We start from the raw sequence: 85,875 nt of genomic DNA on the forward strand, positions 1-85,875 counted from the left end.
GAGTTGACTCCACCCCCGTCGTTCTCCTCATCCCCGCTGGGGGGGGGCTCCGGTTACCGTACTCCCCCCACTACCCGGGGGGGGGGGGGGGGCCCCCCCCCCCGCCCGCCCGGCGCCCCCACCACCGGGTCAGACGGGGTCCGCCCTGACCGCGGTCCGGGTGGCAGGGGCGAGGACGACCGGGGTGAGGGCCGCCGGGGTGCGGGTGGCGAGCCCGAACGGGCGCAGCCGCTCCCAGCCCCGCGATTCGTACCAGGACCGGTCGAAGCCGGCCACCGGCGGGACGTGCAGGGTGCCGCTCTGGAGGCCCTGGGCGAGGGTGCGCCACAGCTCGTCGACCAGGGAGCAGTGCCGCACCGCCTCGGCGAGCTCGGCGGTGGTGAACGGCGGGCCCTCCATCCGGACCAGCCGGATGTCGTAGCAGCCGCGGTAGCCGTGGCCGAAGACGGTGAACGGCGGGTGCCAGACCTGGGCCCCGGGCGCGCGGATCGTGTACCGCACCCGGGAGGCGACATGGCCGCCGTGGTGGTGCTCGGCGTGCTCCGCGATGTCGGGCACCTGCGGCGGGAAGAAGTAGTGCCGTTTCTCCGGGATCTCCGCCCGGTCGTACTCGCCCGGGGCGAAGTGCCAGCGGTTGTACATCATCCGCTGGGCGGACCGCCACAGGATCGGCGCGGTCTCGTCGCCGACCCCGGCCATCCTGGTCGGGTGCGGCAGGCAGCAGCAGAAGAAGTCGCCCTTCTTGAGGGCGAGGACGCCGTCGGGGCTGCCGGGCCGGACGCCGCGCAGCCCGGACAGATCGCGCACCGAGCTGCTCATGCCGTAGTCGGCGTCGGTGGCCACGATCGAGGACAGCACGACGGCCGCCAGCAGTTCGCCGACCGCGCCCTGGGCGGGGGGTTCCGGTCCGGGGTCCGCTTCGGCGGTCGCGTCGAGGGCGACGGCGGCCAGGGTCATCGCCCGCAGGTCCGCCCGGACGTCGCCGGTGGGGGCCACGCCGAGGTTCAGCCGGCCGTGCCGGGCGACCAGTTCCGGCATCGTCACCGGGTCGCGGGGCAGCGGGAAGTCGAGCAGCCGCTCGTTCTTCACGAAGGTCAGCCCGTTGATCCGCCGATAGCGCATCAGTTCCGAACGGTCCACGTCGTGCATCAACTCGCGGACCAACTGGGCGAGTTCGAGCAGTGTGAGGCCGGTCGCGCTGCCCGGTCCGCGGTCGAGCGCGGCGCAGTACTGGGCGTGCCGGTCGAGCAGGAACTCGCGCAGGCCGGTGGCGGAGAGCTGGAGGCCGTTGAACTCCTCGAAGCGCACCGAACGGCCGCTGACGAACAGGCAGTAGGCGAGGACCACGAACAGCCGGTCGGCCGGCCGCCAGTCGTCGACCGGGGACGCCCGGAGGCCGGTCAGCAGGCCCTGCCGGGTGAGGGTGTTGGTGCCCGCGTCGGACTTGGAGAAGACGTCCCGGCCGATCAGGATGTAGACGCTCTCCACCCGTTCGACCCAGTCGGCGAGCCGGGCCAGCCGCTCGTCCAGCTCGCCGTTCTTCTCCCAGGTGCGCAGGAGGGTGTCGGCCTCGTACCGGTCGGCGGCCTCCCGGGCCTCGACCACCCGGGTCTCCTCGCCCACCGCGTCCAGTACTTCGGCCGGGACCCGCAGGCCGCCGACGCGCTCGGCCTCCGGGCCGGGCGGTTCGCCGGGTGCCCAGAGCGACAGGCCGGCCAGCGGCGAGCGGGTGAGGGTGACCGTGGCCGCGCCCGCCGGTCCGTCAGGGGCCGGGGCCGGGGCCGGGGCCGGGCCCGCGGCCAGGAACTCCACGTCGCCGCGGCCGAGCACGTGCTGCACCAGCAGCGACTCCCAGGTGGTGAGCCGGGAGCAGGCGAGCCGCAGGGATATCCGTCCGTTTCTGGTGAGCTCCGCGAGCAGCAGCGCGGTGGCACCGGCGCCGGCGGCGGGGGCGCCGTCGGCGGTCCGGGGGATCATGACCGCGCTCCCGGCGCGCACGGCCTGTCCGGGGTGGCGCTGGACGGGCCGGTCCCGGCGGCCCCGGCAGGTCCGCCGAGGCCGTGCGGGCACACGAGGATCGTGCAGATGACTCCAATTGTCGCCATGGTCCTGCCTTTCCATCGGAAGTGACAGATCGAAAGGTGCGAGAGGGAACGAGGTGCGCTGCTCCGGCCGGCCTCACCGGCCGACCGGAGGGGGTGGTGCGGACCGCTACGGGGCGGCGGAGGACTCGGCCGCCCGGGGAGCCGTCCGGTCGGCCGTCCGGTCGATCGGTACGTCGGTCGGCCCGTCGGTCGGTACGGACCCGGACTCGGATCCGGACCCGGCGGAGACCATCGGCAGCCGGGTGCAGAGGCCCAGGGACAGCAGGGCGCACCCGAGGGCGACCCCGGTCTGCGCGCCCAGCCCGAGACCGGCCGTCAGACCGCCGACCATGGCCCCGGCCGGATAGCCGGCCATGTTGAGGCTCGCGGAGACGGCGAGGGTCGCGGTCGCCCCGGTGTCCGGGAGCAGTCGCTGCCGGAGACCGAGCAGCCCGACGTCCATCGGCCCCACCGCCACCCCGAGCAGCACGAACATCGCGGCCAGCCAGGCCACGGCGGGGTGCAGGAAGAGTCCCGCCAGGCCGAGCGCCGTCAGGGCGGCGCCCAGGACCAGGTACCGGCGCTCCGCGCCGTCGGTGATCCGGTGCCCGGCGGCCAGCGAGGAGACGATGCCCAGCGCCCCCGCGATCGACCAACTGGTGCCGGTCCAGGACGGGGCGGCACCGAAGCCGGCCGAGACCAGCAGCGGCAGCGAGACCACGAGCACACCGACCGCGACCTGGTACAGGAAGTACACCCCGGTCAGACCGCGCAGCACCGGGTGGACCAGGATCCCGCGCACGGCCTCGACGGCGCTGCGCAGGCCGACCTCGCCGCCGGCCTCCGGGGTGGTGCGTCCCGAGGCGGCCGCCACCAGCGCCGCGGCCAGGAAGGCCACGCCGACCACCGCCACGCTGTGCCGGCCGCCGAACACCGTGACCGCGATCCCGGCCAGGGCGGGCCCGGCCATCGCGGCCAGGCCCGAGACGGTCGAGTCGAGCCCGTTGGCCGCCCCGCGCAGCGGCGCGGGCAGGGAGAGGGCGACGTAGCTGCGGAAGGCGACGTTGCCGAAGGCACTGGTCAGCGAGGACAGCAGGGCCAGCCCCCAGAGGGTCCAGATGCCCCCGGCGCCCGCCGACGCGCCGAAGGCGATGCCGAGCGTGGCGGCCGCCTTGATCAGGTAGTCGACCGCCATCCACGCGGTGACGTTGCGGCCCTGGAGGAAGCCGCCGCTCAACGGGCTGAGCAGCAGGCCGGGCAGGGTGGCGAGCAGGACGGCCAGGCCGGCCGCCGCGGGGCGGTGCAGGTCCTGCACCACGAAGATCACCACGGTGACGTCGAACATCACCTGGGCGAACCGGCCGACCGCCGTCGACAGGGCGAGCTGGGCACAGATCCGGTCCGCCAGGACCTTGCGGTAGCTCACGCCGGCGCCTCCTCCTCAACCGTCCGGGCCAGCAGCCGGCCCACCGCCTCCGGGTCGTCCAGCCACGGCACGTGCCCGGCCCCGGGCACCGTCAGGGCCCGGCCGTCCGGCAGCGCGGCGGCCAGCTCGCGCCCCGACGGGGCACCGGCCCACGGGTCCCGCTCGCCGTTGACGACCAGCACCGGCGCGCCGACCCGGGCCGCCGTCGCCGTCAGGTCCTCCTCCGGCACCCGCCCGGAGAGGAAGGCGCGGACGGCGTGGAGGTCCCAGCTCCGTTCGCAGGCTGTCAGGAACTCGCGCTGGGCCGGTCCGAGCACGGGAAAGGTGAGGGCCAGGTCGGCGAGCAGGAGCGCGCGCAGCTCGCCGTCGTCGGCCGGCACCCGGTCGGGCGGAGTGGCCCGGGCCCGGCGCGCGGTCTCCCGCAGCGGGCCGTCGAGCGCGTCCAACCGCTCCCGCAGCAGCTCGGGATGGTCGGTGCGGTCCCGCAGTTGGGCGCCGACCAGGACCACCGCGCGGACGGCGCCGGGGCTCCGGGCGGCGGCGCGCAGGGCCGGGCGGGTGCCGGCGGAGTGGGCGAGGAGGACGACCGGTCCCTCGGCGCCGGCCGCGTCGATCAGCCGGACCAGCCGGTCGGTCTGGACGGCGAACGGGTCGCCGCCCGGCCCGCAGTCGCCCGCCCCGACCAGCCGCCGGCAGTCGGGCGGCAGCGGGAGCCCGGCGAGGGTCTCGCCGCCGAGGCCGGGCCCGCCGGGCGCGAGCACGACGGTCGGCGGGCTCATGTGCCGCTCCCGGCCGGGGCGCGGTCGGCGGAGCCCCCGGGGGCGGCCTCGGCCGCGAGTTCGTCGACCAGCCGCTCCGCCGCCGGGTCCAGGCCCCGGATCCACAGCGCCTGCCGGTGGGCGACGCAGCCGCGCAGGTTCTTCGCCTCGTCCGCCGCCGGGCCGTACTCCACCGCGTGGTAGCCGTGCGCGGCGGCGTGCTCCACCAGGTGGTAGTAAGCGAGTTCGAAGTAGACCGGCAGCCCGGTGATCGACGCGTAGTCGAAGCCGGGGAACAGCGCGTACACCCGCCCGGCGTAGGTGCTGGACACCACGCAGCCGAGGATCCGCCCGTTCCGCTCGGCCAGGTGGGCCTCGGCCCGGCCGTCCTCGATCCCGGTCAGCGCCGCGACCCAGTCGGCGTAGCGGTCGAGGTCGACCCGGCCGCCGTGCCGGGTCACGTTCTCCTCCGCCAGCTCCACCAGCGGCCGGGCCAGCTCCCGGGTGAGCGGCACCGTCCGGCAGGTGATGCCCGCCGCCCGGACCCGGCGCCGCTCGCTGCGCACCGAGATCCGGCGCTTGCTGGTCATCCGGTCCAGGTAGTCGTCGAAGCCGGTCCACGGCCCCTCCAGCGCCCACCGGGGCGTCAGCGGGAAGCGCCGGTAGCCGCGCCCGCCGAGCAGGGCGACCAGGTCGCGTTCCCGCTCGTCCACGCTGGGCCAGCAGACCGAGGCGGCGCCCCGCGACCGCCCCCACTCCTCCAAGGAGTCGACCACGGCCGCGAGTTCGGCCGAAGTGGCCTCGCCCGGCCGGTGCGCGACCCGGCTGTCGTACCAGCCGCCGGCCAGCAGGGTCGGGAACAGCGGCGCCCCGAGCGGCTCGGGGATCTCCAGCAGGACGTCGGGGCGGCACAGGTCCTCGGTGCACTCGTGCCCGAACAGCCAGCCGGCGGTGCCCGCGACCGCCGTGCCGTCGCGTTCCGCCAGGGCGGCCCTGGCGTCCCGCAGCCCGCCGCCGTAGGTGCCGGGCCCGACCTCCATCCAGCCGGGCAGCAGGAACAGGTCCCGTTCGCCCAGCAGCGGCAGCCAGGACCGGGAGGGGACCTCCTCGATCCTGAACAACCTCGCACCGGTGGTCCGTTCGGGTCGCACGGCGGTCACGGCTGCTCCTCCGGGTCGGGGCGGTCGGCCGGGGCTCCGTCCACCTGGCCGGCCCGCAGCGGGAGTTCCTGCGGGACGCCGGTGGCGGCGGCCAGCGCCGGCGCCATCCGCCGGTTCCACTCCGCGGCCAGTTCCGCCGTCGGCGCGCCGCCGGAGGACCGCACCGACCCCGGGCAACTCCCGGCGCCGCAGCGGCAGTCGAACTCCCACGGCTCGTCGTACCGGAAGGTGCGGTAGTCCCCGGTCACCTCCTCGCCGGCCCCGATGTCGCGGACGGCCAGGCCCCCGGCGAGGCCGTGGTCCAGGACAGTGGCCTCGCAGGAGTGGTTGAGCAGGTGCGCGCCCCGGCAGGGGAGCAGCAGGCTCCGGTCGGCCAGGCGGTAGCCGAACTCGTCCAGCCAGTCGACCACTTGCGGGGCGAGGGCGAGCTGCTCGGCGGTGTCCCAGGTCCGGCACCGCGGACACGGTCCCCACAGCACCGTTCCCATCGGGATGTCGCGCAGCGCGACCAGGCCGGTCCCCGCGACCGCGCTGAATCCCGGGTGGAGGGCGGAGTGCAGCATCAGCCGATCCCCAGGATCTGCTCCAGCTGCCGCTCGACCTCGGCGACAGCCGCGTCGTCCCGGCCCACCACCAGGTAGCGCCACTTGCCGTCGACCGGGCGGGTGTCCGCCGTCAGCACGGCCCGCGCCTCCGCCGCCGGGTCGGCCAGACCGGCCGAGGCAAGCTTGGCGGCCGCGCCCGCGAAGTCCAGCCCGTCCGGGCCGAGCCTGACGTCCGCCCGCCAGTGCACCGGGGAGTCCCCGGGCCGCAGCCGGCGCGCCAGCTCTTCCAGGTACGTACCGCCGGTGCGGCGGACGTTGGCCTCGGTGACGACGTAACCGCCGTCGTACACCCCGCAGTCGACGTCGTAGATGCCGCGGTAGCCCTGCCCGTGCAGCCAGCCGCCGATGGCCGCGGCCGCGCGGCGCAGCTCCTCGTGGTGGGGGCCCTCGGCGGCCGGGGTCACCATGCCGGTCCAGGCGTTGTTCACGGTGCGCTGGTCGCAGCTGTAGAAGTCGGTGGCGCCCCGGTCGTCGATCGACAGTTCCATGCTGGGCGTCGCCGTGAACGGCAGGAACTCCTCGTACACCCAGCCGCAGTCGCGCGCGGGCTGCCCGGACACGGCGTCCAGGACCTGCCGCTCGACCGACTCCGGCCCGTTCGCCCGGATCACGGTGTTGCCGAAGCCGTTGGAGCCCCGGTTGGTCTTGATGATCGCGGCCGGCCGGTCGGCCAGGAACTCCACCAGGGCGGCGGCCAGTTCGGCGGCGGTCTCGGCGAAGCCGCCGTCCGCGACCGGCAGCCCCAGCTCGGTGGCGGTCCGGCGGAAGCCGTCCTTGGTGTTGATCAGACGCAGCGCGTCCAGGGTGGCGTCCTCCGGCAGCCGGGTGTACGGCAGCACCCGCACCCCGGTGCGGCGGCCGAAGTCCAGTACCGGTCCGTCCAGCACGAACGGCTTCAGCTCGGGGCGGTCGGCGATCCGCCCGATCGCGCCCAACTCGGCGGCGACGTCCAGCGCGTGCACCCCGCGGACCTCCGGCGGGGCGACGATCTCGACCCGGTCCACGTCCAGGCCGACGACCTCGGCCACGTAGTCGCGGAACGCGGGGGTGCACGGCGCCAGCGTCACCACGCAGTCGCCCGGCCGCGCCTGCCAGAGCTTGCGCGGGGTCGCGGCGGCCATCGCCCGCCGGTAGGCGTCCGTCGGCTGCTCGGCCATGATCTCGCTGACGATGTTGGCCAGGATCGTGCGGCTCGGTTGCTCGCTCACTCAGTTCGCCTTCCGCTTCGCTGTGAACAGGGCGTGGCCCGCGTACATCCAGACCACGTCGACCTCGACGAAACCCGCCTCGCGCAGCCAGTCCAGGTGCTCGGCCACCGAGGACGGCTTGTCGACCGGGTCCGGGCCGGGCAGCCGGTAGTGGTTCCACTCGGTCCGCTCGAACGCGACGGCGGCCTCGTCGCCGCCGAACTGTTCCGCGGAGGCGCGGCGTACCGCCTCCTCCCAGTGGTCGCCCGCGAGCGTGCGGGCGGAGGCGCCGGCCGGCTCCACCAGGTCGGCCATCACGAACACGCCGCCCGGCACCAGCATCGTGTGGATGTCCCGGTACAGCAGGCGCTTTCCCTCGCCGTCGAGGTGGTGGACCGCCAGCGAGGTCATCACGCCGCCGTAGCCGGCCTCGGTGCGCCACGACCGGTCCTCGATGTCCGCCTCGACGCTGTCGTGGCGGTCCGCGAACGGCTCCAGCCGCTTCGCGGTCAGCGCCAGCATCTCGGGGGAGCGGTCCAGCACGGTGACCCGGTGCGCCGGGTCACGGCGCAGGTACTCCTCCGAGAGGCGCCCCTCGCCGCAGCACAGGTCGAGCACGTGCGGGACGGGGATCCCGGTCAGCAGGTCGCACACGGCGGCGGTCTGCTCGGCCCGGCGAGGGACGAAGGCGTCCCCGTACTTGCTGAACACCTCGGTGTCCGAGAGCTGCCAGGTGTCCACGGGGGACGTGTCGGTCATGATGCCTCCATCGGTTCGGGCAGAGCTTCGAGAATCCGCTGCGCGCACAGCCAGCGGGCCAGCGGCCCGCACTCCGGCGGCGTCCCGTGTGCCTCGGGAGGGCCGGTGAGGACCGCGTCCAGCCAGCCGCGCGGTACGGGCCCGTCGGCGAACTCCGCCGCTTGGCCCAGGGCCGCGACGGTGAGCCGCCCCGGCCCGGCGGGCGACCACAGCACCGGCGCCGACGACTCCCGGCGCACGGTGCGCGGCGTGGTGCCCGGCCCCTCGGGCGGGGCCGGCCGCATGCCGAGCGCGGACAGCCGCGCGAGCAGCGCGCCGTCGTCGCCGGTGGACCCGACGTGCGCCCGGTAGTCGGCCAGCCAGTCGGCCGGCACCTCGCCCCGCAGCCGGTCGCCCCACAGCGGGAGGAGTGTCGCCCCGACGTCCAGGGTCCGGGTGTACGAGGCGATGTTCAGCGCGACGGACGGCTCGTGGGTCTCGCCCACGTGCCAGATGCCGCTGCGCCAGAAGAAGCCGCCGCCGGTGGTGGCGGTGAGGACGTGGCCGTGTTCCGGCACCGAGCGGCGGTCGAGGTCCGGCAGGTACTCCTCCGGCAGTTCGGACTCGGGTTCCACGTCCTCGCGGACCGTCGTCCCGGCCGGCACCCAGTCCGTGCCCCGCCAGAAGTGCATGCTCTTGCGGCCGGACAGGACGAGGTGGAGGTTGGTGCAGCCCTCCCGGTGGATGCCGCCCGGGGTGTTGCGGTAGGCGCCGTGGAACACCTCGACCTCGACATGCCCGGGCGGCAGCCCGAGGCGCCAGAGGTGGGGCGCCAGCAGTTCGACGACGGCGCGGAACAGCGTCCGGTCGTGCTCCTGCACCGCGCGGGCGTAGACGAAGCGGTCGTCGTCCGCGCCGAAGGTCCGCTGGCGGTCCAGCCAGGCGGCCGGTCCGGCGGCGTCCGCCCCGGTGGTCGGCCAGGAGTCCGGGTCGGCCACCGGCTCCCCGTTGACGTGCAGCTTCACATGGTCGCCGCGCAGGCCGGCCGCCTCGGCGGCGAAGGTGCGGGTGAGGGCCGACCAGGCCAGCCCGGCGGTCAGTTCGGGGGCGGACCAGGTGAGTGCCGAGGTGACGCCCCCGGGGTCGGCGAAGGCGACGCTGCCGGGGCTGCGCGTGGGCGCGGACCGGGACGCGAGGTCCTCAGCCATGGGTCGGATCCTCCTCGGTGGCTGTGGCTGTGGCTGTGGCTGCGGCCGTCGTTGTCGTTGCCGCGGTCGCTGTCGGGTCCGCGGTCGCCGTCGGGTCCGCCGCCGTCGTCGCTTCCGCGACCCGCGGCGGGTAGTGGTGGCGCTCGCCCCACGGGTCGGTGACGACGTGGGTGTCGCCCGTCCCGTCCTCGCCCGGCTCCAGGTAGGAGGGGCCGATGGGCACCTTCCCGTGGCCGCCGGGGATGTCGAGGACATAGGTGGGCTGGCAGGTGCCGGAGACCCGCCCGCGCAGCCGCCGGACCAGCTCCTGGCCCTCGGCGACGCTGGTGCGGAAGTGGCTCGTGCCCTGGGCGAGATCGCCGTGGTGGAGGTAGTAGGGCTTCACCCGGTTGGCCACCAGCGTCCGGAACAGCCCCTCCAGCGCCTCCGGGGTGTCGTTCACCCCGCGCAGCAGCACGGTCTGACTGAGCAGCGGCACACCGCCCCGGTTCAGCCGTCGCAGCGCGTCGCGCGCCGCCGAGCCGATCTCCTGACTGTGGTTGGTGTGCACCACCACCCAGACGGGGGTGTCGGTGGCGAGGGCGTCCACCAGCTCGTCGGTGACGCGCTCCGGGTCGACCACCGGCACCCGGGTGTGGAAGCGGATCACCTTGACGTGCTCGATCGCGTCCAGCGCCGCCATGATCGGGCGGAGCTTGGTGGGTGCGATGATGAGCGGATCGCCGCCGGTGAAGATGACCTCCCACACCTCCTCGTGGCTCCGGATGTAGTCCAGCGCCGCCTCCAGTTCCGCCTGGCCGAGCATGCCCTCGCCCGGGCCGACCACCTCGCGGCGGAAGCAGAACCGGCAGTAGACCGGGCACAGGTGCATCGGCTTGAGCAGCAGCCGGTCCGGGTAGCGGTGGGTGATGCCCTTGACCGGGGTGAAGGGGTCGTCGCCGATCGGGTCCGCGCGCTCCTCCGCGGTGATGAGGAGCTCGGCCCCGGTCGGGACGAACTGTCTGGCGACCGGATCGTCGACGTGCGCGATCTGTTCCTGCATCACCCCGGTGATGCTCACGGCGTACCGCTTCGCGACGTCGCGGAGCTCCGGCAGGCTCTCCTCGTCGATGAGGCCGTTCTCCAACAGGGACTCGGTGGTCCTGATTGTGCGGGGACGATTACGCATGGCTCCGCCTGTCCTGTGCGGTTTCATGGATTCAATGCCAGCGCCCGTATCAATGACCGGCTCTATCTCAATGACATGTTCTTCACGACGCACATTTCCGTGCGCTTTTACTGTCCGGTAATTCAGCGTGCCGTCCGGACGAGCACCCGTCCGGGGTGGAGCCGTTCGTCCGGGTCCTCGGGCTGTCTCGTCACCGTGGTGGCGAGCGCGAGGTCGCGGTCCGGCTCGTACGCCATGACCACGCCCCAGCTGCCGCAGTGGCCCCACCACTGCCCGGACCCCAGCGGGATCCGGTAGACGCCCATGCCGCGCCCCTCCGCGCCGTGCGCCGCGACGGGCGCCAGCATGGTCGCGAGCGTGGAGGGCCGTGCGAAGACCCGGCCCCGGAACAGCGCCCGGACGAACGCCGTCAGATCGGACATCGTCGAGACCAGTCCGCCGCCGCCCCAGAGGTCGCAGGACGGATCGACGGCCAGCAGGTCGGTACCGGACACGTACTGGTGCGCGCGCTCCGCGCCGGCCTCGGGGGTGGGCTCCAGCGACTCCAGGTGGATCGAGTCCAGGCCCAGCTCCCCGAGCGGCAGCAGCTCGCGGTAGGCGGCGGCGAGGGGCCGCCCGGTGACGCGTTCCAGCACCTCGCCGAGGATCACGTAGCCGGTGTCGGAATAGTGGAACTCCGCGCCGGGAGGCGCGAGTCGGTGCCCGTGCTCGACCGCCCAGCGGACCTGCTCCAGGCGGTTCCAGCGGTGCCCGGGGTCGGCGAACGCCTCCGCGTCGTAGGCGGGGTCGCCTCCCCAGTCGTACAGTCCGGCCGTGTGCTGGAGCAGTTGGCGCAAGGTCATCCGGGCCGGCTCGTAACCGCCCTCGGCCAAGGCCCCGAGGACCGGCCCGGACGCCAGCGCCGAGACCGGTGCGGCCAGCGTCAGGTCACCGCGCTCCACCAGCCGCAGGACCGCGGCCGCGGTGAAGGTCTTGGTGACCGAGGCCACCCGTACGGCCGCCGTCGGGCGCAGTTCGCGCCCGGTGGCGGCATCGGCGACTCCGGTGGCCCCGGCCCAGTGCCAGTCCTCACCGCGCAGGGCGGCCAGGACACCGGGCTGTCGGGGGGTCGCGGCGTGGCCGGCGCGGAGTGCCTCCGCGAGACCGCGGGGCACCGTCGGCCGGGCCGGCCGACGGGCCGGACGGTCGGAACGATTGCTTCCGTTTGATCGCACACTCCTCACCCCATCCCCGATGTGAAAGACCCACCCCCGTGGACGTGCTCGGCATTGCGGAAACAACGATCAAGGGCATCCGGAGTTCGACGATCTGTGTCCGGATCACCCAGGCGCAATACTCGCATCCGGACCCTGGCATGACAACAGTGCGTAGAGGCCCCTTTTCGGGACCGATCCCGAGCTGTGTATTTTGCGGATGAATGACGGAGTGAGGAGGAATCCTTTACCAACCGCGGCTGTGCCACCGCGGCTGTGTCACCGCGGCTGTGTCACCGCGATCGGGGCGACGGGGTGTCAGGCCGGGCCGGGAGCGGCGGCGCGGGCCAGCCTGGCGCCGGCGCGGGTCAGCCAGTGGAGCGCCCGGTGCCGCGCGTCGTCGGGGTCGCCGGCCAGCGCGACGAGGGTGAGCGCCCGGACGTCGGTGGAGTCCCCGGCGACCAGCCGGGCCGGGACGCCGGCCCGGGCGGCGCGGCCGAGCACCTCTCCCACCACCTTGCCCTGGAGGCTGGTGGCGTCGAAACGGCCCTCGCCGGTGATCACGAGGTCGGCCCCGGCGAGGGCCGTGTCCAGGCCGAGGAGGTCGGCGACGGCCGCCGCCCCGGGGGTGATCCGGGCTCCCCAGGCGGCCGCCAGGCCGAAGGCGGTGCCACCGGCCGCGCCGGCACCGGGCTGCCCGGGGTCACCGCCGAGCAGCCGCGCGTAGCGTCCCAGTCCGAGTTCCAGCAGGGCGGCCTCCGCGGGGCCGGCGCCCTTCTGCGGGCCGTAGACCGCCGCGGCGCCGTTCGGGCCGAGCAGCGGGTTGGTGACGTCGGTGAGCAGGCGGACGCCCCCGGGCGGGGCCGGGCGGAGGCGGTCGAGGTCGACCCGGGCGAGGGCGGCGAGCGCGCCGCCGCCGTCGGGGAGGGGGGTCCCGGAGCGGTCGAGGGCGCGCAGGCCGAGGGCGGAGAGCAGCCCGGCGCCGCCGTCGGTGGAGGCGGAGCCGCCGAGGGCGACGGTCAGCGCGGTGGCCCCGGCGTCGAGCGCGGCGGCGATCGCCTCGCCGGTGCCCCGGGTGGTGGCGGTGAGCGGCGCCGGCCGGTCCCCGAGCAGGGGGAGCCCGCTGGCGGTGGCGAGTTCGACCAGCGCGGTGCCGTCGGGGAGCCGCAGGTACCGGCCCGGGACGGGTCGGCCGTCGGGGCCGGCGCAGCCGGGGACTTCGTGGGCGGTCGCGCCGGGGCGGGCGGCGGCCACCGCGTCGAGGGTGCCCTCGCCGCCGTCGGCCATCGGCAGCGGGAGCAGCTGGTCCGCGGGCCGTACCGAGCGCCAGCCGTCGGCGAGGGCCCGGGCGGCCTCGGCGGCGGTGGCGGTGCCCTTGAAGGAGTCGGGGGCGAGGACGATCCTCATGCCGCGGCCACGTGGGCGAGGTGGCGTTCGGTCAGGGTGCGCAGGGTCTCCTCGCCGGGGGTGTCCCAGACCCGCTCGTTGAAGATCTCGACCTCGATCCAGCCGGTGTAGCCGGCGGCGGTGACCTGGTCGGTGAGGGTGCGGAAGTCGATGTGTCCGTCGCCGACGTGGCCGCGGCCGAGCAGGGCGTCGGCGGGCAGCGGCAGGGTCCAGTCGCAGACCTGGTAGGAGGCGATGCGGCCCTCCCGGCCGGCCCGGGCGATCTGCTCGGGGAGCTGGGGGTCCCACCAGACGTGGTAGCTGTCGACCACGACGCCGACCTGGGTGGCGGGGTGGGGTGCGGCGAGGTCCAGCGCCTGGCCGAGGGTGGAGACGACGGCGCGGTCGGCGCAGAACATCGGGTGCAGTGGTTCCAGAGCCAGTCGGACCTTGAAGTCCCCTGCGTGCGGGGCGAGTTCGGCGATCATGTCGGCGACGGCGCGGCGGGCTCCGGCCAGGTCGCGGCTGCCCTCGGGGAGGCCGCCGACGACCATGACCAGGGTGTCGGTGCCGAGTTCGGCGGCCTCCTCGACGGCCCGGAGGTTGTCGGCGAGCGCGGCCCGCCGTTCGTCGGGGCCGGTGGCGGTGAGGAAGCCGCCCCGGCACAGGGTGCTGACGGTCAGTCCGGCCTCCCGGCAGAGCCGGGCTGAGCGGGCGAGGCCGGTCTCGGCGACCTTGTCCCGCCACAGGCCGATGGCGGGGATCCCGGCGTCCGCGCAGCCGCGGACGGCTTCGGGGAGGCTCCAGCGCTTGGTGGTGATCTGGTTGAGCGACAGGCGGGAGAGTCCGGTCACGGTGCCGGGCTCCTTTCGGGCGGGGCGGCGGGAGGTGCCGGGGCGGGGGGACGCGCGAGGTCGGGGAGAAGCGGGGTCGGAGAGGCGCGGGGTCGGGCGCGCGGGGAGGGCCGCGGACGCGGGGCGGCGGGTGCCGTCAGCCGAGCGGTGCCGCCACGGCCAGGTAGCGCCGCATCCGGTCGGCCGCGAGCTCGGGGTCGGGCAGGATCCCGGCGGCGTCGGCGAGCCGGAACAACTCGACCAGGTGCGGGACGGAGCGGCCGCTCTGCGCGCCGCCGACCATGGTGAAGTGCTCCTGGTGCCCGGCCAGCCAGGCCAGGAGGACCACGCCGGTCTTGTAGTGGTAGGTCGGGGCGGCGAACAGGTGCCGGGCCAGCGGCAGAGTGGGGGCGAACAGGGCGTCGTACCGGTCGAGGTCCCCGGCGTCCAGGGCGCGCAGCGCGGCGGCGGCGACCGGGGCGATCGGGTCGAAGACGCCGAGCAGCGCGTCGCTGTGGCCGAGTTCGTCGCCGCGGACCAGGGCCGGGTAGTGGAAGTCGTCGCCGGTGTAGAGGCGCACGCCGGCGGGCAGGGCGCGGCGCAGCGCGACCTCGTGGTCCGCGTCCAGGAGCGAGACCTTGATGCCGTCGATCCGGTCGGCGTGCGCCCGGACGAGGTCGAGGACGGTGGTGGTGGCGGTGGCGACGTCCGCCGATCCCCAGTAGCCGGCCAGGGCCGGGTCGAACATCTCGCCGAGCCAGTGCAGGATCACCGGCCGGTCGGAGCGGCGGATCAGATCGCCGTAGAGGCGCAGGTAGTCGTCGGCGCCGCGGGCGCTGGCGGCGAGGGCCCGGCTGGCCATCAGGATCGGTCGGGCACCGGCGTCCTGCACGACGTCGAGCTGCTCCGCCCAGGCGTCCGCGATGTCGGTCAACCGGTGCTGTCCGGGGGCGAGTTGGTCGGTTCCGACGCCGCAGGCGAGGAGTCCGCCGGTGGCGCGGGCCTCGGCGCCGGAGCGGGTGATCAGTTCGCGGGTGGCGGCCCAGTCGAGGCCCGCGCCGCGCTGGGCGGTGTCCATCGCGTCGGCGACGCCCAGACCGAGCGACCACAGGTGGCGGCGGAAGGCGAGGGTGGTGTCCCAGTCCACGTGGGCGGGCGCGCCGGGGGAGTTGGGGCCGAGCGGGTCGGCGACCACGTGGGCGGCGGCGTAGGCGGTCCGGGAGACCGGGGCGGGGGCCGTGGCGGGCACCTGGGCGGGGGTCCGCATCCGGTGGCGGCCGTGGCCGGGGAGGTCGATCGAGGTCATGGCGTCAACGCAATCGCTGAGGGCGGCCGGGGGCGCTAGGCCGGGGCGCGAGGTCGGGGGCGGTGAGTGGGTCAGAGCGTCAGGTCGGGGACGTCGAGGCGGCGGCCCTCGCGGGCGGAGCGCAGGCCGAGTTCGGCGAGCTGGACGCCCTTGGCGCCCTCCAGGAGGTCCCACCGGTACTCGGAGCCGGTCACCACGTGCCGCAGGAACAGCTCCCACTGCGTCTTGAAGCCGTTGTCGAACTCGGCGTTGTCCGGCACCCGCTGCCACTGGGCGCGGAACGGCTCGGTGGCGGGCAGGTCGGGGTTCCAGACCGGCTTGGGGGTGGCGGCCCGGTGCTGGAAGCGGCACTCGCGCAGCCCGGCCACGGCGCTGCCCTCGGTGCCGTCGACCTGGAACTCGACCAGTTCGTCGCGGTCGACCCGGACCGCCCAGGAGGAGTTGATCTGGGCGGTGATGCCGCCCTCCAGCTCGAAGATGCCGTACGCGGCGTCGTCGGCGGTGGCCGCGTACGGGCGGCCCTGCTCGTCGACGCGGCGCGGGACGTGGGTGGTGGTGTGGGCGTAGACGGAGCGGACCGGGGCGATGATGCCGTCCAGCACGTAGCGCCAGTGCGGGAACATGTCGAGGACCATGCCGCCGCCGTCCTCGGCGCGGTAGTTCCAGGACGGCCGCTGGGCGTCCTGCCAGTCGCCCTCGAAGACCCAGTAGCCGAACTCGCCCCGCACGGACAGGATCCGGCCGAAGAAGCCGCTGTCGACCAGGCGCTTGAGCTTGAGCAGGCCGGGGAGGAACAGCTTGTCCTGGACGGCGCCGTGGCGCACCCCGGCGTCGCGGGCGAGGCGGGCCAGTTCCAGCGCGGCGTCCAGGGACTCGGCGGTGGGCTTCTCGGTGTAGACGTGCTTGCCGGCGGCGACGGCCTTGCGGATCGCCGGTTCGCGGACCCGGGTGAGCTGGGCGTCGAAGTAGATCTCGGCCAGCGGGTGGGCCAGGGCCTCGTCCAGGTCGGTGGTCCAGTGGGTCAGTCCGTGGCGCTCGGCCAGCTCCTGGAGCTTGGGGGCGCTGCGGCCGACGAGGATGGGCTCGGGCCACAGCACCTCGCCGTCGCCGAGCGGCAGCCCGCCCTGTTCGCGGATGGCGAGGATCGAGCGGACGAGGTGCTGGCGGTAGCCCATTCGGCCGGTGACACCGTTCATGACGATGCCGATCACCCTGCGGGGCATGGGAGTTCTCCGATTCGTGAGGTGCGGGAGCGGGGCCGGGCGCGCCGCGGCGCCGACCGGCGGTTCGGGTGCGCGGGAGTGCGTGTGCGGCGCGCGTGCGGTGCGCGGGCCGTCGGCGCGTGGGTCACGCGGTGCGGTGGGCGTCCTCGGCGAGGACGGGGTGGGCGAACGGCTGCCCGGCCGTGTAGCGGGCCAGTTCGTCGGCGGCCGCGGCGGCCATCCGGTGCAGTTCGCGGCCCAGCGAGCCGGCGATGTGGGGGGTGAGCACCACGTTGGGCAGGTCGTAGAGCGGGGAGTCGGCGGGCAGCACCTCGGGCTCGGTGACGTCGAGGACGGCGTCGAGGCGTCCGGCGAGGAGTTCGCGGACCAGGGCGTCCTGGTCGACGAGGGAACCGCGGGAGGTGTTGATCAGGGTGGCCCCGTCGCGCATCAGCGCGAGCCGGCGGCCGTCGATCAGGTGATGGGTCTCCGGGAGTTCGGGGGCGTGCACGCTGACCGTGTCGGAGGCGGCGCAGAGTTCGTCCAGCTCCACCAGGCGCGCGCCGAGCCCGGAAGCCTCCGCCCCGTCCACGTACGGGTCGTGGAGCAGCAGGTCGAGGTCGTGCGGGCGCAGCAGTTCGAGCACGCGGCGGCCGATCCGGGAGGCGCCGACGACGCCGACGGTGCGCCGGTAGTTGCCCGCGTCGGGGTAGCCGCGCTGCCAGTCGTGCGGGGTGCCGCGGCGGTCGCGGTAGTCCTGGCGGATCCGCAGCAGCTGCTTGTTGGCGAGCAGGACGGCGGCGACGGTGTACTCGGCGACGGGCAGGGCGTTGGCCCAGGCGGCGGAGGTGACCCGCAGGCCGCGCTCCCAGCAGGCGTCGGTGATGTGGTGCTTGACGGATCCGGCGGCGTGGATGACGGCGCGCAGTCGCGGTGCGGCGGCGAGGACGGTGGCGTCGATCGGCGGGCAGCCCCAGCCGGAGACGATGACCTCGGCCCCGGCGAGGGCGGCCCGGGCCCCCTCGGTGCCGAAGTCGTCCAGCACCAGCGCGGGGTCGAGCTCGGCGAGGTCGGTGAGGCGGGCCAGGGTGCGGGCGTCGAAGAGCCGGTCGGCGAGGTCGTGGTGCATCGCGAGCACGGCGCGGGGGCGGTGGGCCGGCGGTGCGTGGTCCGCCGGACGGGGGTCGGTCATGGGGTTCTCCGGGACGGCGGCGGTGTCGGTGCGGTGGCGGGTCACTTGACGGCCCCCGCGGTGAGACCGGCCTTCCAGTGCCGCTGGAGCAGGACGAAGGCGAGCACGAGCGGGACGACGGCCAGCAGGGCGCCGGTGACGACCAGCGGGTAGTACTCGGGGAAGGCCCTGGTCTGCGCGTTCCAGGTGAACAGGCCGAGGCTGACCGGGAAGAGGCGGTTGTCGGAGAGCATCACCAGCGGGAGGAAGAAGTTGTTCCAGATGGCGGTGAACTGGAACAGCAGGACGGTGACGAAGCCGGGCATCACCATCCGCAGGCCGATCGACCAGAAGGTGCGCAGTTCGCCCGCGCCGTCGGTGCGGGCCGCCTCCAGGACCTCGCCGGGGATGTAGCCGGCGCAGAAGACCCGGGCGAGGTAGACGCCGAAGGGGTTCACCAGGGACGGCAGGAACACGGCCCAGAAGGTGTTGACGATCCCGAGTTCGGAGGCGAGCAGGTACATCGGCAGGGCGAGCGCGGTGGTGGGCACCAGCACGCCGAGCAGGACCAGGCCGAACAGCTTCTCCTTGCCGGGGAAGGAGAAGACGTGGAAGGCGTAGCCGGCGGCCACGCACACCAGGGCGCAGAGCACGGAGCCGAGTCCGGCGTAGAGCAGGGAGTTGAGGTACCAGCGGAAGTAGATGCCGTCGCCGGCGCTCGCGAGGTCGCTCAGGTTCTGCCCGAGACTGAAGTTGGCGGCGGTCAGGGAGCGGCCGCCGAGCAGGTCGGCGGTGCTCTTGGCGGCGGCGGTGACCAGCCAGCCGAGCGGCAGCAGGGTGTAGGCGGTGGCGAGGACGAGCACGCCGTTGACGGCGCCCTTCGACAGGGTCCAGGGACGACGGGTGCTCATGGGCGGGCCTCCCGCGCGCGCTCGGACCGGGACCGGGTGACCCGGGTGACGACGAAGGAGAGCCCGGCGGCGGCGACGGCGAGCAGCACCGAGGAGGCGGCCGCCAGTCCGTAGTCCCCGCGCTCGAAGGCGGCGGTGTAGGCGTACATGTTGGGGGTCCAGGTGGAGGTCACGCCGGGCGCGGTGCCGTGCAGGATGGTCGGCTCGGTGAAGAGCTGGAGCGAGCCGATGACGGTGAACAGCCCGACCATGGCGAGGGAGGGCCGGATCAACGGGATCTTGATGCCGAGGGCCGTCCGCAGCGGGCCGGCGCCGTCGATGACGGAAGCCTCCAGCACCTCGCGGGGGATGGCCTGGAGCGCGGCGTAGAAGATGACCATGTTGTAGCCGCTCCACTGCCACAGGGCCATGTTGACCACGGCCGGCAGCGGGTGGCCGAGCGGGTCGGGCTGGGCGCCGAGGGTCTCGAAGGCGTCCAGCACGGGGCTGATGCCGGGGGTGTAGAGGTACATCCAGACCAGCGCGGCGATGATGCCGGGCACGGCGTGCGGGACGAACAGGGCGAGCTGGAAGAACCGCTTGGCGCGGACCAGCGCGGAGTCCAGGAGCAGGGCGAGGAACAGCGCCAGGACGGTCATCAGCGGGATGTAGAGCAGGCAGTACTGGGCGATGGTGAGGAAGCCGTCGCGGAAGGCTTCGTCGGCCAGGGCCCGGGTGTAGTTGCCGAGGCCGGTGAAGACGGTCTCGGTGCCGCCGAAGCCGAGGCCGGAGCGGTGCTCGGTGAACAGGCTGAGCCGGACCGCGTAGCCGATCGGTACCAGGGTGCAGGCGGTGAACAGGAGCAGGAAAGGGGCGAGCAGGACGGCCGGTGCCCCGTACCGCCCGCGCCGCCGGTGGGCGGCGGCGCGGGCGGCGGCCTCGGCACGGGAGGTGCCTCCGGCCCGGGTGGCGCCTTCGGTGCCGGTGGCGCGGGTCGTCACTGGGCGACCTTCAGCCCGCGGTTCCTGAGCTCGGCGAGGGTGGCCTGCTGGGCGGTGGTGAGCGCGTCGTCGATGGTGCCGGCCTTGCCGGCCACCTTGCCGAAGGCGTCCTTGATGGAGCCGTTGGTGAGGCCCATCACCGGGCCCCAGGTCCAGCCGGACTTGATCGAGTCGGCGGCGTGCGCGTAGAGGCCGTAGAGGTCCTGGCCACCGTAGAACTCGCTGTTGAACGCCTTGGCGGCGGTGGGGACGAGTTCGGTGGCGGCGGGGTAGGTGGAGGAGGTGCCGGAGGCGATCCGGGCCTTGATGCCTTCGGGGGTGGTGGTGGCCCAGGTGGCGAACTCCACCGCCGCCTTGGCCTTCTTGCTGTCCTTGGAGACGGCGAAGGTGGTGCCGCCGAGCATGCCGCTGGCGGGGGTGCCGTCCCAGCTGGGCATGGCGGCGACGGCCCACTTGCCGGCGGCGTCGGGGGTGGTGGCGAGGTTGGACTTCAGGACGCCGCCGCCCCAGGAGGCGCCGAGGTAGCCGGCGGTCTCGCCCTTCTGCAGCGAGGCGGTCCACTGCTGGCTGAACGAGGGCTGGACGCGGACGAGGTCCTCGTCGACGAGCTGCTGCCAGTAGGCGGAGACCTTCTTGGTCTCGGGCCCGGTCAGGTCGGTCTTCCAGGCTTCGCCCGAGGTGCCGAACCAGCGGGCGCCGTTCTGCCAGGCCATCGCCTCGAAGGTGGTGGGGTCGTCGGGGAAGAAGGTGGCGATCCGGGTGTCGGGCTGGGCGGCCTTGAGCTTCTGGGCGGCGGTGCGGAACTCGTCCCAGGTCCTCGGGACGGTGATGCCGGCCTTCTCGAACAGGTCCTTGCGGTAGTAGAAGGTCTGCGGCGCGGCGTCCAGCGGCAGGGCCCAGGTCCGGCCGCCGAGCGAGGTGAGCTCGGTGGCCTGCGGCAGGTACTTGGCCTTGAGCTCGGTGCCGACGAGTCCGGTGATGTCCTGGACGGCGCCCTGGCTGACGAAGTCCGGCAGCTGCGGGTACTCGACGTTGAACACGTCGGGGGCGTTGCCGGCCTTGACGGCGTTGGAGAGCTTCGCGTAGCCGCCGGCGTTCCCGGCGGGGATCTCCTCGAAGGTGATCCGGATGTTCGGGTGGCTCGCGTTGAACGCCTCGACGACCTCCTTGGTGCCCTTGGCCCAGCCCCAGAAGGTGAGGTCGACGGGCTTGCCGTCCGCGGCGGTGGTCTCCCCGCCGGCGCCGCTGCCGCAGGCGGCGAGGAGGGTCACGGAGAGCGCGACGGCGGTGGCGACGGCGGTGGTACGCAGGGCTCTGCGGCGGGGGAACGCGGATGAGCGCATGGCACGGCTCCTCGGAGGGGGAAGTCACGGCCCGGTGGGTCGGCCCGGTCACGGACTCGTGAAGGGTGGGGGCGGCTGGCAGCCATCCTGAGCAGCTTGTCGATCGGAGTCAAGGGAGGCAGATCGAATGATCTGATCCGATCGAATGGCCGAACCCGGTCGATTGCTCCCTCTTGGGCCATTCACCTGCGGAAATAATGGGCCCGGCCGCTCCGGGGCGGCAAGGTCACAATCCGATCAACCAGTTCATTTGATCCGTAAGCCTTGACGAATGATCGGCCGATTCCTAGATTCCGGCCCAGGACCCACCGGTTCCACCCCGGTCCCGGACACCCGACGAAGGACACCAGCCGATGCCACTGCCCCCGGAGGACCGACACCTCAGCCCCCGCACCGGCTGGACCAGGGCGCACTGGGAGGCCGTCGCCGACGGGCTGCTCACCGCCGTCCGCCCCTTCGCGACCCCCGGCCACGCGCTGATCGACCTCCCCGGGACCGGCCCCAGCTGGTCCGGGCGCCGCTCCGACGCGCTGGAGGGCTACGCCCGCACCTTCCTGCCCGCCGCCCTGCGGATCGCCGGCGCCGGCGGGGACGACCCGCACGGCCTGCTGGACGCCTACGCGCGCGGACTCGACACCGGCACCCGCACCCCCACCACCGAACGCGAACTCACCGTCGGCGACCCGGAGTCCTGGCCGCTGATCACCGACCGGGGCCAGGCCATGGTCGAGGCCGCCTCGATCGCCTTCGCCCTCCGGCTCACCCGCCCCTGGCTCTGGGACCGCCTCGACGCCCCCGTCCGCGACCGCGTCGGCCGCTGGCTGGCCGACGCCCTCCACCGCACCCCCAACGACAACAACTGGTGGCTGTTCCCGCTCGCGGTCGGCGGCTTCCTCGCCGAGGCCGGCATCGAGGAACGCGCGGCCACCGCCGCCGTGCGGCGCGCGCTGGAGCGGATCGAGCGTTTCCACCTCGGCGACGGCTGGTACACCGACGGCCGGCCCCGCGCCTTCGACCACTACAACGGCTGGGCCCTGCACCTCTACCCCGTGCTGCACGCCCACCTCGCCGCCGACCGCGCCCTGCTCGCCGAGTACGGCACCCGGCTCGCGGCCCACCTCGCCGACCAGGCCCACCTGTTCGGCGGCGACGGCGCCCCCGTCCACCAGGGCCGCTCCCTCACCTACCGCTTCGCCGCCATCGCGCCGCTGTGGGCCGGCGCCCTCACCGGCCACACCCCGCTCGCCCCCGGCACCACCCGCCGCATCGCCTCCGGCGCGCTGCGCCACTTCGTCGACCGCGGCGCGATCGACGAGCGCGGCCTGCTCACCCTCGGCTGGTACGGACCGGAACCGCGGCTGGTCCAGCCGTACTCCGGCCCGGCCTCGCCCTACTGGGCCGGCAGCGGCTTCCTCGGCCTGCTGCTCCCGCCCGACCACCCGGTCTGGACCGAACCGGAGCAACCCGCCCCCGCCGAGGCGCGCGACGCCGTGCGGATGCTGCCGAAGCCGAACTGGCTGGTCCAGTCGACCGCCGCCGACGGCCTGGTCCGACTGCACAACCACGGCAGCGACGACCAGCCGGCCGACCACGTCCGGCCCGACGACCCGCACTACGCCCGCCTCGCCCACTCCACCGCCACCGGCCCCAGCCACGACGGCCCGGCGGACAACCACCTCGCGCTGCTGGTCGACGGCGCGGCGAGCGAACGCGGCCGGATCGAGCCCGTCGGCTGCGGCCCGGACTGGGCCGCCTCCCTCAGCCGCCCCCGGGTGCGCGGCGCCGAACTCGCGGGAGTCACCGTCACCAGCGTCACCCTGGTGCGTGGCGCCGACGAGGCGCGGATCCACCTGGTCAGCGGCGCGGGACCCGGAACGGGCGTCCGTCAGACCGGCTGGGCCGTCGCGGGCCGGACCGCCGGGGCGGGCCCCGCGACCGCGCCGCCGTCGCCGGGCGCGAGCGCCTCGGCCGACGGCGGACGCCTCGTCAGCGCGCTCACCGGCCTGCACGGCTTCACCGGCGCCGCCGTCCTCACCGTCCCGGGCGGCACCGCCTTCGGCCCCGAGGCGGCCGTCCCGCTGCTCGACGGCGTCCTCGACACCGACGCCGCCCTGCTCGCCTGCGCGGCGCGGCTCACCGGCACGGCCGTCCCTCCCCCGCCCGGAGCGGCGCTGGAAACGACCGGCACCGGGGCCGACGGCACCCGGCACCTGCGCCTGACCTGGCCGGACGGCACCGTCCACCGGGTCCGCATCGGGCCTGGAACCGTCGCCGTCGGCGACGGGGCCGAGGGCGCGGTCTAGGACCCGCCCCGGCGTGTCGTCCGCCCTCTCCGTGCCCGGGCCGGGGCCGGGCGGCCGCCGCCGAGACCCGGACCTACACCTGTCGGCCCGGACGACCCACCCCAGGACCTCCATGCCTCTCGCTCTCTCCACGCTCGGCCTGCCCGGCACCCCCCTCGACCAGGTGGTCGGGCTGGCCGCCGACCACGGCTGGCACGGCCTCGAACTGCGCTGCGCCTCCGACCAGCCGGTCCGGCTCGGGCTGACCCCGGTCCAGCGCCGGGCGGCGGCCAGGACCGTCGGCCGGGCCGGACTGGTCCCGCTCGCGCTGGCCTCCTACACCGGCGTGGCCGCGCCGGGACCGGACGGACCGGTGGTCGCGGACCTGCTCGCGCACCTGCGGCTCGCCGCCGACCTCGGCTGCCGACGGCTGCGGGTGTTCCCCCACGGCGGGCCCGGCGCGGGCACCGCGGCCGACGCCAGGGCGGTCCGCAGACTGCTCGACGTGGCCGACCACGCCCGCTCGCTGGGCGTGCGGATCCTGGTGGAGACCCACGACTCGCACCGGTCGGCCGGCCCCCTCGCGGCGGTGCTCGACCAGGTCGGCCACCCCGCCGTCGGCGCGCTCTGGGACCTCCTGCACACCTGGCTGGCGGGGGAGGCCCCGGCCGAGACCCATCGGATCCTCGGCCGCCACCTCGGCTACGCGCAGGTCAAGGACGTCGTGTCGGCCGACGACCTCACGCCGGTCGCCCTCGGCAGCGGCGTCCTCCCGATCGCCGACTGCGTCCGGCTGCTGCCCCGGGACGGCTGGATCACCTGGGAGTACGAGGCCCCGTGGCACCCCCGCGCCGCACCGCTCGCCCCGCAGCTCGGCGCGGGCGGCAGGTACCTGGCGGGCCTGATCGGCCGTTGAGCGACGGTCGCCGGGACCGTCGCGCGGGGCCACGGGGTGTCGGGGGCCGCTGAGTCCGGCCCCGTCGGAACGGATTTCGCTCGCACGACCTCCCGGGCCGCACACACAGTCCGTCGGCCGAGGCCGTCGGTCGTCCTACGGCTCGGGCGGCACGGCCGGCGCGGGCAGGTCGAGAACGCGGGCCAGGGCGGCAACGACCGGACCAGCGTGTTCGGGCATCCGCTGACGGGCCCGGACGGTGGCGGTCGCGAGGAAGGCGGTCAGGTCGCGCTCGACGCCGCCGAGCAGGCGGCGGAGTCCGGTCACGGTCAGCCCGATCACCGGGCTGTCACTCCGCTCGGCGTTGACGGTGAGCCGGACGGCGTCGCCGAAACGTTCCGCGATCGGGGACACGGGCTCGTGGCCGAACCCGAGCAGGCTGCCGCCGTCGACAAGAGCGTGCCAGTCACGCCAGTCCTCCAGTCCGTCGCAGCAGCCGGGCAGGAAGGCGACCCCCGTGCGGTGGTCGGAGCCCTCGGGGGTGTTGATCTCCAGGACGGGTTGCATCGTGATCACCTGGCGCAGTGTTCCGCGGTCCTGCCCGGACCGCCTCCCGATTACGCCGCCGGGCATCCCGCTCCTACGAGGTCGCGGCCAGGGCCCCGCAGGAGGTGCGGGTGCGGAGGGTGGGCAGGAGGGCCACGCGGTGGACCGGGAGGTCGGTGGCGCCGGTGAGGCGGCGCAGCAGCAGGTCGAACGCCGCCGCGCCCACGGCCCGCCTGGGCGGGGACACGGCGGTCAGCGGGGGAGCGGCGAGTGCCGCGAACACGTCGTCGTAGGCGATCAGCGCCACGTCCTCGGGCACGCGCAGCCCGCGGGCGCGGAGCAGGGGCGGGAGCCGGATCGCGTCCTGGTCGTTGTGGACGAGGACCGCCCGGGTGCCGGTCGCGACGGCCCCGGCGATCCGGTCGGCGAGGGGCGCGGCATCGGTCTGCGCGCCCTCGGTGGTGGAGGTGTCCAGCACCGGGAGTTCCGGCAGGCCGAGCAGCCCGGTGGCCTCGCGGTAGCCGGCCCGGACCTCCTCCGCCGTCCAGGAGTCGCCGCGGGCGGCCAGCAGCACGCTGCGGTGGCCGAGGTCGGCGAAGTGCCGCAGCGCGCGCTGTACGCCGTAGCGGTGGTCCGAGCCGACGGCGTCGAGCCGGGAGCCGGGGCCGTCCGGGGTCGGGGAGCGCCGTTCCACCAGGACCGCCGGGACCGGTAGTTCGTCGAGCCATTCGCAGGCGGGGGAGCGCCGCCCCGGGAGGAGGTTCGGGGCCAGCAGCAGGCCCTGGGCCCCGGACTCCAGCAGCCGTTCGACCTGGACCGGGTCGTCGCCCGCCCGGTAGGGCGCGATGCCGAGCACGAGCCGGGCCCCGGCCTCGGTGGCGGCGGCCCGGGCGCCGGCGATCACCTCGTCGAAGTAGGAGCCGACCGAGGGCACCAGCAGGCCGACGGTGCGTCCGGTCCCGCCGGGGGCGGGGGCCCGGGGGGGGGGCCCGGGGGGGGGGCCCGGGGGCCCCGGGGGGGGGGGCGGCGCCCCCCCCGGGGGGCGCCCCCCCCCCCCCCCCCGCCGCGCCGGGGGGGCGCCCCCCGCCGGGGGGGCCCCCGCGGGGGGGGGCCCCCCGGGGCCCCCCCCCCCCGGGGACCGGGGTGGTCGAGCGAGACGAAGCCGTGCGAACGGGCCAGCCGGCCGGCGTCGGCCAGGGCGGCGACGTCGCGCCGTACGGTGACGGCCGGGATGCCCAGGCGGTCGGCGAGGTCCTTGAGCCGTACCTGGCCGCCGAGATCACCGACCGCCGTGACGATCAGCCGGCGGCGCTCCTCCCTGGACATGGCCATCCACTCCCTCCGTGCTGTCGCGGTACCGCGGCGGTGCGTGCCGCCGGGCTGCTCGCTCCGTCTGCGAAGCGGATCAAAGATTATCGTTCGATCGAATTTCGATCAATAGACGGGGTCTGTATCGATCGATTGACCGCCCGATCATTCTGCTCATAAGGTACGGACCGGCGATCGATCCACGATCTCGCCCACGCCCGCATCGACGGAGGCACCCCATGGCCGACCGGGCCACCCACCCCGCGCTCACCCTCGACGAAGACACCTTCCTGCGGGCCGGACGCCCCCACCGGATCGTCTCCGCCGCGATCCACTACTTCCGGATCCGCCCCGAACTCTGGTCCGACCGGCTGCTGCGCCTGCGCGCCATGGGCGTCAACACCGTCGAGACCTACGTCGCCTGGAACTTCCACCAGCCCGCGCCCGGGACGAGCGACTTCACCGGCGACCGCGACCTCGCCGCCTTCGTCCGCGCCGCCGGCGACCTCGGGCTCGACGTCATCGTCCGGCCCGGCCCCTACATCTGCGCCGAATGGGAGTTCGGCGGCCTCCCGGCCTGGCTGCTCGCCGACCCCGCCCTCCGGCTTCGCCGCGTCGACGGCCCCTACCTCGCCGCCGTCGACGCCTGGTTCGACGCACTCGTGCCCGTGCTGCTCCCGCTGCTCGCCTCGGCCGGCGGACCCGTCGTCGCCGTGGCCGTCGAGAACGAGTACGGGAGCTACGGCAACGACACCGCCTACCTGGAGCACCTCCGGGACGGCCTGGTCCGCCGCGGCGTCGACTGCCTGCTCTTCACCGCCGACGGCGCCGAGGACGGCTTCCAGCTCGGCGGGCGCCTGCCCGGCCTGCTCACCACCGGCACCTTCGGTTCCCGCCCCGAGGAGTCCCTGGACTGCCTGCGCCGCCACCAGCCGGTCGGCCCGCTCGTCTGCATGGAGTACTGGACCGGCTGGTTCGACCACTGGGGCGCCCCGCACCACCTCCGCGACCCCCAGGAGTCCGCCGACGTCCTCGACCGGCTGCTCGCCGCCGGCGCCTCCGTCAACATCTACATGGGCCACGGCGGCACCAACTTCGGCTGGTGGAACGGCGCCAACCACGACGGGGCCACCTATCGGCCCGACACCACCAGCTACGACTACGACGCCCCGGTGGGCGAGGCGGGCGAGCTCACCGCCAAGTTCCACCTCTTCCGCGAGGTGATCGAGCGCCACCTCGGGCCCAACCCGCACCAGCCGCCACCGCTCCCCGCCGGGCTCGCCCCGCAGAGCGCCCCGGTCACCGCGAGCGTCCCGCTCCCGGCCGCCCTCGACGCCCTCGCCACCGTCCACCACAGCCACGGACCCGAGCCGATGGAGGTCTTCGGCCAGAACCTCGGCCTGATCCACTACCGCACCCGGCTGCGCGGCCCGCTCGGCCACGGGGAACTACGGGTCGACGGACTCGCCGACCGCGCCCAGGTGTTCCTCGACGGGGTCCCGCTCGGCGTGCTCGAACGCGACCGCCCGGACGAGGCGCTGCCGGTCACGGTGCCGGTCGGCGGGGCGGTGCTCGACCTGTTGGTGGAGAACATGGGGCGGATCAACTACGGCCCGCTGCTGCACGACCGCAAGGGGATCACCGGCGGGGTCCGGATCGACCGGCAGTTCCAGTTCGGCTGGGAGGTCCGCCCGCTGCCCCTCGACGACCTGACCGCGCTGCCCTTCGGGCCGGCGAGCCCGGCGGAGGGGCCCGCCTTCCACCGCTCACTGCTCACCGTCGACGCCCCGGCCGACGGGTTCCTCGCCCTGCCGGGCTTCACCAAGGGCATGGTCTGGCTCAACGGCTTCGCCCTCGGGCGCCACTGGGAGCGCGGCCCGCAGCGCACCCTCTACGCCCCCGCGCCGCTGTGGCGGGCGGGTGTCAACGAGGTGGTCGTCCTCGAACTCCACCGGCCGGGCACCGGGATCGAGCTCCGCGACCGCCCCGACCTCGGCCCGGCCGTTCTGACCGTCTCGACCTCCCCGACGGCCCCGCCGGAGGCGCTCGCGGGCTGACCGGGGAGCCGTCGGCCCGGACCGCCGCCGCCGGGCCGGACGGGGCCGGATCGCCGGTCGAAGGAGCGGGCCGCCGTCCGACGGATCGGATCCCGATCGAATGGTAGATTCCTGTCCGCGTTGGGCAGATCACCTCGCACGGACCCGGAGCGAACCGCAGGGAGTGACATGTCGATCTCGGCCGACGAACGCCGCACACGCATCCTCGACGCGGTGCGCAGCCTCGGATCGGTCCGGATCACGGAGCTCGCGGAGCGCCTGGAGATCCCCGCCGTCACCGTCCGCCGCGACGTCGCGGCACTCGCCGAGGCCGGCCGGCTCCGCCGTTCGCACGGCTCGGTGTCCTCGGCGGCCGTCGCCACCGGCGGGGACGCCCCCGCGCGCGGTGACGGACCCTCGATCGGACTGCTCGTCCCGGCGGTCGGCCAGTACTTCGACGAGGTCATCGCCGGGGCCCGGGCCGCCGCCGCCCGGGCCGGGGCCAGCCTGGTGCTCGGAATCTCCTCCTACGAGGCCAGCGCCGACCGCGTCCAGGTGGAGCAACTGCTCACCTCGGGCGCGCAGGGGCTGCTGCTCGCGCCCAACTGGACGCCCGCCGACGAACCCGGCGGGCGGGAGTGGGTCGAGGGCCTCCCCGTCCCGGCCGTCCTGGTGGAACGCCGGCCGGCCCCCGGGAGCGCGGCCGAGAACCTCGACTCGGTCGCCTCCGACCACCGCCACGGCGTGCTGCTCGCGGTGCGCCACCTCGCGGCCCTCGGCCACGGCTCCGTCGCGCTGGTCGCCCGCCGGGACACCTGGACGGCGCACGAGATCCGCGCCGGCTACGCGGAGAGCTGCGCGCTGCTCGGCCTGCCGGCGGAGCCCGTCATCGACATCGTGCGCCCGGTGGCGGACGCGGACGACGTGGCGGACGCGCTGGTGGAGGCCCACGGGCGCGGCGTGCGGGCGGTGCTCGTCCACAACGACCAGGACGCGATCCAGCTGCTGCCGCTGCTGCGCGCCCGCGGCGTCCAGGTGCCCGGCGACCTGGCGGTGGTCAGCTACGACGACGTGTTCGCGGAGCTCGGCGCTCCGCCGCTGACGGCGGTCGCGCCACCGAAGCGGGCGGTCGGGGCCGAGGCCGTGACCCTGCTGCTGCGCCGGCTCGGCGCCGACGACGCGCTCCCCGTCCACCACCTGCTGCTGCTGCCGAGGCTGACGGTCCGCGAGTCCTGCGGCACCCGGCCGAACTGACGGGGCCGCTTCCCGGGGCTCGGGACTCGGGGCCCGAGGCTTTCCAGGGTCGATCAGACGACCAATCTGGCGATCGTTCGATCAAATAGTGATTGTATGGACCTTTATGCCTTGACCCGGTCAGGTGGTCGTCCTATGGTGCGGGCGGGCGCCCACCCTCCCTTCTCCCTCCCCCACCTCGGGATTTCCCCCATGCACCTGAGCCCCCCGCATCCGAGCCGCCTGCACCTGAGCCTCCCGACGAGATCCGCCGCCGTCCTCGCCGCGGCCGCCTCGCTGCTTCTCCTCCCGCTCCCCGGGCCGGCACCGGCGGCGGCCGCCGCGAGCGGCACCACCCGCTACCTGGACTGCTCCGCCGCGTCGAACGGGGACGGCGGCCAGAACAGCCCCTGGAACAGCCTCGCCACCGCCAACGCCCATGTCTTCGGACCGGGGGACCGCCTGCTGCTCAAGCGCGGCGCGACCTGCGACGGCACCCTGAAGCCGCGGGGATCCGGCAGCGCCGCGGCCCCCGTCACCCTCGCCGCGTACGGGCCCGGAACGGCGCGCCCGGTCGTCGCGGGCAACGCCTCCTCCACCGAGAAGGCCGCCCTCCACCTCTACAACGTCGAGCAGTGGGAGATCCGCGACCTGGAACTCACCTTCAAGGACACCGCCGCCACCAAGCGCGAGCGCAACGGCCTGCTGGTCGAGATCGCGGACCTGCCCGACGGCGTCGGCACCCACTACGTCGTCGAGGACGTCAGCGTCCACGACGTCAACGGCGACGCCACCAAGTGGTCCAACGGCATCCAGTTCCGGGTCTCCGGTACCGCCGTCCCCACCAACTTCGACGACGTCCTGGTCCAGGGCTCCCGCATCGACAACGTCGACCGCGAGGGCCTGACCAACCGTTCGACCTGGATGTGCCGCCCCCAGTACGGCACCGGCGACGACTGCGGGACCAAGAACAACTGGCGCGCCAGCACCCGCCTGGTCTTCCGCGGCAACACCATCAGCAACACCGGCGGCGACGGCATCGTGCTGCGCGCCGCCGACCACGGCCTGGTCGAGCACAACACCGCCTACGACCTCGCGATGCGGCCGATGGGCTCCAACGCCGGCATCTGGACGATCAACTCCGACGACAGCCTGATCCAGTACAACGAGGTCCACCACGTCCGCCGGCTCCCGGACAACGGCGACGGCATGGCCTTCGACTCGGACTACGGCAACAACCGGGCGGTCTTCCAGTTCAACCACAGCCACGACAACGAGGGCGGCTTCATGCTGTTCTGCGGGGCCTGCGGCGCGGGCTCCAGCAGCACCGGCACCGTCGTGCGCTACAACCTCAGCCATCACGACAAGGACCGCTGGCTGGCCTCCTCCGGCGAGGACAGCGCCGACCTCTACCAGAACACCGTCCACTTCCCGGCCGGCTCGACCGCGGACATCGTCCAGGACGGCTTCGGCACCACCCACGCCCGCTTCACCGACAACGTGTTCCACAACCTCGGCAGCGGCGGCTTCGACGGCCTGAACAACCAGGGCACCTACCACCCGGCCGAGTTCACCTGGGCGGCCAACACCTTCTACGGCAACCACCCCGCCAACGAGCCCGCCGACCCGGAGAAGAGCACCGCCGACCCGCGCTTCGCCGCCGTCGGCGGCACCGCCCCGGCGGACTACCGGCTGGGCGCGGACTCGCCGGCGCGCGGCACCGGCACCGCGATCCCGACCCTCGGCCACCAGGACTACTTCGGCAACCCGCTCCCGCAGGTCTGCCGGCCCGACCGGGGCTTCCACCAGGCGTCCGCGTTCGACGACAGCGCCTGCGCCCCGGTCGACCCGGTCCGCGACCCCGGCTTCGAGAACACCGAACTCAACCCCTGGACCGGCTACGGCGGCGTCACCCTCGACACCGTCACCCGGCACAGCGGCGCCCGGGCCGTGCGGGTGGGCCCCGCGCAGGCCGCCGCCGAGCAGGTCGTCCAGGTCAGGCCCGGCACCACCTACACCCTCGCCGGCTGGGGCAAGGTCTCGGCGAGCGGCACCGAACTCTCGCTCGGCGCCAAGCAGTACGACGCGGCCGGCTCCTCCGCCCGCGCGCTCTTCACCGGCACCGCGTTCACCCGGGGCTCCGCCACCTTCACCACCGGCCCGACCGCCACCACGGCCAGGATCTACTGCTACGCCCGCTCCGGCAGCGGCTACGGCTGGTGCGACGACCTCACCCTCCAGGAGAACTGACACCCGGCGCCCGCCAACGTCCCCGGCATCCGTCCCCGACGCCCGGCGCCGGACCGCACCACGGTCCGGCGCCGCACCGTCAGCGCAGGGCGACCGCGACGCTGGACCGCTCGGTGGCGATCTTCACCGCGAAGCCCGCCAGCGCGGTGCCCACCAGGTAGCGGTGCACGCGCTGCCACAGCGGATGCCGGGTGAAGAACCCGGCGACGGAGCCGGCCGTGACGATGAAGAAGGCGTTGCCCGCGACCCCGACCACGATCAGGGTCAGTCCCAGCACGACCCCCTGCAGACCGACGTCGCCGCGCGACGGGTCGACGAACTGCGGCAGCAGCGAGATGTAGAGGATCGCCACCTTGGGGTTGAGCAGGCAGGTGAGCAGACCCATCAGGAAGAGCTTGCGAGGACTGTCCTGCTCCAGCTCCTGCGGTGCGAAGGCGGAGCCGCCGCCCGGCCGGACGGCCTTCCAGGCCAGCCACAGCAGGTACCCGGCGCCGGTCAGCTTGACCGCCAGGTAGATCTCCGGCACCAGCGCGAAGACGGTGGCGATCCCGGCGGACACCGCGAAGAGGTAGACCAGGAAGCCGAGGGCCACACCGGCCAGCGAGGTCAGCCCGGCCCGGCGGCCCTGGGAGATCGACCGGGAGACCAGATAGATCATGTTCGGCCCCGGTGTCATCACCATGCCGAGCTCCACCAGCGCGATTCCCGCGATTGCTCCAGCCCCGACCACAGCGGTACCCCCGTACGTACGTTCGTCCTCAGGGGCAACCTAGCAGGCCAGGATCCCGCGGGGACCGGCCCGGGCCCGGGCGGGACCCCCGGTCCGGGACCGCACCGGCGGGTCGAGGTGCGGCCTCCGGCGGGCGCGACCAGAGTGGAACGGTGAGCATCCTCGTCCTGCTCGAACCCGAGCTCGTCCGCACCTCGGCGGTCGGCGCGACCACCGACTACGTCGAGGGCGTGCGCGCCGTGCACGCGGCGCGGGCCGCCCCGGAGTCGGCCGAGGAACCCGGTGACCTGACCCTGTGCGGCCTGGGAACCTCCCGGATGCGCCGGAGCCCGTACCGGCCGCCCGGGGCCGACGCGCTGTGGTACCCGCCGGAGTGGAGCACCAGGGTGTGCCCCCACTGCGACCGAGCGGCCCGAGCGGTCCGCGAGCGGCCCGGGCCCGAGGCCGGACGGCCGTAGCCTCCGTACAGTCGTGGCCACACACGACGACACCCAGTCGGGAGCGGAACCGGATGACGGACCCGATCACGAACCCGATCACGAACCCGATCACGGACCGGACGACCGACACACCCGGCGCCGTCCCCCGGACGATCGAGGTCGACGGCGCGGAGCTGGCGGCCGAACTGCACGGTGATCCCGCCGATCCCGTGGTCCTGCTGATCCACGGCGCCGGACACTGCCGGCTCAACTGGCCCGACGGCTTCGTCCGCGGGCTGGTCGCGGGCGGCCGGTGCGTCGTCCGCTACGACGCCCGGGACGCGGGTGCCTCGACGACCTTCCCGGTCGGGGCGCCGCCGTACACGCTGCCCGATCTGGCCGAGGACGCCGCGGCCGTGATCGCCGCCCTCGGACCGGGGCCCGCCCATGTGCTCGGCATGTCCCAAGGGGCGGCGGTCGGCCAGTTGCTGGCACTCGGTCACCCCGACCGGGTGGCCACCCTCACCCTCGCCTCCGGCACGCCCGGCGTCCCCGGGCAGGAGCAGCCGGACCTGCCGCCGATGGCCGACCGGCTCGCCGCCTTCTTCGCCCAGGTCGAGCAGGACGCGCGGGTCGAGCGGGACGCCGGGGCCGACGGCGGGACGGACCGCTCCGCCCGGGAGGCCGTCATCGAGTCGATCGTCGAGGGCGAGCGCCCGTTCGCCGCCGCCTCGCGCCCGTTCGACGAGGACGGGGCGCGGCTGCTGGCCGCCCGGATCGTCGACCACGCGCGCGACATCACGGCCCAGTCCACCAATCCCTGTCTGCTCGACGCCGGGCGCCCGTGGCGCGCGCGGCTCGGCGCGATCACCGCGCCGACCCTGGTGCTGCACGGCGAGGAGGACCCGTTGTTCCCGCCGGAGCACGGGCGCGCCCTGGCCGCCGGGATTCCCGGCGCCCGCTTCCTCGCCCTGCCGGGAACCGGCCACGAGGTCTTCCCCGAACACACCTGGGCCACCGTCGTCCCGGCCGTCCTCGCCCACACCGCGAACCGGGACACGCCGCCCCGCTGAGCAGGGTGATCGTTCCGCCCCGTCCGCGCACGAGCGGCCGCCGCCGAACGGCGCAGGGGCGGCGGGTGACGGTTCGCCCACGACGTGACCCTCGCCGAGGATGGGGGGACCGGGCGGGCCGGTGTGGGACCCGGCGGCCCCGTTCACGGATGACGTTCGACGGATGAGGAGAGTGCCAGTGTCTGCTTCCGCATGCCCGCATGCCCGCCCGCCCGCACGGCGCCGGACCGGTCGGTCGGCCGTTCTGATCCCGGGGGCGGCCGCGCTGGCGGTGCTGGCACCGCTCGGGATGCCGGGCGCCGCCGTCGCCGCCGGGGTGGGGCCGCCGCCGTTCCCGGTGGCGCGGGCCCTGGACGGGGAGGTGCCGCTGCCCTCGCCCCAGGACGTCGCGGGGCTGTGCGACCGGGGGGAGGGGTGCAGCTTCCGGATGTACGACCGGACGCCGCGCGAGTTCGTGAGCGGGGTGCTGTCGGTGGGGAACGCGGCGATCAACTGCACCGACGACGTGATGGAGATCGACCGTACGGTCACCTTCGTCACCAGCAGCACGGACAACATCGGCGGCCAGATCTCCGGGAAGGCCGCGCTGGAGGGCGGGGTGGACACCACCGTGACCGTGTCCGGGTCGGGCACGATCACGCCGGGGTTCGTGACCGGTACCACCATGAACGGCCCCAACAAGGACAAGGGCCCCACCACCAAGGACGACGTGAAGAACACCACCGAGGTGACCGGGACGGTGTCCGGCTCGAACGCGCTGCACCTCGGGGCCAAGGCGACCTTCGAGTCGGCGTTCCAGGCCACGTTCTCGCGGCAGTGGCAGGCGGTGACCACCGAGTCGACCAGGGTGGTGTTCACCGTCGGCAACGGTGACGAGCTCCAGTTCGGGGTGGTGAACGCGATGTCGCGGGCGGCCGGTGAGCTGAAGGTGAACAACACCGGGAAGCTGATCAAGGACATCACGGTGGACAGCCCGTCGAGCGTCAACGTCAGCTCGGTGGTCGCCCAGACCTTCTCGGTGCCGGACAAGTGCCTGTCGCTGCGGCCCCCCGGCCGGGCCGCGGCCACGGGACTGGTCGAACTGCCCCCGGAACGGGCCGAGAGCGCGCGAAGGGCGCCGGACGCGGTGTTCGTCCGGACCGCCCGGGGCACCTGGAGCTCCCGGTGAGGCGGCGCCTGGGAGGCCCGGTGGCCCGTGGGGCTTGGGCCCTGACGGTCCTGCCGATGGTGCTGACCGTGCTGGCGCCGGGTGTCGGCACCGCCGTCGCGGACGACCCGGCTCCGGGCGCAGAGGAGGACGCGCCCGCGATCGCCCGCCGCTGCGGGCAGGACTACGACTGCTCCTTCCGGATCCTGCCGGGGCTCACCCGCGAGTTCACCTCCGCGGTCGCCTCGGTCGGCAACACCGCGATCAACTGCACCAACCGGCCGATCGACATCTACCGGACCGTCGTGCTGGAGTCGAGCACCACCGACAACATCGCGGGCGAGATCTCCGGCCGGGTGGCGCTGGAGGGCACGATCGACAACACCACCGACGTCTCCGGCAGCGTCAGCGGCAGCAACAAGACCGAGATCACCCACACGGACATCACCGCGCCCAGCGACAAGGGCCCCAACGCGGAGATCTCCAACGGCGCCACGGTGGCGGTCTCCGGCACCGCGACGGGCGCCGCGCAGCTGAAGCTCAGTGCGAAGGCTTCGTTCGAGCTGGCGTTCAAGGCGACGTACTCGCACGAGTGGAAGCGCACCAGTACCGAGACCACCCAGGTCAAGTTCACCGTGAAGGCCGGTGACGAGCTCCAGTTCGGCATGGTGAACGCGATGACGCGCACGGTCGGGGAGTTGAGCGTCGGCGGGATCGGGAAGCTGATCAAGAACATCGTCGTCGACAGCCCGTCGTCGGTGAACGTCAGCTCGGTGGTCGCGCAGACCTTCAGCGCCCGGGACACCTGCCTGTCGCTGCGCCCGCCGGGGCGCTCACTCGGCAGCTCGCTCGACGACGGCCCGGTCGAGGCGCCGCCGCGCACGGACGGGGCCCGGCCCACCGGCCGGTACCGGCTGACGGCCGGCGGTACCTGGGCCCCGTTGGACTGAGCCCCGTCACCGCCGCGGCCGCCCTTCCCGGAGGATCGGGGAGGGCGGCCGCAGGGTGAGCCGAGGTCAGGGAGCGAGCAGCACCGAGCTGGTGGGCACCCCGGCGGGCGGGGTGTCCAGGACGAGCAGCCGCTTGTCCGTCCCGGCCCCGTTGTCCGGGGTGCCGGCGGTAGGCCGGAGCGAGCCGCAGCGCTGCAGCTCGGTCTCGGTGAGCGGGCCGGACCGCTGGTAGTAACGGTCGGGCAGAGAGGCCGAGGGGACGTCGAACACGGCGTCCAGCCGGTACTTGTTGCGGGCGTTGGTGAAGCTGCCCGCCACCCGTTCGCGGGCGGGCTGCACCTCGATCCAGCTCATCTCGCCGGGCTGGATGGTGGGGTTGAGCTGCTTGGTGGTGGTCCGCGACCAGGTGAGCGGATTGCTGGTGTTCACGGCGGCGGAGTTGCCGCCCGCCGTGCTGAACCCGGCGGCGGCCTGGGCGGCGAGGTTGGGGCGGCTCTGCGAGATGTCGGAGCGGCTGGGAACGAGCGGGGTTCCCTTGAGCGCGTAGTACTGGGTGAGGTTGTCGTACGAGGGCTCGGTGTTCTCCATCCGCCGGTCGTCCACCACGGCGTTGCGGGTGCAGTTGATGTAGACCTCGCCCACGATCCGGGTCTGCCCGTAGTACTGGTAGGAATACCGGCTGTCCGCGGTGAACACGCAGTTGGTGGCGGACCCCTCGCAGTCGTCCACGGCGACGCCCGGCTCCAGTGGGTCGTTGCCCCGGTACGCCTTGGGGCCGGGCAGCTGCTCCTTGCGGACCTTCTGGTCGACCGGCGCGGGAGTCTGCTTGGCGGTGACGTTGGTGATCAACGGGCCGCAGGAGAGCGAGGCGCGCTGTTCGGCGGAGTCGAAGGACACCATCGGGTTGTCCTCGGTGGCGGTGAACTCGAAGACCCGGCCGCTGGTCCAGTTGGCGGTGCCGACGGTGTCGGTGCCCTTGGTGGTGACGACGGGGTCGGGGGCGGGCCCGGTGGTGATCAGGGAGACGTTGTAGGTCTGGCCGTCCTTGAGCTGTTCGGGCGTGCAGCGGCGGTCGACGCCCGGACTGTCGTCCCAGCTCAGGGTGACGCTCGATCCGGCCTTCACCCCCCACAGCCGGGTCCGCATCGTCAGCGCGGCGCCGTTCCAGTTCAGCGCGGCGGCCTGGTAGCCGCGCGGGTGCTGGGCGAGGGTCTTTCCGAACACCACGCCGGTGGTGTCGGGGGACCAATCCGTGTGCCCGGCGGCGGTGCCGTTGTCGGGGGCGACGGGCTGGGCGAAGGTGCCGTTGGGCACCTGGACGTCCACGGTGTCGGAGGCGCGGGCGGAGGGCGCGGCGGCCGGGGCGGCGACGAGGGCCAGGCCCGCCGCCGCGGCGGCCAGGATCCGGGGCCGGCGCGCCATCAGCAGAACCACCAGTCGCTCGGCGGGACGACCGCGTCCCCGGGCTTGACGTCCGAGGTCAGCGCGTTGGGCAGAGCACAGAGCTGGGAGGCGGCGTCGTTGGGGTTCTGGTCGCGCGGCACCTTGCCGAAGTCGTCCACGGCCTGGGTCTCCTTGGCGATTCCGTCCTTCTCCGCCTTGCCGTCACCGGCCACGCCCGCCAGGCATTCCTTGCTGGTGGGCGGGCACTTCTCGATCTTCTCCTTGTCGGCGGCGAGGTCCTTGCACTGGGCGTCGTCCTTGGCGTCGCCCGAGCACGGGTCGCTCGACGCGCCGCCCTTCGGCGGGGTCAGCGGCGGGGCGGTCTGCTTGGCCTGGATGTTGGTGACGAAGAAGGGGCACTGGGTGTTGGTGGTGTCGGTGGAGGCGAAGGTGATCTCCGGGGCGTCCTCGGCGGCGGAGAAGGAGTAGGTGCGGCCGATGAACCAGTTCGGCTTCTTGTTGGGCACATTGGTGGTGAACGTGCCGGGGGAGTTGGTCCCGCCCGCGACGGTGACGGTGTAGGGGCGGCCGGAGGGACCGGCCGGGGCGCAGATGTCGGGGTTGTCGTCCCAGCTGAGGGTCACCGTGGCGCCGGCGCGCACCCCGCGCACCCGGGTGCTCATCGACCGTTGCGTGCCCGCGTAACTGAGTGTGGCGGCCTGGAAGCCCTGGGGGTGGCCGGCCCGGGCGGCCGAGCCGAGCACGCCGTTGCCGGTCCAGCCCTCGATCCCGCTGGCCCAGGTGAGGCCGTCGGGCACCTGGCGGGAGGAGAAGGTCCCGTTCGGCACCACGGCCGGCTCGGTGTCCTCCGCGCCCGCCGGTGCCGGGGCTGCCAGGGCCAGCGCGGCACTGAGGGTCACTACCAGGAGTCTGGCTCGTTGTCTCCGCGGCACGGTCTCTCCCACTGAAGTCGGCTTAATCATCAGGAAGTTGCGATCCGGGGTGGCTGGTGATCATCGAGCCCCGGCCGCCCATGCTTCGGCACCCGATCACGGACCGCAACCGCTGACGCTCCGTTAGGGCGAAGGCGAACGATGGGGCTGGGCCAACAAGGTGGAAAGCGGTTCGGAACCGCACGACCGTTCTGATCATGGGGCAGTCATTCCGCTGATCCGATCATCGTTCCTCGACCCTGCGGCCTGGTTCCGCACGGTCCGCCTCGTGCTGTCCGTCCCTCTGGATCCCGTCGCGCCCCGACCCCCGAACGTGAGGAAGAGATGCACCCGCTGCACCGCACGCTCCGCCGCCTGCCCATGACCGCAGCGACCGCCGTGCCGGCGGTGGTCGCGAGTCTGACCCTGCTGGGCTCCGTCGCCCTGCCCACGTCCGCCGCCTCCGCGTACGACCTGCGGCTGCGCTCCTGGGGGCTGAACACCAGCGGCCAGCTGGGTGACGGCACCAAGACGCAGCGGCTCACCCCGACCTCCGTGGTCGGGCTGTCCGGCGCCGAACTGACCTCCGTGGTCGCCGGCGGGACCGGCGGTTCCGCCGGTTCCGGCTTCGGCCTGGCCCTGCTCGCCAACGGCACCGTGGAGTCCTGGGGCAAGAACGACAAGGGCCAGCTCGGCAACGGCGCCACCAGCACGACCGACGAATGGGCGGTGCCGAGCCTGGTGGCCGGACTGGGCGGGGTGCAGGCGGTCGCCGCGGGCGGCTCGCACGCCCTGGCGCTGCTGAAGGACGGCACCGTCAAAGCCTGGGGCCTCAACGACAAGAGCCAGCTGGGTGACGGAACCAAGGTCAACGCCAACCTCCCGGTGACGGTGGCCGGTCTGGAGGACGTCAAGGCGATCGCGGCCGGCGACACCTTCAGCATGGCCCTGCTGAAGGACGGCACCGTCAAGACCTGGGGCAACAACGAGAAGGGCCAGCTCGGCATCACCGCGAAGGCGGCCAAGACCACCGACCCGGTGCCCAAGCCCGCGCCCCTGGTTCGCACCACGGCCGTCGCGGTGCCCGAGCTGACCACGGTCAAGGGCATCACCGCCGGCGCCTCGCACGCGCTCGCGCTGCTCGCGGACGGCACCGTGATGTCCTGGGGCCTGAACGACAAGGGGCAGTTGGGGGACGACACCATCGTCGACAAGCCCTACCCGGTCCCCGTCCTGGAGCTCAGGAACGTCACCGAGCTCGCCGGCGGCGCCTCGCACAGCCTCGCCCTGCTCCAGGACCGCACCCTGCGCGGCTGGGGCCTGAACGACAACGGCCAGGTCGGCGACGGCACCACCACCCAGCGCAGCACCAGCGTGCCGATCCCCGGCGTCACCGGCGTGGTCGGCATCGCCGCCGGCGCCGCCCACAACCTCGCGGTGCTCTCCGACGGCACCGTCCAGGCATGGGGACTCAACGACAAGGGCCAGCTCGGCGACGGCACCACCACCCAGCGCCCGACCCCGGTGCAGGTGCTGGCCAAGTCCGGCAGCGTCTCCATGGTCGCGGCGCCGTCCAACGGCAGCTTCAGCCTGGCGCGCTGACCCGTCCGTCCCGCTTGTCCCGTCCGTCCCGTCAACAGGAAGGCAGCACATGACGAACTCCCGAACCGCGCCGCGAGGCCGGCTGCGCCCGGCCGTCGCCGCGTCCGTGGCCGCGCTGACCGCGCTCGGACTGGCCGCCGTTCCCGTGGGCAGCGCCCACGCCCAGGAGAAGCGCCTCAAGTCCTGGGGCAACAACCGGTCCGGCCAGCTCGGCGACGGCACCTGGACCGATTTCCGCACCACCGCCACCACCGTGCTGGGGCTGACCAGCGCCGAGGTGGTGAAGATCGCCGCCGGCGGGTCCGGTCCCACCAGCGGCCACGGCCTGGCCCTGCTCACCGACCGCACGGTGCAGTCCTGGGGCTCCAACAACTCCGGCCAGCTGGGCGACGGTTCGGTGTTCAGCCACAACGCCCCGGGCCAGGTGGTCAACCTCTCCAACGCCACCGACATCGCCGCCGGCGGCGCCCACAGCCTCGCCCTGCTCGCCGACCAGACCGTGGTGGCCTGGGGGCGCAACAACTACGGCCAGTTGGGCAACGGCACCAACATGGACAGCAGCGTCCCGGTCCGGGTCGAGGGCCTGAACAAGGTGATCGCGATCGCGGGCGGCCTTAACCACAGCCTCGCCCTGCGCGAGGACGGCACCGTCTGGGCCTGGGGCTACAACATCAACGGGCAGCTGGGCGACGGGACTTCGGCGAGCCGCAACGTCCCCTCCCCGGTGAGCAACCTGACCGGTGTGACCCGGATCGCCGCCGGCTGCAACCACAACCTGGCCCTGGTCGGCCCGGCGAGCGGCCCGGGCAAGCCCACCAGCGGCAACTCCCTGAAGGCGTGGGGCTACAACGCCACCGGCCAGCTCGGGGACAACAGCACCATCAGCCGATACACGCCGGTCGACACCCAGGGCATCTGGCTCGGCGGGGTCTCCCAGATCGCGGCCGGCTGCAACCACAGCCTCGCCGTCACGGACAGCGACAACAAGCTGAAGGCGTGGGGGCAGAACACCTCCGGCCAGGTCGGCGACGGCACCACGGACTACCGGATCACCCCCGTGCCCGTCCCCGACCTCAAGGGCGTCCAGCTGGTGTCGGGCGGCCGGGAGCACACCGTGGCCCTGCTCGGCGACAACACCGTCCGCTCCTGGGGCGCCAACGGCTCCGGCCAGCTCGCCAACGGCACCACCAGTGACAGCAGCACCCCCGTCACCTCGCTCACCGCGCTGACCGGCGTCGACAAGATCGCCGCGCCCGTCGGCGGCGACTTCAGCCTCGCCAACTGAGCTTCACCGACTGAATTCGGCTGGGCTCCGCGGACCGAACTCCGCTCCGTGGGGCGGTGGACCCCCCGAGAAGTCCACCGCCCCGCGGAGCGGCCGGTCAGGCCGCCGACCTCGCGTAGGTCAGGAAGGCGGTGCCGCCGGGCAGCACCGTGTGGTCGGTGAGGGTGAAGGCGCGCGGGCTCACCCCGCTCTTGCCCGCGAACAGCGGGATGCCCGCCCCGGCGGTGACCGGGTTGACCTTGACGATCAGCTCGTCGATCTCCTGGTAGAGGGCGCCCGCCAGCTCCGCGCCGCCGACCAGCCAGATCCCGCCGCCCGCCTCGGCCTTGAGCTCCCGGACCCGGGCCACCGGATCGGTGGACACCAGCTCGACGGCCGGCGCCGGCGCCTCGGTGAGGGTGCGGGAGAAGACCAGGTGCCGCAGGTGCGGATAGGCGTCGGCGACGCCGGCGTCCAGGCCCACCTGGTAGGAGCGGCGCCCCTCCAGCACGGTGTCGAAGCGGGTGCCCGCCGCCGTGATGCCCAGGGCGTCGCGGGCCGGGCCCGGCAGGGTCTCCGGGTAGTGCGCGACCAGGTGCTCCAGATAGTCGGGGGTGACGGTGAAGAACCCCTCGGGCCCGGTCGGGTCGCCGCCGTCGGGGCCCGCGATGAACCCGTCCAGGGTGGTGGCCACGAAATAGGTCAGCTTGCGCAAAGTGATCATCCTTCAAGAGCGTAGTAGTGCAGGCTTCCGTCGGAGGAGGTCCTCCGCAGCCCGGCCTTCTCCAGCACCCGCTGCGAGGCGGCGTTGTCGTGGGTGGTGTCGGCCAGTGCCCGCCGGACGCCGCCCTGGGCGAATCCCCGCCGCAGCAGGGCGAGCAGCGCCTCGGTGGCGTAGCCCCGGCCCTCGACCTCGGGCGCGACGCCGTAGCCCAGCCCGACCGCCCCGTCCGCGTCCGGCGGGCCGAAGAAGCCGATCCCGCCGATCACCTGGTCATTGCTCAGCAACTCGATCAGCTGCGGCTCGAACAGCGGCTCGGTCCGCGGTGCCGCCAGGAACATCCGCGCCACCGCCCGGTCGTCCTCCCGGGGGAAGCCGGGGCTCCAGCCGCTCCCCGGCCGGTCGCCGGCCGCCACCCGCTCGGCCTCCCCGGTGGTGTACGGGCGCAGCCGCAGCCGCGCTGTCTCGATACTGAACGTCATCTTTGCTCCGTGTTGCGGTGATTGTCCCGGTGGGGCCCGGTCGAACAGGTACGACGGTAGGCGAAGCGCCCTACCGGTGAATCGGTCACCATGACCCAATGCGAGGTGCGAGGTCGTACACCCGTCCGGTTAGACTCCCCGGATGCTCTACGGTCGGGCCGCGGAAGAAGGCCAGCTGAGAAGTCTGCTCCGGCGGGCGGCGGAGGGTGCCAGCGGAGCCCTGGTCGTCCACGGCGAGGCCGGTATCGGCAAGACGGCGCTACTGGAACACCTCGCGGCCGGGGCCGCGGACACGTCCTCGGACGGCGCCGCGGACCGGGCGACCGGTGCGGCGGGCACGGTCGGCCGGGCAGCGGCCCGGGTGCTGCGGACGACGGGCATCGAGGCCGAGACCGAACTCCCCTTCGCCGCCCTGCACCAGCTGCTGCGCCCCGCCCTGGACCGGCTCGGTCTGTTGCCGGCGCCCCAGGCCGACGCGTTGCGGGCGGCGTTCGGGCTGGCCGCTCCCACCGGCCAGGACCGGTTCCTGACCGGCCTCGGCGTGCTGACGCTGCTCTCCGAGTACGCGGGCGAGAGTCCGCTGCTCTGCCTCGTCGACGATGCCCAGTGGGTGGACCGGGCCTCCCTGGACGCCCTGGCCTTCGCCGCCCGGCGGCTGGACTCCGAGGGGGTGGTGATGGTCTTCGCGGTGCGCGAGCCGGTCCCGCTCGGCCTGCCGGAACTGCGCCTCGACGCCCTGGACCGGGAGGCGGTCGCCGCGCTGCTGGCCGAACACGCGGGCGCGGACCTTCCCCCGCACGTACGGGAACGGGTCGCGGCCGAGGCCCGCGGCAACCCGCTGGCGCTGATCGAGCTGCCCCGGGCGCTCAGCGAGGAGCAGCGGGCCGGGCTGCTCGGCCCGTTGCCCGCTGCCCCGGCGGACGCGACCCCGGCCAGCCGGGTGACGGCCGCGTTCGGCGCCCGCCTCGGGCAGCTGCCGGAACCCACCAGGGCGGCGCTGCTCGTCGCCGCCGCCGACGACATCGGCGAGCTGGGCGTGGTGCTGACCGCCTCCGGGGTCCCGGCGGCCGCGCTCGAACCGGCCGAGACGGCCGGACTGATCCGCCTCGACGGGACCGCGCTGACGTTCCGCCACCCGCTGGTGCGGGCCGCCGCCTACCGGGGGGCCACCCTGGCCCGCCGGATCAGCGCCCACCTCGCCCTGGCCGAGGCCCTGGCCGGCGCCGAACACGCCGACCGCCGGGCCTGGCACCGGGCCGCCGCCAGCACCGGGCCGGACGAGGCGGTGGCCCGGGAGCTCGACGCCGCCGCCGAGCGGGCCGGCGGCCGCCAGGGGTCTGCCAGCGCCTCGGCCGCCCACGAGCGGGCGGCCCAGCTCAGCCCCGACCCGGCCGACCGCCGCCGCCGGCTGGTCGCCGCGGCCCAGGCCGCCGCGGACGCCGGCCAGTTCCAGCGCGTCGCCGCGCTGCTGCGGCGCGGCGGGGAGGACGACGGCGACGCGGCGCGGAACGCCGAACTGGCCCGGGTGCGCGCCGCGCTGGAACTCAACGAGGGTTCGGCCGCGCGGGCGGTCGAGGTCCTGCTCGCGACCGCGGACGCCGGACCGACGATCCTCACCGAGGCGTTCCACGCCGCCCGGTCGGCGGGCGATCCGGGCCTGGTCGAGCGGGTCCGGGCCCGGGTGACGGCCGCGCCCGGGGACCACCCCGCCACCCTGGGCGCCCTGGCGGCCGTGTACGGCGGCGAGCCGGTGGCGGCGGAGCGGTTCGGGGCGGTGGCGCGCGACCCCGGCACCCTCTTCAGCGAACGCTTCCTGGCCGCCCACGCCGTGCACACGCTGGCCGAGTACGGGGTGGCCCTCGAACTCGCCGAACTGCTGCTCGCCCACTGCCGCTCCCACGGCCTGCTCGGCTGGCAGGCCAGCTGTCTGCACCTGCTCGCGGAGACGCACCTCGCCCGGGGCGAGCTGCGGCCCGCCGCCCGCGCCGCCGAGGAGGGCCTGACCATCGCCGGGTACGCGGGTCTGGACCACCGCGCCTGCTACCTCCGGGCCACGCTGGCCACCTGCGCGGCCGTCGAGGGCGACGAAGCGCGCTGCCGGGAGCTGGCGGGGGCCGCCCTCGGCCACGCCCGCGAGCACGACCTCGGCACCGCCGCCGCACAGGCCCGGCGTGCCCTCGCCCTCGCCGACCTCGGCGCCGGGGACGCGGCGGCGGCCCTCGCCCACCTGGACGCGGCCGACCGGCACCCGGACGGGCCGCCGGTGCTGCACGCCCTCGTGCTGCCCGAACTGGTCGAGGCCGCAGCCCGTGCGGGCACGGCCCGGCCCGGGGCCGCCGAGCGGCTCGGGCGCTGGGCCGAGCAGTGCGGCAGCCCGGCAGCCCTCGCCGTGGCCGCCCGCTGCCGGGCCCTCACCGCCGGCGACGAGTCCGCCGAGGAGGCGTTCCTGGCCGCGGCCGCCCACGGCGAGCGCGCCGGAGGAGGGCTGGAGCTGGCCCGGACCCAGCTGCTCCACGGCGAGTGGCTGCGCCGGCGGCGGCGCCGCTCCGACGCGCGGAGGGTCCTGCGGGAGGCACTGGAGGTTTTCGAGAGAGCCGGCGCCCGGCCCTGGGCGGAGCGCGCCCGGGCCGAACTCCGCGGCACCGGTGAGGCGATCGACGCCACCAGCGCCACCGGCGTCCCGCTCGGGCGGCTCACCCCGCAGGAGCGCGAGGTGGTGCGGCTGGCCGCGGCGGGCCGGAGCAACCGCGAGATCGCCGCGCAGCTGTTCCTCAGCCCGCGCACGGTGGGGCACCACCTCTACCGGGCCTTCCCCAAGCTCGGTGTGGCCTCCCGGGACCAGCTGGCGGCGGCGCTCGCCGGCTGAAGCGGCCCGCGGTCGGACTCCCGGCCCGCTGTCGGCCCGTCGGCGTCAGGGGCGCCCGCGCTGGAAGCGGGCGGTCAGGGCCTCGGGGTCGATGATCGGCGCCGGGTAGCCGGCGGTGAACAGCCACGGCCGGTGGACGGAGGGGCCCGGCAGGTGGGCGAGTTCCGGGACCCAGCGGCGTACATAGGCGCCGTCGGGGTCGTACCGGTCGGCCTGGCGCAGCGGGTTGAGGACCCGGTTGGGCCGGGTGTCGGTGCCGGTGCCGGCCACCCACTGCCAGTTGAGCTGGTTGTTGGCCACGTCACCGTCGACGAGCAGGGACAGGAAATGGGCGGCGCCGACGCGCCAGTCCAGGTAGAGGTTCTTGGCCAGGAAGCTCGCGGTCAGCAGCCGGGCGCGGTTGTGCATCCAGCCCTCGTGGGCGAGTTGGCGCATCCCGGCGTCGACGATCGGGTAGCCGGTGCGGCCCTGCCGCCACGCCTCCGCCTCGGCCTCGTTGTGGTGCCAGTGGTCCTCCCGGTCGCGGTAGGGGTGGTGCGCGGCGTCGGGGCGGGCGGCGAGCACCTGGTGGTGGAAGTCCCGCCAGACCAGCTGCCGGACGAACGCCTGCGCGCCGGGGCCGTCGTGCCGCAGGGCGCGGGTGACGAGCTCGGTGGGGGAGAGGCAGCCGAAGTGCAGGTAGGGGGAGAGCCGGGAGGTGTCGTCCGCCGCCAGGTCGTCGTGGATGTCGGCGTAGGCGTCGATGTCCCACCGGCGCCAGCGGGTCCGGGCCGCGCTCTCGCCGCCGGGCGGCAGGCCCGGGGAGGTCGGGCCGGCCACGAGCAGTGTGTCGCTGCGGATGCCCTCCGGGGTGGCGAGCGCCCTGGGGGCGTTGAGGACGGTGCGGCGGGGGGCCGCCTGCCAGGCGCGGTGGTAGGGGGTGAAGACCGCGTAGTGGTCGCGACCGGCCGGGGTGACCCGGCCCGGCGGGAGCACGGTCACGGACGCGTCGTGGACGTGCAGCCGGTCGCCGAGGAGCTTGCGCAGGTCCTCCTCGCGGCGGTGGGCGAAGGCGGTCACCCCGGCGGCGACGTGCACGGTCGAGGCCCCGGTCTCGGCGGCGACCCGCGCCGTCTGCTCGGCGGCCTCGCCCCGGCGCACGGTCAGCCGGGACCCGATCCCGCGCAGCGAGGCGTCCAGATCGGCGAGGCAGTCGGCCAGGAAGCTCAGCCGGTTGGGCGCGGCGAAGCCGGCGGCCTCGACGGCGGGGTCGGAGACGAACAGGGGCACGACCTGGTCGGCCGAGGTGCGCGCGGCGTGCAGGACGGGGTTGTCGTGCAGGCGCAGGTCCTGGGTGAACAGGGCGATCGATACGGTCACGGGTGGGGCCTCGCAGGTGGCGCGGTCGGGGGTCACGGGGGTGGGGCGGCGGAGGTCGGCCCGGGGGCCCCGGGTATGCACGGAGGCTTCGGGACGGCGCGCGCGACAGTGTGCGGGCCGGCGCGCGGAGAGGTGCGGGGAGCGACGGGGCGAACGGATCGGCCCCGTTCGCGCGGTGACGGCCCGGCGAGGTCGTGGTGAGCGGGCATCAGTCCGTGACCGCCCGCTCCAGGAGGTCCACGGCGCCCGCGAGGCTCCGGGGCGTCGCGGCCTCGGCCGGGGCCCCGGCCCGGTCCCAGCCCGGACCGGCCGCGACCACCGTCGCCCGGGCCCGGGAGCCGCGCGGCCCCCACGCGTCGGCGCCGATCCGGCGCAGCAGCCCGGGGTCCGCCGTCCGCCGGTCCTGGGACCAGACCATCACGGCGCCCGGTCCGAGCCGGTGGACGGCGTCGAGCAGCGCGCGCGGCGGCACGGCCGCGCCCAGCATCCGGAACGGGAGGCCGCGTTCGGTCAGCGCCGCCGCCGTGGCCTCCAGCGGGAGGGTGTGCTGCTCGCCCGGAGCCGCCGCCAGCAGCACGGGTCGCACCGGCCGGCCCGGCCGGTCCGGGACGGCCGCCACCGCCGCGCCGCGCAGCACGGTGGAGACGTGCCAGGACAACAGGTGCTCGACCTCGACGAACTGCTCACCGTCGGCCGCCCACTTCCGTCCCACGGCCCGCAGGGCGGGCAGCATCACCTCGCTCCAGGCGTCGACCACGCCGTGCCGCTCGACGGCCCCGCGCAGGATCCCGGCGACCTCCGGCGCGTCCAGCCGCACCGCGGCCCGGGCCAGGCCGCGGCACTCGGGGCTCACCGCACCGACCCGCAGCGTCCGGCTGCCGCCCGGGCCACGACCGCCCGCGCCGTCCTCCCCGAGCGCGCCGTCCTCCTCGCCCGCCCCGTCGTCCCCGAGCTGCCCGTCGTCCCCGAGCGGTCCGGCGCCGCCGAGCGGCCCGCTGTCGTCGGCCCCGCGCCGGGCCAGCGCGGCGCGGGCGGCCTCGGCCGGTGGCACACCCCTGGCCGTCAGTCGGCACATGGCCTCCAGGACGGCGATGTCCTGCGGGCTCCACCGGCGGTGGTGCCCGCTCCGGCGGTCGGCCGGGCCGATGCCGTAGCGGCGCTCCCAGGAGCGGATCGTCGTCGGCGACACTCCCAGCTGCCGGGCGACCCCTCCGGTGGGCAGGCCCGGCCCCTCGTCGGCCCGGGCCCGCTCGTGCGCGGCGCCCGGCGTCAGCACGGCCCGGACCTCCGCCCGGTGCGGACCGCCCGGCACCGCGCCGGGGCGGCGGTCGGCGGGCGTTCGCTCCCGGGGCGGGCGGGGTACGGCCCGGGCGCGCCCGGTCGGGAGTCGGCCGGGGCGAGCGGTCGGTGGAGAGCCATGGTGTCCTCCCGCGGAGCGGACGGTCCGGGCACCGGGGTACCCGGCGCCGTTCTTGCGGCCGGTCGGCGATTCTACGATCGTGGCCGCCCGGCCCGGTGCCGCCGCCGTCGTGGGCGTGCTCGTGGCGCCGGGGTCGGCGACGCGGCGGCGGCCGGGGATGCGGCCCGGGCCGGGGCGCGCACCCGGTCCGGGTCCGGGACCGAGTTCGGTGGCGGGCCCGAGTCCGGGGTCGGGGTCGGCACCCGGACCGAACGCGTCCCGCAGGTGCCGCAGACCGTCGCGGACCCGGGTCTTGACCGTGCCGAGCGGCACCGCCAGCCGGTGCGCGATCTCCCGCTGCGAGTACCCGCCGTAGTACGCCAGGACCACGGCCTCGCGCTGCGCCGCGCTCAGCCCCGCCAGCGCGGCGCGCACCCGCAGCAGGTCCAGCGAGCGCACCGCCTGTTCCTCCGGCGGCTCGCAGCCCGCGGCCGGCTCCGGGAGGGCGACCCTCAGCTCCCGGTCGGTCGCCGCGCGCGCCGAGCGGACGCGGTCCACGGCGCGGTGATGGGCGATGGTCAGCACCCACGCCAGCACGGTGCCGCGCTCGGGCCGGTAGGCTGCCGCGGTCCGCCACACCTCCAACAGCACCTCCTGGGCGACCTCCTCCGCGTGGGCCGGACTGCGCAGGACACGCAGCGCCGTCCCGTACACCGGACCGGCCACCGCGCGGAAGAGCAGCTCGAAGGCCGCTTCGTCGCCCCGCGCCGAGAGCGCCAGCAGGCGGCCCAGCTCCCCGGCCGGTTCTCCGACCGGCTCGCCGGTCGCCGCCCCGGCCGGCCCGGGGCCGGGGGCGTCCTCGCACTCCTGCGTTCGCGGACTCACCCGTCCACCGTCCTGCGACCTCCCCCGATCGGCCCAGTCGCATCGTTTGTGCAGCGTTCCGGCACGAGCCCCGCGCGGTCAGCTCCGCGCGCCCGCCAGGTCCGCCGCCACCTCCCGCGCCGCCCGCGCCCCCGAGGCCAGCGCCCCCTGCACCGACGCCGTCGCCCGGTGGTCCCCGCACACGTACCGGCCCGGCGCGAAGCGCGTCGTCCGGCTGAGCGGGTGCGGCGCCGGACCGGCCGGCAGCGCCTCGGGGATCCGGTAGGCGGCGAGCGGCTCCCAGTCGGCCACGTCCACGCCGTAGAGCTCGCCCGCCCGCCGCCGGACGTCACGCTCGTCCGCCGCCACGCCCGGCACGGACGTCGACACCAGCGCCCGCCCGTCCGGGGAGCAGCCCGGCACCACCTCGGACAGCACCACGGTGTTCAGCACCGGTCCGTGCGTGTCCACCACCAGCGTCGGTCCGTCCAGCGGGCTGGCCGGTGCCGCGTGGTAGAAGGTCGTGACCGCCCGCGCCGCCGGAACCTCCAGACCCGGCAGCAGCCGCGCCGCCGCGCCCGCCCCGGTCGCCACCACCACGGTCCGCGCCCGCACCCGGGCCCCGTCGGCGAGTACCACCCCCTCCGCCGTCAGCCGCTCCACCGGAGCGCCGCACACCAGCCGCCCCGGCGGCAGCCCGGCCGCCAACTGCCGGGGCACCGCCCCGATCCCCTGCTGCGGAAGGCACAGGCTGCCGCGCAGCATGCTGCGCCACACCAGGTGGAACATCCGGTTCGAGGTCTCCAGCCGGTCCTCCAGGAACACCCCGGCCAGGAACGGCCGCAGCACGCCCTCGATCGTGCGCCGCGAGACGCCCGCCCGGAGCAGCGCCCGCTCGGTGCTCGTCTCCGGGAGCCGCTTCAGCAGGGCGGCGGGCAGCAGCGCGTCGCACAGTCCCAGCAGCCCGAGCGCCGCCAGGTCGCGTGCGGGCAGCGGCAGTGTCCCGCCGCTCGGCGGGCCGGGGGCCCGGGCGGGTCGGCCGGTGGGGCGGCGGGTCGGGTCCAGCAGCAGTCGTGACCGCTCGCCGTCGGCGAGCAGGACACCGGGTGTGAACGGATGCAGCCGCAGCGCGGCGAGGTCCAGGCGGCGCCGGACCTGCGGGTACGCGGTGTTGAACACCTGGAAGCCCCGGTCGAGGCGGAAGCCCCGCACCAGGTCGGTGCGCATCCGCCCGCCCACCTCGTCGGCGGCCTCCAGGACCAGCACCTCGCGGCCCGCCCCGGTCAGGTCCAGCGCACAGGCGAGGCCGGCCGGGCCCGCGCCGACCACGATCACCTCGGCCTCCGTCGGCGGTGCGGGTGCGGCCGGTCCCCGCTGCGCGTACTCGTCGTGCGTCATCGTCGGTCCTCCCGTGCCGTCCGGTGGTCATGGGCGGTTCGGAGCGCGGCGACGGACCGGATGGGGGCCGACCGGGGGGCGGCCGGGGTGCCGGAACCTCGGTCGAGGTCGATGGTGAGGACGTCGTCGTCCCGGGTGAGGTGCTCGATCGTGACGGACCCGGTGGCGCCGTCGTGGTCGGCGGTGCCCCCGGTGACCGCGAACAGGTGGGACCAGCGCTGGGGGGCGACGAGGACCTCGGTCAGGGCGGGCAGTGGCCGCCGGAAGGCGGTCGAGGCGGTGATCATGCCGTCGGAGAGGAGCAGGACCAGCGACGCGAGGACGAACGCCCCGTCCGGCCCCACGGTCACCGGGGTGCACTGCGCGCTCTCGGTGCCGACGGGGTTGCCGTCCGCGTCCCGCAGCTCGTAGTGGACGAAGTACGGGGTGCCGGGCACGAGCACGTCCGGGATGTCGGCGGCCGTCCGCCTGCCGGTCAGGACGAGCTGCCGCGCCGCCGGCCGGCCGTCCTCGGCCAGGGAGCCCGCCGGCCGTCCGCCCGCTGTCCGGCTGCCGGCCGCCCACGCGGCCCCGGTCGGCCCAGTGGTGATCCCCGCACCGGCCGCCGCCAGTGCGGTGAGCCTGAGCGCGTTCCTGCGGTCGACGGTCATACCGGACTCCCTGGTGCTCGTCGTTCGGTGGGCACGGGGTGTGCCACCGGTTGACGGATCACCGGGCGCGGGCGCCGGGCACCGCTCCGGGGGCCGCATTCGTCGGAACGGCCGATCCGCGGCGGCCGTCAGTCGACGCGCAGGGTGAGCGCGACCGTGTGCAGCTGCCCGGCCGTCCGGAACTGGAGGAAGACCCGCCAGTTGCCCGGTTCGGGGAACAGCGCCTGGAAGGTGAGCTCGGGGCCGCCGCGGTCGCCGTCCACCGTGCCGTCCGGGTGCAGGTGGGCCAAGGCCAGGTCGCCCTCGTGGAAGGCGCTGAGGTGGGCGTAGGCGTCCAGGTAGGGCTGGAGGTCGCCGACCGGGCGGCCGTCCCGGGTGACGACGGCGGTCAGCCGGTGCGCCCCGGCCATCGGCCGCGCGGTCAGCGTCACGGTGTAGCCGTCGCCGGTGGCGGTGGTGCCCGCGGGGGGCAGCGGTACCGGGGCGGCCTCGCCCGGAACCGTCACCGTCCGGCTCAGGACCAGCTCGGCGGCGTGGGGGCCGGTGTTCGGGACGAAGTCGGCGTACAGCCGCCAGGTACCCGGGGCGAGGCCGGCCAGGGCCGCGGTCCAGGTGCCGTCCCCGGCCAGGTCCGGGTGGAGGTGCTGGAAGCCGGTGAGGTCGTCGCGGAGGGCGTAGAAGTGCAGTTTCTTGGTCTGGTGGACCGCGTAGTCGGTGACGGGGGATCCGTCCGGACCGGTGACGGTGAAGCGCAGGTCCGTCGCCCGCCCGGCCGTCGGGGCGGGGTCCGTGAGGTCCAGCCGGTAGCCGTTCCGCTCGGCGGCGAGGCCGGCCGCGGCGAGGTCCTGCGGGGAGCCCGTCGGGTGGTCCATGCCGGGCATGGAGGGCATCCCCGGCGCGTCCGGCCCGCCCGCCGTCGCGGCCCGGCCGGTGGCGGACGGGGCCGCCGGGACGGTCAGCGCCATGCCGAGCACCAGCAGCACGGGGACACAGGACGCGAGCAGCCAGCGCCGGGCGAGCGGATGGGTGAGTGCGGTGGCAGTGGCGGCGGACGGTCGGGCGGGTGGGGCGGTCATCGGCGGTTCTCTCCCGGGGCGGGCGCGGTTCGGCGGGTGCCGGGTCCGTGGCCAGGGGTTCCGGACCCGGCACCTGATCAGGAGACCGCCGCCCGCCCGTGCGATAACCGAAATCTCCGCGCCGGTGCTGTCCGATCCGGTCGACCGCCCCGCCCCGGTTCGCCCCGGGACGGGACGGCGCGGCTGTCGCGCCTACTCGTCCCAGGGGCAGGACGCGGCGGCGCGCTCCAGCGAGGTCACGCCGTCGGCGCGGCGTTCGCGGAGCAGCTCGCCGCCGAGGGAGTAGCGGGGAGCGGCGGCCTCGGACCGGGCGGCGCGTTCCACGATCGCGTCCACGAGGGTGCGGACCATGTCCAGACGGGGGTGGACCGCGTGGATCCGCGGCGCCCAGGCGGCGACGAGTTCCGCGTTGCGCCCGAAGTCCGCGCCGACGCCCTCGCGGGTGAGGTGGCAGAGCAGCCCGCGGCGCTCGGCGATGCCGGGCGAGGTGTGCAGGGCGATCGCCTCCCACACCCGGTCGACGTCCGCCTCCGGGACGTGGTGGCGGCGCAGCAGGTCGGCCGCCAGGTCCGCGCCCTCCACCTCGAACCGGGCCTCCCCCTCGGCGAGTTCGCCCGCGCCCAGGTCGTGCAGGACGGTGGCGGCGAACAGCAGGTCGCGGTCGTAGGCGGCGTCGTCCAGGCAGCCCTCGTGGGCGGCGAGGAGTTCGGCGAACAGGAAGCTGCGCACGCTGTGGTTGACCAGCGCGGGGCTCTCGGAGGTCCGCGCGGTGGCGAGGACGGCCTCGGCCAGCGGGCCGGTCGGCAGGTCGAGCGAGAAGGATGCCATGTCCGCAGGTTAGGGATCCGGAGCCGGACCGCCACAGTGGCACGGGTGCCGATCAGCGCTAGGATCGTGCCATGATCGAACCGCCGCCGGAAGCCCACCGGATCGCGGTGCTGGCCCTGCCGGGCGTCCTGCTGCTCGACCTCGGCATTCCGGTGCAGACCTTCGGGCCGGACCCGCACTACCGGGTCACCGTCTGCACCGACCCGTCGGCCGGACCGGTCCTCGGCGACGGGGTCAGCCTCACCACCTCGGCCGGGCTGGAGGCGCTGCGGGACGCCGACACCGTCGTCGTCCCGGGCTACCAGGACCCGGAAGCGCCGGTGTCCGGCACGGTGCTGGCGGCGCTCCGCGCGGCGCACGCGCGCGGAGCGCGACTGGTGTCGATCTGCACCGGCGCGTTCGCCCTGGCGGCCGCCGGGCTGCTGGACGGCCGCCCCGCGACCACCCACTGGCGCGACGCCGCCGCGTTGCGTCGCCGCTACCCGCGGGTCGACGTCCGGCCGGACCGGCTCTTCGTCGACGACGGCGACGTCCTCACCTCGGCCGGGGTGACCGCGGGGGTCGACCTCTGTCTGCACGTCATCCGGCGGGACCGGGGTGCCGCCGCCGCCAACTCCCGCGCCCGGTCGCTCGTCACTCCACCCCAACGCTCCGGCGGCCAGGCCCAGTTCGTCGAACGCCTCCGGCCCGCCGCGCGCGGGGACGAGCTCGCGGCGGTGCGTTCCTGGATGCTCGACAACCTCGCGCTGCGGCAGAGCGTCGACGAACTCGCCCGGCGCGCGCACATGTCCCGCCGGACGTTCATCCGCCGCTTCCGGCAGGAGACGGACAGCTCCCCGATGGCCTGGCTGACCGCCGCCCGCCTCGACCGGGCCCGCGAACTCCTGGAGACGACCCCGACCCCGGTCGAACAGGTCGCCCGCCTCAGCGGCCTGGGCAGTCCCGCGGCCTTCCGCGCGGCCTTCCACCGCCACCTCGGCACCTCCCCGACGGAGTACCGGGCCACCTTCCGGTCATAACGTCCGACGGTGGGCCGGAGGAAAGGCCGGGGCGCATTCCGGATTTCGGAGCCGGAAATCGGCACAATTCCGCCGACGGGTCCGGCCGGTATCTCCCGGTCCCGCCGAAGGGCGGATTTTCCGGTTGGCGGCGCTGTGCCCGGAGTGTCCGGGTGCCGCTCTTTGCCGAGACTTTCCGTAGGCAGGTCTGGACCATGCGTAATGCCGGTGGAAGAGTGGGCCGCGCCAACGGGGGGGCACGAGCCGCCCCGACGACTTTCCAGGGGGAAATCATGCGAATCGGTACCCGTGCGCGCGCGGCCTCGGCGGCGGTCGTGATGGTCGTGGCCGGGCTCTCGTCCGTCATGGTCGGAGCCGGTTCCGCCCAGGCCGCGGCGGCGAGTTGTCCCGCCGGCGGCCAGGTGCTCGGCCCGATCCAGAACATCTCGGTGGGCTCGCAGACGATCGGTAAGTTCTACCTCGGCTGGGACTGCCGCGGTGCCTACACCGAGGTCAACCTCTGGAACACCAACTACGTCAACAACTGGAGCAACGGCCAGGTCACCGTGAAGTCCAGCTCGACCTACGCGGTGAACAGCAACCGGCCGATCGCGAACGCCGGCACGTACTGGTTCGACGCCGGTTTCATCCCGGTTACCGGGGTTTCCAACACCCGCCTCTACAAGGGCAACTGGAACTTCACCGCCTACGGCCACTCGTGCTCCGGCGAGACGCCGACGTGGAACTTCTCCAACGGCAGTTACAGCACCGCGGACATGTTCTCGTACTGCTACTGACACCGTCCGGGCCGGGGCGGCCCCGTTCCTCCGGGACGGGGCCGCCCCGCACGTGCGACCTGGGTGATCGTCCAGTACGGACGGTTCCGGCCGGTGTGCCGATCCAGTCGTTCCCGCCGGGCGGCGTTGGTGCAATACGGGGGTCGATCCGCCGAGGGCGCCGGATGCGTGCGGGACTCCTCCCTCCCGGTGCCGGCGGCCGCGCACGTCCGAGAGGAACCCGAACCCCGTGATCCACCGCCCCGCCCGCGCCACCCGCCCCGCCCGTCCCGCCCGTTCGGCCCGCCGGGCCCTGCTGGGCCCGGCCCTCGTCCTCGCCCTGTGCGCCACCGGCTGTGCCGCGTCGCCGGGCACGCCGACGGGCAGCGTCACGCCCGCCGGAGCGGTCACGGGCACGAGCAGCGTCCCGGGCACGAGCACCACGGCCTCGGCCCCGGCCGTGCCGCTGAAGCCGGGGGAGGTGCGGGTCGGGGGAGAGGTGGACAAGCCGTACACCCTCACCCTGGCCGACCTGCGTGGGATGCCGCAGACCTCCGTCACGGTCACCTACACCAGTGCCAAGGGGCAGCAGACGCACAGCTTCGACGGCGTGCCGCTGCACACCGTGCTCACCGCGGCCGCGCCGCGTTTCGACGCGAGCAGGAAGAACGGTGCCCTGCGCGGCGTGGTGGCGGCGACCGGCGGCGGCGACTACCGCGCGGTGTTCGGCTGGGCCGAGCTCGACCCGGGGTTCGCCAAGTCGCAGGTGCTGGTGGCGGTTTCGCAGGACGGCGTACCGCTCGACGACAACGCCGGTCCGAGCCTGGTGGTCCCGCAGGACACCAAGGGCGGGCGCTACGTCTCCGAGCTCGACCGGCTCTGGGTCGGCACCGTGGACCAGGTGGTCGACGGTGGCCGCTGAGTCCGCCGCCCGAGCGGTGGACGGGGCGGCCACCCCGGCGGTGCTCCGGCGCAGGCTGCTGGGGGCGGGCGGACTCGCGGCGCTCGTCGGCGGCGGGGCGCTCGCCCTGGGCCGGAGCGGCGCACCCGTCCCGGCCGTCCCGGTGGTCCGGCCGGGGCCCGGGGCCTCGGTGCCGTTCCACGGACCGCACCAGGCCGGAATTCTGACGCCACGTCAGTCGAGTGTCCAGCTGCTCGCCCTCGACCTGCTCCCGGACGCCGACCGCCGTCGCGCGGCCGACCTGCTGCGCGCCTGGAGCGCCGCCGCCGAGCGCCTGGGCCGGGGGCGGCCGGACCCGGGCGACGCCGCGCCGGCCGGCGACCCCGCCTCGCTGACGGTCACCTTCGGCTTCGGGAGCACCCTGTTCGACCGGCTCGGCCTGACCGCCGCCCGTCCCCCGGCACTCGCGCCGCTGCCGGCCTTCCCCGGGGACGAGCTCGACCCGGCCCGCGGCGGCGGGGACCTCTTCGTCCAGATCGCCGCCGACGACCCGCTCGTCGTGGTCCAGGCCCTGCGGACCGTCCGGCGGCTGGCCCGCGGGACCGCCGCCACCCGGTGGCTGATGGCGGGCTTCACCCGCGCGCCGGGCCCCGCCACCGACCGCAACCTGATGGGCCAGCTCGACGGCACCGGGAACCCGGACCTCGCCGACCCGGCGCAGCGGTCCCGGATCCTCCTTTCCGGAGCGGACGCTCCGGCCTGGCTCGCGGGCGGGTCGTACGCGGTCGTCCGACGCGTCCGGATGCTGCTGGACCACTGGGAGGGCCTGCCACTGGAGCACCGGGAACAGGCCGTCGGCCGCCGCGTCGCCGACGGGGCCCCGCTCACCGGCGGCACCGAGCGCACCCCGGCCGACCTCGGCGCCGCCCGCCCCGACGGCGTGCCGACGATCGCGGCCAACGCCCACATCCGGCTCGCGGCACCCGCGTCCAACGGGGGTGCGACCATGCTGCGCCGCAGCTGGTCGTACTTCGACGGCCTGCGCCCGGACGGCGCGCCCGACGCCGGGACGCTCTTCGTCGCCTGGCAGACCGACCCCCGGAACGCCTTCGTACCCGTGCAACGGCGCCTCGCCAGGACCGACGCGCTGTCGCGGTACGTGGTGCACGAGTCCTCGGCCGTGTTCGCGGTGCCCGGCGGCGCGGAACCGGGGGACTGGGTGGGGCGGGCGCTGTTCGCGCCCTGACCGTCCGGCGGATCCGTTCGGGTGGCGCCCGGGCCGAGGGGGCGTCATTCGGGTCGGGACCGAAAGGGTGAAGGGCATCGTCGCAGGTCGGAGCGGGTGTCGCGGCGCGGCGTGATGGCGTGTCACCGCTCTTCCCGGGCGGCCGGGGTTGCGCGGGCCGTCGGCCCGGGGCTCGGTGGAGATGTCAGACCCCACGGTCCGTGACCCGGACCTCGTCTCCGATCGGAGCTCTTCCATGCGCAGTGCCCAGACCCGTGTCGCCCGTCTCGCCGCCCTCGCCGTCCCCGCCGCCCTCGGGCTGACCCTCCTGACGGGCGCGCCCGGCATGGCCCGGCCCGCCGCGGCGCCCGGTCTCGACACCGCGGCCCAGCAGGCCGGGGTCCTCGGCGCGCTCGCCGGGGTGACGCAGCCGGCCACCGAACTGGTGGCACTGGCCGCGAAGTCGTCCGACGGCAAGGTGCCCGAGGCCGACGCGACCCGGCTGCGCGGCGCGGTCGGCGCCGCGATCGACAAACTGCAGGCCGCGCTGACCGCGGCCGCCCCGGCGGCCCCGGTCGCGGCCCCCGGACTGCCCGTCACCCCGCCGGTCGGAGCCCCGGCCGAACTGCCGGGCGGGGTTCCGGCGGTGCGTGCGCAGGACGCCCCCACCGACCTGGTCGCGACCGCTGCCGCGAACCTGAGGAAGTCGGTGGACCAGCTGGCGGCCCCGGCCGCTGCCGCGTCCCCCGCCGGGGGCCTCGCCGCCCCGGTCCCGGCCCCGGCGGCGGTGCCCGCCGCCCCGGCCGAGCAGGTCGTCAAGGACACCGTCAACCTCGTCGCCGCGACCGTTCTCGGCGGGACCGCCCTGCCGGCGCCCGACCTGGCGGGCCTGCCCAAGCTTCCGGCGCTCCCGGGCGCGACGGGCTGATTCTCGGCGCCCGCCGGCCGGGCCGGAGGCTGACGCACCGTCAATCCACTTGATTCGCCGGACCCGTGCGCACCGCCCGCGCGACGCGCACGGACCGGCGGTCACGACCCCCGCCCCGGCAGGTCCGCCGGGGCGGGGGTCGTCCGCCACGAGGTGTCAGGCGTCGGAGCGGCCCGAGTACCCGTCGGGGCCGGTGGCCGCGGTGCGCGCGGTGCTGCCGGAGCCCGCCGCGGTGACGGGGTCCGACGTGGTACCGGTGCCGGGTACGGAGTCCGACGTGGCGCCGATCCCGGTGCCGGCGGCGGCGCGGGTGAGCGCGGCCTCCAGCCGGCGCACCGCCAGCTCGGCGTCGGCGAGTTCGGTGGCCGAGGGGACGACGGTGCCGAAGGACGACTGCCGGCCGGCGGGCAGCGCGCGCCAGCGCAGCACGGGGGAGAGCGCGGTCGCGGCCTGGGCCAGGTACCAGGCGAGCGGGCCGTGGATGCGGGCGAGGCCGATGGCGAGGACGGCGAGGGCCTCGCGCAGGTGCTCCAGGCGGTCGATGACCGGCAGCCGCTCCTGCGGCCCCGCCTCGCCGACGGCCTCCGCGAGTCCGCTCGCGGTCTTGCGGGCCAGCGCCGCGTCCTCCTCGGCCGGGTCCCACAGACCCCGGCTCAGCTGGCGCTCGGCCTCCGCGGTGAGGTACGCGATCTGCGCGCACATGCCCGCCTCGGCCGGCAACGGTCGGTAGGTGTTGTGCGGTGGCATGTCGTGCCTCTCGTCGGGCGCGCGGAGGAAGGGGAGGGCGGTACGCGGGGAGCGGGCCGACACGGAGCGGGAAGAAGGCCACACCGTCCCAACGGTGCAGGCCCGCGGCTCCGCGCACAGCCCCGTGGACGAAGGCCCGGCGGCGGGGACGGCCCGGGAACGAAGCGGCCCCCACCTCCCACCGGGCGTGCGGCTTTCGGAACGGGGCACCCGGGTACGCTCGGAGGGAGAGCACAGGACGAGCAGTGGGCGGTGCGGGTGGAGTTGTTGTCGTTCGAGAGCGCGAACGTGGGCGAGACGGAGGAGTTCTTGTCGTCCGCGTACACGCCGATGAGGATCGGCGGGCCCGTCCAGGACGCCCGGGTGCGGATCAGCCGCCGTGCGGCCGGGCCGTTGGCGATGGACCGGCTCGACTTCGGCTACACCATGGCCTACGACGCGGCCGACCTGGGCCGGGTGTGCCTGATCAGCATGCACAGCGGCACCCTGGCCGACCTCACCGACGGCCGCGAGGAGGTGTTCGGGCCCGACGAGACCTTCCTCCTCGCCCAGCCGGACCAGCCCTACCGGGGCGAGGTCCGGGCCGCCCGCTACACCATCGCCCTGCTCGACACCGCGCTGCTGGAGGCCGTCGCCCCCACCGGTCCCGGCACCCGCCCGCCGCGCCTGACCGGCGTACGGCCGGTCGACGGGGCCGCGAACCGCCGGCTCGCGTCCGCCATCGCCTACATCCGGGACCACGTCCTCGACGACCCGGCGGCCTGCGAGAGCGAACTCCTGGTCGGCACCGCGGCCAGGCACCTGGCGGCCGTGACCCTCGGCGCCCTGCCCAACAGCACCCGCGACACCGGCCGCCCGGCCGACGGCGCCGACGCCACCCCCGGCACCGTGCGCCGGGCGGTCGCCTTCATCGAGGCCAACGCCGACCGGGACATCGGTCTCGCGCAGATCGCCGAGGCCGCGTACGTCACCCCGCGGGCCCTCCAGTACGCCTTCCGCCGCCATCTGGACACGACGCCGCTGGCCTTCCTGCGGCGGGTCCGGCTGGCCGCCGCGCACCGCGAACTGCTCGCGGCGGACCCCCGCAGCGCCACGGTGACCGAGATCGCGATGCGGTGGGGCTTCGCCCATCCCGGGCGCTTCGCCGCGCACTACCGCGACGCCTACCGGACCGCGCCGGGCACCACCCTGCGCCTCTCCGCCTGAACGCCCGCGGGCCGCGCGCCGGGTGGTGCGGCGGCACGGTGCGCCGTCCGGCCCCGGCCCCGGCGGTGGCTCAGCGGCGGGGCGGCAGGCGGTGCAGCCGCACCTCGGTCAGCTGTTCGTCGTCCAGCCGGGCGGTGAGGTAGGTGGCGAAGGGCTGGCTGCGCCGGTCGGTCGGCGAGCCCGGGTTGAGCAGGCGCAGGCCGCCCGGCGCGAGGCTGTCCCAGGGGATGTGGCTGTGTCCGAAGACCAGCACGTCGGTGTCGGGGAACCGGGCCTCGCAGCGTTCCTCCCGCGCCCGGGCGGGGCCGGTCTCGTGCACGACCGCGAAGCGGACGCCCTGGAGCCGCACCCGGGCGATCTCGGGCAGCCGCTCGCGCAGCGCCGCCCCGTCGTTGTTCCCGTGTACGGCGACCAGCCGCTCGGACCGGGCCAGGAACAGGTCGAGGGTGGCGGTGTCGACCCAGTCGCCGGCGTGGAACACGACGTCGGCCTCGTCGAGGGCGTCGAGCAGCGGCGCGGGCAGGGCGCGGGCCCGGGTCGGCAGATGGGTGTCGGAGGTCAGCAGCAGTCGCATCACGGTGAGAACGAGCGGGTCGCGCGGGGGCTTCGGGGCCGCCCCGGAAACCACCCGGTCGGCGACCCTCCCCTCCCCGGGGGCGATCGGCCCACACGTCGAATTCCCTTGCCCTCGACGGCGATCGGGGGTGATCCTTGCCCATGGACATGCCGCCGCGGGTGATCGAGCTGGACGACCTGACCCTCCGCCGTTTCGACCCCGAGCGGGACGGCGTGGAGCTGTTCGAGGTGATCGAGGGCGCGCGGGGGCACCTCCGGCCGTTCATGGCGTGGGTCGACGAGCACAGCCCGGCCCGGACCGCCGAATTCCTGGCGCGGCGCCAGGAGGGGTGGGAGGCGGGCCGGGACTACACCTTCGCGGTCGTGCTCGGAGGGGCGATCGTCGGCGCCTGCCAGCTGTTCCGGCGGGAGGACGGTCCGGGCGAGGTCATGGAGATCGGCTACTGGCTGCACCCGGCGGCCACCGGGCGCGGTGTGGCGACCCGGGCCGCGGGGGCCCTGGTCGCCGAAGCCTTCCGGTTCCCCGGCGTGGAGCACGTCGAGATCTCCCACGACCCGGCCAACCACGCCAGCGGCGCCGTCGCGGCCCGGCTCGGCTTCACCGAGGACCGTCGCCGCCCGGTCGGGACCGGTGCGGAGCTGGTCTGGCGGCTGAGCCGGCGGCGGGGAACCAGCGGGAGGGCTGCCGTCGAGGAGCGCGCCGCCGAAAAGCGTGCTGTCGAGGACGGGATGGCCGGGGGCAGGAAATCTTTCGGTTCTCACCCGCCGAAGTGACGGCGTCTCACCGGCGGGTGCTGAAGATCTTCCGGTGGGCGGGGGTGTCAGGAGGCGGAGCTGCTCGCCGGGTAGCGGCCGGCCCCGGCCTCCTCCCCGCTGCTCCGGCACACGCCGCAGGTGTGCCAGCCCGGTTGGTCCAGACCGGACCGGTGCGGGGCGAGGGTCATCTCGGAGGTGTCCAGCCCGCACAGGGTACGGGGTCCGCAGACTCCGGAAGCCTCCGCGGGGGCGGCGTGCGCGCGGCGCACCGGGCCCCCGGGATCGGTCGGGGTGTCAGATTCCAGTACGACAACGGTGTCCATCCCCCCACCGTTGCCGCCCGCCCGTCGGTCCGCACCCGCACGCGGCATCCGGACCAATCGCCCCGACGGCCGCAGCCGGACCCTCGCCGCACCTGACCCGGCGCTCCCGCCCCGCCGCCGGTACTACGCTGGTCAGGCCGTCCAGTGGGGAGTACCCGGGAACATGTTTGTGAAGATCTGCGGTCTGAGCACCGCTGTGGATGTGGCCGCGGCCGTCGCGGCCGGCGCCGACGCGGTGGGCTTCGTGCTGACCGAGAGCCCGCGTCGGGTGGAGCCGGAACTGGTACGGGAGTTGGTGGCGGCGGTACCCGAGGAGGTACTGACGGTGGCCGTGTTCCGGGAGGAGCCGGCCGCCCATGTGCGCGCGGTGGTGCGCGCGGCCGGGGTCCGGGCGGTGCAGCTGCACGGCAACCACCCGGCGAGCGCCTTCGCCGAGCTGTCCGACCTGGGCCTGCCGCTGGTCCGGGCCACCTCGGCGGCGAGGGCGGCCGGCGCGGACTGCGGGGACTTCGGCGAGGACCTGCTGCTGCTCGACGCACCGGTGCCGGGCGCGGGGGAGCCGTGGGACTGGGCCGAACTCGGCGCCCGCCCACCGGCCGGCAGGTGGCTGCTGGCGGGCGGCCTCAGCCCGGCGAACGTCCGCGAGGCCGTCGCGGCCGCGAACCCGTGGGGCGTGGACGTCTCCAGCGGCGTCGAGATCCGGCGCGGGGTCAAGGACCCGGCCCTGATCACCGAGTTCGTACTCGCCGCCAAGTCCGGCTGAACCCCCGCCGGGCCGGGGCGGCGGGCCCCGCCGCCCCGGCCCGGCGGGCCCGTCAGTCGGCCTCCGCGCCCTCCCCGCTCCCTCCGGGCCGCCCAGCCCCTCCGGCCTCCGCGCTCCCCCCGGGCTGCCCGGTCCCTCCGGACTCCCGGAGCGACCCGGTCCGTTGGGTCGGCAGACCGCTGCGTTCGTTCTGCAGGTCCCACAGCTCCCGGAACCGCCCGGCCCCGTCGGCGACCAGTTCGGCGAAGGTCCCCTCCTGGAGGACCCGGCCGTCCTCCAGCACCACGATCCGGTCGGCGACGGCCACGTTGGTGAGTCGGTGGGTCACCAGGACGACCGCCCGCTCGCGGGCGACGGCCCGCAGGTTCTGGAAGATCCGGTGCTCGGCGCGCGGGTCGAGGGCGGCGGTGGGCTCGTCCAGGACGAGCAGCCCGGCCTCGCGGTGGAAGGCCCGGGCGATGGCCAGCCGCTGCCACTGGCCGCCGGAGAGTTCCTCGCCGCCCATCCACTCCACCGCCAGCAGGGTGGACAGCCCCCGGCGGAGCTTGGCCACGACGTCGGACGCGCCGGAGGCGTCCGCGGCGCGCAGCACCGCCGCGTCGCCCTCGGGGGTGGGCTGGCCCAGGGTGATGTTCTCGCGGCAGGTGACGGGCCAGCGCGCGTAGTCCTGCGGCACCACGGCGACCTGGCGCCACAGGGCGTGCGGGTCGAGGTCGCGGGTGTCCCGGCCGTCCCACCGCACCGCGCCGGAGTCGGGGAGGTAGAGGCCGGCCAGGAGCTTGGAGAGGGTGGTCTTGCCGGAGCCGTTCTCGCCGACCAGGGCGAGGATCTCGCCGCGCTCGACGTGCAGGCTCACCCCGTCCAGCGCCTTGCGGTCGGCGGCCGGGTAGCCGTAGCTGAGGTCCTCCACCGCGATCCGCTCCGGCGCTTCGGGCGTTCCGCCGCCGCGATCGGGCCGGTGGCCGCCGGCGGTGTCGAGGAAGTTCGACCAGTCGTCCAGGTACATGCCGGTGCGGAACAGGTCGGCGCCGTAGCCGACGATGCCGCGCAGGCTGGTGCCGACGGCGGCCAGCGCGAACACCGCGGCGCCGCCGCGCGGCAGGCTCATCCGGCCGGTGCTGACCAGCCACAGCATCGCCGCCCAGACGAGGGCCGTCCCGAGCCCGGAGGCGGCGGCGCCGACCACCGACACCCGGGCGCTGCGCCGCGCCGCCTGCCGGGAGTTGGCGTCCAGCCGCCGTCCGACGTGGTCGTACTTGCCGAGCAGGAACTCGCCCATGGTGTCGGAGCGGACCTGGTCGGCGTTGCGCTTGAGGTGGATGTACCAGCGCAGGTTGGCCATGATCCGGCGGTCGCCGATCGCGGCCCGGTTGGCCAGGAACTGCACCCGGGCGGCGTGCACGGAGGCGATCCCCTGCGGCAGCGCCGCCAGGACCAGCAGGGGGAGCAGCGCGGGGTGGAGCACGGTCAGCACGCCGGCCGCGCCGAGGAGGGAGGCGAGGGAGGCGAGCAGGTTCTGCGCCTCGCCGACGATGTCCACGCAGACCTCGGCGCCCCGGTCGGCGGCCTCCAGTTCGTCGTTGTAGCCGGCGTGGTCGTAGGCGGTCAGCTCGGCCGCCACGGTGGCGCGCAGCACCGCCGCCTCGGCCTCGCGGGAGATGCGGGGCGAGAGGTGGATGGTGATGGACTGGACGGTGATGCCGAGCAGGGACCGGGCGCCGGCCGCCGCCGCGATCACCATGATCGACGGTGCGGCGTGGGTGAGTTTGGCACCGACCTGGCCGGGGCCGAACAGGGCCGAGATGGTCCCGGTGGTCGCGAACAGGCCGGCCGCGCCGAGGACGGCGGAGACGGCCTGGCAGCTGAGGAGCAGGGCGACGGAGCGGCGGTCGATGCGCCAGCCGAGGCGGAAGGCGCGGACGACGAGCGCGGGCAGCCGGCGGGCCATCGCGCTGACGCTGATCGCCTCGATCGCCTCGATGCGGCGCCCGTCGGCGAGCCACTGGAGTTCCTCGTCGGAGGCTCCGGCCGGTGCGGTCGTGGTGTTCAAGCGTTGGCCTCCGTCCGCGCTGCGGGGGTCGTCGGGGCGGCGACGGCCGTCGGGGCGGGCGGGGTCGTCGGGGCGGGCGGGGGTGCGGGTGGCAGGTGGGTCGCCGGGGTGGGGTGACAGGCCACGGGGCCTCCAGACGCGGAGCGGTGCGGGGACGGTGGGAGTACCTGGTCCGGCCAGCGCAGATTCGCGCAACTCGGCTGCCTGGAAGTCGAGTTGGCGGATCCGTCATGGGCGGGTCGGGGTCCGATGATGGTGCTGTTCGAGCGCGTCGTTCAAGCGGGTTTCCCTCCGGGCGAGCCCGGGTCGAACGGGGACTTTTCGAGCACGTCCGCAGGCGTCGCGGGGTTCGCCCCGGCCGCTGCCGGACGGGAGCGGCCGGGGCGGGGCCCCGGCCGCCGCCCGAGGGGTGCCCGTTGCCGGAATCACTCGTTCGGATGGTCGCCACGGGGAGCGGTTTGCCGTCCGTGCGGAGCGTCGGCGGGTCGGTCGCTCGTGATCATCGGCGGGTCCGCGGGCCGGGATCACCGGTGCGGGCCCGAATTGTCGCGGTGGGTGGAATTTATGACGGATCGGCCGACGTGGACGGATTCCCGGCTTCGTCATCCGTCGGTAAAACTTCGCAAAGAAATTCTCACGTCAGCGCCTCCGGTGACCTTGAATTCAACAGAATGTTGCAGACCAGGGCTCCGATGGTCACGCTTCGTGGATTTGACACAACTCCCCGTACGGGCGGACATCCGCAGGACGCGGGAGTACGGTTCCGGAGGTCCGGAGGCATCGCCGCAGGTGCACACCGTCGACCGTGACCGACCGTTCCCCGATCGCGTTGGGACTGACGGGCCGTCGGTCGGCGCGCGTGCCCGGCCCCGTCCGCTCCACCGTCCAACTCCCATGCATTTCATCGGATCCTCGGAAAGGAAGAGTGACTCCCGTGAATCTCTCGCCGCGTGAGATGGACAAGCTCTACATCTACGTCGTGGCCGATCTGGCCCGCAAACGCCGCGACCGTGGCGTCAAGCTGAACTACAGCGAGACCTGCGCCCTGATCAGCGAGGCGGTCATGGAGGGTGCGCGGGACGGTCGCACCGTCGCGGAGTGCACCGAGATCGGCAAGCAGGCCGTCGGCGGCGCCGACGTCATGCCGGGCGTGCGCGAGATGCTCCCGCTCCTCCAGGTGGAGGCCGCGTTCCTGGACGGGACCAAACTGGTCTCCTGCCACGACCCCGTGGGTGCCTGACCCGTGGCGCGACCTCGGTCCGCTCCGCCCACCGTGGTGCTCGCCGGCGGGCACGAGAGCCACGGCGGAAGGGACTTGACGGCCCTGGTGGAAGGCGCCGGCGTGCGGGAGCGCGCCGCGGCGTTCGCCGCCGCCCCGGCCGGCCGGCCGCTCGCCGAGGCCGTACGGTCCGCGCTGGCCGCGGGTGAAGGGCCGGTCTGCGTCGTCCCGATGACGCTCGGCCGGGATCCGGGCCTGGTGGCCGACAGCGCCCGGGCCCTGCGCTGGCTGGCCGCCGGGCCGGAGGGGCGGGGGCGGCTCGCCCTGACCGCTCCCTTCGGCGCCGAGCACCTGGTCGGCTGGCTGCGCGCCGCGGCCGCCGTCGCCCCGGCCGGCGCCCTGCTGGTCACCGCACCTGCGGCCGGTCCCTTCGACGACGCCGAACTGTTCCGGATCGCCCGGCTGGTCCGCCAGTTCGGACGGCACCGCTGGGTGGAGGTGGCCTTCGCCGGCGGCGACCCCGACCTGGTGGAGGGCGCCGAGCGCTGCCGCCTGCTGGGCGCCGGGGAGGTGACGGCCGTCGCGGCGTCCTTCGGGTCGCCGTTCGGCGCCACCGCCCCACCGCGGCTCCGGGACGGCGGCCCGCTGCTGCGGCCCGCCGCCGTCGCCGCCGTGGTGGCGGCCCGGACCGCGGCGGCGCTGCACCTGCTCGGGCACGGGGAGGACGGCATCGCGGCCGGTCTCGACGCCGAGCACGGACACGGGTACGCGCACACCCACGAACCGGGCGGGCCCCGGCATCCCCACCCGCACGCCCACGCCCACTCCCGGTCCCACCACCACGCGCCCGCCCCCGTCCCCCACTGAACCGGCAGAGAGGCAGACCAGCCATGTCCGGCGGCACCGCATATCTGTACGGCGACGACCCGGTCGAGATCAACGCCGGCCGCGCCAAGGCCACCGTCACGGTCAGCAACACCGGCGACCGTGCGATCCAGGTCGGTTCGCACTACCACTTCTTCGAGGTGAACCGCGCGCTCCGCTTCGACCGCAACGCCGCCTACGGCAAGCACCTCGACATTCCGGCCGGTACCGCCGTCCGCTTCGAACCGGGCGACACCAAGGACGTCGTGCTCGCCGAATTCGGCGGTCACCGGCGGCTGGTGGGCTTCAGCAACCTCGTGGACGGCGGCACCGCCGCGGCCGCCACCCGGGCCCGGGCGCTCGACCGGGCGATGGCCCGCGGCTTCAAGGGCACCCACCTCGAACCCGTCGGGGCTCCGGAGGTCCTGGACGGTCCGGAGGGCCGGGGCTTCCGCCCGGAAGCCCCCCAGGAGACGGACACCCCCAGGAAAGGCGACCACTGATGGCCATCCTCCCCCGCAAGCAGTACACCGACCTGTTCGGTCCGACCGTCGGCGACCGCTTCCACCTGGCCGACACCAACCTGCTGGTCGAGGTCGAGCAGGACCACAACCGGGGCCACTACGGGGACGAGGCCGTCTACGGCGGCGGCAAGGGCATCCGTGACGGCATGGCCCAGGACCCGGCCGCCACCTCCCTGCATGGCGCGCTGGACCTGGTCATCACCAACGTGGTCGTGCTGGACGCCGTGCTCGGTGTCGTGAAGGGCGACATCGGGGTCAAGGACGGCTTCATCGCGGCCGTCGGCAAGGCGGGCAACCCGCACACCCAGAGCGGTGTGCACCCGAAGCTGGTGATCGGCCCCGGTACCGAGGTGATCTCCGGTGAGCACCTGATCGCCACCGCGGGCGGCATCGACACCCACATCCACTTCATCGCCCCGCAGCAGGCGCGGGAGGCGCTGAGCAACGGCATCACCACACTGATCGGCGGGGGCACCGGCCCCTCCGACGGCACCAACGGAACCACGTGCACCCCGGGGCCGTGGAACATCGGCCGGATGTACCAGGCCGTCGAGGACCTGCCGGTCAACGTCGGTCTGCTGGGGAAGGGGAACGGCTCGCTGCCCGGCGCGCTGCGCGAGCAGGTAGAGGCCGGCGTGTGCGGGCTCAAGGTGCACGAGGACTGGGGGAGCACCCCGGCCGCGATCGACAGCGCGCTGGGCGTCGCCGACGAGTACGACGTCCAGGTCGCGATCCACACCGACACCCTGAACGAGTCCGGCTACTACGAGGACACCCTTTCCGCGATCGACGGCCGCACCATCCACACCTTTCACACCGAGGGCGCCGGCGGCGGCCACGCCCCGGACATCATGCGGATCGCCGGGGAGCCCTACGTCCTGCCCTCCTCGACCAATCCGACCCTGCCCTACACCGTCAACTCGGTGGACGAACTGCTGGACATGGTGATGGTCTGCCACCACCTCAGCCACGACGTCCCCGAGGACGTCTCCTTCGCCGACTCCCGGGTGCGGGCCGAGACCATCGCCGCCGAGACGGTGCTGCACGACGAGGGCGTCATCTCCATCCTCTCCTCCGACTCGCAGGCGATGGGTCGGATCGGCGAGACCTTCACCCGCGCCTTCCAGACCGCCCACCACTGCAAGGAGCAGCGCGGAAAGCTGGCCGGCGACAGCGAGCGCAACGACAACCTGAGGGTGCTGCGCTACCTCGCCAAGCTCACCGTCAATCCGGCCGTCGCCTCCGGCACCGCCGACCACATCGGCTCGCTGGAGCCGGGCAAACTCGCCGACATCGTGCTCTGGCCGATCAACTCCTTCGCCGCCAAGCCCAAGTTGGTGATCAAGGGCGGGGTGATCAACTGGGCGTTGATGGGAGACCCGAACGCCTCCCTGCCCACCCCCCAACCGGTCTACTACCGGCCCATGTTCGGCGCGTTCGGGCGGGCCAGGCAGGCCACCAGGGTCTCGTTCATGTCCCAGGCCGCCGTCGACCTCGGAGTCCCGGCCCGGCTCGGGCTGGACAGCCGGGTGCTGCCGGTGCGGCGGTGCCGCTCGGTGGGCAAGGAGCACATGGTGCGCAACGACGCGCTGCCGAAGATCGCGGTCGACCCGGAGACCTACCGGGTCACCCTGGACGGCGAGCCCGCCACCATCGAGCCCGCCCGCGAACTGCCGCTCAACCACCTCTTCTACCTCGCGTGAGCACCGCCCCGCTCGCGGCCCCGTCGACGGAGGCCGGCCTGGACGCCCTGCTGGTCGGCTTCCAGCTGACCGACTCCGCGTTCCCCAGCGGCTTCTACACCCTCTCGCACGGTCTGGAGGGCTACGCCCAGGCCGGGGCGGTCACTCCGGAGACCGTGCCCGAGCTGCTCGCCGACCTGCTGCGGCACGGTGTCGGACCCTCCGACGCGACGGCACTGGTGCTGGCCCACCGGGCCGCCTCGGCCGGCGACTGGCAGCTGCTGGCCGGGACCGACCAGCGGCTGCACGCCACCAAGCTCAACCGCGAACTGCGGCTGGCCGCGACCCGGACCGGACGCCAACTCCTCGAAGTCGCACGGGAGGCGGTGGGCGGTGAGCCACTGGAGCGGTACGCCGCACTGGTGGCCGCCAAGCAGGCTCCCGGGTGCCAGGCGGTGGCGGCCGGGGTCGCCTACGCCTCGGCCGCCGTTCCTGTCGAACAGGCCGTCACCGGCGACCTGTTCGCCTTCTGCGCGAGCTTCGTCGGCGCCGCGCTGCGACTGCGGCTGACCGACCACCGCCGGGCCCAGGTGGTGCTGCGGTCCGTGGCGCCCGTGATCCGGGAGGTGGTGGCGGCCGCCCTGGTCCGGGAGGCGGCCGACCTGGGCGGCTGCGTGCCGGTCGCGGACGTGATGTCCGGGCGGCACGAGCGGGCCGAGGCCCGGTTGTTCGTGAGCTGAACCCCTTCGTACCGAGGCAGTAGAGGAGAGCAGACAGCATGACCGAGAACGTGCTCCGGGTGGGTGTCGGCGGACCTGTCGGCTCCGGCAAGACGGCGCTGATCGAGGCGCTCGTCCCGGTGCTGATCGCGCACGGCCACCGCCCTGCCGTCATCACCAACGACATCTACACCCAGGAGGACGCCCAGCACGTTCGGCGCACCCTGGCCGGCGTGCTGGACCCGGAGCGGGTGGTCGGCGTGGAGACCGGCGCCTGCCCGCACACCGCCGTCCGGGACGACCCGACGATGAACCTGGCCGCCGCCGCCGAGATGCTGGAGCGCTTCCCCGACGTCGACACCCTGCTGTTCGAGTCCGGCGGCGACAACCTCACCCTGACCTTCAGCCCGGTGCTGGTCGATCTGTTCCTCTTCGTCCTCGACACCGCGGAGGGCGAGAAGATGCCCCGCAAGCGCGGTCCGGGCATCACCGAGTCGGACCTGCTGGTGATCAACAAGACGGACCTCGCCCCGTACGTCCGCGCCGACCTCGGGGTGATGGAGTCCGACGCCCACCGGGTGCGCGGCGGCGGGCCGGTGGCGCTCACCAACTGCCTGACGGGGGAGGGGCTGGCGGGGATCGCGGCCTTCCTGGAGACCTTCCGGAAGGTCCCGGCGTGACGGCTCCCGCGGTCCGACCCACGGCCGGTCCCGCAGTGCCGATTCCCGGCGCGTCGCGCGCTGTCCCGCGCCTCGACCCCCGGCACTACGAGCCGGACCGTGTCCCGTACGAGGTCCGCCGGCACGCGGGAGCGCCCGACACCCTCGGGGTCGGGCGCCCCGGCAAGGTGGGGCTGCTGGAGCTGGCCTTCGAGCGGATCGGTGGACGCACCGAACTCACCGGTCACTACCAGAGATCGCCGTTGCAGATCATGCGCCCGCTGTACTTCGACCCGGCCCGGCCGGACCTCGCCGTCACCTTCCTGATGTCCACCGGCGGCGGCGTCCTCCAGGCCGACCGGCTGCGGACCGACGTGCGCTGCGGGGCCGGTACGGCGGTGCACCTCACCACCCAGGCCGCCACCAAGGTCCACCGGATGGACTTCGACTACGCGACGCAGATGTTCCATCTGGAGGCCGGACCCGGGGCCTACGCGGAGTACCTGCCCGAGCCGGTGATCCCCTTCGCCGGTTCCCGCTTCCACCAGCGTACGGTCCTGACCGTGGACCGGGGCGCGACGGTACTGGCGGGGGAGACCGTCCTGGCCGGCCGTCTGGCGCGGGGCGAGCGCAACGCCTACCGGGTGTTCGCGTCCGATCTCGAAGTCCGGCGTCCGGACGGCGAACTGGTCGCTCTGGACACCGTGCGGCTGGAGCCGGGGGGCCCCGGGGGCGGGGTTGCCGGGCCGGCCGTGCTGGCCGGGCACGACGTGATGGCCAGTCTCTACGTGCTGAGCCCGCTCGCCCCGGCCGGCCGGATCGCGGACGTGCTGCACGAGGCCCTGGCCGCACTGCCGGAGGCGTGGGGCCTGTTCCACGGCGCCAGTGTGCTCCCGCAGGACAGCGGGGCCTGGCTGCGACTGCTGGGCTCCGACACCCGAGCCTGCGCGGCCGCCCTGCGTGCGGCCTGGGACGCCGTGCGACGGCTGCTGATCGGCGTCCCGGCACCGGAGTTGCGCAGGACCTGAGGGGCCGTGGCGGCGCTGCGGACGGCGTTCCGAATTGGTCCAGACCCTCGCAATTGGTCCAGACCTATTGACGTTCCCGGCCACCCCTCCTACGATCCGGACCGGCACAGCCCCACATGTCCCCCCACCTCACCCAGAGCCGGGCGTCACGCCCCCACGCGTCGGTCATGTCCCTGGCGCTCGGCGGGAAGGGAGCACAGCATGTTCCGTCGAAGGTCGCGCACCCCGGATCCGCAGCCCCGGGCCACCCTGGAACGCGCCGCCCGGACGTACCGGACCGGCGCCGCCGTCCGGTCCGGACCGAGTGCGGTGAACCGCTCCCTCGCGCTGGTCAGCGCCGCCGCCGTGATCGGGGCCGGCCTGGTCGTGGCCGGCAACGTCACCGCCGGAGCGGCGGTCCCCAACCTGCTGGCCAACCCCGGTTTCGAGAACGGGCTCTCCGACTGGACCTGTACCGGTGGCTCCGGCGCGGTCGTCGGCAGCCCGGTGCACTCCGGCTCCTCCGCGCTCAAGGCCACGCCGGCCGGCTCGGACAGCGGCCAGTGCACCCAGACCGTCAGCGTGCAGCCCAACTCGCAGTACACCCTGAGCGCGTTCGTCCAGGGCAGCTACATCTACCTGGGCGCCACCGGCACCGGCCTGGGCGGCACCCAGTCCACCTGGACGCCGAGCAGCGCCTCCTACAGCCAGCTCAGCGTCGGCTTCAGCACCGGGCCGAGCACCACCTCGGTCACGATCTACCTGCACGGCTGGTACGGGCAGCCCGCGTACTACGCGGACGACGTGGTGCTCAGCGGCCCCGGCGGCACCACCACCCCGCCGACCACCCCGCCGACGACGCCTCCCACCACTCCGCCGACCACGCCCCCCACCACTCCGCCCACGACGCCGCCGACCACCCCGCCGACGACGCCCCCCACCACGCCGCCGACCACCCCGCCGACCGGTGACACCTGCCCGACGAAGCCCCGTCCCGCCGGCAAGGTCCTCCAGGGCTACTGGGAGAACTGGGACGGCGCCTCCAACGGCGTGCACCCGGGCATGGGCTGGGTGCCCATCACGGACAGCCGCATCGCCGCGCACGGCTACAACGTCATCAACGCCGCCTTCCCGGTGATCCTCTCCGACGGCACGGTCCTGTGGCAGGACGGCATGGACGCCGGCGTCAAGGTGTCCACCCCCGCCGAGATGTGCCAGGCCAAGGCGGCCGGGGCGACGCTGCTGATGTCGATCGGCGGCGCCGCCGCGGGCATCGACCTCGGCTCCAGCACCGTCGCCGACAAGTTCGTCGCGACCGTCGTCCCGATCCTGAAGAAGTACAACTTCGACGGCATCGACATCGACATCGAGACCGGCCTCTCCGGCAGCGGCAGCATCGGCACCCTGTCCGCCTCCCAGTCGAACCTGATCCGCATCATCGACGGCGTCCTCGCCCAGATGCCCGCGGGCTTCGGTCTGACGATGGCTCCCGAGACCGCGTACGTCACCGGCGGCAGCGTCACCTACGGCTCGATCTGGGGCGCCTACCTGCCGATCATCAAGAAGTACGTGGACAACGGCCGCCTGTGGTGGCTGAACATGCAGTACTACAACGGCAGCATGTACGGCTGCTCCGGTGACTCCTACCAGGCCGGTACGGTCCAGGGCTTCACCAAGCAGACCGAGTGCCTGAACAACGGCCTGACCATCCAGGGCACCACTATCAAGGTGCCCTACGACAAGCAGGTGCCCGGTCTGCCGGCCCAGCCCGGCGCGGGCGGCGGCTACATGGCGCCGGGTCTGGTCAGCCAGTCCTGGGGCGCCTTCGGCGGCGCGCTGAAGGGTCTCATGACCTGGTCGATCAACTGGGACGGCTCGAAGGGCTGGAGCTTCGGCGACAACGCGAAGTCCCTCCAGGGCCGTTGATGCCGAGCTGACGTCGCGCTGACGTCGAACCGACGTCGCGCCGAGACCCGCGACGCAAGGGGCCCCGGGAGCGGACGACGCTCCCGGGGCCCCGTCGTCGTGCGGGTCAGGCGGTGGCGAGGGACAGCTCGGTGGCCTTGATCAGCGCGGTCACGGCGGAGCCGGTGGTCAGGCCCAGATCGTCCACGGCGTCCCGGGTCACGGCAGCGGTGAGGACGCCGCCGCCCTCGACGGCGACCCTCACGGTGGCCATGGCCGCCCCGGCCGCGATCCCGGTCACGGTGCCGGGGATCCGGTTGCGGATGCTCAGCCCGGTGACCGGGCCGGTGGCGAGGGAGACGTCCGTCGACTTCACCATCGCGTGGACCGCGCTGTCCTCGGCGAGGCCGAGGTCCTTGACGGCGTCGACGGTGACGGCCGCGGTGACCTCCTGGCCGCCGTCCAGCCGGGCCCTCACCGTGGCCATCGCCTCGCCCGCGGTGACGGAGGTGACGGTGCCGGGGATCTGGTTGCGGATGCTCAGGCTCATGACTGCTGACCTCGTACGATCGCTGGGAGCAGGGCTTCCACCTGCGGGTATGCCTGACCCTAGAGCGAATTCGCCGCCGCCGCGCGGGCCCCGTCGCAGCTGCGAGCCCGGCCGAGGTGATCACCTGGCAGAAGCGCCCCGGGCCGGTCACCGTCCGGCGGCGCCGACCCAGATCTCGGTGACGGCGCTGATGTAGCGCGCCCCGCAGTGGTCGGCGGGCACCACGAGCTGCGGGCCGGAGGCGTCCAGCGGGGTGCCGTCGACGCTGGTGGCGAGCAGGATCTGCTGGCCGCCGAACTCCGGGTCGATCTCGGCCCAGGACAGGACCGCGCAGTGGCCGTCCGCCCCCGTGACGGTCAGCAGGTGGCGCAGGCGCTGCTTGCGGCCGCGGAGGTCGACCCGCGGTCGGGCCTCACGCACCACGTCCCACAGTTTCGGCCCCTCGAAGGAGTGGTTCTGCTCGCCCTCGCTCAGGCAGTCGAAGCTCACCTCGACCCGATGGGCCCGCCGGGCGCGCAGCTGGGCGACCGTCAGTTCGAGTGGCCGGTCCAGCCGGCCGTGGAACCGCACGACGGCCGGTGCGGCGGGCACGGTCGGTGCGGCGGGTGCGACGGGTCTGCTCACAGGGACTCCCTTCGGTTCCGCTCGGCGCGGCTCGGGCGGAGAGATACCCGTATTGCCCGGCAGATACCCGGGTGATCGTGCGTTTGGGGCGGCAGGTGCGAGGTGCGGCCTCGTCTCTCCCTGGCGGATGCCGCCCGGGCGATGGCCGGGTGAGGGTCGGAGCGGATCAGTCGAACAGCGCCCGGAGGCCCAGGCCGATGTAGAGGAAGAGCAGCGGGATCGCGAAGCCGCCGTAGACGGCGGGCAGGACCGACTCGGGGCCGCCGAGGCCGACGCCGGTTAGCAGCGGGCGGATCCACAGGAACAGGAAGGTGGCGAGGACCGGGACGGTGGTCTGGGCGAGGGGGCGCCAGGCCAGAGAGTGCAACTGGTCCGCCTCCGCCGCGACGGACAGCGGCGCCACGAAGCACGCGAAGAAGAGGCCGAAGAACAGCAGCAGGAAGAGGCGCATGCCGCCGATGGTGGTGCCGGTGTCGACGTACGGGGAGAGGTCCGAGGTACGCACCATGGGGTTCAGCCGGGGTGCCGACGGGGCCCACAGGACCTGCACCCGGTCGTCGGTGCGGGGTTCCCCGGTGGTGTCGGCGCCCCGGGCGGTGATCCTGACACCGTCGGGGAGGGCGAGCTCCAGATCGGAGTCGTAGTGCGTCACCATGCCGTCCGGGTCCTCGACCGCTTCGGCGTCCGTCACCCCGACCACCGTCGCGGTGGACAGCACCGCGCCCGCGTTCTTGATCGCGCGCACGTCCGCGCCGCCGTCCATCGCGCTCAGGGCGGCCGGGAGCGCGGCCGCGAACGGCAGCAGCAGGACGACGGCGGCGACGCGCACCCGCACCCAGGGCGCGGCGTCGAGGGTCGACGGCACCCGGAGCCGCAGCGGGCGGATGTCCTTGGACAGGGAGACCCGGCTGCGCCCGCGCCGGCTCCACATCCGGACGGCCTTGGCCGCCCACAGCGCTGCCACCCGCAGCCACAGCAGGGCTATGCCGATCCGGGCGAGGGTGTCGAGCGCGGTGAGCGGTTGGCGCGTCCCGGTGCCCAGGCCGAACCCCCATCCGATCGCGACGGACAGGACTGCCCACGCGCCCACCGCACTCACCCGCGCCACCCAGACCAGCACGTTCCCCACCGCCCCCGATGTCGATCATCCGGGCGGGATCCTCCCACACGAAGGTTTCGGGCCCGCGACGCGGGGCGGACGGCCGGGCGGCGGGTGCCGCCGGTCGGTCAGAGCGGGTGCCCGGTGCCGTCGGTGTTCAGGCTCTGGGTGTTGAACCTGATCTGCCAGACGACCACCCGCCCGTCCGCGAACTCGCAGACGACGGCGCCGTCCTGCCAGGTGCCGTCGGTGTCGTACCACTGACTGCCCAGCGGATCGCCCTGGTTGAGGTGCACGTCGTGGACGCCGAGGCCGGTGGTGAAGCGCTGGCCGAAGACGTAGATCCGCTCGGCGGAGCGGACCAGGGGCTCCAGTACGTCGAGCGCGTTGTCGCCGTCGCTGGCCACCCACGGGTGCACCGCGACGGGGCGGTTCGGCAGCTTGTGGAGCAGCGCCACCAGCCGGTCGGCCACGGTCGGGCCGAACGCCGGCGCGCCGACGGGCTGCTTCTGCAGCAGCGCGACCACCCGCAGCACCAGCCCCCTGAGGGTGCGCAGCCAGTCGGGGTCGCGCAGCAGCGGACTGCGGGCGTAGTCCAGCGCACCGGAGGCGGGTGAGGAGTCGAGCCGCTGGAAGCCGTCGGGCAGCTCCGGGAGGGGGCCCAGATCGGAGCGGTGCAGGCCGTCCACCAGCCGGTAGGAGACGCCGACGCTGCCGGGCGCGTCCACGTCGAGGGCGGCCTCGAAGGCGCCGGACGGCGTCGTCAGGGTCAGATGGCCGTGGTACCACTGGCCGAAGTCGTGCGAGGGGTCGCGGGAGAAGTCCTGGAACGTGCCGACGGCCACGCCGTACAGGGGAAGGGGCATGGCCCAGGCTCGCACGGCGCGGGTCCGTGCGCGCTCAGGCGCGGCCGCGCGCGCGTGGCCTTGCTCCGGGCGTGGCCCTTCCCCTGCACGGCCGGGCTCAGTAGGTGAGCAGGCCCGGGTCGGAGAGGCCGGGGGCACCGGTCTCGACGTGGCCGGCGAGGCGGCGGACGAAGTCGGCCGTCACGGAGGAGGTGATGGTGACGTCGTACCAGTTGCGGCAGCCGCGCAGGTCCACGGTGTACCCGACGGTCGCGCCCCGGCGGACGGTGACGCCCTGCGGGGTGCCGCCGTAGGCGTTGGCGACGGTGAGGACGGCGTCGGCGCCGGCGGGGTTGGTGAAGGTGAGGTCGAGGTTGCCGGTGGTCGGGTTGTGGCGCGCGGAGACCTCGGGTCCGGCGGTCTTGCCGGGGTTGCGGAAGCGGCGCACGAAGCCGTTGGGGCCGTGCACGGTGAGGTCGGTGACGCCCTTGGAGTAGGTGGTGTTCCAGGCGTCGGAGATGTTCTTGCCCGCCTCCGCGGTGTAGGTCCACGGGCCGTCGGTGCGGTTGGGCGAGGTGACCAGGAACTGCGCGCCGGCCGCCGCCCCGCCGCTGAAGGCCAGCCGGTACTTGCCGGTCGGGATGTCGGCCGAACCGTCCACGTACGGCGCGTACTTGAGCGGACGGGTGGGCTTGGTGCCGGCCTCCTGCTTCGGCATGGTGCCGACGGCGGGCGGGGCGGGCACGTAGTCCGGGTGCCGGTTGGCGTCCTGCGGCCGGTAGCCGGCGGTGGACGGGAGCGCGGCCGGCGCCGGGTTCGAGGCGGTGAAGTCGAAGGCGGTGGTGAGGTCGCCGCAGATGGCCCGCCGCCAGGGCGAGATGTTGGGCTCCAGGACGCCGAAGCGCCGCTCCATGAAGCGGATGATCGAGGTGTGGTCGAAGGTCTCCGAGCAGGTGTAGCCGCCGGTGCTCCAGGGCGAGACGACCAGCATCGGCACCCGCTGGCCCAGGCCGTAGGCGCCCGCGCCGTAGCTGATGCCGCCGCCGTAGTAGTCCGCGCCGGTGGCGACGGTGGACAGGCCCTGGGAGGCGGAGGAGGGCGGGAACGGCGGCACCACGTGGTCGAAGAAGCCGTCGTTCTCGTCGTAGGTGATGAACAGCGCCGTCCGGGCCCACACGTCGGGGTTGGAGGTGAGCGCGTCCAGGACCTGCGAGATGTACCAGGCACCGTAGTTCGCGGGCCAGTTGGGGTGCTCGGTGAAGGCTTCGGGGGCGGCGATCCAGGAGATCTTCGGGAGGGTGCCGCCCTGCACGTCGCTCCGCAGCCGGTCGAACAGGCCGTCGCCCGCCTTGGCGTTGGTGCCGGTGCGGGCCTTGTCGTACAGCGGGCTGCCGGGCTTGGCGTTGCGGTAGTTGTTGAAGTACAGCAGCGAGTTGTCGCCGTAGTTGCCCCGGTAGGGGTCGTTGATCCAGCCCCAGGAGCCGGCCGCGTCGAGGCCGTCGCCGATGTCCTGGTAGATCTTCCAGGAGACGCCGGCCTGCTCCAGCCGCTCGGGGTAGGTGGTCCAGCCGTAGCCGGCCTCCTGGTTGCCGAGCACCGGGCCGCCGCCGGTGCCGTCGTTGCCGGTGTGGCCCGTCCACATGTAGTAGCGGTTCGGGTCGGTGGAGCCGATGAACGAGCAGTGGTAGGCGTCGCAGAGGGTGAACGCGTCGGCGAGCGCGTAGTGGAACGGGATGTCCTGGCGGGTCAGGTAGGCCATGGTGGTGGCCGTCTTGGCCGGCACCCACTGGTCGTACTTGCCGTTGTTGAAAGCCTTGTGGCCGCCGGCCCAGTCGTGGTTGAGGTCCTGGACGAACTGCATGCCCAGGTTGTTCACCTGCGGGCGGAACGGAAGGATCTCCTTGCTGCCGCTGTCCTTCTGGTACCAGACCGGCTTTCCGCTCGGCAGGGTGACCGGGCGCGGGTCGCCGAAGCCGCGCACACCCTTCATCGCGCCGAAGTAGTGGTCGAACGAACGGTTCTCCTGCATCAGCACGACGATGTGCTCGACGTCCTGGAGAGTGCCGGTGGCGCCGGCCGGGGCGATCGCCGCGGCACGCGCGATGCTCTGCGACAGGGACGAGAACGCGGCGGTGGCGCCAGCGAGTTGGAGGAAACGGCGCCGGTTCAGCTCAGCCATGGGTGGGAGACCTCTGCCTGTCATGGGGGGTGGAGGAACGGTGCCTGAAGAGGACAGCGGCTACGGGGTACGTCCGGGCCGACCGCCGGTGTCCGGTTGCTGTACGTCAGAAGAACGCCTCGACTTGTATGGACATCCTGTGGCGTTCTCCGAGGAGTGCGGCAGGGGTCGCACATCACCTGTGACGGGCGTCACGGCGGTGCCGTGCCCCGGGCGGAGGGTGGGGCGGCGGTGGTCGTGGCGGCCGGTGCGCGGCTGACCTGCGGCGCTGCGGTTCTGTGAGAGGGTCGGCGCATGGAACAGCGCGTTTTGGGACGAACCGGCCGATCTGTCGGGGTGGTAGGACTCGGCACCTGGCAGCTCGGTGCCGACTGGGGCGACGTCCGGGAGGAGGACGCCCTGGCGGTGCTGGACGCCTCGGTCGAGGCCGGCGTCACCCTCTTCGACACCGCCGACGTCTACGGCGACGGCCGCAGCGAGCGGTTGATCGGCCGCTACCTGAAGGGCCGTCCGGACGCGGAGGTGTTCGTCGCCACCAAGTTCGGCCGCCGGGTCGAGCAGCGACCGGAGCACTACAACCTCGCCAACTTCCGTGCCTGGTCCGACCGTTCGCGGTCCAACCTGGGGGTGGACCGGCTCGACCTGGTGCAGCTGCACTGCCCGCCGACGCCCGTGTACTCCAGTGACGAGGTGTACGACGCGCTCGACACCCTGGTCGCGGAGCGGCGCATCGCCGCGTACGGGGTCAGTGTGGAGACCTGCGCGGAGGCGCTGACGGCGATCGCCCGCCCCGGGGTGGCCAGTGTGCAGATCATCCTCAACGCGTTCCGGCTGAAGCCGCTGGAGGAGGTGCTGCCGGCGGCCGCCGCGGCCGGGGTCGGCATCCTGGCCCGGGTGCCGCTGGCCTCCGGTCTGCTCTCGGGGCGGTACACCGCGCAGACCGGCTTCGCCGCGGACGACCACCGGACGTACAACCGCCACGGCGAGTCCTTCGACCAGGGCGAGACCTTCTCCGGCGTCGACTTCGAAACCGGGGTCGAGGCGGCCGCCGCGTTCGCCGGGCTGGCGCCCGCCGGTGCGACGGCGGCGCAGACGGCGCTGCGCTGGGTGGTCCAGCAGCCGGGTGTCACCGCCGTCATCCCCGGCGCGCGCAACCCCGGGCAGGCGGTCGCCAACGCGGCCGCCGCCGAGCTCCCGGCACTGCCGGACAGCACGCTGGCGGCCGTCCGTGACCTCTACGAGGCGCGGATCCGTCCGCTGGTGCACGACCGCTGGTAGGTGCGGTGGAAGCCGGGGGGCGGGCGGTCGGGCGGTCGTCCGCCGTCCCTCGGTGCCCGGTTTTCGGGCGGCGTCACCCTTGAGGCCCACAATGGCTCGTTTATCTGGAGTTAACCTGTCATTTGGTAATTAGACTGGTTTGCATGTTGTCCGATCATCGCGTCCTCCTCGGTTCTGTCACCGCCGTCCTGCGTGCGGCGGGGCTCCCGCTGGCCGACGCGGTGCGGGGGACCGGCGGGGCCATGGTCTCCGACGGCGTCCACGGCGTGACCGTCTCCTGGCGGGCCGCATCCCGGGGTGCGGCCTCCGAGCCGTCCGGCGCGGCCGGGTCCGACAGTGCCCGGTTACAGGGCGGCGCCGCCGTGCGCTCGCGGCACTTCCAGGCCACTCTCCGTGTCGCCGCGTTGCTGGCCGACGTCGGCTTCCACAGCGAGCACCTCGGCGACCGCGTTCTGGTCAGCGGCCGCGGCGCGGTCTGACCGGTCGCTCGGTCCCGGTCCCGGGGCATGTCCGCGAAGCCTGTGGAACCCGTGAAACCCGCGCGTCCGTGAGTCCGGGCCCGGCCCTCCCTCCGGGGGAGGCCGGGCCCCTTTGCCGTTCCCGGCGGGGTGTCGGGGCGCCGGGGCGTGGGGGCTTCGGGGGTGGGGACGCGGGGGTGCGGGGATGTGGGGCCGACGAGATCGGCGCACGCCCTTGACGGTGAAAGTAATGTTCCTTAACTTAATTCCCGCGCCGCCCCCTTCCCGCTCCGCCCCCCACCTCATGGAGCCACCCGTGTCCGCAGGCTTCACCCGAAGAATCGGTCTCTTCCAGGCCACCACGATCAATATGAGCCAGATGTGCGGGATCGGCCCGTTCGTCACCATCCCGCTGATGGTCGGTGCCTTCGGCGGTCCGCAGGCCGTCGTGGGCTGGATCGCGGGCGCGCTGCTCGCGCTGGCCGACGGCCTGGTCTGGGCCGAACTCGGCGCCTCGCTCCCCGGCGCCGGCGGCACCTACGTCTACCTGCGCGAAGCGTTCCAGTACCGCAGCGGGCGGCTGATGCCGTTCCTGTTCGTCTGGACGGCGATGCTCTTCATCCCGCTGATCATGTCGACCGGCGTCCAGGGCCTGGTGCAGTACCTCTCCTACCTGTGGCCGGGCATGACGACCGGACAGGGCGACATCGTCGGTGTCGCGGTCCTCGCCCTGGTGGTGCTGCTGCTGTGGCGCAAGGTCGAGAACATCGGCCGGGCCACCGTGGTGCTCTGGGGCGTGATGATCGTCTCGGTCGGCGCGGTCATCCTCGCCTCCTTCACGGACTTCCACCCGTCGATGGCCTTCACCTGGCCCGCCCACGCGATCGAGCTGACCCACGGCCAGTTCTGGATCGGCTTCGCCGCCGGTCTGACCATCGGGATCTACGACTACCTCGGCTACAACACCGCCTCCTACCTCGGGGCCGAGATCAAGAACCCGGGCCGGGTCATGCCGCGCGCCATCATCCTCTCGATCGTCGCCATCATGGGCATCTACCTGCTGATGCAGATCGGCGTCCTCGGTGTGATCCCCTGGCAGGACATGCTCGACCCCGACAGTGTCGCGTCGAAATCGGTCGCCTCCGCCGTACTGGAACAGACCTGGGGCAAGGGCGCCGCCGACACGGTGACCGTCCTCATCCTGATCACCGCCTTCGCCTCCGTCTGCGCCGGCCTGCTCGGCGGCTCCCGGGTCCCCTACGACGCGGCCCGCGACGGAATGTTCTTCCGGGCCTTCGGCAGACTCCACCCCGAGCACGGGTTCCCGGTCGTCGGCCTGCTCTCCATGGGCGCGATCACCGCCGGCGGCTTCCTGTTCGCCCGGCACATCGGCAACGTCGCCGCGCACCCGCCGCTGACCGTCCTGATCACCCTGCTCACCAGCGTCATGGTGATCGTGCAGGCGCTCGCCCAGATCGCCGCCGTCATCGTGCTCCGCAAGCGGCAGCCCACCCTCGCCCGCCCCTACCGGATGCTGCTGTACCCGCTGCCGGCCGTCGTCGCCGCGATCGGCTGGACGGTCATCTACGGGTACGCGGACAAGGCCAACCCCGGTGTCCACCCGGTCGAATGGTCGCTGGCCTGGGTCGCCCTCGGCTGCGTCGCCTACCTGATCTGGTCCAAGGCCGAGGGCGCCTGGCCGTTCGGCCCCAAGGAGATCCGCGAGGAGTTCCTGGAGGCCCAGGCCGCCGAGGCCGAGGCCGCACGGATCGGCTGACCGCCGGACCGTTCACCCCCCGACCGCCGTCCGGCGGGCGGGTGGCGCCGCACCGCCGCCCGCCCGCCGTCCGGCCACCACCCGAGGACCACTTCTTGACCACGGACCCCGCCGCCACCCGCCCGCACCCCCGCCCCGACGGCGCCGTCATCGGCATCGACTTCGGCGGCACCAAGACCGAGGTCGCGCTCGCCGACGCGACCGGCACCCTCGTGCGGCGGATCCGCTTCGCCACCCGGCCCGAGCAGGGGCCCGACCAGGTCCTCGCCCGCGCCGCCGCGGCGGCCCGCGAACTCACCGAGCACGCCCGCGCCGGACTCGGCCTGCCGGTGCTCGCCCACGCCGCGGTCAGTCCCGGCGTCATCCAGCCGGACCGGATCCTGCTCACCCCGAACCTGCCGGGCTGGGAGAACCTCGCCCTCGCCGACCGCCTGGCGCTCGAACTCGGCGTCGACAGCGTCGCGATGGCCAACGACGTGCGCGCCGGCGCCCTCGCCGAGCTGCGCCGCGGCGCCCTGCGCGACGCCGACCCCGGCGTCTACCTGAGCCTCGGCACCGGTGTCTCCGCCGCGCTCACCGTCGGCGGGCGGGTGCTCGCGGGTGCGCACCAGGCGTCCGGCGAGATCGCCTACCTGGACCCGGGCCACCCGGCCGGCGCGCCCGCCCCGGGATTCGCCGACGGCCGCGCGCCGTTGGAGGAACTCGTCGGCGGGAAGGCCCTCGCCGAGCGCAGCGCGGATGCCTTCGGCGAGGAGCTCACCGCCGGCCGGCTGTTCACCAGCGAGCACCCGGCGGCCCGGTGGATCGCCCGCCAGGCCCTGGACGTCCTCGCGACGGCCGTCGCCAACATCGCGGTACTGGTCGACCCGGAGCGGGTCGTGGTCGGGGGCGGCATGATGGCCGCCGAGGCGGTGATCCTGCCCGCGCTCGCCGGGCGCCTGGCCCGCGCCGTGCCCTTCCCTCCGGCCGTTCTCCCGGCCCGCTTCACCTCGGACGCCTCCCTGCACGGCGCGATCACCCTGGCCCTGGACCACCTCCGGGTCCCCGCCGCCCATTGAGGCCGGTCCGGGTCAGGCGTCACCGGGCCCGGACCCGGGCACGCCGGACCCGGACCCGGGCCCGGTGACGCCGAGGGGGTCGGTCCGGGGGTCGGTCCGGGGCGGCGGGCATCGGAAGAAGAGCTCGGGATCGTCCTCGTCCAACCCGTGCAGCATCCCGACCGCGCGCCAGCCCTCCCGCTGCAGCAACCGCTGCATCGGCAGGTTCGAGACGTTCGTCGAGGTGAACAGCTTCGGAGCGGTGCAGGCCGCCCCGGCGGCTCCGAGCAGGAGCGCTCCGACACCGCGTCGGCGGGCGCCGTCCGCGACCATCAGCATCGTCACGAAGCCCTGCTCGAAGAAGGTGTACTCCAGCACGCCGTACCCCAGCGGCCCCGAGGAGCCCTCGGCCACCAGGACGAGCCCCTGCTCGCACCAACGGCGGACCGCCGCGCGCCGGGCTTCGTCACCCGCCGCCGCCACCGAGTCGACGGCGGCGATCGCGGCCCACTCGGAGGGCTCGGCGACACGTACCAGGATCCTGCCGGGGTTCTGGATGTCCATGGACGCATCGTCCCAGGGCCGACCGGTCGCCCGGGGCGGGGACCCCGGGGTCCGGCCCCGGGCTCGTTCCCGGGCTCGCCCCCCGGTTCAGCCCCAGGCCGCGGCCGAGAGCGGGACGGTGACCGCCGCCGCGAGCAGGAGCGTGAGGTTGAGGGCGATCCGCCGGTCGCCCCGGCTCAGGTGGACGCCGGACGCGGCCAGTTGCAGCAGCACCAGGCCGACCGCCGCCGCGACCGCCGACGCCGGGGCGACGCCGGTCAGCGGCGGCAGGACGAGCCCGGCCGCGCCGAACAGCTCGGCCGCCCCGATGGCCCGGACGACGGGCATCGGTGTGCTGTCCACCCAGGCCATCATCGGCAGCAGCTGTTCCCGGCTGCGGACGGCCTTCAGCGCACCCGAGTACAGGTAGAACAGCGCGAGCACGGCGGCGGGCACCCAGTAGGCGACGGTCACGAGGGCCTCCGGTCGGAGGCATCGGAGGCATCGGAGGTGTCGGAGGTGTCGGCGGACGCGTCGGCGTCAGTGCCCCTGCCCGCGTGCGCGGCTGTGGGCGTGGTCGCGGGTGTGGTCGCGTAGCGGTCCATCAGCCGGAGCTGCGCATCGCGGGCCACCGTGCCGCCGTCCGCGTGGAGGTCCCGCAGCTCCCGGAAGTACTGGACGTACGGGTCGGGGGTGAAGGTGCTGAGCATGACGGCCGGTTCGTCGGCCACGTTGGCGAAGGTGTGCGGGGCGCCCGGCGGGACCACGAGCAGGGTGCCGGCGGTCACGTCGTGCACCTCCTCGCCGACGGTGAACCGCACCGTGCCGGACAGGATGTAGAAGCCCTCGTCGTGCTGGGCGTGGCGGTGCTGGGGCGGCCCCGGGGTGTGCGGGGCGAGGACGGACTCGGCGATCCCCAGGCGGTGCCCGGTGGTGCTGCCGTCCTCCAGGATCCGCATCCGGGTGCTGCCCAGGAGGACGGTCTCACCCTCGCCCGGTCGGACCACGGACACGGCTGGGGTGTTCGGTTGTTCGGTCATGGCTCGATTCCACCGCCGGAGCGGGGTACCCGTCCAAGACCCGTTCGGTGGCGGCCGATACCGTGCGGGTATCGTTGCGGGTATGGAGCTGCGGACACTGCGCTACTTCGTCGCGGTCGGCGAGGAACTCCACTTCGGCCGGGCCGCCGCCCGACTGCACATGAGCCAGCCGCCGCTGAGCCGTGCGATCCGGCAGTTGGAGACCGAGCTCGGGGCCGTCCTGCTGAACCGCTCGGCCACCGGCACCACGCTCACCCCGGCCGGGGAGACCCTGCTGACGGAGGCGCGGGACCTGTTGGACCGGGCGGAGCGGACCCGGGCCCGGGTCACCGCGGCCGCCGGGCCGGCGTCGCTGACCGTCGGCATCCTGGCCGACAGCTCCGACCTGGGGGTGAACCGGCTGGCCGCCGCCTACCGGCGGAGGTTCCCCGAGGTCGAGGTCCGCGTCCGCGAGACCGACCTGACCGACCCGACCTGCGGACTGCGGGCGGGCCTGGTCGACGTCGCCCTGACCCGCGGGCCCTTCGAGGAGACCGGCCTGGTCGTGCGCGAGCTGCGGGCCGACCCGGTGGGCGCGGTGCTGCGCGCCGAGGATCCTCTGGCCGGCCGCGCGCGGCTGCGGCTGGCCGACCTCGCCGAGCGGCGGTGGTTCCAGTTCCCGGAGGGCACCGATCCGCTCTGGCAGGCGTACTGGAACGGTGGTGAACGCCGACAGGGTCCGGTGGTCCGCGCCGTCCAGGAGTGCCGGCACGCGGTGCTCTGGAACGGCACGGTCGGGATGGCCCCGCTCGGACACGAGCCACCCGCCGGACTGGCCCTCGTACCGGTGGCCGACATGCCGCCGAGTCGGGTGGTGGCGGCCTGGAACACTGGCGACCCGAATCCCCTGGTCCGCTCCTTCGTCCGTACCGCCGCGGCCGCGTACGGGGCCTGACGGTCCGTCTAAGGATCCATGGGGCACGCCGGGTGGAGGCGGGGGTTCGGCGGCGGACCTGAGTTCCGGTTCCCGGATTGTTGAATTCCGCAATGCCGGTGAACCGGTGACGGATCGTCATGTCTTCGGCGCGGAAGGTTCCGGGCCGAACTGGCTGCCGATAAAGGGCTTCCAAAGAAGATGTGACATGTGCCATGGTACTGATCACCGCTCCCCACCGGTCACGACGGAGCCCCATCAAGCACTGTCGTTCTTTGGTCCTCACCCCCACCGGTCGCGTCCCCAGCGCGACCGATCCAAGGCCCGGAGGCCCCCACGTGAGAACCGCACCACTGTCACACCTTCGGCAGTTGGCAAGACTCTTGACGCTCGCGCTCTCCCTGGTCCTGACGATCGGCCTGTTCGCCCCACTCGGGCAGGCCGCACCCGTCACCGCGGCCCCCGGAACCGTGCCGCCGGCCGCGCGGGAGGCCGCAGGAGCCCACACGGCTCCCTCCGGAGAGCTCCCGCCGCCCGGTGTGGAGAAGGTCCGGAAGTCCGAGGATCCCGCCGCGGTACCCGCCGAGCACAACGGGGACATCGCGTCGGCCGACATCGAGCCCCGCAACGACTTCGCCCCCTGGGCCGTCCAGCAGTCGGCGGCCAAGGCGTCCGGCCTGGGCGCGGCCGCCGGTGACGGGTCGGCCGAAGCCGTGGCGTGCAACCCGACCGACTTCGGGCGGACGGGCGCGGATCTCATCAGGCTCATCAAGTCCGTGGACATGACCTGCGTCGACAGCCTGTTCCTTGCCGAGGGCAACTGGGCAGCCCTCGCCGCCACCCTCGCCCAAGCCGAAGCCGCCGGTCACGACCCGACCACCCTGCTCACCAACGCCGCCGCACGACGCGAACTCGCCACCGTCGACTCACCCGCCGCCGTCCTCACCTGGCGCATCCGCCGCGACGCGGGTCTCCCTGCTCACGCACTGGCCGCCATCCCGGACGAACTGCGCACCTGCGCAGCCCTGTTCAGGAGCACCACCAGCCGCACGACCGTCCCCGTGGTGACCGCGACCGCCCAGTCGGAGAGGCCGCCGATACCTCCCGTGCCCGGCGTGAACCGCCGCGGTCGGTAATTGATACCGGGATGGGGCGGGTGCAGAGGCCGTCCTGCACCCGCCCCATCAGCGCAACATGGCGAGCCTGTCGGTCAGGCGACAAGCCAGACGCTCGGCCTGCCGCAGGTGCTGGCCTCGTTAGGTGCTGTTGAGGATTGGGATCATGTGGTTGAGGTCAGGAGCTTCAACCACATGATCGATCCGCGAAGGTGTAGGCCAGCCGCGTAGCTTTCC

77 protein-coding genes and 2 pseudogenes are annotated in these 85,875 nt (G+C 74.3%); 35 read left to right on the forward strand and 44 right to left on the reverse strand.

Going from position 1 to position 85,875, the window contains the following annotated elements:
* Positions 1–129: 129 nt before the first annotated feature.
* The 18 genes from ACIQ9P_RS36070 to ACIQ9P_RS36155 form a co-directional block, all read right to left on the reverse strand.
* The gene (locus tag ACIQ9P_RS36070; RefSeq protein ID WP_402365843.1) at positions 130–1,977 is read right to left on the reverse strand and encodes a hypothetical protein; all 1,848 of its coding nucleotides are present in this window, start codon (positions 1,975–1,977) and stop codon (positions 130–132) included.
* Between the two features lie 234 nt (positions 1,978–2,211).
* Positions 2,212–3,510 (reverse strand): MFS transporter, encoded by a 1,299-nt coding sequence (locus ACIQ9P_RS36075; RefSeq protein ID WP_402365845.1) that lies wholly within the window; start codon positions 3,508–3,510, stop codon positions 2,212–2,214.
* Positions 3,507–4,289, reverse strand: coding sequence for an alpha/beta fold hydrolase (locus tag ACIQ9P_RS36080; protein WP_402365847.1), 783 nt, complete (start codon positions 4,287–4,289; stop codon positions 3,507–3,509). The genes ACIQ9P_RS36075 and ACIQ9P_RS36080 overlap by 4 nt, the downstream gene beginning before the upstream one ends.
* Entirely contained in the window at positions 4,286–5,428 is a 1,143-nt protein-coding gene (locus tag ACIQ9P_RS36085; RefSeq protein ID WP_402365849.1) for a GNAT family N-acetyltransferase, read from the reverse strand. The genes ACIQ9P_RS36080 and ACIQ9P_RS36085 overlap by 4 nt, the downstream gene beginning before the upstream one ends.
* Positions 5,425–5,991 (reverse strand): SET domain-containing protein-lysine N-methyltransferase, encoded by a 567-nt coding sequence (locus ACIQ9P_RS36090; protein ID WP_402365851.1) that lies wholly within the window; start codon positions 5,989–5,991, stop codon positions 5,425–5,427. Before ACIQ9P_RS36090 ends, ACIQ9P_RS36085 begins: the two co-directional genes overlap by 4 nt.
* A complete protein-coding gene (locus ACIQ9P_RS36095; protein ID WP_402365853.1) occupies positions 5,991–7,241 on the reverse strand; it encodes a hypothetical protein in 1,251 nt (416 codons plus the stop codon). Before ACIQ9P_RS36095 ends, ACIQ9P_RS36090 begins: the two co-directional genes overlap by 1 nt.
* Entirely contained in the window at positions 7,242–7,979 is a 738-nt protein-coding gene (locus tag ACIQ9P_RS36100; RefSeq protein WP_402365855.1) for a class I SAM-dependent methyltransferase, read from the reverse strand.
* The gene (locus ACIQ9P_RS36105; protein WP_402365857.1) at positions 7,976–9,166 is read right to left on the reverse strand and encodes a hypothetical protein; all 1,191 of its coding nucleotides are present in this window, start codon (positions 9,164–9,166) and stop codon (positions 7,976–7,978) included. The genes ACIQ9P_RS36100 and ACIQ9P_RS36105 overlap by 4 nt, the downstream gene beginning before the upstream one ends.
* Positions 9,159–10,334 (reverse strand): lysine-2,3-aminomutase-like protein, encoded by a 1,176-nt coding sequence (locus ACIQ9P_RS36110; RefSeq protein WP_402365859.1) that lies wholly within the window; start codon positions 10,332–10,334, stop codon positions 9,159–9,161. Before ACIQ9P_RS36110 ends, ACIQ9P_RS36105 begins: the two co-directional genes overlap by 8 nt.
* Positions 10,335–10,456: 122 nt before the next feature.
* Positions 10,457–11,488, reverse strand: a complete 1,032-nt coding sequence (locus tag ACIQ9P_RS36115; protein ID WP_402365861.1) for a serine hydrolase domain-containing protein — start codon at positions 11,486–11,488, stop codon at positions 10,457–10,459.
* Positions 11,489–11,845: 357 nt separating this feature from the next.
* The gene (locus tag ACIQ9P_RS36120) at positions 11,846–12,934 is read right to left on the reverse strand and encodes a glycerate kinase (protein ID WP_402365863.1); all 1,089 of its coding nucleotides are present in this window, start codon (positions 12,932–12,934) and stop codon (positions 11,846–11,848) included.
* Positions 12,931–13,767 carry a sugar phosphate isomerase/epimerase family protein gene (locus ACIQ9P_RS36125; protein WP_402365865.1) on the reverse strand — a complete coding sequence of 279 codons (837 nt, stop codon included), beginning with the start codon at positions 13,765–13,767 and terminating at the stop codon, positions 12,931–12,933. The genes ACIQ9P_RS36120 and ACIQ9P_RS36125 overlap by 4 nt, the downstream gene beginning before the upstream one ends.
* Before the next feature lie 136 nt (positions 13,768–13,903).
* A complete protein-coding gene (locus tag ACIQ9P_RS36130; RefSeq protein ID WP_402365867.1) occupies positions 13,904–15,052 on the reverse strand; it encodes a dihydrodipicolinate synthase family protein in 1,149 nt (382 codons plus the stop codon).
* Between the two features lie 71 nt (positions 15,053–15,123).
* Positions 15,124–16,275, reverse strand: coding sequence for a Gfo/Idh/MocA family protein (locus ACIQ9P_RS36135; protein ID WP_402365869.1), 1,152 nt, complete (start codon positions 16,273–16,275; stop codon positions 15,124–15,126).
* A gap of 124 nt (positions 16,276–16,399) precedes the next feature.
* Positions 16,400–17,446: a hydroxyacid dehydrogenase gene (locus ACIQ9P_RS36140; RefSeq protein ID WP_402365871.1), complete on the reverse strand. Its 1,047-nt coding sequence runs from the start codon at positions 17,444–17,446 to the stop codon at positions 16,400–16,402.
* 41 nt (positions 17,447–17,487) lie between these two features.
* Positions 17,488–18,336 (reverse strand): carbohydrate ABC transporter permease, encoded by an 849-nt coding sequence (locus tag ACIQ9P_RS36145; RefSeq protein ID WP_402365873.1) that lies wholly within the window; start codon positions 18,334–18,336, stop codon positions 17,488–17,490.
* Positions 18,333–19,196 carry a carbohydrate ABC transporter permease gene (locus ACIQ9P_RS36150; RefSeq protein WP_402365986.1) on the reverse strand — a complete coding sequence of 288 codons (864 nt, stop codon included), beginning with the start codon at positions 19,194–19,196 and terminating at the stop codon, positions 18,333–18,335. Before ACIQ9P_RS36150 ends, ACIQ9P_RS36145 begins: the two co-directional genes overlap by 4 nt.
* Before the next feature lie 116 nt (positions 19,197–19,312).
* Positions 19,313–20,659 carry an ABC transporter substrate-binding protein gene (locus ACIQ9P_RS36155; RefSeq protein WP_402365875.1) on the reverse strand — a complete coding sequence of 449 codons (1,347 nt, stop codon included), beginning with the start codon at positions 20,657–20,659 and terminating at the stop codon, positions 19,313–19,315.
* 353 nt (positions 20,660–21,012) lie between these two features.
* On the opposite strand from ACIQ9P_RS36155, the gene ACIQ9P_RS36160 reads away from it, so the two are divergent.
* On the forward strand, positions 21,013–22,962 hold the full coding sequence (locus ACIQ9P_RS36160; RefSeq protein WP_402365877.1) for a DUF2264 domain-containing protein: 1,950 nt from the start codon (positions 21,013–21,015) through the stop codon (positions 22,960–22,962).
* A 112-nt stretch (positions 22,963–23,074) separates the two neighbouring features.
* Positions 23,075–23,857, forward strand: a complete 783-nt coding sequence (locus ACIQ9P_RS36165; RefSeq protein WP_402365879.1) for a sugar phosphate isomerase/epimerase family protein — start codon at positions 23,075–23,077, stop codon at positions 23,855–23,857.
* Between the two features lie 135 nt (positions 23,858–23,992).
* Here ACIQ9P_RS36165 and ACIQ9P_RS36170 read toward each other — a convergent pair whose 3' ends face one another.
* From ACIQ9P_RS36170 to ACIQ9P_RS36180, 3 genes are all read right to left on the reverse strand, one after another.
* On the reverse strand, positions 23,993–24,412 hold the full coding sequence (locus ACIQ9P_RS36170; protein WP_402365881.1) for a hypothetical protein: 420 nt from the start codon (positions 24,410–24,412) through the stop codon (positions 23,993–23,995).
* A 64-nt stretch (positions 24,413–24,476) separates the two neighbouring features.
* Positions 24,477–25,316 (reverse strand): substrate-binding domain-containing protein, encoded by an 840-nt coding sequence (locus tag ACIQ9P_RS36175; RefSeq protein WP_402365883.1) that lies wholly within the window; start codon positions 25,314–25,316, stop codon positions 24,477–24,479.
* Complete coding sequence (locus ACIQ9P_RS36180) at positions 25,283–25,714, reverse strand: DeoR family transcriptional regulator (RefSeq protein WP_402365885.1); 432 nt, start codon at positions 25,712–25,714, stop codon at positions 25,283–25,285. Before ACIQ9P_RS36180 ends, ACIQ9P_RS36175 begins: the two co-directional genes overlap by 34 nt.
* A 215-nt stretch (positions 25,715–25,929) precedes the next feature.
* On the opposite strand from ACIQ9P_RS36180, the gene ACIQ9P_RS36185 reads away from it, so the two are divergent.
* From ACIQ9P_RS36185 to ACIQ9P_RS36195, 3 genes are all read left to right on the forward strand, one after another.
* Positions 25,930–27,747, forward strand: coding sequence for a beta-galactosidase family protein (locus ACIQ9P_RS36185; RefSeq protein WP_402365887.1), 1,818 nt, complete (start codon positions 25,930–25,932; stop codon positions 27,745–27,747).
* Positions 27,748–27,915: 168 nt separating this feature from the next.
* Entirely contained in the window at positions 27,916–28,980 is a 1,065-nt protein-coding gene (locus ACIQ9P_RS36190) for a substrate-binding domain-containing protein (RefSeq protein WP_402365888.1), read from the forward strand.
* Positions 28,981–29,172: 192 nt separating this feature from the next.
* The gene (locus ACIQ9P_RS36195; protein ID WP_402365890.1) at positions 29,173–31,209 is read left to right on the forward strand and encodes a carbohydrate binding domain-containing protein; all 2,037 of its coding nucleotides are present in this window, start codon (positions 29,173–29,175) and stop codon (positions 31,207–31,209) included.
* Positions 31,210–31,288: 79 nt separating this feature from the next.
* Here the strand turns inward: ACIQ9P_RS36195 and ACIQ9P_RS36200 are convergent, their stop codons facing one another.
* A complete protein-coding gene (locus ACIQ9P_RS36200; RefSeq protein WP_402365892.1) occupies positions 31,289–31,939 on the reverse strand; it encodes a LysE family translocator in 651 nt (216 codons plus the stop codon).
* A gap of 152 nt (positions 31,940–32,091) precedes the next feature.
* On the opposite strand from ACIQ9P_RS36200, the gene ACIQ9P_RS36205 reads away from it, so the two are divergent.
* The 4 genes from ACIQ9P_RS36205 (at position 32,092) to ACIQ9P_RS36220 (ending at position 35,528) form a co-directional block, all read left to right on the forward strand.
* Complete coding sequence (locus tag ACIQ9P_RS36205; RefSeq protein ID WP_402365894.1) at positions 32,092–32,397, forward strand: hypothetical protein; 306 nt, start codon at positions 32,092–32,094, stop codon at positions 32,395–32,397.
* 53 nt (positions 32,398–32,450) lie between these two features.
* On the forward strand, positions 32,451–33,431 hold the full coding sequence (locus ACIQ9P_RS36210; RefSeq protein WP_402365896.1) for an alpha/beta fold hydrolase: 981 nt from the start codon (positions 32,451–32,453) through the stop codon (positions 33,429–33,431).
* A 178-nt stretch (positions 33,432–33,609) separates the two neighbouring features.
* Complete coding sequence (locus tag ACIQ9P_RS36215) at positions 33,610–34,599, forward strand: hypothetical protein (RefSeq protein WP_402365898.1); 990 nt, start codon at positions 33,610–33,612, stop codon at positions 34,597–34,599.
* Between the two features lie 20 nt (positions 34,600–34,619).
* On the forward strand, positions 34,620–35,528 hold the full coding sequence (locus ACIQ9P_RS36220; protein ID WP_402365900.1) for a hypothetical protein: 909 nt from the start codon (positions 34,620–34,622) through the stop codon (positions 35,526–35,528).
* A gap of 66 nt (positions 35,529–35,594) precedes the next feature.
* On the opposite strand, the gene ACIQ9P_RS36225 is transcribed toward ACIQ9P_RS36220, so the two are convergent.
* Positions 35,595–36,950 (reverse strand): hypothetical protein, encoded by a 1,356-nt coding sequence (locus ACIQ9P_RS36225; RefSeq protein ID WP_402365902.1) that lies wholly within the window; start codon positions 36,948–36,950, stop codon positions 35,595–35,597.
* The gene (locus ACIQ9P_RS36230) at positions 36,950–37,831 is read right to left on the reverse strand and encodes a hypothetical protein (protein WP_402365904.1); all 882 of its coding nucleotides are present in this window, start codon (positions 37,829–37,831) and stop codon (positions 36,950–36,952) included. Before ACIQ9P_RS36230 ends, ACIQ9P_RS36225 begins: the two co-directional genes overlap by 1 nt.
* A gap of 393 nt (positions 37,832–38,224) precedes the next feature.
* On the opposite strand from ACIQ9P_RS36230, the gene ACIQ9P_RS36235 reads away from it, so the two are divergent.
* Both ACIQ9P_RS36235 and ACIQ9P_RS36240 read left to right on the forward strand, forming a co-directional pair.
* Positions 38,225–39,445, forward strand: coding sequence for an RCC1 domain-containing protein (locus ACIQ9P_RS36235; RefSeq protein WP_402365906.1), 1,221 nt, complete (start codon positions 38,225–38,227; stop codon positions 39,443–39,445).
* Positions 39,446–39,494: 49 nt separating this feature from the next.
* Entirely contained in the window at positions 39,495–40,730 is a 1,236-nt protein-coding gene (locus tag ACIQ9P_RS36240) for an RCC1 domain-containing protein (RefSeq protein WP_402365908.1), read from the forward strand.
* Between the two features lie 97 nt (positions 40,731–40,827).
* Here the strand turns inward: ACIQ9P_RS36240 and ACIQ9P_RS36245 are convergent, their stop codons facing one another.
* Positions 40,828–41,424, reverse strand: a complete 597-nt coding sequence (locus ACIQ9P_RS36245) for a dihydrofolate reductase family protein (protein WP_402365988.1) — start codon at positions 41,422–41,424, stop codon at positions 40,828–40,830.
* A 5-nt stretch (positions 41,425–41,429) separates the two neighbouring features.
* On the reverse strand, positions 41,430–41,912 hold the full coding sequence (locus ACIQ9P_RS36250; protein WP_402365911.1) for a GNAT family N-acetyltransferase: 483 nt from the start codon (positions 41,910–41,912) through the stop codon (positions 41,430–41,432).
* 142 nt (positions 41,913–42,054) lie between these two features.
* Here ACIQ9P_RS36250 and ACIQ9P_RS36255 point away from each other — a divergent pair, with 142 nt between their 5' ends.
* Positions 42,055–44,778 carry an AAA family ATPase gene (locus tag ACIQ9P_RS36255; protein WP_402365913.1) on the forward strand — a complete coding sequence of 908 codons (2,724 nt, stop codon included), beginning with the start codon at positions 42,055–42,057 and terminating at the stop codon, positions 44,776–44,778.
* Positions 44,779–44,823: 45 nt separating this feature from the next.
* On the opposite strand, the gene ACIQ9P_RS36260 is transcribed toward ACIQ9P_RS36255, so the two are convergent.
* The 6 genes from ACIQ9P_RS36260 to ACIQ9P_RS36285 form a co-directional block, all read right to left on the reverse strand.
* Positions 44,824–46,137, reverse strand: coding sequence for a cryptochrome/photolyase family protein (locus ACIQ9P_RS36260; protein ID WP_402365915.1), 1,314 nt, complete (start codon positions 46,135–46,137; stop codon positions 44,824–44,826).
* 208 nt (positions 46,138–46,345) lie between these two features.
* Complete coding sequence (locus tag ACIQ9P_RS36265) at positions 46,346–48,421, reverse strand: sigma-70 family RNA polymerase sigma factor (RefSeq protein WP_402365917.1); 2,076 nt, start codon at positions 48,419–48,421, stop codon at positions 46,346–46,348.
* Between the two features lie 78 nt (positions 48,422–48,499).
* Positions 48,500–49,798 (reverse strand): NAD(P)/FAD-dependent oxidoreductase, encoded by a 1,299-nt coding sequence (locus tag ACIQ9P_RS36270; RefSeq protein WP_402365919.1) that lies wholly within the window; start codon positions 49,796–49,798, stop codon positions 48,500–48,502.
* A complete protein-coding gene (locus tag ACIQ9P_RS36275; protein WP_402365921.1) occupies positions 49,795–50,448 on the reverse strand; it encodes a hypothetical protein in 654 nt (217 codons plus the stop codon). The genes ACIQ9P_RS36270 and ACIQ9P_RS36275 overlap by 4 nt, the downstream gene beginning before the upstream one ends.
* A 128-nt stretch (positions 50,449–50,576) precedes the next feature.
* Complete coding sequence (locus ACIQ9P_RS36280; RefSeq protein WP_402365923.1) at positions 50,577–51,524, reverse strand: hypothetical protein; 948 nt, start codon at positions 51,522–51,524, stop codon at positions 50,577–50,579.
* Positions 51,525–51,716: 192 nt separating this feature from the next.
* Positions 51,717–52,352 (reverse strand): HD domain-containing protein, encoded by a 636-nt coding sequence (locus ACIQ9P_RS36285; RefSeq protein WP_402365925.1) that lies wholly within the window; start codon positions 52,350–52,352, stop codon positions 51,717–51,719.
* Between the two features lie 71 nt (positions 52,353–52,423).
* Here ACIQ9P_RS36285 and ACIQ9P_RS36290 point away from each other — a divergent pair, with 71 nt between their 5' ends.
* The 5 genes from ACIQ9P_RS36290 (at position 52,424) to ACIQ9P_RS36310 (ending at position 57,180) form a co-directional block, all read left to right on the forward strand.
* Entirely contained in the window at positions 52,424–53,371 is a 948-nt protein-coding gene (locus ACIQ9P_RS36290) for a GlxA family transcriptional regulator (RefSeq protein WP_402365927.1), read from the forward strand.
* A 272-nt stretch (positions 53,372–53,643) separates the two neighbouring features.
* Positions 53,644–54,147, forward strand: a complete 504-nt coding sequence (locus ACIQ9P_RS36295; RefSeq protein WP_402365929.1) for a hypothetical protein — start codon at positions 53,644–53,646, stop codon at positions 54,145–54,147.
* Between the two features lie 229 nt (positions 54,148–54,376).
* On the forward strand, positions 54,377–55,048 hold the full coding sequence (locus tag ACIQ9P_RS36300; protein ID WP_402365931.1) for a molybdopterin-dependent oxidoreductase: 672 nt from the start codon (positions 54,377–54,379) through the stop codon (positions 55,046–55,048).
* The gene (locus ACIQ9P_RS36305; protein WP_402365933.1) at positions 55,038–56,273 is read left to right on the forward strand and encodes a Dyp-type peroxidase; all 1,236 of its coding nucleotides are present in this window, start codon (positions 55,038–55,040) and stop codon (positions 56,271–56,273) included. The genes ACIQ9P_RS36300 and ACIQ9P_RS36305 overlap by 11 nt, the downstream gene beginning before the upstream one ends.
* Positions 56,274–56,508: 235 nt before the next feature.
* On the forward strand, positions 56,509–57,180 hold the full coding sequence (locus tag ACIQ9P_RS36310) for a hypothetical protein (protein WP_402365935.1): 672 nt from the start codon (positions 56,509–56,511) through the stop codon (positions 57,178–57,180).
* 156 nt (positions 57,181–57,336) lie between these two features.
* On the opposite strand, the gene ACIQ9P_RS36315 is transcribed toward ACIQ9P_RS36310, so the two are convergent.
* The gene (locus ACIQ9P_RS36315; RefSeq protein WP_402365937.1) at positions 57,337–57,927 is read right to left on the reverse strand and encodes a hypothetical protein; all 591 of its coding nucleotides are present in this window, start codon (positions 57,925–57,927) and stop codon (positions 57,337–57,339) included.
* Positions 57,928–58,185: 258 nt separating this feature from the next.
* Between ACIQ9P_RS36315 and ACIQ9P_RS36320 the strand changes: the two genes are divergently transcribed.
* Positions 58,186–59,133 (forward strand): helix-turn-helix transcriptional regulator, encoded by a 948-nt coding sequence (locus tag ACIQ9P_RS36320; RefSeq protein ID WP_402365939.1) that lies wholly within the window; start codon positions 58,186–58,188, stop codon positions 59,131–59,133.
* Positions 59,134–59,203: 70 nt separating this feature from the next.
* Here ACIQ9P_RS36320 and ACIQ9P_RS36325 read toward each other — a convergent pair whose 3' ends face one another.
* The gene (locus ACIQ9P_RS36325; protein ID WP_402365990.1) at positions 59,204–59,707 is read right to left on the reverse strand and encodes a metallophosphoesterase family protein; all 504 of its coding nucleotides are present in this window, start codon (positions 59,705–59,707) and stop codon (positions 59,204–59,206) included.
* Positions 59,708–59,850: 143 nt separating this feature from the next.
* On the opposite strand from ACIQ9P_RS36325, the gene ACIQ9P_RS36330 reads away from it, so the two are divergent.
* The gene (locus tag ACIQ9P_RS36330; RefSeq protein WP_402365941.1) at positions 59,851–60,483 is read left to right on the forward strand and encodes a GNAT family N-acetyltransferase; all 633 of its coding nucleotides are present in this window, start codon (positions 59,851–59,853) and stop codon (positions 60,481–60,483) included.
* Positions 60,484–60,530: 47 nt separating this feature from the next.
* Here the strand turns inward: ACIQ9P_RS36330 and ACIQ9P_RS36335 are convergent, their stop codons facing one another.
* Positions 60,531–60,788 (reverse strand): hypothetical protein, encoded by a 258-nt coding sequence (locus ACIQ9P_RS36335; RefSeq protein WP_402365943.1) that lies wholly within the window; start codon positions 60,786–60,788, stop codon positions 60,531–60,533.
* A gap of 163 nt (positions 60,789–60,951) precedes the next feature.
* On the opposite strand from ACIQ9P_RS36335, the gene ACIQ9P_RS36340 reads away from it, so the two are divergent.
* A complete protein-coding gene (locus ACIQ9P_RS36340) occupies positions 60,952–61,551 on the forward strand; it encodes a phosphoribosylanthranilate isomerase (RefSeq protein ID WP_402365945.1) in 600 nt (199 codons plus the stop codon).
* 52 nt (positions 61,552–61,603) lie between these two features.
* Here ACIQ9P_RS36340 and ACIQ9P_RS36345 read toward each other — a convergent pair whose 3' ends face one another.
* Positions 61,604–63,601, reverse strand: coding sequence for an ABC transporter ATP-binding protein (locus tag ACIQ9P_RS36345; protein WP_402365947.1), 1,998 nt, complete (start codon positions 63,599–63,601; stop codon positions 61,604–61,606).
* 934 nt (positions 63,602–64,535) lie between these two features.
* Here ACIQ9P_RS36345 and ACIQ9P_RS36350 point away from each other — a divergent pair.
* The 9 genes and pseudogenes from ACIQ9P_RS36350 to ACIQ9P_RS36390 all read left to right on the forward strand — a co-directional run.
* A complete protein-coding gene (locus ACIQ9P_RS36350) occupies positions 64,536–64,841 on the forward strand; it encodes an urease subunit gamma (protein ID WP_360010129.1) in 306 nt (101 codons plus the stop codon).
* A 3-nt stretch (positions 64,842–64,844) separates the two neighbouring features.
* Positions 64,845–65,687, forward strand: a complete 843-nt coding sequence (locus ACIQ9P_RS36355) for a cobalamin biosynthesis protein CbiX (RefSeq protein WP_402365950.1) — start codon at positions 64,845–64,847, stop codon at positions 65,685–65,687.
* Between the two features lie 23 nt (positions 65,688–65,710).
* Positions 65,711–66,187 (forward strand): urease subunit beta, encoded by a 477-nt coding sequence (locus tag ACIQ9P_RS36360; RefSeq protein WP_402365952.1) that lies wholly within the window; start codon positions 65,711–65,713, stop codon positions 66,185–66,187.
* On the forward strand, positions 66,187–67,911 hold the full coding sequence (gene ureC, locus ACIQ9P_RS36365; protein ID WP_360010123.1) for an urease subunit alpha: 1,725 nt from the start codon (positions 66,187–66,189) through the stop codon (positions 67,909–67,911). The genes ACIQ9P_RS36360 and ureC overlap by 1 nt, the downstream gene beginning before the upstream one ends.
* Complete coding sequence (locus ACIQ9P_RS36370; protein ID WP_402365954.1) at positions 67,908–68,630, forward strand: urease accessory protein UreF; 723 nt, start codon at positions 67,908–67,910, stop codon at positions 68,628–68,630. The genes ureC and ACIQ9P_RS36370 overlap by 4 nt, the downstream gene beginning before the upstream one ends.
* A 38-nt stretch (positions 68,631–68,668) precedes the next feature.
* Entirely contained in the window at positions 68,669–69,289 is a 621-nt protein-coding gene (gene ureG / locus ACIQ9P_RS36375) for an urease accessory protein UreG (RefSeq protein ID WP_402365955.1), read from the forward strand.
* 35 nt (positions 69,290–69,324) lie between these two features.
* Entirely contained in the window at positions 69,325–70,296 is a 972-nt protein-coding gene (locus ACIQ9P_RS36380; protein ID WP_402365957.1) for an urease accessory protein UreD, read from the forward strand.
* Between the two features lie 201 nt (positions 70,297–70,497).
* A pseudogene (locus ACIQ9P_RS36385) lies at positions 70,498–71,037 on the forward strand (carbohydrate binding domain-containing protein); the annotation flags it as partial.
* 204 nt (positions 71,038–71,241) lie between these two features.
* A pseudogene (locus ACIQ9P_RS36390) lies at positions 71,242–72,201 on the forward strand (chitinase); the annotation flags it as partial.
* Positions 72,202–72,307: 106 nt separating this feature from the next.
* Here the strand turns inward: ACIQ9P_RS36390 and ACIQ9P_RS36395 are convergent.
* The 5 genes from ACIQ9P_RS36395 to ACIQ9P_RS36415 form a co-directional block, all read right to left on the reverse strand.
* Positions 72,308–72,730, reverse strand: a complete 423-nt coding sequence (locus ACIQ9P_RS36395) for a molybdopterin-binding protein (protein ID WP_402365959.1) — start codon at positions 72,728–72,730, stop codon at positions 72,308–72,310.
* A 147-nt stretch (positions 72,731–72,877) separates the two neighbouring features.
* Complete coding sequence (locus tag ACIQ9P_RS36400; protein ID WP_402365961.1) at positions 72,878–73,354, reverse strand: molybdopterin-dependent oxidoreductase; 477 nt, start codon at positions 73,352–73,354, stop codon at positions 72,878–72,880.
* A 166-nt stretch (positions 73,355–73,520) separates the two neighbouring features.
* Complete coding sequence (locus ACIQ9P_RS36405; protein ID WP_402365963.1) at positions 73,521–74,483, reverse strand: hypothetical protein; 963 nt, start codon at positions 74,481–74,483, stop codon at positions 73,521–73,523.
* A 98-nt stretch (positions 74,484–74,581) separates the two neighbouring features.
* The gene (locus ACIQ9P_RS36410; RefSeq protein WP_402365965.1) at positions 74,582–75,319 is read right to left on the reverse strand and encodes a DUF2278 family protein; all 738 of its coding nucleotides are present in this window, start codon (positions 75,317–75,319) and stop codon (positions 74,582–74,584) included.
* A gap of 97 nt (positions 75,320–75,416) precedes the next feature.
* On the reverse strand, positions 75,417–77,477 hold the full coding sequence (locus tag ACIQ9P_RS36415; RefSeq protein WP_402365967.1) for a phosphocholine-specific phospholipase C: 2,061 nt from the start codon (positions 77,475–77,477) through the stop codon (positions 75,417–75,419).
* Between the two features lie 294 nt (positions 77,478–77,771).
* Between ACIQ9P_RS36415 and ACIQ9P_RS36420 the strand changes: the two genes are divergently transcribed.
* The 4 genes from ACIQ9P_RS36420 (at position 77,772) to ACIQ9P_RS36435 (ending at position 82,048) form a co-directional block, all read left to right on the forward strand.
* The gene (locus tag ACIQ9P_RS36420) at positions 77,772–78,755 is read left to right on the forward strand and encodes an aldo/keto reductase (RefSeq protein ID WP_402365969.1); all 984 of its coding nucleotides are present in this window, start codon (positions 77,772–77,774) and stop codon (positions 78,753–78,755) included.
* Between the two features lie 143 nt (positions 78,756–78,898).
* Positions 78,899–79,234: a hypothetical protein gene (locus ACIQ9P_RS36425; protein WP_402365971.1), complete on the forward strand. Its 336-nt coding sequence runs from the start codon at positions 78,899–78,901 to the stop codon at positions 79,232–79,234.
* A gap of 283 nt (positions 79,235–79,517) precedes the next feature.
* Positions 79,518–80,990, forward strand: coding sequence for an APC family permease (locus ACIQ9P_RS36430; RefSeq protein ID WP_402365973.1), 1,473 nt, complete (start codon positions 79,518–79,520; stop codon positions 80,988–80,990).
* Positions 80,991–81,085: 95 nt separating this feature from the next.
* A complete protein-coding gene (locus ACIQ9P_RS36435) occupies positions 81,086–82,048 on the forward strand; it encodes an ROK family protein (protein WP_402365975.1) in 963 nt (320 codons plus the stop codon).
* Between the two features lie 12 nt (positions 82,049–82,060).
* On the opposite strand, the gene ACIQ9P_RS36440 is transcribed toward ACIQ9P_RS36435, so the two are convergent.
* From ACIQ9P_RS36440 to ACIQ9P_RS36450, 3 genes are all read right to left on the reverse strand, one after another.
* The gene (locus ACIQ9P_RS36440; RefSeq protein WP_402365977.1) at positions 82,061–82,591 is read right to left on the reverse strand and encodes a GNAT family N-acetyltransferase; all 531 of its coding nucleotides are present in this window, start codon (positions 82,589–82,591) and stop codon (positions 82,061–82,063) included.
* 87 nt (positions 82,592–82,678) lie between these two features.
* Positions 82,679–83,044, reverse strand: coding sequence for a DoxX family protein (locus tag ACIQ9P_RS36445; RefSeq protein ID WP_402365979.1), 366 nt, complete (start codon positions 83,042–83,044; stop codon positions 82,679–82,681).
* Positions 83,041–83,610 (reverse strand): cupin domain-containing protein, encoded by a 570-nt coding sequence (locus ACIQ9P_RS36450; RefSeq protein WP_402365980.1) that lies wholly within the window; start codon positions 83,608–83,610, stop codon positions 83,041–83,043. The genes ACIQ9P_RS36445 and ACIQ9P_RS36450 overlap by 4 nt, the downstream gene beginning before the upstream one ends.
* 82 nt (positions 83,611–83,692) lie before the next feature.
* Here ACIQ9P_RS36450 and ACIQ9P_RS36455 point away from each other — a divergent pair, with 82 nt between their 5' ends.
* Both ACIQ9P_RS36455 and ACIQ9P_RS36460 read left to right on the forward strand, forming a co-directional pair.
* Positions 83,693–84,544 carry a LysR family transcriptional regulator gene (locus ACIQ9P_RS36455; RefSeq protein WP_402365982.1) on the forward strand — a complete coding sequence of 284 codons (852 nt, stop codon included), beginning with the start codon at positions 83,693–83,695 and terminating at the stop codon, positions 84,542–84,544.
* Between the two features lie 350 nt (positions 84,545–84,894).
* Positions 84,895–85,659, forward strand: a complete 765-nt coding sequence (locus ACIQ9P_RS36460; protein WP_402365984.1) for a hypothetical protein — start codon at positions 84,895–84,897, stop codon at positions 85,657–85,659.
* Positions 85,660–85,875 lie beyond the last annotated feature (216 nt).

This window comes from Kitasatospora sp. NPDC094019 (genome assembly GCF_044764505.1).
Taxonomy (GTDB): Bacteria; Actinomycetota; Actinomycetes; order Streptomycetales; family Streptomycetaceae; genus Kitasatospora.

What these genes read in the sequence shown, in the direction of transcription:
- ACIQ9P_RS36070 (WP_402365843.1), bottom strand. Translation starts at nt 1,977, where the DNA reads ATGATCCCCCGGACCGCCGACGGCGCCCCCGCCGCCGGCGCCGGTGCC.
- ACIQ9P_RS36080 (WP_402365847.1), bottom strand. Translation starts at nt 4,289, where the DNA reads ATGAGCCCGCCGACCGTCGTGCTCGCGCCCGGCGGGCCCGGCCTCGGC.
- ACIQ9P_RS36090 (WP_402365851.1), bottom strand. Translation starts at nt 5,991, where the DNA reads ATGCTGCACTCCGCCCTCCACCCGGGATTCAGCGCGGTCGCGGGGACC.
- ACIQ9P_RS36100 (WP_402365855.1), bottom strand. Translation starts at nt 7,979, where the DNA reads ATGACCGACACGTCCCCCGTGGACACCTGGCAGCTCTCGGACACCGAG.
- ACIQ9P_RS36105 (WP_402365857.1), bottom strand. Translation starts at nt 9,166, where the DNA reads ATGGCTGAGGACCTCGCGTCCCGGTCCGCGCCCACGCGCAGCCCCGGC.
- ACIQ9P_RS36110 (WP_402365859.1), bottom strand. Translation starts at nt 10,334, where the DNA reads ATGCGTAATCGTCCCCGCACAATCAGGACCACCGAGTCCCTGTTGGAG.
- ACIQ9P_RS36120 (WP_402365863.1), bottom strand. Translation starts at nt 12,934, where the DNA reads ATGAGGATCGTCCTCGCCCCCGACTCCTTCAAGGGCACCGCCACCGCC.
- ACIQ9P_RS36130 (WP_402365867.1), bottom strand. Translation starts at nt 15,052, where the DNA reads ATGACCTCGATCGACCTCCCCGGCCACGGCCGCCACCGGATGCGGACC.
- ACIQ9P_RS36135 (WP_402365869.1), bottom strand. Translation starts at nt 16,275, where the DNA reads ATGCCCCGCAGGGTGATCGGCATCGTCATGAACGGTGTCACCGGCCGA.
- ACIQ9P_RS36140 (WP_402365871.1), bottom strand. Translation starts at nt 17,446, where the DNA reads ATGACCGACCCCCGTCCGGCGGACCACGCACCGCCGGCCCACCGCCCC.
- ACIQ9P_RS36145 (WP_402365873.1), bottom strand. Translation starts at nt 18,336, where the DNA reads ATGAGCACCCGTCGTCCCTGGACCCTGTCGAAGGGCGCCGTCAACGGC.
- ACIQ9P_RS36155 (WP_402365875.1), bottom strand. Translation starts at nt 20,659, where the DNA reads ATGCGCTCATCCGCGTTCCCCCGCCGCAGAGCCCTGCGTACCACCGCC.
- ACIQ9P_RS36160 (WP_402365877.1), top strand. Translation starts at nt 21,013, where the DNA reads ATGCCACTGCCCCCGGAGGACCGACACCTCAGCCCCCGCACCGGCTGG.
- ACIQ9P_RS36165 (WP_402365879.1), top strand. Translation starts at nt 23,075, where the DNA reads ATGCCTCTCGCTCTCTCCACGCTCGGCCTGCCCGGCACCCCCCTCGAC.
- ACIQ9P_RS36180 (WP_402365885.1), bottom strand. Translation starts at nt 25,714, where the DNA reads ATGGCCATGTCCAGGGAGGAGCGCCGCCGGCTGATCGTCACGGCGGTC.
- ACIQ9P_RS36185 (WP_402365887.1), top strand. Translation starts at nt 25,930, where the DNA reads ATGGCCGACCGGGCCACCCACCCCGCGCTCACCCTCGACGAAGACACC.
- ACIQ9P_RS36190 (WP_402365888.1), top strand. Translation starts at nt 27,916, where the DNA reads ATGTCGATCTCGGCCGACGAACGCCGCACACGCATCCTCGACGCGGTG.
- ACIQ9P_RS36195 (WP_402365890.1), top strand. Translation starts at nt 29,173, where the DNA reads ATGCACCTGAGCCCCCCGCATCCGAGCCGCCTGCACCTGAGCCTCCCG.
- ACIQ9P_RS36210 (WP_402365896.1), top strand. Translation starts at nt 32,451, where the DNA reads ATGACGGACCCGATCACGAACCCGATCACGAACCCGATCACGGACCGG.
- ACIQ9P_RS36225 (WP_402365902.1), bottom strand. Translation starts at nt 36,950, where the DNA reads ATGGCGCGCCGGCCCCGGATCCTGGCCGCCGCGGCGGCGGGCCTGGCC.
- ACIQ9P_RS36235 (WP_402365906.1), top strand. Translation starts at nt 38,225, where the DNA reads ATGACCGCAGCGACCGCCGTGCCGGCGGTGGTCGCGAGTCTGACCCTG.
- ACIQ9P_RS36240 (WP_402365908.1), top strand. Translation starts at nt 39,495, where the DNA reads ATGACGAACTCCCGAACCGCGCCGCGAGGCCGGCTGCGCCCGGCCGTC.
- ACIQ9P_RS36250 (WP_402365911.1), bottom strand. Translation starts at nt 41,912, where the DNA reads ATGACGTTCAGTATCGAGACAGCGCGGCTGCGGCTGCGCCCGTACACC.
- ACIQ9P_RS36255 (WP_402365913.1), top strand. Translation starts at nt 42,055, where the DNA reads ATGCTCTACGGTCGGGCCGCGGAAGAAGGCCAGCTGAGAAGTCTGCTC.
- ACIQ9P_RS36270 (WP_402365919.1), bottom strand. Translation starts at nt 49,798, where the DNA reads ATGACGCACGACGAGTACGCGCAGCGGGGACCGGCCGCACCCGCACCG.
- ACIQ9P_RS36275 (WP_402365921.1), bottom strand. Translation starts at nt 50,448, where the DNA reads ATGACCGTCGACCGCAGGAACGCGCTCAGGCTCACCGCACTGGCGGCG.
- ACIQ9P_RS36280 (WP_402365923.1), bottom strand. Translation starts at nt 51,524, where the DNA reads ATGACCGCCCCACCCGCCCGACCGTCCGCCGCCACTGCCACCGCACTC.
- ACIQ9P_RS36285 (WP_402365925.1), bottom strand. Translation starts at nt 52,352, where the DNA reads ATGGCATCCTTCTCGCTCGACCTGCCGACCGGCCCGCTGGCCGAGGCC.
- ACIQ9P_RS36290 (WP_402365927.1), top strand. Translation starts at nt 52,424, where the DNA reads ATGATCGAACCGCCGCCGGAAGCCCACCGGATCGCGGTGCTGGCCCTG.
- ACIQ9P_RS36295 (WP_402365929.1), top strand. Translation starts at nt 53,644, where the DNA reads ATGCGAATCGGTACCCGTGCGCGCGCGGCCTCGGCGGCGGTCGTGATG.
- ACIQ9P_RS36310 (WP_402365935.1), top strand. Translation starts at nt 56,509, where the DNA reads ATGCGCAGTGCCCAGACCCGTGTCGCCCGTCTCGCCGCCCTCGCCGTC.
- ACIQ9P_RS36315 (WP_402365937.1), bottom strand. Translation starts at nt 57,927, where the DNA reads ATGCCACCGCACAACACCTACCGACCGTTGCCGGCCGAGGCGGGCATG.
- ACIQ9P_RS36325 (WP_402365990.1), bottom strand. Translation starts at nt 59,707, where the DNA reads ATGCGACTGCTGCTGACCTCCGACACCCATCTGCCGACCCGGGCCCGC.
- ACIQ9P_RS36330 (WP_402365941.1), top strand. Translation starts at nt 59,851, where the DNA reads ATGGACATGCCGCCGCGGGTGATCGAGCTGGACGACCTGACCCTCCGC.
- ACIQ9P_RS36335 (WP_402365943.1), bottom strand. Translation starts at nt 60,788, where the DNA reads ATGGACACCGTTGTCGTACTGGAATCTGACACCCCGACCGATCCCGGG.
- ACIQ9P_RS36340 (WP_402365945.1), top strand. Translation starts at nt 60,952, where the DNA reads ATGTTTGTGAAGATCTGCGGTCTGAGCACCGCTGTGGATGTGGCCGCG.
- ACIQ9P_RS36360 (WP_402365952.1), top strand. Translation starts at nt 65,711, where the DNA reads ATGTCCGGCGGCACCGCATATCTGTACGGCGACGACCCGGTCGAGATC.
- ureC (WP_360010123.1), top strand. Translation starts at nt 66,187, where the DNA reads ATGGCCATCCTCCCCCGCAAGCAGTACACCGACCTGTTCGGTCCGACC.
- ureG (WP_402365955.1), top strand. Translation starts at nt 68,669, where the DNA reads ATGACCGAGAACGTGCTCCGGGTGGGTGTCGGCGGACCTGTCGGCTCC.
- ACIQ9P_RS36395 (WP_402365959.1), bottom strand. Translation starts at nt 72,730, where the DNA reads ATGAGCCTGAGCATCCGCAACCAGATCCCCGGCACCGTCACCTCCGTC.
- ACIQ9P_RS36410 (WP_402365965.1), bottom strand. Translation starts at nt 75,319, where the DNA reads ATGCCCCTTCCCCTGTACGGCGTGGCCGTCGGCACGTTCCAGGACTTC.
- ACIQ9P_RS36415 (WP_402365967.1), bottom strand. Translation starts at nt 77,477, where the DNA reads ATGGCTGAGCTGAACCGGCGCCGTTTCCTCCAACTCGCTGGCGCCACC.
- ACIQ9P_RS36420 (WP_402365969.1), top strand. Translation starts at nt 77,772, where the DNA reads ATGGAACAGCGCGTTTTGGGACGAACCGGCCGATCTGTCGGGGTGGTA.
- ACIQ9P_RS36425 (WP_402365971.1), top strand. Translation starts at nt 78,899, where the DNA reads ATGTTGTCCGATCATCGCGTCCTCCTCGGTTCTGTCACCGCCGTCCTG.
- ACIQ9P_RS36430 (WP_402365973.1), top strand. Translation starts at nt 79,518, where the DNA reads ATGGAGCCACCCGTGTCCGCAGGCTTCACCCGAAGAATCGGTCTCTTC.
- ACIQ9P_RS36440 (WP_402365977.1), bottom strand. Translation starts at nt 82,591, where the DNA reads ATGGACATCCAGAACCCCGGCAGGATCCTGGTACGTGTCGCCGAGCCC.
- ACIQ9P_RS36450 (WP_402365980.1), bottom strand. Translation starts at nt 83,610, where the DNA reads ATGACCGAACAACCGAACACCCCAGCCGTGTCCGTGGTCCGACCGGGC.
- ACIQ9P_RS36455 (WP_402365982.1), top strand. Translation starts at nt 83,693, where the DNA reads ATGGAGCTGCGGACACTGCGCTACTTCGTCGCGGTCGGCGAGGAACTC.